We start from the raw sequence: 112,016 nt of genomic DNA, 5'->3' as shown, positions 1-112,016 counted from the left end.
TCGGGCATGGTTCGGCTCGAAGTCAAATGGTTCAACCGCATCCGCGGCTTCGGTTTCCTCTCCGCCGGCGAGGGCACGCCCGACGTTTTCGTGCATATGGAAACCCTGCGCCGCTTCGGCATCACCGAATTGCGGCCGGGCCAATATGTGCTGGTGCGCTACGGCAATGGCCCCAAGGGCCTTATGGTCGCCGAAATCCGGCCCGATGGTTGGGGCGACGCACCGTCCTCCCACTAGGAATTCACCCATGATGCTGTTTGCCCAAGGCTTTGCCCCGGTGCTGCGCCGCACCGCGGCCGTAGCAGCGATCGCCATGGTCGCGCTGCCGCTGGCGGCCTGCAGCGACGAGGGCAGGCTGGTGCTGCACTCATCCACTGGCGACTACAGCTTCAATGTCGAAGTGGTCGATACGCCCGAGAGCCGCGCGCAGGGACTGATGTATCGCACCGAGCTGGCCGAAGATGCCGGCATGCTGTTCGACTTCAAGGAAGAGCGCCCGGTATCCTTCTGGATGCGCAACACCTTCATCCCGCTCGACATGATCTTCGTGGATGCCGCCGGTGTGGTCAAAACCATCCACGTCAATGCCGTCCCGCATGACGTGACCGGCATTCCCTCGGAAGTGCCGGTACAATTCGTGCTGGAAATCCCCGGCGGCCGCTCGGTCGAAATCGGGCTGAAGCCCGGCGATACGATGGAACACGAGCGCGTCGGCGCGCCGGTCGACTGATCCTACAGCCGGTGAATGACCATGCAGTCGATCACCGCCCATAGATGCAGGCTGGCCCCGGCCACCACGAAGACATGCCAGAGAGCGTTCTGGAATTTGAGCCTCTCCCACAGGTGGAACACGATCCCCAGGGAATAGGTGATCCCGCCGGCCAGCAGCAGCCACATCGTGGTCGCCGGGAGCGTCTGCCCCAGCGACTGGAACACGAATATGCCGCTCCAGCCTATGGCCAGGTAGAGTACGATGGCCAGTCGCCCGAAGCGTTCCGGCACGATCAGCTTCAGCGCCACCCCGATCAGCGACGCGCCCCAGACGAAGGTGGTCATCAGGACGCCGGTCGTGGTGCCGCCGATCACCGCGAGGAAGGGCGTGTAGGAACCGGCGATGAAGAGGAATATGGCCGCCTGGTCGAAACGGGCCAGCAGTTTCTTGATGGGCGAAACCGGCCAGAGATTATAGGCCAGCGACACACCGAGCACCGCTACAAGCGAGCCGACATAAACCACCAGCGCGGGCGCGGCCTCGGGCGCGGTTTCCAGGATCGCGAAGGCCAGCAGGATCGATCCGGCCGCTATGGCGACGATGAGACCCAGCACATGGACGACGCCGTCCACCACCAGTTCGGCAAGCGTGAAGGGCCGCTGTTCACGGCTCCACCACGAATATTTTGCCACTGGTTTCTGCACGGCTCGCGTCCTCCTTGCCCTGAACCTGACGCAGGGAAGTGACCAGATTATTGCAGCAACAGGACCATCGTGCGGCATCGTAAAGCCCGGCTCAACGCATCTGGTGAATAACCCCTTGTCCGGCAAGGCCTGTGCTTGACGCGTAACGCGACCGTTACTACTGCATCGGTGAAACGCTACGGAACACCCATGCCGCCTCTCGCAATTCTTGTCGCCCTGGCCGACCCAACCCGCTGCCGCATCATCGAAATCCTGCATGGGGGCGCCCAGCCGGTGCATATGCTCGCCGGCCATTTCGATATCAGCCGCCCGGCCATTTCACGCCACCTGCGCGTGCTCCGCCAGGCCAGGCTGATCAGCGAGAAAAAAGTCGGCCGGGAAAACCGCTACGCGCTTCATGCCAATCGCCTGCAAACGGTGCAGGATTGGCTGGCCGGGTTGGCGCCGGCATCAAAGCCCGCGCCCGAGCCGAAGGTGGTTGCCAGGCCGAAACCGGCCAGGAAGGCAAAGCCTGCGGTCGCCGTCGCTTCGGCTCCCATTCCCCCGCAGCCGCCCGCGCGCACCGCGCCAAAACCGGCCCCGGTCAGCGCCGTCTCACAGATGGGTTTCGATTTCTAGCCTAGTCCCGGTATTCCACGCCCAGTTCCCGCAGCGCCCGCCACGCCACACGGCAGGTCTGCGGCCGATGCCCCGGCGCATGCAGCAGGATGACGTCCGGAATACCGGCAACCTTGGCCACTTCCAGCTTGGCACCGGTATCCGAGACGTTACGGATGATGCAGGGCAGGGTGGTTTTCCCGAATGTGATGCGGGCTTCGATATAGGTGTTCCGCCGCGGGGCAATCCTGCGCTCAAGCAGCAGGGCCGATGGGCTGGAGGGGGATTTGGACAAGTCGCGCATATGGCCAACTACCGAAGCCGCACTTGCCGAAAGCTTAAGTCCCTGCGGTCACCGAGCGATGCCGTTACCCGACCCTCTATCCGTCCGATGCATTTTTAACGACCGGTTGTCATCGATGCGTAGCGTTATTGAAGCTGGATTGCGCAAATAATAGGCTACCTGCATTTTCGTGCCTTCAATTTAGGCGTTGCTTCTGTTGTTGGTTGCCCGGTTCGATCGGAAGCATTTCAAAAATACATTTTAATCAGAGGCTTAATCGGCAAAAGGAGGCTGGCACAGCCTTTGCACTATCTCCGACGGTGCAACCAAATATCTGTCGGAGGTAAACATGACAGTAGGAAACCGCATGATTGCGGGACTGGGGCTGGGCGTGGCTATGACTATGGGCGCAATTGCCGTTCCGGCAGTCGCCCAGGACGAGACTATCAAGGTCGGCGTCCTCCATTCGCTGTCGGGCACGATGGCCATCTCCGAAACCACGCTCAAGGACACGATGCTGTTCCTGATCGACGAGCAGAACAAGAAGGGCGGCCTCCTGGGCAAGCAACTCGAAGCCGTCGTGGTCGATCCCGCCTCCGACTGGCCGCTGTTCGCCGAAAAGGCTCGCGAGCTGATCGAAGTCAACGGCGTCGCCGCCGTGTTCGGCTGCTGGACCTCGTCCTCGCGCAAGTCGGTCCTGCCGGTCTTCGAGGAGCTGAACTCAATCCTCTTTTACCCCGTGCAATACGAGGGCGAGGAGAGCCAGCGCAACGTGTTCTACACCGGCGCCGCCCCCAACCAGCAGGCCATTCCGGCCGTCGACTACCTGATGGAAAACGAAGGCGTCGAGCGCTGGGTTCTCGCCGGCACCGACTATGTCTATCCGCAGACCACCAACAAGATTCTTGAGCAATACCTCCTCGACCATGGTGTGGCCGCCGAAGACATCATGATCAACTACACGCCCTTCGGTCATTCCGACTGGCAGACCATCGTTTCCGACATCAAGACCTTCGGTTCGACCGGCAAGAAGACCGCCGTGGTCTCGACCATCAATGGCGACGCCAACGTGCCGTTCTACAAGGAACTCGCCAACCAGGGCGTGATGGCCGAGGATATCCCGGTCGTGGCCTTCTCGGTCGGCGAAGAAGAACTCGCCGGCTTCGATACCACGCCGCTGGTGGGGCACCTGGCCGCCTGGAATTACTTCCAGTCCGTCGACACCCCGGAAAACGAGGCCTTCATCTCCGCCTGGCAGACCTTCATGGGCAACCCGGACAAGGTGACCAATGATCCGATGGAAGCCACCGTCATCGGCTTCAACCTGTGGGTCCAGGCCGTTGAAAAGGCCGGCACCACCGATACCGACGCCGTGCTCGATGCCATCATCGGCCTCGAGACCCCGAACCTGACCGGCGGCATCGCCAAGATGCTCCCCAACCACCACCTGACCAAGCCGGTGCTGATCGGCGAAATCCAGGCCGATGGCCAGTTCGAAGTCGTGTCGGAATCCGAACTCGTCCCCGGCGACGCCTGGTCCGACTTCCTGCCCGAATCCAAGATGATCGAAGCCGATTGGACGGCCCCGATCTCCTGCGGCAACTACAACACCGAAACCAAGACCTGCGGCGGCTCCGAGGTCGCGGCGGTTCAGTAACACCGGCGAGGGCGGCCTTCGCCGCCCTCATCACCGAGGTCTCCTAACCCACGATGTCATTCCGGTTAAGGCCGGGATCCATCCCGAGATCTCAAGATGGATCCCGGAACAGCTCCGGGATGACACCGAGCTTATGACTGGGGCCGGCATGACAATTCTCAAACACCTCATCGGCGCGATGCTGCTTTTAAGCGCATTGCTGACCGCCATCCCCGCCCACGCCCAATTCGCCGATGCCGACCTCACCACGCTCGTCGATGCCCTGGCCCCCGGCAGTTTCAAGGACCGGGAGACCGCCATCGGCAATCTCGTCGCGTCAGGCGATCCGCGCGCCGTCCCCGTGCTCGAAACCCTGCTCGAGGGCGAACTCTATTTCGACGAAACTGGTGGCAAGGTGGTCTTCACGTCGGCGTCTGGCGGCAAGGGCGCCATTTCCGATCCCGTCACCGGCGCCGACCTGTCCGACCTCACCGAAGCCGACCTGGAAAAGGTCAAGGTCAACAACAGCCTGCGCCGCGTGCTCCGCACCGCCATCGGCCAGATGACCCTGCTGAGCGAAGACGCCCGCGTGCGCCTCTCGGCCGCCCAGTCCGTGCTGCGCGACGCCGATCCGGCCCAGCTCGAACTGCTGGACAGCGCCATATCAGCCGAAACCGACGTCCGGATTAAGCGGGTCATGGAACAGGCTCGCGCCGTCATTATGCTCAAATCGCCCGAGGCCTCGGTGGAGGACAAGACCGCCGCCGTGCCGGTAGTCCTGGCCATCGGCGGCCGCGATGCCCTCAACACGCTCACTACCGCTCTCGCCAGCGCCCCCGACGAGATCAGGCCGACCATCGAGTCTGCCATCGACGGCCTCGCCCGCGACCGCGCCGCCTGGGACGTGGCGCAGAATGTCTGGTTCGGCGTCTCGCTCGGCTCGGTCCTGCTGCTCGCCGCCATCGGTCTGGCCATCACCTTCGGCGTCATGGGCGTCATCAACATGGCCCATGGCGAAATGGTCATGCTGGGCGCCTACACCACTTTCGTCGTGCAGGAAATCATCCGGCAGAATGCGCCGGGCCTGTTCGACTGGTCCCTTGCCATCGCTTTGCCTGCGGCTTTCCTCTTCACCGGCCTTGTCGGCGTTGCCATCGAGCGCGGCATCATCCGCTTCCTCTATGGCCGGCCGCTGGAAACCCTGCTCGCCACCTGGGGCCTGTCGCTGATCATCCAGCAGGCGGTGCAGCGCATCTTCACCGCCAATATCCGCGAAGTGGGCAATCCGAGTTGGATGTCGGGCTCGTTCGAGCTGGGCGGCCTCGCCATCACCTGGAACCGCTTCTACATCGTCATCTTCGCGCTGCTGGTCTTCGTGGCCCTGCTGCTGGTGCTCAAATACACCGCCATCGGCCTGCATATGCGGGCCGTCACGCAAAACCGCCGCATGGCCTCATCAATGGGCATCCGCACGCCGCTGGTCGATGCCATGACCTTCGGCCTCGGCTCGGGCATTGCCGGCCTGGCCGGCGTGGCCCTGAGCCAGATCGGCAATGTCTCGCCGAACCTGGGCCAGGGCTACATCATCGACAGCTTCATGGTCGTGGTCTTCGGCGGCGTCGGCAATCTCTGGGGCACCCTGGTCGGCGCCCTGACCCTGGGCATCGCCAACAAGTTCATCGAGCCCTATGCCGGCGCCGTGCTGGGCAAGATCATCATTCTCGTCCTCATCATCCTCTTCATTCAGCGCCGTCCCCGCGGCCTCTTCGCGCTCAAGGGAAGGTCGATCGAAGCATGATTACGCAGGCTCTCTTCCGCGCCCTCGACAAAAAGGCCATCTGGCTCGTCGCCATCCTGCTGCTCGTCGCCGTGGCCGTGCCGGCCTCCAACCTGTTGCTGCCCGTCGACAGCCCGTTCCGCCTGCCCAACTATGCCGTGCCCCTTTTCGGCAAATACCTCACCTTCGCCATGCTCGCTTTGGCGCTCGACCTGGTCTGGGGCTATTGCGGCATTCTCTCGCTCGGCCACGGCGCCTTCTTCGCCATCGGCGGCTATGCCATGGGCATGTATCTCATGCGCCAGATCGGCACGCGCGGCGTCTATGCCAATCCGATCCTGCCCGATTTCATGGTGTTCCTGAACTGGAAGGAACTGCCCTGGTACTGGTATGGCATGGACAATTTCTGGTTCGCCATGCTGATGGTCGTGGTCGTGCCGGGCCTGCTGGCCTTTATCTTCGGCTTCCTCGCCTTCCGCAGTCGCGTCACCGGCGTCTATCTTTCCATCATCACCCAGGCCATGACCTATGCCCTGCTGCTGGCCTTCTTCCGCAACGACATGGGCTTCGGCGGCAATAACGGCCTGACCGACTTCAAGGATATTCTCGGCCAGTCGATTTCCGCCCCGAGCACCCGCGCGGCTCTCTTCGCCGCCTCAGCTATCGCCCTTGCGCTCGCCGTCCTCGCCTGTTCTGCCATCGTCAATTCCAAGCTCGGCAAGGTCATGGTCGCCGTCCGCGACGCCGAAAGCCGCACCCGCTTCCTCGGCTACCGCGTCGAATATGTGAAGCTCTTCGCCTTCGTCGTCTCGGCCATCATCGCCGGCATTGCCGGGGCGCTCTACGTGCCGCAAGTCGGCATCATCAACCCCAGTGAATTTGAGCCCGCCAATTCCATCGAAGTGGTGATCTGGACGGCCGTCGGCGGTCGCGGCACCATTATCGGGCCGATCATCGGCGGCGTGCTGGTCAATGTGGGAAAATCCTACTTCACCGGCGCCTTCCCCGAATACTGGCTCTTCGCGCTGGGCGCCCTGTTCGTCGTCACCACGCTCTTCCTGCCCAAGGGCATTGTCGGCCTCATCGGCCAATATCGCGCTGCCACCACCAAGCGCGAACAGCACGATCGCGATGCGCCCACGCCGATGCAGGTGGAAGCCGGCGCCGATCCCCAACCCAAGCCGGCGGAGTAAGCCATGTCCGAAGCCCGCGAAAAGCTCGGCACCATGCTCTATCTCGACGGCGTCTCGGTCGCCTTCGACGGGTTCAAGGCCATCAACAACCTCTCGATCATCGTCCACCCCGCCGAAATGCTGGCCATTATCGGCCCCAATGGCGCCGGCAAGACGACGATGATGGACATCATCACCGGCAAGACCCGCCCCGACGATGGCCAGGTCCTGTTCGACGGCCGCACCGACCTCACCAAATTGGACGAAGCCGCCATCGCCAATCTGGGCATCGGCCGCAAGTTCCAGAAACCCACCGTGTTCGAAAGCCACACGGTCTGGGACAATATCGAAATGGCATTGAAGAAGCCGCGCGGCATCTTCGCGACCCTGTTCTACACCGCCGACGACGAGGACATCGCCCGCATCACCGAAATCCTCGAAACCGTACGCCTGCTCGCCCGCAAGGACGACTATGCCGCCAATCTCAGCCACGGCCAGAAACAGTGGCTCGAAATCGGCATGCTGCTGGCGCAGGACCCCAAGCTGCTGCTGGTCGATGAACCCGTCGCCGGCATGACCGACGCCGAAACCGTGGAAACCGCCAAACTGCTCAAGGACATTGCCAAAACCCGCTCGGTGGTGGTCGTCGAGCACGACATGAGCTTTGTGCGCGAACTCGGCTCCCGTGTCACCTGCCTCGCCGAGGGCGCGGTGCTGGCGGAAGGCAGCCTCGACCAGGTCAGCGCCAATCCCGTCGTGATCGAAAGGTATCTCGGACGATGAGCACCGCCCTCACCATCAACGCCATCGACCTGCATTACGGCGCCGCCCAGGCCCTGAAATCGGTCTCGATCACCTGCCAGCCCGGCCGCATCACCGCCGTGCTCGGCCGCAACGGCGTCGGAAAATCCTCGACCCTGCGCGCCATCACCGGCATCAACAATATCACCGCCGGCGACATCACCTTCGGCGATCAAGTCCTGCGTAAGGCCCCGCCCTACAAGCGCGCCCGCATGGGCATCGGCTACGTGCCGCAGGGCCGGGAAATCTTCCCCCTGCTGACGGTCAGGGAAAACCTCGAAACCGGCTATGCCGGCCTGCCGCGCGCCGACCGAAACATCCCCGCTTACATCTTCGAGCTCTTCCCCGTGCTGAAATCCATGCTGGGCCGGCGCGGTGGCGACCTCTCGGGTGGCCAGCAGCAGCAATTGGCCATCGGCCGTGCGCTGGTTACCCGACCTAGGGTGCTGGTGCTCGATGAACCCACCGAGGGCATCCAGCCATCCATCATCAAGGATATCGGCCGCGCGCTGCAATTCCTGCGCGACGAGAAGGGCATGACCATCCTGCTGGTCGAGCAATTTCTGGACTTCTGCCGGGAAATCGCTGACGATATCTATGTGATGGATCGTGGCGAAATCCAGCATGCCGGTGTCGCCAGCGATCTCGACCGACCCGACGTTCGCCGCCACCTGATGGTATGATGTGAACAACGCCCTCGCTTTTGCCGCCCCTCCCGTCATGCAGCGTGCGCGCGGCGCGGGCCGCATCGCGACCAAGCTGCGCGACGGCGTCAGTGTCATCGATACGCTCTATCAGGATGGCTGCGCCAAGATCCGCCTGCCCAACACACACGGCAACGCGCTTGAAGCCGTGCTTATCAACACCGCCGGGGGCCTGACGGGCGGCGACCACCTGCAATGGGAGGCCAGGGCCGCGTCCGGAGGCACCATGGTGCTGACTACCCAGGCCTGCGAGCGAATTTATCGCTCCACCGGCGCGGTGGCGAAAATCGAAACCCGCCTCGAAGTCGGTGCGAACGGGCATCTGGATTGGCTGCCACAGGAAACCATCCTCTTCGCCGCCAGCCAGCTCGACCGCAGCATCGAAATCGATCTGGCGCCAGGAGCCAGCCTGACGGCCGTGGAGGCCGTGCTGCTGGGGCGCGATGCCATGGGAGAAATGGCCACCGACGCCTATCTGCGCGACAACTGGCGTATCCGTCGGGATGGGCGGCTGATCCACGCCGAAGCGACCCTGCTCGATGGCGAGGGAAACGAGCGCGACGCCATATCATTGCTGGACGGCGCGCGCGCCTTCGCCACCATTGTCCATATTGGCCCGCTGGCCGCCTCTCTGCTCGACAAGGTGCGCGCCTTGATGCCTGCGGATGGGCATATCGCCGCCAGCGCCATGGGCGAACGCCTGGTGGTGCGCGCTATGGCAGGCTCGGGGCTCGTCCTGCGCCGCATGATCGTTCCCGTTCTCGCCGAACTCACCGGGGCAGGCCGCCTGCCACGCCTCTGGCATCTCTGAATCAGGAAAACCGCATGAACCTGACGCCGCGCGAAAAAGACAAACTGCTGATCTCTATGGCCGCCATCGTGGCGCGCCGGCGGCTCGAGCGCGGGGTCAAGCTCAATCATCCCGAGGCCATCGCGCTGATCACCGATTTCGTGGTGGAAGGCGCGCGCGACGGCCGGCCAGTGGCCGAGCTGATGGAGGCGGGCGCCCATGTCATCACCCGCGATCAGGTCATGGAGGGGATCGCCGAAATGATCACCGATATCCAGGTCGAAGCCACCTTTCCTGACGGCACCAAGCTGGTGACCGTGCATCAGCCTATCAGGTGACCCCATGATACCCGGCGAAATCATCACCCGGCCAGGCGACATCGAACTCAATGCGGGCGCCGCGCAGATCACCATCGAAGTCGCCAATACCGGCGACCGCCCGATCCAGGTGGGCTCGCACTATCATTTCTACGAAACCAATGCGGGGCTGCGCTTCGACCGTGAAGCCGCGCGCGGCATGCGGCTGGATATTCCGGCCGGCACCGCCATCCGCTTCGAGCCAGGACAGAGCCGCGAGGTCCGGCTGGTGCCGCTGGGCGGGTCGCGGATCGTCTACGGTTTCCACCAGAAGATCATGGGCGCGCTTTAGCCGCTGCCACACCAGACGGAGCCTGTCATGCCTGCCCGCCTTTCCCGCGCTACCTATGCCGACATGTATGGCCCGACCACCGGCGACCTTGTGCGGCTGGCTGATACGGACCTGTTCATCGAGGTGGAGAAGGATTTCACCACCTATGGCGAGGAGGTGAAATTCGGCGGCGGCAAGGTAATTCGCGACGGCATGGGGCAGTCGCAGCAGACGCGGGCGGAGGGGGCGGTGGATACCGTCATCACCAATGCGCTGATCGTCGATCACAGCGGCATCTACAAGGCCGATATCGGCCTCAAGGACGACCGCATCCACGCTATCGGCAAGGCCGGCAACCCAGATACCCAACCAGGTGTCACTATTGTCATCGGCCCTTCGACCGAAATCATCGCCGGCGAAGGCCGCATCCTCACCGCCGGCGCGATGGACGCCCATATCCATTTCATCTGCCCCCAGCAGATCGAGGAAGCGCTGATGAGCGGCGTCACCACCATGCTGGGCGGCGGCACCGGGCCTGCCCACGGCACACTGGCCACCACCTGCACCGGCGCCTGGCATATTCAGCGCATGATCGAGAGTTTCGACGCCTTCCCGATGAATCTGGCGCTGGCCGGCAAGGGCAATGCCTCACTTCCCGCTCCCTTGGAAGAAATGATCCTGGCCGGCGCCTCCTGCCTCAAGCTGCACGAAGACTGGGGCACTACGCCTGCAGCAATCGACAATTGCCTGTCAGTGGCCGATGCCTATGACGTGCAGGTGATGATCCACACCGATACGCTCAACGAGAGCGGGTTCGTCGAAGACACCATTGCCGCCTTCAAGGGCCGTACCATCCATGCCTTCCACACCGAGGGGGCAGGGGGCGGCCACGCGCCCGATATCCTGCGCGTCGCCGGGCTGCCCAATGTCATCCCGTCCTCCACCAATCCGACGCGGCCCTATACGGTCAATACCATCGCCGAACATCTCGATATGCTGATGGTGTGCCACCACCTGTCCCCGTCCATTCCCGAGGACGTTGCCTTTGCCGAAAGCCGTATCCGCAAGGAAACCATCGCTGCCGAGGATATCCTGCACGACATGGGCGCGCTCTCGATCATCTCATCGGACAGCCAGGCCATGGGCCGGGTCGGCGAGGTGCTGATCCGCACCTGGCAAACCGCCGACAAGATGAAAAAGCAGCGCGGGCGCCTCGCCACCGAAACCGGTGACAACGACAATGCCAGGGTGAAGCGCTACATCGCCAAATACACCATCAACCCGGCTATCGCCCATGGCATGAGCGCCCATATCGGCTCGGTGGAAGTCGGCAAGCGTGCCGACCTAGTGCTGTGGAGCCCCGCCTTTTTCGGTGTGAAGCCCGAAATGGTGTTGCTGGGCGGCTCCATCGCCGCGGCCCCGATGGGGGATCCCAATGCCTCGATCCCCACGCCCCAGCCCATGCACTACCGGCCGATGTTTGCGGCTTTCGGCAAGCTGCGCACCAATTCCTCGGTGACCTTCATTTCGCAGGCTGCTCATGAGGATGGACTGCGCAACCGGCTCGGCGTCGACAAGCAATTGGTGCCGGTCACCAATACGCGCGGCGGCATCGGCAAGGCCGCGATGATCCATAACTCCGCCACGCCGGAGATCAAGGTCGACCCGGAAACCTATGAGGTCCATGCCGATGGCGAATTGCTGACCTGCGAACCCGCGACGGTCCTGCCGATGGCGCAGCGCTATTTCCTGTTCTAGCCCATTGGAGAACGACAAGCTCGTGCTGCGCGCCATCTCTCATCTGCCCGCCGGCCATGGCCAGGGCCCTGCCTTCGACAGTGTCGTGTTGGACCATGAGCAGCGCCGGTTGCGCCGCAAGCTGCTGACCACTCTCGGCGGCGGCGAGGTCATGGTGGACTTTCCCAGACCGTCACCCTCGACCATCTCGGCGCGCTGCAGCTTGATGACGGGCGGCTGGTGGACGTCATTGCCGCGCCCGAACTGCTTTACGAGGTGCGCGGCCGCGACACCGCCCATCTGGTGCGCCTCGCCTGGCATATCGGCAATCGCCATACCTCGGCACAGCTCGAAGCCGGGCGCCTGCTGATCAAGCGCGATCACGTGCTTCGCACCATGCTCGAAGGTCTGGGAGCGCAGGTATCGGAAGTGCGCGAACCCTTCTATGCCGAGCATGGCGCCTATCACAGCCACGCCGAACCCGGACATGCCCTGCTGGCGCGATGAACCACGATCTGCAAAAGCTGCTGACCTGGCTGTCCCCCGCCTTTCCGGTGGGTGCTTTCGCCTGGTCGGCCGGACTGGAAACGGCGATCGTTTCGGGTGCCGTGCAGGATCGAGCCAGTGCGCAGGGCTGGATCGCGGGCAATCTTGCCCATGGCGGCATCCGCACCGACGCCATCCTGCTGGCCCACGCCCATCGTGCGGCCGGCGATGCCCACGCCCTGCGCGATCTTGCCGATCTTTGCCTGGCCCTCACGCCGGCGCGGGAGCGGCATGACGAAACGCTTGGCATGGGGGAAGCCTTCGTCGCCGCGGCGCACGCCTGGCCATCAGCGGCCTATGATGCGCTGCCCCGACCCTGTCCCTATTCGATCGCCATAGGCGCCATTGCTGCCAGCCATAACATTGCGCTGGATGCCGTGCTGACAGCGTTCCTGACTGCGGTAGTGCAGGGGCAGGTGTCGGTGGCGGTGCGACTGGTACCGATCGGTCAAAGCGATGGCCTTGCCATCGTGGCGGCGCTGGAACAGGCTGTCTCTGTCGCCGCCATGCAGTGCCAGAGCCTGGCCTTGGACGCCATCGGCGCCGTGGCCTACGCTACCGATATTGCGCAGATGGCGCATGAAACGCTGCCGACCCGGATTTTCCGGTCATGAGCGAATATTCCACCTTGAGGTTGTCATGAAATCACCCAATGGCCCCCTGCGCATCGGCATTGGCGGTCCCGTCGGCTCGGGCAAGACCACTTTGTGCGAGATGCTGCTCAAGGCCATGCGCGAGCGCTATTCCATGGCCGTGGTCACCAACGACATCTACACCAAGGAAGACGCGCTCATCCTGGCGCGGGCGCAGGCGATTTCCGAGGATCGCATCGTCGGCGTCGAAACCGGCGGTTGCCCCCACACCGCCATCCGGGAGGATGCCTCGCTGAACCTGGCGGCCATCGCCGAACTCAACCGCAGTTTTCCCGATCTCGACATTATCCTGATCGAAAGCGGCGGCGACAATCTGGCTGCCACTTTCTCGCCCGACCTGGCGGATTTGACGATCTACGTCATCTCGGTGGCCCAGGGCGAAAAAATTCCGCGCAAAGGCGGCCCGGCCATAGCCCGCTCCGACCTGCTGGTGATCACCCATACCGACATGGCCCCCTATGTCGGGGCTAGTCTCGAGGTGATGGAGAGTGACACGCAGGCGATCCGCGAAGGCCGGCCCTATGTGTTCACTGATCTGCTGCGGCGCGAAAGTCTTGAGCAGATCATCGCCTTTATCGAACGGGCGGGCGGATTGAACTGATCCGCGCTCACAGCACGCCGGTGAGGATGCCCACCCCGGCCACGGCCGCCATTCCGCCGGCAGCGCGCGACATCATGGCGCCATAGCGCTTGCTTGCCACGCCCAAGCCATAGCCGAGCCCGATCCCGGCGCCGTGCAGCAGCGCGGTGGCGAGCACGAATCCACCGCCATATGTCAGGCCATCGGCAACAGCAGGCATTTCAGCGCCGTGGGCGTAACCGTGAAAGACCGCGAACAGTCCAACAAGCCCCATCGCTGCAGCAACTGGTGCCTTGATACCGAGCGCCGCAACCGCGCCCAGAACGATGACCGAGAGCGCGATTCCCAGTTCGGCAAACGGGACCGCGACGCCGGCCACACCCAGCCCGCCGCCCAACGCCATCACCGTGATAAACGTTGCCGGCACCAGCCACAGCGCGCGGCCGCCAAGCTGAAAAGCCAGCAATCCGACCATCACCATGGCCAGGACATGATCCGGCCCCGACCAGGGATGGGCAAAGCCGTAGGCGAATCCCCCACTGGTAACGTCGGTATGGGCAAAGGCAGCACTCGGCATCGCGGCCACGGCCAGGACGACTGCAGCGAATTTCATAAACTTGGCCATGCTCACATCCTTCATGCAGGCGACATGACACCGGTCCATGAGCGTCATATGCCCTGCATTTTTGCCTTACAGGGGAGCAGTTTGTCAAATTGCTGAAAAAGTCACCAGCCGCTGGAAAGGTGGCGATCCCGGGAGGACTCGAACCTCCGACCAACAGCTTAGAAGGCTGCTGCTCTATCCAGCTGAGCTACGGGACCAGCGCAGGCCCCATTTAGCGCATTTTGACGCAAAGGGAACGCCCTTCTGCGCCGCTATTGCACAGCCAGCGCTGATGGCCCTGCTTCCGAAGTGGCTGGGGCAGGGGGCCGGGCAGTGGTGCCGCGCACGATCATTTCCGAACTCAGCACCATATGCATCGGCATCCGGTCGCGCCGCCCGCCCTCGATCAGGTCGATCAGCGCCCCGGCCGCAATCCGCCCGAGTGCCGCGCGCGGCTGCCGCATGGTGGTCAGCGGCGGCCAGACATGCGCCGCCAGTTCCAGGTCGTCGAATCCCACCACCGAAACATCGCCGGGGCAATCGAGGCCACGCTGGCGCAGCCCGGAAATAAAGCCGACGGCGCTTTCGTCATTGGCGGCAAAAATAGCCGTGGGGCGGTCGCGAAGGCACATGAAATGCGCCGCCGCTACTTGGCCCGCCTCCATCGCGAAGCCACCCTGCAGCAGCCATTCCGGCCGTATCTCGAGGCCTGCCACCTGCATCGCCCTGGCGTAGCCCCGCTGGCGCTCGCCGGTCAGCACATTGCCGCGCGGCCCCAGCACATGGCCGATTCGCCGGTGCCCGAGCGCGATCAGGTGCCGCGTCGCCTGCTCGGCCGCATAGCTGTTGTCGGTCTTGACCGTGTGGAACGGCGCATTGGGAATTTCCTCGCAGGCCACGATCAGCGGCACCGGCATGGGGTCGCCGGTCAGCATCATCAACTGTTCGAGGTCCACCGATCCGTCGAACAGCAGCAATCCATCCACTCGGTTGGACATGAAATAGTCGCGCATCCGCAGGCCCGAACTATTGCCCGGAAAACGGTTTGCCACCAGCACGCCATAGCCGCGGCATGCCGCCTCGCGTTCCACCGCGTCGAGGATCACCGAGAAGAATGGATTGCCGATATCGGGCAGCGCCACGAGGATGGTTCGGGCCGTTCGCTGGCGCAGTGAGCGGGCCGACTGGTTGGGTGTGTAGCCGGTGACGCGCACCGCCTCGGAAATACGCGCGCGGGTCTGCTCGCTCACCCTTTCAGGGCTTGAAAGGGCGCGGCTGACGGTAGCTGTAGACACTTCAGCAAAACGCGCAACATCTTGAATTGTCGGCGTTTTCTTCACCAGAGTCATGCTCGCCAGCGCCCCCTCTCACTGCCGCTGACCCAAACGGTCTAAATCGATCTTGACAGGTGCGCAAGGCGTGTACGAAACTAATGCAATCGATTGCAGAGGTTTCGGGAGCCGAACGATGCAATCGATTACACGCCGCCAGCTCGGGATGCTTCGCAAGAAGGCAACCTTGCGGCTGGCAGCTTCGCGGGAGCGCTTCGCTCCAAGTGATCGTTGGGAGGACATTCTATGAAGAAGTTTGCAGTGGTTGCCGCTATGGCGACCGCTTTGCTCGGGTCGACCGCCGTCATGGCCGCTGACCTCGAAGTAACGCACTGGTGGACCTCGGCTGGTGAAGCTGCCGCCGTGGCCGAATTCGCCCGCGTGTTCGAAGAAGAAACCGGCAACCACTGGGTGGATAGCGCCCTGGCCGGTTCGGGCACCGGTGCCAACCCCGTCATCATCAGCCGCATCATCGGCGGTGACCCGATGGGCGCCACCCAGATGAATACCGGCCGTGACGCCGAGGAACTCATCCAGGCCGGCCTCATGCGCGACCTGACCGACGTCGTTGCCGACATGAACATCGACGAATTCTACGTCGATGAGTCCCTGCTCGAGCCTTGCCGCTACGAGGGTGGCCTCTATTGCCTGCCGGTCAACATCCACTCGTGGGACTGGCTGTGGCTCTCCACCAAGGCCTATGAGACCATCGGCCAGCCCGTTCCGAAGGACTGGAACGAATATGTTGCCTCCTGGCCCGCTCTGGAAGAAGCCGGCATCCTGCCGTTCGGTCTCGCGACCGGCTGGCCGTTCTCGGGCATTCCGGGTGTGCTGATGGCCGGTCTCGGCGGTTCGGACCTCGTGCTCGCCATCAACCGCGACAAGGATGCCGAAGCCGTTCGTGGCCCGGAATTCCGCAAGGTTGCCGAAGCTCTGGATCATCTGCGTAGCGTTCTCTCGCCCGACATGATGGTTCCGGCCTTCGCTGACGTTGGCAACCAGCTGCTGGAAGGCACTGCTGCCGGCAACATCCACGGCGACTGGCTGCAGGGCGACCTGCAGGTTGCAGGCGGTGTCCCCGGCGAAAACTACGAATGTCTCCCGGCTCTCGGTCTTGGCGATCAGTTGAGCGGTGGCGGTGACCTCGTTCTACTTCCCGGTTCTGCCCGAAGGCACCGATCCGGCTGTGATCGAAGCGCAGACCCAGTTGGCTCGCCTGCTGATCTCGCCGGAAGCCCAGCTCGCCTTCAACCTGAAGAAGGGCTCGATGCCGATCCGTACCGACATCGATCTGAGCGGTGCCAATGCCTGCATGACCAAGGCGCTCACCTTCCTCGACAAGGGCCTGCTGCCCTCGGGTGACTTCTCGCTCTCCAGTGACACCCAGCAGCAGCTGACGGACCTCAACACCGAGTTCCTGGATGACGACAGCATCACCGTCGATGACTATATCGAACGCTATGCCTCGATCATCGAACAGGCGGACTGATCGTCCGACTGCTCGGGTGAGACTGCGGTCTCATCGTTGAAAAGCGGTGGTCGGCCTTGATCGACAAGGTCGACCACTTTCTTATGGAGAGATTGATGGCGGATACAGCCGTTTATAAGGAGGAGGGCGCCGGCATAGCCGGTCAGCGTGGCTTCCTTCGGAAGACCTTCCTTCACAACATGCCCGCCAAGATCGCGGCCCTGCCGATGGTCGCCACCGTACTGGTCGTCTTCGTCGGCTGTACCCTTTGGACCGTCTATTACTCATTCACCAATTCCAGGCTCCTGCCGACCGGCAAGTTTGTGGGCTTCGAGCAGTATGAACGGCTCTTCGCCACCTCGCGCTGGAACATTTCGGTCACCAACCTGATCAGCTACGGCGCCATGTCGCTGGTGCTGACACTGACGCTCGGCTTCCTGCTTGCCGTGCTGATGGATCAGAAGATCCGCTTCGAAAGCGCCTTCCGCACCATCATGCTCTATCCCTTCGCCCTCAGCTTCATCGTGACGGGCCTGGTCTGGCAGTGGATCATGAATCCCACGCTCGGCCTGCAGGGCACCTTCCGCAATCTGGGCTGGACCGGCTTCACCTTCGACTGGATCGCCAATCCGCGCATGGTGCTCTTCGCGCTGCTGATCGCCGGCCTCTGGCAGGGCGTCGGTTTCTGCATGGTGCTCATGCTCGCCGGTCTGCGCGGCGTCGATGACGAAATCTGGAAGGCCGCCCGTATCGACGGCATTCCCACCTGGCGCACCTATGTCTCCATCGTCCTGCCCATGATGCGCGGCGTGCTGGTGACGGCCGTGGTGCTGATCGGCTCCGGCATTGTCCGCCTCTACGACCTCGTGGTGGCGCTGACCAATGGGGGGCCCGGCATCTCCTCGGAAGTGCCGGCCAAATACGTCTACAACTACATGTTCTCGGGCGGGAATATCGGCCAGGGTCTGGCCGCTGCGACCATGATGCTGCTGACCGTTATCATCATCATGGTTCCCTGGGCCTATCTCGAATTTGGCGGAAAGGGACGTCGCTCATGAGCCAGACCGCAATCATGGCCGGCGCTGCGCCGGAAACCGGTACCGGCACTGCCGTCGAGCCGCGCGGGCCCCGGCCCAAGCCGTTCTTCACGCCGCGCAAGATCATCATCTATTCGGTGCTGATACTGTTCTCCTTCTACTTCCTCTTCCCGCTCTATGTGATGATCGCGACATCGTTCAAGACGATGCCCGAAATCCGCTTCGGCAACATCTTCGCGCTGCCCCAGCAGATCAATTTCGATGCCTGGGTCCGCGCCTGGACCAGCGTCTGCACGGGCTTGACCTGCGAGGGACTGTCCCCGGGCTTCTGGAACTCGGTGAAGATCACCATTCCGAGCACCATCGTGTCGATCTTCATCGCGGCGGTGAACGGCTATGCCCTGGTGAACTGGCGTTTCAAGGGCTCCGAAATCTTCTTCGCCATCCTCATCTTCGGCTCGTTCATCCCCTATCAGGTGTTCCTCTATCCGCTGGTGATGATCACCCGTGAACTGCGCATCTTCGGCACGCTGCAGGCCGTCATTCTCGTGCATACCATTTTCGGCATGCCGATCCTGACGCTGCTGTTCCGCAACTACTTCGCGTCACTGCCGCAGGAGCTGTTCAAGGCCGCCCGCGTCGACGGGGCCGGGTTCTGGCGTATCTTCTTCGAGATCATGCTGCCCATGTCGCTGCCGATCTTCGTGGTGGCGCTGATCCTGCAGGTCACCGGCATCTGGAACGACTTCCTGTTCGGCGTGGTCTTTGCGGGCACGCAGAACTATCCGATGACCGTCCAGCTCAACAATATCGTCAATTCGGCCCAGGGGTCGCCGGAATATAACGTCAACATGGCTGCGACCGTGCTGACGGGCCTGGTACCTCTGATCATCTACTTTGTGTCCGGCAAGCTGTTCGTTCGCGGCGTCGCCGCCGGCGCCGTGAAGGGATAAGTCAATGCAACACAGCGTTTCCATCCGCGATCTGTCGCTCAACTTCGGTAGCGTGAAGGTGCTCGAGACCCTCAATCTCGACATCGAGCAGGGGGAGTTCATCGTCCTGCTCGGGCCTTCGGGCTGCGGCAAGTCCACCCTGCTCAACTGCATTGCCGGCCTGCTCGACGTCTCCGCAGGCCAGATCTTCATCGGTGGCAAGAATGTCACCTGGATGGAGCCCAAGGACCGCGGCATCGGCATGGTGTTCCAGTCCTATGCGCTCTATCCGCAGATGACGGTCGAGCGGAACCTCAGCTTCGGCCTGCGCGTGTCGGGCATGAAGAAGGACGAGATCGAGCGTCGCGTCGCCCGCGCCGCCGAAATCCTCCAGATCGAGCCCTTGCTCGGCCGCAAGCCCGCCAACCTGTCCGGCGGCCAGCGCCAGCGCGTGGCCATCGGCCGTGCCCTGGTGCGCGATGTGGACGTGTTCCTGTTCGACGAGCCTTTGTCCAACCTCGATGCCAAGCTCCGCTCGGACCTGCGCGTCGAGATCAAGCGCCTGCACCAGCGGCTCAAGAACACCATGATCTACGTGACCCACGACCAGATCGAGGCTTTGACCCTGGCCGATCGCATCGCCATCATGAAGAATGGCGTGATCCAGCAGCTCGCCGATCCGCACACCATCTACAACAAGCCGGTCAATCTCTACGTCGCCGGCTTCATCGGCTCCCCCTCGATGAACTTCATCGAAGGCACGCTGGATGGTTCTTCCTTCACCGCCGAGGACGGCACCGTCATTCCGGTCGCCACCTATGACTTTGCCGACAAGGCCAAGGCCACCGGCAAGGCCGTGCTCGGCGTTCGCCCCGAGCATATCCTGCTCGGCGATGATGCGGCCAAGATGCCCTATTCGTTGGAGGTCGAGATCGAGATTGTCGAACCCATGGGTTCGGACACCCTGGCCTGGACCACCATTGCGGGGCGTCCCGTGACGTTCCGCGCGGCCAGCGATGTCCATCTCGAAGCGGGCCAGAAGCTGGTCGTCGGCTTCGATCCGGCCCGCGGCTCGTTCTTCAGCTCCGAGACCACCAACCGCCTCTGACACCATCCCGCGGCGGCGCCTTCGGGCGCCCCGCTCCTGTCCTCCCGCCGCTATCCGGCCAAATGTTACTTTTGCGGTGATTGGCCTGTCCGGCAGGCGCGACAGCATCCCTGAACAGCATTACCCCTGCATCGCCAAAAGCGATGCCATGGCTCCATTCCAACGATACAAGAGGCCACGATGACCGAATTGTCATTCCAGCTCTACAGCGCCCGCAATGTCCCTTCGCTCGAGGACTTCCTCGTCAAGCTGGGCAAGCTGGGCTACACGCAGACCGAAGGCTTTGGCGGGCTTTATGCCGATGCCGCCGGCCTCGCCGCCAATCTCAAGAAGAACGGCCTCTCCATGCCGACCGGCCATTTCGGCCCGGCGCAGGTCGCCGATGTCTCGACCACGCTCAAGACCGCCGAAACGCTTGGCATCAAGAAGATCATCGTCCCCCATATCGGCCCCGAGGGTCGCAGCGAAGATGAGTCCAAATGGCTCGAACTGGCCGAGACGCTGGCCAAGGCTGGCGAGACCTATGCCAGGGAAGGCTACGGCTTCGGCTGGCACAACCATGATTTCGAATTCGTGCCGACCACTTCGGGCCGCACACCGATGGAAATCATCCTCGAAACCGCGCCGGATATCGAATGGGAATGCGACGTGGCCTGGGTCGTGCGCGGCAAGGCCGACCCGATCGCCTGGTTCGACCGCTATGGCAACCGCATCACCGCCGTCCACGTCAAGGACATCGCCCCATCGGGCCAGAACCTCGATGAAGACGGCTGGGCCGATGTCGGCCATGGCGTGCTCGATTGGGACAACCTGATCGGCAAGGTCACCAGCAAGACCAAGGCGCAATATTTCGTCGCCGAGCATGACAAGCCCTCCGATGCCGAGCGTTTCGCAACGCGCTCCATCGCAACCGCCAGCAAGTGGAAGTAATCCAGATGGCCAAGACTTTTGGCGTCGGCATCATGGGTGCCGGCAATATCTCCAGCGCCTATCTGCGCCTCGCGCCCCTGTTCAAGGGGCTCGAAGTACGTGCCGTCGCCGACATCCTCCCCGCCGCCGCCCAGAAGCGCGCCGAGGAATTCGGCGTGGCGGCACAGACGCCCGACGAGCTGCTCAAGAACAGCGAAATCGACGTCATCGTGAACCTCACCATTCCCTCGACCCACTATGCGGTGTCGATGGATATCGTCTCGGCCGGCAAGCATGCCTATTCCGAGAAGCCCTTCGTGCTGAGCCTCGAAGAGGGCATGGCGTTGAAAAAGGCCGCCGATGATCGTGGCCTCAAGGTCGGCTCTGCCCCCGATACCTTCCTCGGCGGTGCCCACCAGCAGGCCCGCGACATCATCGACAGCGGCAAGCTCGGCAAGATCATGAGCGGCACGACCCATGTCATGAGCCGTGGCATGGAACACTGGCATCCCAATCCGGACTTCTTCTTCCAGCCCGGCGCCGGCCCGATCCTCGATCTCGGTCCTTACTATGTCACCGACCTGATCCACCTGCTCGGCCCGGTCAAGCGCCTCTCGGCCTTTACCAACATGGCCCGATCAGAGCGCGAAGTGACCGCCGAAGGCCCCTACAAGGGCACCTTCGTCAAGGTCGGCACGCCCACCACGATCCACGGCGTGCTCGAATTCGTCTCCGGCGCCATCATCACCATGGGCGCAAGCTGGGACGTGGCGGCGCATGGTCACCACAATATCGAGCTCTACGGCACCGATGGCTCGATCTTCGTGCCCGATCCGAACTTCTTCGGCGGCGATCTGGTCACCGCGGATATTTCCGGCACCCGCACCAAGGTCACCCCCTGGGATCACCCCTTCGGCAAGGCCAATCAGGACCTCGACAAGGAGCATCCGCGTGCCAATTACCGCACGGCGGGCCTGGCCGACATGATCGCCTCGATCGACGGTGGCTATAATGCCCGCTGCGGCCTCGATGTAGCGCTGCATGCGGTGGACGTGATGACCAGCCTGCTCAAGGCCGGCGAAAGCGGCCAGGTGCTGACCCTGTCTACCACCTGCGACCGCCCCAAGGCACTCACCCCCGCAGAGGCCCAGGCCCTGCTGAAGTAGTGAGGTGCGTACCTCATTGACAGGCATCACCTGCCGGTCAACATTGTCAACTAACGAGCCAGACAGGCGGCGGGCACCCGCCGCCTGTTTGCATGAACGGCAAAAGACCAGGGCGCGAAGCGCTCGAAACGAGGAGAAACGATATGCGCACCATCAAGGGGCCAGCTATTTTTCTGGCGCAGTTCGCGGGGGATGCGGCGCCGTTCAATTCCTTCGACGCCATTTGCGGCTGGGCCGCCAATTACGGCTACAAGGGCGTGCAGATTCCGACCTGGGCCGACAGCCTGATCGATATCGAGAAGGCCGCGACATCAAAGACCTATGCCGATGAGCTCAAGGGCACCGCAGCCAAACATGGTCTGGAAATCACCGAGCTGGCCAGCCACATCATCGGCCAACTGGTCGCCGTGCACCCGGTCTATGACACCCTGTCGGACGGCTTTGCCATTCCGGCGGTGCATGGCAATCCCAAGGCGCGGCAGGAATGGGCCGTGCAGCATCTCAAGCTGTGTGCTGCCGCTTCAAAAAACCTCGGCCTCAAGGCGCATGCAACCTTCTCGGGCGCGCTTGCCTGGCCCTTCCTTTATCCCTTCCCGCAGCGCCCCGCAGGCCTGGTCGAAGAAGCCTTCGACGAACTGGCCCGCCGCTGGACGCCGATCCTCGACATCTTCGACGAAAACGGCATCGACCTCTGCTACGAGATTCATCCGGGCGAGGACCTGCATGACGGCATCACCTACGAGATGTTCCTCGAGCGGGTGAACAACCATCCGCGCGCCAACCTGCTCTACGATCCCAGCCACTTCGTGCTGCAGCAGCTCGATTACCTCGACTATATCGACATCTATCACGAGCGGATCAGGATGTTCCACGTCAAGGACGCCGAGTTCAACCCGACCGGCCGCCAGGGCGTCTATTCGGGCTATCAGAGCTGGATCAACCGGGCAGGGCGCTTCCGCTCGCTCGGCGACGGTCAGGTCGATTTCGCCTCCATCTTCTCCAAGATGGCGCAATACGATTTCGAAGGCTGGGCCGTGCTCGAATGGGAATGCGCCATCAAGCATCCCGAGGACGGTGCCCGCGAAGGTGCCGAATTTATCAGCAACCACATCATCCGCGTTACCGAAAAGGCTTTCGACGATTTCGCGGCGTCGGGCACCGATCTGGCGGCCAACCGCAGGATTCTGGGGCTTTCGTAACCCACCCCCGCCCCTCGTCCTTCGACAGGCTCAGGATGAGGGCCACTCGAACTTTCAGTAGACCTCATGGTGAGCCTGTCGAACCACGAGGTCGTGGCACCATCCAGCCAGAGGCTGGAATATTGAGGAGGCATCAATGGCTGAAAACGGCGCAAAGCGCATTCGCCTGGGCATGGTCGGCGGTGGCACGGGAGCTTTTATCGGCTATGTTCACCGCGTGGCGTCCCGTATCGATGGCGACTACGAACTGGTGGCCGGCGCCCTGTCGTCGCGCCCCGATGTGGCAAAGGAATCCGGCCGCAATATCGGCCTGGCCGAAGACCGCATCTACACCTCGTATGAAGAGATGGCCCGGGCCGAAGCCGCTCGTCCGGACGGCATCGAGGCTGTCTCCATCGTTACGCCCAATCACATGCATTACGGCCCGGCCAAGGCCTTCCTCGAAGCCGGCATTCATGTCATCTGCGACAAGCCGGTTACCTCGACGCTCGAAGATGCCCGCAAGCTGGCCGAGATCAAGCCGAAGAACGGCGCCAAATTCCTGCTGACCCACAATTACACCGGCTATCCCCTGATCCGGCAGGCCCGCGAACTCGTCGCCTCCGGTGCACTCGGCAAGATCTGCGTCATCCAGGCCGAATACCCGCAGGATTGGCTCACCGAAGCTACCGGTGACGACAACAAGCAGGCCTCCTGGCGCACTGATCCGGCCCGCTCCGGCGCCGGCGGCGCCATCGGCGATATCGGCACCCACGCTTATAACCTCGCCCGCTTCGTAACCGGCCTTAAGACCGATTCTGTTTCGGCCGATCTCACCAGCTTCGTGCCGGGCCGCCAGCTCGACGATAACGTTCACATCCTGCTGCGTTTCGAAGGCGGCGCCAGAGGCATGCTCTGGGCCAGCCAGGTCGCCGTCGGCAACGAAAACGGCCTCCAGCTCCGCGTCTATGGCGACAAGGGGGGCCTGGAATGGCGCCAGGATAATCCCAACTACATGTGGTTCACCGAATTCGGCAAACCCAGGCAGTTGCTGACTCGCGGCGGCGCTATTTCCGGCAATGCCGCCTCGACCATGAATGTCCGCATTCCCTCCGGCCACCCCGAAGGGTATCTGGAAGCCTTCGCCACGCTCTACAGCCAGTTCGCCGCCATCATCCGCGGCGATGGGGCCGCCTATGAGGGTCTGCTGCCCACCCTGGCCGACGGCGTCGAAGGCATGCAATTCATCGTGGCCTCGGTGCAGTCGAGCCAGAACGACGGCAAGTGGACCAAGCTCAGCGATGTCTGAGGGGGCAATATAGTGCCACCACCACTGCGCGAATTCCTCCCCCTGTCAGGGGGAGGCTAGGTGGGGGTATCCCCTTCAAGCAACCTACTGAATCCGCTCGACCGCGTATCCAGCCTGCTCCAGCAGTTCGAGCACGTTGTTTTCCCCGATCAGATGGGCTGCGCCCACCACGATCAGGTTCTCGCTATTGTCAGCCAGCATGGTTTCGATCGGCGCGATCCAGTTGCGGTTGCGCGCATAGAGCAGCCGTTCCAGGAAGCCTGCCTCATAGCCGCCCATTCCGGTGATGAACACATCGCTCAACTGGTCCGGCGTGCCGTTCATCCAGCTTCGCAGCATCTTGTCCATCACCTTGGGCAGCGTATCGAGTTGGTCCAGCGTTGCCACCAGCATGGCGACCTGTTCCTCGTCCGATGCGCCCGCCAGCACTTCGAGTTGCTCGCTGCCCGTTTCGAGGAAGCCGAGCCGCTCCTCCGGCAGGTCAGGCAGCAGCAGCAGTTCCACGCCCTCCGCGGCAAAACCCTTGCCGGCCATGGCCTGTACCGTGATCGTGTTGGCCGCCAGCCACGGCTTCATCGCCTGCACCATGCCCATTGGCATGTCGATATCGGCCGCCTTCGCGCGCAATTGCGTCTCGATCGTTTCGCCCAGCACGTCGGTCAGCAATGTGCCGTCGGTATAGATGCCACGCAGATAGGCCTCGGCACCCACCTGCGCTGCCGCTGCCGGGCGGATATCGGTCTCGAACACGATCTTCTCGGCATCGGCCAGAATGGTGTCGAACAGTTCCGTCCGCCACGCCGTCCCTTCAGGCAACACATGGAACGAGCCGAACAACCAGATCGCGCTGTCAGCGTCGCGAACTTCCCACATGGCCGGCTGGGCCTGTGCAGGCAAAGCAAGGCCGAGCGCGGCAAGGGCAGGGAGCAGGCAACGGGCCGATAGCTTCATGGACAATTCCCTCAATGTGGCCTGCCCAAGATAGGGTGTATGGCGCCAAAGGCTAGAGCCAGGCCGCCACACTCCCCCACACCAGAGTCAGTCCGGACACCAGGAGCAGCAGCAGAATCAGGCGCCGGAATGTCTGCATCGCCAGCCGCCGGAACACCAATACGCCCAGCACCGCCGGAATCGCCAGGGCCGGCGCGATCCAGGCGAACATCACCAGCGCCTCGCCCGTGATGCCGCCTGACAGCGTATAGGCACTGAGCGTGATGATATGCATGGCGATGTTGAAAGCTTGCAGCACGCCCCGCTGGGTTTCCTTGTCCCAGCCCCGCAATGTGGTCCAAAGCGCCGGCACCGGCCCCGAGATTCCCGCCAGTCCACCCAGCACGCCGCCGGCGAGCCCGGCTGTGCCATCGGCAATCCGCCCGCCATGCCTCCAGGCATAATCTGGCGGCAGCAGCAGCATGATCGGGCAATAAAGCAGCAGGAACACGCCCAGCGCGAATTTGAACAGCGTGGGATCGACCCATTGCAGCAGCATCACGCCGAACGGGACGCCGATCAGGCCGCCGATGACCAGTGGCAGCAGGCGCCTGATATCAAATCCACGCCACACCCAGGGCAGGGCCGCCAATTGGCCGATGAGCGAGCCAAAAACCGCCATCGGGGCCGCTAGTTGCGGATCGACGGCCCAGGCCCAGATCGACAGGGCCACCAGCGAAAAGGCAAAGCCGGACACGCCTTGCGCAAACCCCGCTGCGACGGCTCCAATCAGCACGATCAACAGGACGGTATCCATGCAATCTCCGAAAAACAAAAGCGCCACAATCACTTGTGGCGCGTTGCGTCATTCCTGTTGCAGGAAACCTAATGCGTCCAGGGTGTCTTGCGGTCCGCGCGGAAATTGTCGGGGTAGCTCTGGCGCTTGGGCGTGGCGTCATGCGCCGGCTGCACCGAATAGGCGATGCCGCTCTTCTGCGCATAGGCCTCCGCCTCTTCCTGCGTTTCGAAGCTGAGGCGCACCTGCTGGCGGGTATCGCCCGAACTCGTATAGCCCATCAGCGGATCGATTTCGCGCGGGCTCGCCGGTTCATAAACCAGAACCCACTGCCTGGATTTCCCTTTCCCCGACTGCATGGCGTTGGGGGCCGGGCGGTAGATACGGGCGATCATGCATGGTCCTCAATACGATGCAGGTGCGATGGTCGGAGTACAAAGATTCGAACTTTGGACCCCCGGTTCCCAAAACCGGTGCTCTACCAGGCTGAGCTACACTCCGAGATCGCCCATTCCGTTACCGTGTTCGGTTCCAAAGGGCAAGCTGCCGATGCGGCCCTTCGCACTATTGACGGGCAGGGGGCATCGCCCGCAAAAACACCGGCATGATCGATCTCACCAAGCCTTGGCCATTGGGCCTCGATAGTCGCCGCTGGCCCTGGTTCTGCCTGGGCGTCGTGCTCGGCATTGCCGTGCTGTCGCAGATCGATGTCTGGGCCTCGCGCGGCGCCATCGGCTGGCCCGAGCAGTGGCGTGCCCCGTTTTTCTTCATCACCGATTATGGCCTGTCGGACTGGGTGCTCATTCCATCGCTGGCAGTCTTCATCCTCGCATTGCCCGCCGCGCTGCTGCTCAGGCACCTGGCACGCCTCGTGGCGATCGAGATCACGCTGCTGTCCGGCTTCATCTTCCTCGGCGTCGGCGCGCCGGGCCTCATCGCCAATCTGCTCAAGCGCCTGATCGGCCGTAGTCGCCCCAGCGAATTCGAGATTTCCGGCGCCTTCTCGTTCCAGAATCTCTTCAACGACTGGCAGTTCCAGAGTTTTCCCTCCGGCCATACCACCACGGCCATCGCTCTGGCTTTCACCATCGGCTTTCTCTGGCCGCGGCTGTTTCCGCTGTTCTTCGTCATCGGCGCCGTGGTTGGCGTTTCGCGCGTGCCCGTGGGCATGCACTATCCCACCGACGTTTTCGGCGGGCTCATCGTCGGCATGCTCGGCGCCTACCTGGTGCGCAATGTCTTTGCCCGCCGCGGCTGGCTGTTCATCATGCGCCCCGACGGTCGTATCGCCCGTCGGCCGTTCGTCGCCATCAGGCGCGCCGTTCAGCGCGCCTTTGCATAGCGGTCGATCGCGGCCTTGAGGTCTGCCTTCAGGTCCTCGACGCCTTCCAGCCCGACATGCAGGCGGAACAGGTTCCCTTCCGCTGTCCATGGCTTGGCCGTACGATTCTTGCCCAGCTTTACCGGCGTGCACAGGCTTTCATAGCCGCCCCACGAATAGCCCATCGTGAACAATTCCAGCCCATCCACGAACGCCGCCACCGACGCGCGCGGGGCAGGTGCCAGCAACACGCTGAACAGGCTCCCCGAACCGGTAAAGTCCCGCTGCCACAGCGCATGATCCGGATGGCTCGGCAGCGCCGGGTGCAACACCTGCACCACCTCGTCCTGCCCCTCCAGCCAGCCGGCAATGTCCAGTGCTCGCTCCTGATGCTCCTTCATGCGAATGGCCAGCGTCCGCAGGCCCCGCGCGCACGAGGAAGGCATCGTCCCCAGAGGTGAAGAAGCCAAGATGCGCGCGCGTCCGCTCCACCTCGGCCCAGGCTTCCTCGGTGGTGGAGATCGTGCCCGCGAAGGCATCGGAATGGCCGACGAACATCTTGGTGCCCGCATGCACGACAAGATCGGCGCCCAGCGCCAGCGGCTGGTGATAGAGCGGGCTCGCCCAACTGTTGTCGACGATGAGTCGGGCGCCCCCGCCATGCGCGGCCTCGGCCAGTGCCGGAATGTCCTGCACTTCGAAAGTCAGCGAACCCGGGCTTTCGGCCAGAACGGCACGCGTATTGGGCTGCATCATATCCGCCAGACCTGCGCCGATGCGCGGATCGTAATAGCGGGTCGTCACCCCCATCCGCGCCAGGAATCCGTCGCTGAACACCCGGCCTGGCTCATAGGCGCTGTCGGTGACCAGGATGTCGTCACCGGCCTTGACGCAGCTCAGTAGCGCAATGGTGATCGCAGCCAGTCCCGAGGGCACCAGCCTTGTGCGATACGCCCCCTCCAGTTCGGTGACGATAGCCTCGACACCTTCCGTCGTAGGGTTGCCCGCCCTGCCATAGAGATAGCGCTGCTGCTGCGCCTCGATATCGCCAAGCGTTTTGAACAGCACGGTCGAGCCCCGATAGACCGGGGTATTGACGAAGCCGAACTGCTCGTCGGGTTCCCGGCCGCCATGGGTCAGCACTGTTTCGATGGATTGCCCGGAAGTACTGCCGTTTTTCTTGTGGTTCATACAAAGACTCAGTGCTTAAATTCAGGTCATTCTGCCATACATGGCTAATTAAGTGACAGGTTTGCTGTCCCAAGCGGCCATGAGCCCTTGACGCAACGGTCAATAGACGCTTGCATGCTTAACAGCATCACAACCGCCATTCAAAGGCGGCGGTGCCACCGGGGACGCTGGCGCAAGCCTGATGAGCTCCGGATGCAGGGTCAGGAAACAAAAAGGCAATACAATGCAAAAAACGCTCGCAACGATCGCTCTCGCGGCCTCTCTTGGCCTCGTAGCGACGACGGCACAGGCGGCCATTCTCGATGACGTGAAGGCCAAGGGCTATCTTCAATGCGGTGTGACGGGCGGCGTCGCCGGCTTCTCCGCGCCGGATTCGAACAACGTCTGGACCGGGCTTGAAGTCGACTTCTGCCGGGCCATGGCTGCCGCCATCTTCAACGATGCCGATGCCGTCCGCTACACTTCGCTGACCAGCCAGGAACGCTTCACCGCGCTGTCTGCTGGCGAAGTCGACGTGCTGTCGCGCACCACCACCTGGACGATGAGCCGCGACACCCAGCTCGGCATCAGCTTCGTCGGCACCATGTACTATGACGGCCAGGGCTTCATGGTTCGCAAGGCCGATGGCATCGAATCCGCTCTCGACCTCAGCGGCGCCGCCATCTGCATCGAATCGGGTACCACCACCGAGCTGAACGCGGCCGACTACTTCGCCGCCAACAGCATGGAATTCAACACCGTGGTCTTCGTCGACCAGGACGAAGTGGTGAAGGCCTATGAAGACGGCCGCTGCGACGTGTACACCACGGACTCCTCGGCCCTGGCTGCCGAGCGTTCCAAGTTCGCCAACCCGGCCGACCACATCATCCTGCCGGAAATCATCTCCAAGGAGCCTCTCGGCCCCGTGGTCCGCGCCGGTGACACCACCTGGTTCAACATTGCCCGCTGGACCTACTTTGCCCTGCTCGAAGCCGAGGAACTCGGCGTTTCGTCGGCCAATGTCGATGAGATGCTCGGTTCGGACAACCCGGCCGTCAAGCGCCTGCTCGGCGTTGAAGGTGACTTCGGCACCCCGCTCGGCCTCACCAAGGACTGGGCCTACCAGATCGTCAAGCTGGTCGGTAACTACGCCGAGTCCTTCGAGCGCAACGTTGGTCCCTCCACCCCGATTGGGCTGGAGCGCGGTCTGAACGCGCTGTGGAAAGATGGTGGCATCCAGTACGCCGCGCCGATCCGCTAAACTGAACAAGCCCGGCGCTCCCTTGTGGGGCGCCGGATGCTTTTGTTCCGTCGTCCGCCCCCTCGGGGTGGCGCGTGGAACGGCCGTCATGGCCTGGGGACACCTATCACATGACCACACTTGATACGGGGCCCGCTGCGGCCCCCAGGGTTTCGTTTTTCAACGATCCGGTAATCCGCGGCATCATCTACCAGGTCGTCGTGGCCGGCCTGCTGATTGCCTTCATTGCCTGGATCGTCGGCAACACTGCCGCGAACCTTGCCGCGCAGAACAAGACGACCGGCTTCGATTTCCTCTGGAAGACCGCTGGTTTCGACATCAGCTTCTCCCTGCTGCCCTGGTCGCGCGCCTCCTTTTACTGGGAAGCCTTCCTGGTCGGCATCACCAATACCCTGCTGGTTGCCTTCATCGGTATCGTTCTGGCCACCATGCTGGGCTTCACCATCGGCATTGCGCGCCTCTCCAGCAATTTCATCGTGTCGCGCCTGGCCACGGTCTATATCGAGACCATCCGCAACATCCCGCTGCTGCTGCAACTATTCTTCTGGTACTTCGCCGTGCTCAAGGCGATGCCGGCCGTACGCGAGTCGCTGGCTCTGCCCTTCGATATCTTCATCAATCAGCGCGGCCTGATGCTGCCACGGCCCACGCCGGACCAGGAGTTCACCTGGGTCATGGTCACTTTCGGCCTTGCCGTCATCGTGGCGATCGCGCTGAGCGTCTGGGCGCTGCGCACCCGCACGCTGACGGGGCGTTACCCGCGCCAGATCGTTCTGGCCGGCAAGGCTGCCGATGCCTGCATCACCTTTCTGATTGCCTTCGTTGCCCTGCTGGTCCTGCTCGCGGTGATCTTCCCGATCTCCAATGCACCCATGCTGGCGGCGATCCTTGCCGTCGTGATCGCGGCATTGTCGGTCACGCGCTTCGCGGCGCTGGCGCGGGGCGTGCTGAGCTTCGTCATTGCCTTCCTGATCCTCGATACCGCGATCGGCGGCATGTTCTCGTCGCTTCCCGGCTTCGTTACCACCGCCGTGAGCGCGGCCGTCGCCCTGGTCATTGCCCGCGTGGTCTATTCCGGCGCGCTGGAACGCCCGCCCAGCGAGGCGCGCTTTCCGCTGGCGCTCATGGCGCTGATCGTGATTGGCGTACCGGCCCTCGTCTATTGGCTGACCGACGCGACGCTGGCCTTTGAAGTCCCCGTTCTGGAGCGCTTCAATTTCCGTGGCGGCCTGCAATTACCGCCTGAATTCGTCGCGCTCGCCTTCGGCCTCACGGTCTATACGGCATCGTTCATTGCCGAAACGGTGCGCGCGGGCATCCAGGCCGTCAACAAGGGGCAGACAGAGGCGGCCCAATCGCTCGGCCTCAAGGAAGGCGATCGGCTGCGGCTGGTCATCGTGCCCCAGGCCATGCGCGTCATCGTGCCACCGCTGACGAGCCAATATCTCAACCTCACGAAGAACTCTTCGCTTGGCGCGGCCATCGGCTATCCCGAACTGGTCAACGTCTTCGCGGGGACGGCCCTGAACCAGACCGGCCGCGCCATCGAATGTATCGCGCTGACGATGCTGGTCTATCTCATCTTCTCTCTTCTGACCTCGGTGATCATGAACTGGTACAATGCCCGCGTCAGTCTGGTGGAAAGGTAGGAGCCCGCCATGACCGATATCGGATTCGTTCGTGCAGACATGGTTGACGCCCGGCCCGCGCCGCACCGCACCAGCGGTGCGGTGGCCTGGGCGCAGAAGAACCTGTTCGCCACTCCGCTGGATGGCGTGCTCACGGTGCTGGGCGCCATCTTCCTGCTTTGGATCATCCCGCCGATCTACAATTTCTTCATCGGCCATGCCGTCGGTCCCGCCGGGACCGTCGAGGAATGCCGCATGGAGAATGCGGGAGCCTGCTGGGCCTATATCCACAGCGAGATGGAATTCTTCATCTACGGCTTCTACGACATCCCCGAACAGTGGCGTCCCAACATTGTCTTCGCTCTCGGGGCGGCGCTGCTTATCCCGCTGCTGATGCCCAAGGTGCCGTTCAAGCGCACCAATGCGGTGCTGTTCCTGTTCGTCTACCCCATCGTCAGCTACTATCTGCTGGCCGGCGGCGTCTTCGGCCTCAAGCCGATGCCGACCGAAAAGTGGGGCGGCCTGCTGGTCACCCTGATCATTTCGGTGGTCGGCATCACCTTGTCCTTCCCTATCGGCATCATCCTGGCGCTGGGGCGGCAGTCCAAGATGCCTGTGATCAAGACGCTGTGCATCGGCTTCATCGAACTGGTTCGCGCCGTACCGCTTATCAGCGTCCTGTTCATGGCGTCGATCATGCTGCCGCTGTTCATGCCCCAGGGCATGACCATCGACAAATTGCTGCGCGCTCTGGTGGGTGTCACGCTCTTCACCTCTGCCTATATGGCCGAAGTGGTGCGTGGGGGTCTCCAGGCCATCCCGCGCGGGCAATATGAAGCGGGTGCATCGCTCGGTCTCAGCTACTGGCAGCGGATGTATTTCATCATCCTGCCCCAGGCTCTCAAGCATGTGATCCCGGGCATCGTGAACAGCTTCATCGCGCTCTTCAAGGATACGTCGCTTGTCTACATCGTGGGCATGAAAGACCTGCTCGAAGCGGTGAAGACCAAGAACGATACCGCGCTCGAATGGCAGTCCGCCAATACGGCCACCACCGGCTACCTGTTTGCCGCCATGGTGTTCTGGGTCTTCTGCTTCGGCATGTCGCGCTACTCCATCTATATGGAGCGCCGTCTCAATACTGGCTACAAGAGGTAGTTCAATGTCTCAGGTTTCCGAAACTACCGTGGATCGCCCGGTCGATACGTCCCACATGCAGGTCTCCTCGACCAATGTGGCCATCGAGGTCATCGGCATGCACAAATGGTATTCCGACTTCCATGTGCTGCGCGACATCAACCTCAAGGTGATGGAAGGCGAGCGCATCGTCATTGCCGGCCCCTCGGGCTCCGGCAAGTCGACGCTCATCCGCTGCATCAACCGGTTGGAGGAGCATCAGGAAGGTCAGATCATCGTCAACGGGACGGAACTGACGGCCGACCTCAAGCGCATCGACGAGGTGCGCCGCGAAGTGGGCATGGTGTTCCAGCACTTCAACCTGTTCCCCCATCTGACCATCCTGCAGAACCTTACCCTGGCCCCCATCTGGGTGCGCGGCATTCCCAAGGCCGAGGCCGAGGAGACGGCGATGCACTATCTCGAGCGGGTCAAGATTCCCGAACAGGCCCTGAAGTTTCCGGGCCAGCTTTCGGGCGGCCAGCAGCAGCGCGTCGCCATCGCCCGCTCGCTCTGCATGCAGCCGCGCATCATGCTGTTCGACGAGCCGACCTCCGCCCTCGACCCCGAAATGGTCAAGGAAGTGCTCGAAGTGATGATCTCGCTGGCCGAAGACGGCATGACCATGATCTGCGTGACCCACGAAATGGGCTTTGCCCGTCAGGTGGCCAATCGCGTCATCTTCATGGATCAGGGCCAGATCATCGAGCAGAACGAGCCCGAGGCCTTCTTCTCGAACCCGCAGCACGAGCGCACCAAGCTCTTCCTCAGCCAGATTCTGCACTGAGGCGCGATCCCGGATTGCCCTTGCATTAATGCACAGGGCAATCCGTCCTCCGGCTTGACCATGTGCCCCCGCCTGCCAATATGTTGGTGCAAGGCAAGGGAAGCCGCCGGTTTGACCAGATTTTTCAAGCGATTGCTGTCTTTGGCGGCGGGCTTTGCCTGCCTGCTGATGCTCGCCGTCGCTCCGGCCAGTGCGCAAACCCTGGATATGGTGCGTGAGCGCGGCTTTCTCATCTGCGCCGCCACCAATGCGCTGCCCGGCTTCGCACAGCAGGACTCCCAGGGTCGCTGGTCAGGCTTTGACGTCGATCTCTGCCGCGGCATTGCCGCCGCCATCTTCGGCGATCCGGAGAAGATCGAGTTCCGCGCCCTGCGCGGCGAAACCCGCTTCGCGTCGCTCCAGACCGGCATGGTGGACGTGCTGACCCGCAATGGCCCCTGGACCGAGCGCCGCGACACGCTTTATGGCGCCGCCTATGTCGGTACCGCCTTCTTCGATGGCCAGGCTTTCCTCGTGCCGCAATCGCTCGGCGCCGTTTCGGCTTTCGAGCTCGACGATGTCAGTGTCTGCGTCATCGATGGCGGCGAGGAACTGGAGCGTATCCAGGAATTCTTCTTCGCCAACCAGGCCAGCTATACCGAAGTGCCCTACGAGGATGTCTCCGATCTGGCTGTCGCTTACCAGGCCGGCCTCTGCCAGGCGGTGTCGGCCTCCGGCCGCCAGCTTCAGGCCATCCGCCGCGCGCTGCCCGATCCCTCCGCCCATCGCATCCTGCCCGAGCGCATCTCCAAGGAACTGCTCGGCCCGGTGGTCCGCGAGGGCGATCCGCAATGGTTTAACATCGTCCGCTGGACGCTGTTCACCCTGATCAATGCCGAAGAAGTCGGTATCACCCAGGCCAATGTGGATTCCCTGCTCGCCGCCCGCACCCCCGCCGTGCGCCGCATCCTCGGCGTCGAGGGCGATTTCGGCACTCCGCTGGGCCTGGCCCCGTCCTTCATGGCCAATGTGCTGCGCGCCGTCGGCAATTACGGCGAGATGTATGACCGGCATTTCGGCCCGCAAACCGGCGCGGCTCTGCTGCGTGGCCAGAATGCCCTCTGGACCAATGGCGGCCAGCTCTACGCCCCGCCGGTGCGGTAGCGGATTCTATTCAGCGAAAACTACGCTCACGCGCCGGTTCTGCTTGCCCTTTTTCTCGATCTTGCCCAGCGCCAGCCGCCCGATCTCGCTGGTATTGCGCACATGCGTCCCGCCGCAGGGCTGCAGGTCCACATCGCCGATGCGGATCAGCCGCACGCGCCCCTGGCCCATGGGCGGCTTGACGTTCATCGTCTTGATCAGGTCCGGATTGGCGGTCATTTCGGCATCGGTAATCCATTCCTGCGTCACCGCATGATTGCCCGCCACCAGTTCGTTGAGCGCCGCCTCCAGCGCCGGCAGGTCCTCGGGCACTTCAGGCATGTCGAAATCGAGCCGCCCCTTGTCCTCGCCCACCGAGCCACCGGTCACAGCAAACGGAAACACCACCGACAGCAGATGCAGCGCCGTATGCATCCGCATCAGCCGATAGCGCCGCGCCCAGTCGATCCCTGCGGTCACGGCCTCACCGACTTCAACCGTGCCTTGTCCCTCCGCCGGCACATGCGCGATCCGCGTCTTGTCGCCGTCTGGATGCAGCGCCATCGCAATCACGATCACCGATCCATCAGCCCGCGTGATCGTCCCGCTGTCTCCCGGCTGCCCGCCGGAAGCGGCATAGAACACCGTCCGATCGAGCACGATCCCGCCATCCCCGGTCACCTCGATCACCGTTGCCGGGGTCGATTGCAGGTAGCTGTCGTCGCGAAACAGGAAATCGGTCATGGCGAAAAAACTCAGAGCAGGGGAGAGAGCAGGCGGGCGGCCTGGGTCAGGAAGCGCATGGTCAGCGGACGGCCCTTGACCTCTTCCAGTCCGACCTGCCGGCAGAGCTTGAAGTCCTCCAGCAGCATGGCCTCGACATTGTCGATGGTCTGCTGGTCGGCAAACCACAAGGTGATCTCGAAATTGATGGCAAAGGAGCGGTTGTCGAAATTGACGCTGCCGATGGAGGCGATCTGGTCGTCCATAAGCACCACCTTCTGGTGCAGGAACCCATCCTGATAGCGATAGATGGATACGCCATGCTCAATCATCGCATCGGCATGGGCAATGCTGGCCAGCCAGACCAGCTTGTGGTCCGGCTCGTTGGGCAGCATTACCCGCACATCCACGCCCCGCAGCTTGGCGGCATAAAGCGCCGTGCGGATATCGGTATCGGGCACGAAATACGGGCTGACAATCCATACTCGCTCTCGCGCCCGCCCGATAAGGTCGGTAAAGGCGATGGCGCATTCTTCCAGCTTGTCGGCCGGCCCGCTTCCCATCACCAGCACGGATTGATCTCCGGGCGTCTCTACCGTCTCGGGCGGCGTCGCCGGCAACACTTCGCCGGTCGCCCATTCCCAGTCCTCGCGGAACAGCAGCGCACAGCCCAGAGCCGCCGGCCCCGAAACCCGCACATGCGTATCGCGCCAACGCCCGAAACGCAGATCTTCGCCGAGATATTCCACGCCCACATTATGCCCGCCCACCCAGGCATGCTCGCCATCCACCACCACGATCTTGCGGTGGTTGCGATAGTTGATCCGGGTCGGCCCATAGAAGCGCAGGAATTTGTGCCGCTGGTTGAAACCGGCCACCTTGATCCCCGCCTTGCGCAATTCGGCCCGGTAGCGCTTGGGCATGCCGGTGCTGCCGATATCGTCATAGAGCAGATAGACCTTCACCCCGGCATTGGCCCGCTCGATCAGCCGCTCCGCCAGTTCCTGGCCCAGCGCATCGTCCCGCACGATGTAGAACTGCACCAGCAGGTAATCCCTGGCCTTCTCGATGCCCGCAAAGATCGAGTCGAACGTCGCCCGCCCATCGACCAGCAATTCCACGTCATTGCCGTTGAGAAACGGCACTTCCGACACCTTTACCTGCACCGGCCATTTATGGCTGGTTTCCCGGTCGATCAACGCCAGGTCCTTGGCACGCAACGGTCGCGCCGCACGGCCATTGCGAATGCGGTCGGTGGCATAATCGTCAAACGCCTTCCAGCCGAACAGCAGATAGAGAAAGACCGTGGGCAGCGGCAGCAGCGCCAGCGCCAGGATCCAGGCAATGGATCCCTGCGACGTCCGCGAATTCATGATCTCGCGCACCGCGCAGATAAAGGCCAGCACATAGACAGCGGCCATGATCGCGGCCACGACATGAAACTCTGCCAGAAGCGTAGCCAGAAAATACTCGATACCGATCAAAGCATCCGCCCCAGAGTTGAGAGCGTCACTCTATCAGCCTGTCCCGATTGAACAATGCCGGCGATTGATCTCAACCACCCACTACGCGTCACCCTCGGGCTTGACCCGAGGGCACTGCACTTGATGAGCGATCCGCAAGTATAGAGCCCTCGGGTCAGGCCCGAGGGTGACGATCGTGCCTGTGAGCGCTCAAGCCTGCTACTCCGCCTCGATCACGCTGGAAATGTCGATCGGCGTCCGCCCTTCGAGCCAGCTCGGCACCGGCAGGCCCTTGCCATGCAGGAATTCCGGATTGAAGATCTTGCTGGCATAGCGGTTGCCATAGTCGCACAGCACGGTGACGATGGTCTTGCCCGGCCCGAGGTCCCGCGCCATGCGCACCGCGCCGGCTATGTTGATCGCGCTCGATCCGCCCAGGCACAGGCCTTCATGCTCGAGCAGGTCGAAAATGTAGGGCAGGGCCTCGGCATCGGAAATCTGGTAGGGGTTGTCGATGGTCAGCCCCTCCAGGTTTGCCGTGATGCGACCCTGGCCGATGCCCTCGGTGATCGAATTGCCCGAGGATTTCAGCTCCCCATTGGCGTAGAAATTGTAGAGCGCCGCGCCCTCCGGGTCGGCCAGCCCGATCTTCACATCCGAGCTGCGCGCCCGCAGCGCTTCGGCCACGCCGGCCAGTGTGCCGCCCGAGCCCACCGCGCAGATGAAGCCATCGATACGGCCGCCGGTCTGCTGCCAGATTTCGGGGCCTGTCGTCTCCACATGCGCCCGCCTGTTGGCGACATTGTCGAACTGGTTGGCCCAGATGGCGCCGCCGGGCAGCTCCCTGTTGAGCTTCTCGGCCAGCCGGCCGGAAATCTTGATGTAGTTGTTGGGGTTCTTGTAGGGCTTGGCGGGAACCTCGATCAGCTCGGCGCCATAGAGGCGCAGCGCGTCCTTCTTTTCCTGGCTCTGCGTTTCAGGGATCACGATCACCGATTTGAAGCCCAACGAATTGGCCACCAGCGTCAGCCCGATGCCGGTATTGCCCGCCGTGCCCTCGACAATGGTGCCGCCCGGCTTCAGCGCGCCCGATTGCACCGCATCGTGGATGATGAACAGGGCGGCCCGATCCTTCACCGACTGGCCCGGATTGAGGAACTCGGCCTTGCCCCAGATTTCGCAGCCGGTGAGTTCGGACACCCGGTTGAGGCGGATCAGCGGCGTGTTACCGATGGCGGAAATCAGGTCTAGGTGCTTGGACATGGATCAATCTGGCAGGTCGATGAAACACTTATGCTAGGTGTCCGCCCGTTCCCCGGCAAGCCTTAACCGCCTATGCCGGCAAGGCTTTCCGCCGCGCCGCTACGCCACGCAATGCCCGTGCGCCAAAGCCCAGCCGGCGCAATTTCATTCCGCCGTATGCAGTGGCCCTCATGGTGAGCCTGTCGAACTACCCTCATCCTGAGCCTGTCGAAGGAGGGCGTGGCATGCTATTCCATCACTTCGGCCAGGTGCTCCAGCGCCGCGCTCCACGCTTCCATGGAAAAGATGCGTGACTCCGGATCAGCATGGGCCAGCCCGCGTTCGGTGAGCGTCACCCGCGTCTGCTCTTCGCCAATGGCCTGGAAGGCGATTTCGAGCACGAAGATCAGCTCTTCGGCGTCATCGCCTTCGCCATCCCTGTGAACCCAGCTCATCACCAGCTTTTCGTTTTCCACGAATTGCAGGATTTCCCCGCTGACCACGTGGTCTTCCGGGTCCTCGTCGTCGCCGAAGGTGGTGAACTTGTAGTCTCCGCCCTCGAAGGCATCGAGTTCGGCCTCGTCGGCCTGCCACTGTTCGATCAGCGCCGGATCGGTCCAGGCGGCGAATACGTCATCGATATGGGCATCGATGGTCCGCGTCAGAGTGATCTGGCTTTCGCCATCCGTTTCCATGCCGTTGCTCATGCTGTCGCCTCTTTCCCAAGCAGTTCCGCGTGTCGTGGCAGGAAGATGGTGAGGAAGCCCAGGAAGGGCAAGAAGGCGCAGAGCCCGAACACCGCCACGATGCCGATCTGGTCGGCCAGCGCCCCCAGCACGGCCGCGCCGATGGCGCCGATGCCGAAGGCGAAGCCGAACACGAACCCGGCCACCATGCCGACCTTGCCCGGCACCAGTTCCTGCGCATAGACCACGATAGCCGAAAAGGCCGATGACAGGATCAGCCCCACCGCGATGCTCAGCGCCGCTGTGCCCCATAGATTGGCATAGGGAATGAGCAGGGCGAAGGGCAGGGCGCCCACAATCGAGCCCCAGATCACCGCCAGACGCCCGAAGCGATCTCCGATCGGCCCGCCGAAAAACGTGCCCACCGCAATGGCGCCGAGGAACAGGAACAGGAAGAACTGGGCGTCCTGCACCGGCAGGCCGAACTTCTCGATCAGGTAGAAGGTGTAATAGCTCTTGAACGTCTCGATATAGACATACTTGCTCAGCAGCAGCGCACCGATGACGGAAAAGGCGACGATCAGCCGGTTGCGGCTGATGGCAGGCTTGAGCGGCGCGACCGCCGGCCGGCTGGCCGCCATTCGCTGATGGGCCGCATACCAGCGCCCCACATAGGTCAGCACCATGATGCCCAGCACGGCAGCCAGCCCGAACCAGATCGTGCTCATCTGCCCCAGCGGCAGCACGATAAGCGCGGCGGCCAGCGGCCCTATGGCCGTGCCGGCGTTGCCGCCGACCTGGAAGGCCGATTGGGCAAGGCCCAGCCGTCCGCCCGACGCCAGCCGCGCCACGCGCGAGGCTTCCGGGTGGAACAGCGCCGAGCCGATACCCAGTACGACCGCGGCCACCAGCAGCAGCAGGAAGCTGTTGGCCGTCGCCAGCAGCAATACGCCCGCGGCCACGATCGTCAGCGAGACTGCCAGGATGTAGGGCTTGGGCCGCACGTCGCCATAGAGTCCCATCAGCGGTTGCAGCACGCAGGCGGTAATCTGCTGGGCCAGCGTCAACAGGCCGATCTGGAAATAGTCGAGATCGTAATTGGCCTTGAGCACCGGATAGAGCGCCGGCAGCAGAAACTGGATCAGGTCATTGATAAGGTGCGCCGCACTGACCGCCAGAATGATGTTGAGCGATGTCTGCTGCACCGGCGGTGCAGTCTTGGCCGAAACGGCGTCCATGGGAGAGAAGTCCAAATGCCTAGAATATGTGCAGGCACCCGTACCCCGACCCCGCCGTGCTGGCAATGGTCCTCGCCCATGCAACGACAATCGCGCGCCCGCGTTTTGTCGCACGGGAGGATATTATGAGCACCGATCATTTTGTCGTCTCGCAGCGGGACAGCGCCTGGCAGTTCAGCTTCAAGGGGGATGTCACCGCGCCCTTCACCAGCCGGAGCGCCGCCATCGAGGCGGCCATCGCCGCGGCCGGCAAGGTCGAGGGCGCCGAAGTCGCCGTGGTGTTGCGTGATGGCGATCGGCGCAGCGAAACCATCTGGCGCAGCAATCAGACGGACCTCACCGAAAGCGAGGCCGAACAACTGGCAGCCGATATCGAGCGCGACAGCGACGCCTGACGGCCGGGATCATTGGGTTTTGGGGGAAATGGCTCCGCGAGCTGGACTCGAACCAGCGACCATTCGATTAACAGTCGAACGCTCTACCAACTGAGCTATCGCGGAACATCGATGCCTCCGTGCCGGAAGCGAGGTCCATGTAACGAACTTGTTTTGCTTTGCCAAGCCCTTTCGCCCAGATGTGCAAAAGTCGGTTGCGCTGGGCTATTCGTGTCGCCCCAGCATCAGCAGATCCGCCAGCATATTCACATTGAGAAATGGGTTGGCTGCTGCTCGCCCGGACCAGTCCACCCGCCGCGCGCCTAGGCGCGCCTGCAATCCCTTGAGACTCCCCGGCGCCGTACCCGCCGTGATCTGCCCCGGCAGGTTGGCCAGCGCCTCGATCCGCCATATCGCATTGGGCGGATAAAAATCCGCGCCCCAGCCGGCAAACGCCGCCGAGGCATCGCCCAGCGCGTCGAGCATCACGACCCCGAAATTATCAGGCAGGAAAGGCGTATCCACCGCGGCGGACACCAGCAGCCCCTCACCGATTCCCCGTTCCTGCAAAGCCGCCACCGCTGCCGCCAGCCCCGCCAGCGGCCCGCCCACCGGCGCCGGAAGGTCCGTTACCGCCGCCGCGCCATCCCGCCTGCCGCGCCCGTCATCATCCGGCCCAACAGCAATCATCAGCGGCGGCGCCACCGGCCCCAACGCCGCGGCCACGCGGTCCACCAGCCGCCTGCCGCCGATCCGCAAATCCGCCTTGCGCACCCCGCCCAGCCGCTCGCCTCTGCCGCCCGCGATGATCACGCCATGCAGCAAGCTCAATCGCCCATCGTCTCCGGTTCGGGCCTGATGCCGAAGCGCAGCAACAGCATCATGCCGATTCCCGCCACCAGCCCCCAGAATGGCGCGCCGACTCCGATAATGGTGATTCCCGACGCCGTGGTGATGAAAGTCAGTGCCGCCGGCAGCCGCGTCTCTTCTCTCACCAATGCACCCGATAGCGCCGCCGTCAGGCTCGACAGCAGCGCCAGCCCGGCCACGGCCTGGATCAGCAGCGGCGGCGAAGCCGCGATAAAGGCCGCGGCCAGGCTCGCCGCCGGTGCCAGCAGCAGATAGACCACGCCTGCCGAAACCGGCGCCGGCCAGCGCCTGGCCTTTTCGGGATGCGCCTCCGGCCCGGCGCAGATCGCGGCAGTGATCGCCGCCAGGTTGCTGCTATGCCCGCCGAAAAACGCCGTCACCGCGCTGGCCAGCCCCGTCATGACAAACAGCGGCGCCGGCTTGAGCGAATAGCCATTGGCCTGCATCACCGCCAGTCCTGGCAGGTTCTGCGACGCCATGGTGACGATATAGAGCGGCAGCCCGATCCGCACGATGGCGTCTAGCGTGAAGACAGGCATGACCGGCACCAGGCTCGGCCAACTACCATCCAGCGCCCCCGCCGGCAGGTTTGTCGTCATCGCCAGCACGATCCCCGTCACCACCACGGCAATCGGCACCGCATAGCGTTTGGCGAAACGCAGTCCAATGACCCAGGCCAGCACGATCGGCAGTGCCAGACCGGGCATTTCGGCCACCGCCGTGATCGGCGCCAGGCACAGCGTGAACAGCATGCCCGCCAGCATGCCATTGGCCAGTGGCGCCGGAATGGCCGCGATCACCCGCGCCAGCGGCTTGATCAGTCCGGTCAACACGATCAGCGCCGCCGCCACGAGGAACGCCCCCGCCACTGCCGGAAATCCGCCCACCGGCTCGCCCACGGTCAGGATGAAGGCCACGCCCGGCGTCGACCAGGCAAAACTGACAGGCAGCTTCACCCGCGCGCTGACCACGATATTGAGAATGCCGATGGCGATGCACACGCTCATCAGGCCGGAGCCCGCCTGCTGCGGCGAGGCGCCGGTCGCGGTCAGCGCCGCCAGCACCAGCGTGAACGTGCTGGCATAGCCCACAATGGCGGCCAATGCCCCGGCCATGACCGGTTGCAGATATTCGCGCCGGCTGAGGCCGGCTATCGTCTCTTGGCTCACGCTTTGCCCCTGTTCAGTGCGTCAGCAACCTATGCAAGCCGGCCGGTTCGGTGAAGCGCAAACGGCATTTTTCACGCCGATTGTGCGCCCGTGAGAAAATAACTCTTTGGCAACCCGATGCCTTGCATAAGAAAGGGCGCTGGACTAGAACCCCGCGCCAGAGGCCACGTGGCGGAGTGGTTACGCAGCGGATTGCAAATCCGCGTACTCCGGTTCAATTCCGGACGTGGCCTCCAGTGATTTCAATAACAGAGTCAGATAGTTACAACCGGGCAGGGCGCCCGGCTTCAGCGCGTCACATGCTGCCAATTAATTTGCGCATCCAACACTGGTGCAACAAAGCGCCTCCATACTGCCATGGCCCCCCTCGCTGGCGCGACGGCGGCCAGACAGTTGGAGGAAGAATTGCCGTCAAAAATATCTGTTCGTTACCCGCTATGGGCCATTGTCGGCCTGGTCTTTGCCCTGATTGCCGGCGCGTCGATCAGCACGCCCGCCCTGGCCCAGAGCGCCGCAAGCAACCAAAAGGCCGCTGTGCAGGCCCAACAGGCGCTCGAGCAAGCTGGGACTGCATCGACACAAGCTGGGACTGCATCGACACTCGCGGGTGACCTCTTGCAACAACAGCTCGCCGCCCCGCAGCAGGCTGCCAGCTTCGTGGTAGAGGCTGGCCCCATCTGGTCGACCAACGACGCCAACAGGATTTGCCCCGCACTCTGCACGGGCAAGGGCGGCAGTTTCTCCACCTCGTGGTGGACGACCGTTCCCGGCAAGATGTCCGTCTGCCAGTGCAAGTCCAATTGAGCTGCTGACTACCGGCCGGAGCGTACTACCGCGCCCCGGTCGATCCCCGCGCCGTCGGCACGCATACCCGCCATGCACCGCCATTTTGCCGCAAGCTGCTCTCGGCCCTTGCCATGCTCCGCCCCCGACTATATTCACGTCCGGCATATGGTTTGAGCCGGGCAGGGCTGTCTTCATGGTCGATTTCGAGCGCGCGCGGGCGCAAATGGTGGAAAACCAGTTGCGCAGCGGCGGTGTCACCAATGCGCCGATTCTGGCGCAGATGCGCGCTATCCCGCGCGAGAATTTCGTCGCCGCCATCAGGCGTGACCTGGCCTATATAGACGACGTCCAGTGGTTCGGCGGCAAGGCGTCCGGTCGCTTTATGGCCGCGCCGGTCACGCTTGGCAAGCTGCTCAGGATCGCCGAAATCACCCCCACCGATAGCGTTCTCGATATCGGCGCCGCCACCGGCTATTCCACCGCCGTCATTGCCGGCCTCGCGGCCTCGGTCACCGGTCTCGAGTCCGATGCCGAACTGGCCACGACCGCAGCCGCCAATCTGGCGGCGCTCGGCCTCACCAATGCCAGCGTCGTCGCCGGTGATATCGAGCGCCTCGGCAAGGCCCGCTTCGATGTCATCATCGTGCAAGGTGCGCTTGATAGCGTGCCAGAAGCATTCACCGCGGCGCTGGCCGATGGCGGGCGTCTCGTCGCACTTATCCGCGTCGGGGCCGTTTCGGTGGCCCATGTCTTCGTCAAGTCGGGCCGGCAGGTCACGGCGCGAACTGAGTTCAACGCCGTCCTGCCACCGCTCTTTGCGCCGCAGCGTGATGAGGAATTCATATTTTGATGTGGTATTATACGTCTGTGTTGCCTCAGGGGCACGACGCGGATTATTCGCACATTAATGTTTCGTAGGGATTGTCGCGGCCGGTTGTCTACCCCATGTGCCGCGCATAGAGTTCCGGGGTTTTTGGAGGCGGGCAATGGGTTTTCGCGTTAAATTGGTCGCAAGTGCGTTGGCCTTGGCTCTGGCTGCCGTTTCGGTGGGCGGGGCACAGGCACAATCGATCAGCCAGGCGCTGACCATTGCTTACGACCATGCCCCCGATCTGCAGGCGGCTTTGCTCAGTGCCAAGTCCGCGGCGGAAAACGTCGCTCTGGCCCAGTCGGGCAAGCGCCCCACGCTCGGCGCATCCCTGGGTGGCAATTATGATTGGTCCGTTGCGGGCGGCTCGTTTTCCGACAGCCATACGCTGACCGCGGGCATTTCGTATAACCAGACCATCTTCGACAATTACAAGACCGACGCCGAGATCGAGGCAGCCCGTGCCGGCGCCGAAGCGGCCGAATACCAGATCCGCAATACCGAGCAGAATGTGCTGCTCGCCGTGGTCCAGGCCTACATGTCCGTGCTGAGCGATCGCCAGTTGGTCGCTCTCCGGCAGGAAAATATCAACTTCTTCCAGGCCCAGTTGCAGTCGGCGCGTGACCGGCTCGATGTGGGCGAGGGCACCCGCATCGACGTCGCCCAGGCCGAGGCTCGCCTGGCGCAGGGCGATGCCACCTATCGCGCCGCGCTCAGCAGCCTTGAAATCAGCCAGGCCACCTTTCAGCGTTATGTCGGCGCTGCCCCGCAAAACCTTGATGCTTCGCATAATTACGGCCGGCTGATCCCCTCGACGCTCCAGGCCGCTCTCTCCCAGGCCGAATCCAGCCATCCGGCAATCCTGATGTCCAAGGCAGCCATTCGCGCCGCCCAGGCCGGCACCGATTCCGCGCAGGCCGCCTTCGGTCCTTCCGCCAGTGTCAGCGGTTCCGTCGGCACGGCCTATAACAGCATCAGCGGCGCTCAGGGCATCAGCGGCAAGCTGGGCTTCACCGTCACCATCCCGCTCTATGCCGGCGGTGCCATCGGCGCCAGCGTGCGCAAGGCCAATATCGAGCAGATCAAGTCCGAGGTCGACGCCATGTCGTCCTATGACCAGATTCGCGAGGCGGTCATTTCCGCCTGGGCCGGCATCCAGAGCGCCGATGCCCAGATTTCCGCCGCCAACGCCGCCGTCGCCGCGGGCCGTACCGTGCTCGATGGCGTCATTCAGGAACGCGATCTGGGCACGCGCACCACGCTCGACGTGCTCAACGCTCAGGCCGAGCTGACCACGGCGCGTGAGACGCAGATCAACGCATCGACCAACAAGGTCATCGCCACCTTCTCGCTGCTGTCGGCCATGGGCCACCTCACCGCGACCGATCTCGGGCTGGCTGTAGAGGTCAAGTCCGCCGTGCGCTACAACCAGGTCGTCGAGGACGTCTGGCAGGAATTGCGCACAGTCGCCGAGTAATCGGCCGCTGCTCCGGGCGCCTTTTCAGCAAACTGCACGCACTGCCTTCGCCGTTCCGCAAGGTCTGGCGCTCTAGGTTTCACTATCGATCTGTGGTGGTCGGGTCATGCCCGGCCACAACTTTTAGTGGAAGACCGGTTTGAGCGTGCTGTGGCGATTCCTAATTGTGGCCACTGGGGCTAAGGTGTTGTTGACGAATCAGGTTGGCGGCACCGGCGGATGCTGCAGGTCGGTTCGGGCGCACGAGTAAGAGGCACTGATGAACAAGCCGGCACCCAAAGAACCCTCTATGGATGAAATCCTGTCGTCCATTCGGCAGATCATCGCCGACGACGACGCTGCCGGAGTGCCACGCCGTCCGACAATTCAGGCTGCGCCGCCGCCCATGCAGGCCACGCCGGCCCGTCCCATGGCCGATTCGCTCGATCGTGATCTCAGCGACATGCTTGACGATATCGAGCCGCTCGCGCTTTCGCCCAACCAGATCGTCGACAAGGGTGACGACGAGGATGAAGCCGGTGGCTTCAGCTTCGATTCCATCCTGGCCGACACTGCAGCCGATGAAGCCTCTGCCGCTTCCGCGCCGCAACTGGTCGATCCCGACGATATCACCTTCGCGCCGCCCGAAGCTGTCGAGGATGAAGAGGAAGAGCTTCCAGCCTTCGATCCGCCGCCCATGGCCGCCGCCCAGCCGGCGCCACAGCCCAGCATTGCGCAGGCTGCACCGTTGCCCGATCCCACGCTGTCCAGCGACATGGCCGATCAACTGCTCGAGCCGGCCACGCAGGCCGCGGTCCGCAGTTCCATCACCAAGCTCAATGGCCTGGGCCTCGGCAATGCCGGCGCCACCATCGAGTCCCTGATGCGCGACATGCTCCGCCCCATGCTCAAGGAATGGCTGGACGAAAATCTGCCGTCCGTCGTCGAGCGCATGGTTGAACGCGAAATCACCCGCATCTCGCGCGGGGAATAAGCCTAGATCGCCGGAATTGGGGGCGGCTTGATGGTCTGCAGGACCTGGAGCCGCCTTTCCATTTCCAGCCTTTGCTGGTTCGCTTCCAGCGCCCGCAGCTTCATCTCCAGCGTCTTTCGCTCGGCATCAGTAGCTGCTTCCCGTTGCAGGCAGCCGATGCGGTCCTGATTGTTCCGGATCGCCTCGGCGCTATCGGCAGGCACGAGGGCAGGGCAGGCGCCCAGCACCGGCGTCGCCACCAGAATGGTCACCATTGCGGCCAACATCATCGCCTTCATCGCTGCCTCCATGTTAAAGCTGTTCAAACGAAACGCGCGCCGCGCCGGCTGGCTCCCTGTTGACCCCGCATCGCGCATTTGCTTGAAGTCTGCCAACCTTTCTGTTCGGCCCGCCACGGTCATCCTGGCGGGTCGCTGCTGTTGCGAGTGATCAATGCTTGAAAAGTCCTATGAGCCATCAGCCGTCGAGACGCGCGTCTATGCCGATTGGCTCGAGGCCAACGCCTTTGCCGCCGGGGCAGGGGCTGCGCCCGGCGCCGAGACCTTCACCATCGTCATTCCGCCGCCCAATGTCACCGGCTCGCTCCATATCGGCCACGCGCTGAACAATACGATCCAGGATATCCTGATCCGTTTCAACCGCATGCTGAAAAAGGACGTTCTCTGGCAGCCCGGCACCGACCATGCCGGCATCGCCACCCAGATGATCGTCGAGCGCCAGTTGATGGAGCGCCAGCAGCCCGGTCGCCGCGAAATGGGCCGCGAAAAGTTCGTCGAGCGTGTCTGGGAATGGAAGGCCGAAAGCGGCGGCACCATCATGAACCAGCTCAAGCGCCTCGGCGCTTCGGCCGATTTCTCCCGCGAACGCTTCACCATGGGTGAAAACGGCGTCGCCGACGACCAGATGGTCCGCGCCGTCACCAAGGTCTTCGTCGAGTTGCACCAGCGCGGCCTGATCTATCGCGCCAAGCGCCTGGTCAACTGGCATCCCGGCCTCGAAACCGCCATTTCCGATCTCGAAGTCGAGAATATCGAGATCAAGGGCCATATGTGGCACCTGCGCTATCCCCTGGCCGATGGCGTCACCTACCAGTTCCCGCTGAAGGACGAAGAGGGCAACGTCACGGGCCACGAAACCCGCGACTACATCATCGTCGCCACCACCCGCCCCGAAACCATGCTGGGCGACACCGGTATTGCCGTTCACCCGGACGATGAACGCTATGCCCCGCTGGTCGGCAAGTTCGTTGAGCTGCCCCTGGTCGGCCGCCGCATCCCCATCGTCGCCGACGAATACGCCGATCCGACCCTCGGCACCGGCGCGGTCAAGATCACCCCGGCCCACGATTTCAACGACTTCGAAGTCGGCACCCGCAACGATCTCGACCAGATCAACGTCTTCACCACTGGCGGCGCCATCATCTCGGCCGACTTCATACCGCAAGCCTATCGCGGCATGGATCGTTTCGCCGCCCGCAAGGCCATCGTCGCCGACCTGACTGCCCTTGCGGAGGAAAATCCCACCCGCGGCCTCGATCACATCGAGGACAAGAAGATCATGGTCCCGCATGACGAGAAGTCCAAGCTCGTCGTCATCGAGCCCTTCCTCACCGATCAATGGTGGGTCAAGGCCGACGTGCTGGCCCAACCGGCCATGGCTGCCGTCCGCGAAGGCCGCACCAAATTCGTGCCGGAGCAGTATCAGAACACCTATTTCGCCTGGCTGGAAAACATCAAGCCGTGGTGCATTTCCCGCCAGCTCTGGTGGGGCCACCAGATTCCGGCCTGGTACGGCCCGGACAATCACGCCTTCGTCGCCTATAGCGAGGCCGAGGCGCAGAAGCTCGCCGACGCGCATTACATGAAGCCGACCCAGCTCACCCGCGACCCCGACGTGCTGGACACCTGGTTCTCCTCCGCCCTCTGGCCCTTCTCCACCCTGGGCTGGCCGGACGATACCGCCGAGCTGCGCCGCTACTACCCGACCGACGTTCTCGTGACCGGCTTCGACATCATTTTCTTCTGGGTTGCCAGGATGATGATGATGGGTCTTGAATTCCTGGATGAAGAGCCGTTCCACACGGTCTACATGCATGCTCTGGTCCGCGACGAGAAGGGCCAGAAGATGAGCAAGACCAAGGGCAATGTCATCGACCCACTGCAGCTCATCGACCAATACGGCGCCGATGCCACCCGCTTCACGCTCGCCGCCATGGCCGCGCAGGGCCGCGACCTCAAGCTCTCGATCCAGCGCGTGGAAGGCTATCGCAACTTCGTCACCAAGATCTGGAACGCCGCCCGCTTCCTCGAAATGAACGAGTGCCGCCGCGTCGAGGGCTACGACCCCAAAGCCAACAAACTCCCGCTCAACCGTTGGATCGTCGGCGCCACGGCGCGCGGCGCCGCCGCCGTCACCCAGGGCATTCTCGACTACAAGTTCAACGAAGCCGCCAATGCCGCCTACGATTTCGTCTGGGGCACCTTCTGCGACTGGTATGTCGAATTCGCCAAGCCAGTGCTGCTGGGCGAGGACGAAGCCGCCAAGGCCGAAACCCGCGCCACCGCGGCCTGGGCGCTCGACCAGATCCTGGCCATCCTCCACCCCTTCATGCCCTTCGTCACCGAAGAGCTCTGGGCCGAAACCGGCAAGTTCGGCGCCCCGCGCGCCTCCATGCTGATCCTCTCGGAATGGCCCGACCTCGCCGGCCTCGAAGACCCCGCCGCCGATGCCGATCTCAACTGGCTCATCGACGTCATCACCAATGTTCGCTCGGTCCGCTCGGAGATGAACGTCCCCGCCGGCGCCAGGCTGCAGATGGTCGTGGTCGGGGCAGGGGAGGAAACCCTGCGTCGCCTCGTCGCCGGCACCTCCCTGATCACGCGCCTCGCCCGCCTTGAGGAAATCTCGCCGCAGACCGAAGTTCCCGGCGAATCCGCCCAGTTCGTCGTTGGCGAGGCCACCTTCGCCCTGCCGCTGGCCGGCGTCATCGACATATCGGCCGAAAAGGTCCGTCTCGAAAAGGAAGTCGCCAAGCTCGATGGCGAGGTGGTTCAGATCGACAAGAAGCTCGGCAACGAACAATTTGTCGCCAAGGCCCCCGAAGAGGTCATCGAGGAACAAAAGGCCCGTCGTGAGGCGGCTGTGGAGCGGCGGCATCACATCATCGAAGCGCTCAAGCGCCTGAGTTGACCCCCTCCAATTGCCACCGGCCCCACCCTCCCCCTTGAGGGAGGGGAAGCGAGATAGGACTTAGCGTCAGCTAAGTCCGTTGAATCGAGCAGGGTGGGGGTATGTCTCCGTAAACTCGGTGCGTGTGACACCCCCACCCTTGATCCCTCCCCACAAGGGGAGGGAGACGACTGCGAGTTCAGCGTCTCAAATCCTCCCCTGCACCCGATGCAACCCGGCATAGACCCCATCCGCCGCCATCAGCTCATCATGCGTACCTTGCTCCCCGATCCCATCCGGCGTCAGTACCAGGATGCGATCCGCATGGCGCACCGTCGACAGCCGATGCGCAATGACCAGCGTCGTCCGTCCCGCGGCCAGGCTTAGCAGCGCTTGCTGCACCGCCCGCTCGCTCTCATTGTCCAGCGCGCTGGTCGCCTCGTCGAAGATCAGAACCGCCGGGTTCTTGAGAAACGCCCTCGCAATGGTCAGGCGCTGCTTCTGCCCGCCCGATAGTTTCACGCCCCGCTGCCCGATATTGGAGTCATACCCCTCCGGCAGCCCGAGGATGAAGTCATGCGCATTGGCCGCCTTGGCCGCCGCGACCAGTTCCTCGTCGCTGGCCTCCGGCCGCCCATAGCGCAGATTCTCTGCCACCGTGCCGCTGAACAGATACACGTCCTGCTGCACCACGCCCACGCTGCGCCGCAGCGAGGCCAGCGTCACGTCACGCACATCCTTGCCGTCGATGGTGATGGCCCCGCCGCTGACATCGTAGAAGCGCGGGATCAGCGCACAAAGCGTGCTCTTGCCCACGCCCGAAGACCCCACCAGCGCCACGAATTCGCCCGGCGCGATATCGAGCGATAACCCGCTGAAGACAGGCGCGCCGCCATCGCCATAGCCGAAATCCACGTCGCGAAAGCGGATCGCCCCGCGGACCGGGCCGATATCCACCGCTTGGGGTGCGTCGGCAATATCGGGCTCTTCCTCCAGCAGTTCCATGGCGCGCACGAAGCCGGTCGCGCCCTCCTGCCAGAGGCGGATGAAGTTATCCAGCCGCCGCACCGGATCGACCAACACGCCCACGCAGAGCAGGAAGGTTAGCATTTCCGCCACCGTCAGCTCGGCGTGGAGGATGCGGATGGCCCCACCCACGATCACCATGATGGTGACGAGTTGCGCAAAGCCGTCCATGCCGACCCACAGCAAGGCTTCGCTGCGATAGCCGTCCTTGCGGCTTTGCAGGAAATGCTGGTTCTCCACCTCGAACCGCTCCAGCTCCATCGCCTCATTGGCGAAGGATTGGACCACGCGGACCCCGCCCAGCGCATCCTCCACTCGCTCGTTGACGGCGGCGATACGCTCCTTGCTGGTCTTGAGCGCCACATTCATCCGCCGGTTGAAATGCCGCGCATAGAGCACCGCCGGCGGCACCAGCAGTGCAATCAGCCCGGCCAGCACCGGATCGATGACCGTGAGTACCGCCATCGCCCCACCGAATTTCAGCAGGCTGATGGCAAGATCCTCCGGCCCATGGTGGAACAGTTCGCCCAGCCACAACGAGTCGTTGCTGATGCGGCTCATCAATTGGCCGACGCGCTGCCGGTCGTAAAAGCCGAACGAGAGCTTCTGACAGTGCTCGAACAGCTCCCGGCGCACATCGGCCTCGATCCGCGCGCCCATCGCATGGCCCTGATAGTCCACGAAATAAGTTGCCAGCGACTGCACGAGGAACACGGCGAGCATCACGCCACCCATGCCCAGAATTTGCACGAGCGCATTGTCGGCCTCTGCCAGTTCCGGCAGGCGCGTGGTGATGTAGCTGGCGCAGAGCGGCAGGGCGATCGCGCTGGCCGCGACGAGTGCGGCACAGGCCAGGTCGGCCAGCAGGAGTGGCACATAGGGCCGATAATAGCCCAGGAATTTGCGCGCACGCACCATCGTCCGGCCGGAAGGGCCGTCCCGGCGGCTGGTCAGTCTGGCGAGAAGTTTGAGAAGAAAATGGCTACGGCTGGCGTCTTGGCGCTGCTCCTGCCACGAATTTTGGGAATGCATGAGTGATCATGTCCTGTTGAAGTTTGTCTCCTTTCGCGTTGAACAGGGTTTTCATCGATGCGCTCCTTGGGTTCGCGGATCGGGGGAGTATGGCCATCGGCTCGCCGCCCGCAACCTCTCGCGGTTCGAATGGCCGCGCCGGGACGGACTCTGTGACGATTCCGCAACATCGCGTGTGAATCGATTTCACCATTCCTTGCGGCAACGATTTGGCGATATTTGTCGCCACAATCTCATCCTAAACGAGACGGCATAGGCATCTGGGGGCGGATGGCCTGCAAGCATCGGGCAAGGCCCGTGCTTGCGCGTTTTTTCTCCCCATTGCCGAATCCGGCGGTGAAGCTCCTTGGGCGTCGCCATCTCGGCGGCAAACGACGCTGTGCCCGCATCATACCTCCCGATCGCCATGCGGTCGGCTGAATGCGGTCACAAACGGAGTTTACCGAAATCTTAATGTCCGGAGCGCTGCCCTCAGGCAGCCGCACCGGGGCAGGGCCGGATGTCCGGTTTGGCAACAAGGTTCGCCCGCTTTGCGGGCCAGAAGGAGCAAGATGCGGACTGTTAGGGATCATTCCCTGATTTCCGTTGCAACGGCAGCGATCCTCGCCTTCTCGACGGCGATGGCGCCTGCTTACGCCCAGACGGCGGCCGATGCGGCGCTGAACATGGCCAACATGCTCGATGGGGCAGGTGGCGGTGTGTCCGGCGACGATCTGCTTGCTGCCCTTGAAGATGCCGCCAGCGCCGGCCAGCCCATGGCCATGTGGCAACTCGGCACCATGTATGAAAACGGCGAAGGCGTGGACAAGGACCCGGTGAAGGCCTTCGGCTATTTCGCCCAGATCGCCAATCAGCACGCCGATGCCTCTCCCAGGGGCGTCGAGGCCGATATCGTCGCCCAGTCCTTCGTCAAGGTTGGTGATTATTACAAGGACGGCCTGCCCGACGCCGGCATCCCCGCCGATGCCGAGCGTTCCCATGCCCTGCTGCTGCATGCCGCCACCTATTTCGGCGATGCTGATGCGCAATACCGCGTCGGCCTGCTTTATACGCAGGAAAACGAAATGGGCATCAACCCGCTGCAAAGCGCCCGCTGGTTCTCGCTGGCCGCCCGCAAGGGCCATTGCCCGGCCCAGGCGCAACTCGGCAACATGATCTTTAATGGCGTCGAAGGCATCGAAGCCCAGCCGGTCGAAGGCCTGATGTGGCTCGCCATCGCCCACCAACGCTGCGCCGGCACCGGCGACGCCGCCTGGATCGACGAACTCCTCAACCGCGCGCTCTCCGCCGCCACCCCCGACCAGAGCACCGAAGCCTTTGCCTTGGCCGAAAGCATCGCTCCGCAATTTGCTGGCTTCTGAGCGTTCCGAAGGACAAATCGCTCCAGTGGAGCGATTTGAGCGAAGAAGGCCACGAGACCTATGGTCGAGTGGCGGGCGGGAGAATTCCCCATGCACTACACGTCACCCTCGGGCTTGACCCGAGGGCTCTACACTTGCTGAACCTTGCTAAGTGAAGTGTCCTCGGGTCAAGCCCGAGGATGACGATCTGTTAGAAATAGGCCGGTCGGCTCAACACCCCCACCCTCATTTCCTCCCCACAAGGGGGAGGGAAGCCTGGTCGGCAGTTGCGGAAGCATCGAGCGAAACTCGGAATGTAGTCATGCGCCTCCCTCCCCCTTGTGGGGAGGGAATGAGAGTGGGGTAAGCCACACGCACCAGACTGGCGATGGGTAATCGCGACAGCGCACTCGATACCCCTAAAACCTAAACTCCCCCTCTACCGGCACATGATCGCTCGGCTTGTCCCAGCCGCGCACATCCTTGTGCACGGTGACCCCCTCCAGCCGATCCGCCGCCTGTGGCGACAGCAGCAGGTGGTCGATGCGGATGCCGGCATTGCGCCGCCATGCCCCTGCCTGAAAATCCCAGAACGTATAGGACGGCTCCGACGTCGTTGCCCGCAGGGCATCGGTCAGTCCCAGATTGAGCAGCGCGCGCCAGCGCTCCTGGCTTTCCGGCCGGTACAGCGCGTCGCCCCACCAGGCCTCCGGATCATGCGCATCGATCGGCCCCGGGATGATGTTGAAGTCGCCCAGCAGCACGAAGGGCTCCTCCAGCGCGAGCCGACCTTCCACATAGGCCTCCAGCCGTCGCATCCAGGCCAGCTTGTAGGGGAATTTCTCGCTGTCGACCGGATTGCCATTGGGCAGGTAGATGCCGCACACCCTGATGGCACCCGTCTCGACCGAGAACACACCCTCGATCAGCCGTGCCTGCTCGTCGCTGTCATCGCCAGGCAGCCCGCGCGATACCTCGTCGAACGGCAGCAGCGACAGGATGGCCACGCCATTCCAGCTTTTCTGCCCATGCGTCTCGATATTGTAGCCCAGCGCCTCAATCTCGAGCCGTGGAAACCCCTCGTCGACCGTCTTGATTTCCTGCAGCACGACGATGTCGGGCTTTTCCTCGGCCAGCCACTTCAGCAGCGCTTCGATCCGGGCTTTGATGCCGGCAATGTTCCAGGTGGCAATACGCATGGCGAGTCTCCGTTGGCGCCAAGCTAACTGCGGGCCGGGGAGGGGGCAACCGGCTAGGCTGCGTAAACTGCCCTCAGGATATCGTCGCGGAACGGCCCGTTGCAGCCCTCGAAGGTGGTATTGGTGCAGACCACGATGGTGATCCGGTTGACCGGATCGACCACCCAGTTGTGCCCCCAGGCTCCGCCCCAGTCCACCGTACCAACAGGGCAGGGATTGTTCGCCGCCATCGGGTCCTGCAACACGGCGCCGATGAAGCTGAAACGCTTGCCGGCATCATTCTCGCGCCGGGGTAAATCACCGATCTGGTTGGCCAGCGCCATGGCCACGGTTTCCGGCGCCAGCAGCCCCGGCCGTCCGTTATAGACTTCCAGCATCTTCATGACGTCGTCGGCCGTTCCCGCCATGCCTGCCCCGCCATTCTGCGGCGCGGCCGGATTGAATATGCGGCCCGGCGAAAATGTCGTGCTGCCATATTGGTCGCCCAGCACATGCGGATCGCCCATGCGCACCGGTGGCGCGCCATCGCCATAGGGCACCGCCAGCCGCGCCGGATCGGTGACATAGAAATGCGCGTCGGTCATATCAAGCGGCCCGGTCACATGCCGCCCCAACGCATCCTCGACATTGGAGCCGTTGATCGCCGCAAGCACCCCGCCCAGCACATCGATGCTGGTGCCATAATCCCAGCCGCTCCCCGGCGCGAAGGCCAGCGGCACTCTGGCAATGTTCTGCAGCGTCTCGGTCAGCGAATTGACCCGCCCCGAAAGCCCGCCGCTGGCATTGTCAGGCACATTTGCATAGGCCAGGCCCGATGTATGGCTCAGCAAATGCCGGATACGGATATCGGCCGCGCTGCCATCCGGATTGTCAGGCGTGAACCACGGCAGATACCGCGTCACCTTGTCATTGAGCCCGATCAGCCCCAGGTCCACCAGCCGCAATACGGCCGTTGCGACGATCGGCTTGGTCACCGAGGCCAGCCGGAAGATCGCCTCGCGCCGCATCGGCACATCGGCCTCACGATCGGCCAGGCCGGCAGCGCGGGCATAAATCTCCTGGCCATCCCTGTTGATCAGGATGACGCAGCCGACAATGCGTTGCACCAGCGCGGCATTTATCGCCGCGTCCACGCGCTCGATCAGGCTCATGCGTCCCTCCCTCTTTGGGCGAGACGCTATGGGGTGATGGTCAGGATTTCAATGCTTTAGACGGCAAAGCTCGTGCCGCAACCGCAGGAGGCCACTGCATTGGGATTCTTGATCTGGAAGCTCTGCCCGATCAGGTCGTCGACAAAGTCGATCTCCGCCCCGCCCATGAATTCGAGACTCATCGAATCGATCAGCACCACCGCATCGCCCTTGCTCAGAACGATGTCGTCGCTGGCCGGCTTTTCCTGTACGAGATTGTATTCATACTGGAATCCCGAGCACCCGCCGCCCGCCACCGAAATGCGCAGCACCGTCCCTTCCGGTTCTTTCGAGAGAATCCGCGACACCCGCTTGGCAGCGCGATCGGTCAGCACGACGTCGGGAGAGGCAAGGGCGGTAGCAGTCATGATAGGTCCACGCCGTAATGTCATAACGGTAGGGCTAAAATAGTAACTCTTGCCGGAAATGAAAAGGGCCAAAACAATGGGCACCCATCACCGATGAGCGATACCGCCCCCTACGCATCCAAGCCCGAACATTCCCTCGGGCGCCTCCACGGCACCGGACCCAGCCCCACGCGCTCCGAATTCCAGCGCGACCGCGACCGCATTATCCATTCCACCGCCTTCCGCCGCCTGCAGCAGAAGACCCAGGTGTTCCTGCAATATGGCGGCCATTTCCGCAATCGGCTGACCCACACGCTCGAAGTCAGCCAGATGGCCCGCTCCATGGCCCGCGCCCTGCGGCTCGATGAAGACCTGGCCGAAGCCGTCGCCCTCAGCCACGATCTCGGCCATACCCCCTTCGGCCATGCCGGCGAACGCGCCCTCCACGCCGCCATGGCCCCCTATGGCGGCTTCGACCACAATATCCAGGCCATGCGCGTCGTGACCCGCCTCGAAAACCGCTATGCCGAGCATGACGGTCTCAACCTCACCTGGGAAACCCTCGAAGGCATCCTCAAGCACAATGGCCCCCTGACCAATGCCGATGGTAGCCCCCACGGCAAATATGCCCAGGAAGGCCTCCCCGCCGGCCTCGACGATATCCCCGCCGTGGCCGACCTGCGCCTCTCCAGCTTCGCCTCGCTCGAAGCCCAGACCGCCGCCATTGCCGACGACATCGCTTACAACGCCCATGACATAGACGACGCCCTCCGCGCCGGCCTCATCACCTTGGCCGATCTCGCGGACGTGCCGCTCGCCGGCCCCATCGTCCGCGAAGTCCTCGCCCGCTATCCCGACATCGCCCCCAAGCGCCAGGCTCACGAAGTCCAGCGGCGCCTCATCACCCGCGCCATCGAGGATGTCATCGCCACCTCAGCGGCCAATATCGCCGCGTCAGGCGTCACCTCCGCCGAGGATGTCCGCAATGCCGGTCGCACCCTCGTCACCTTCTCGCCATCTGCCGCCGAAGCCGAACGCGGCCTCAAGAACTTCCTCTTCGAACGCGTCTATCGCCACGAAACCGTCATGGGCCCGGTCCGCCAGAGCGAAACCGTCGTCACCGACCTCTTCGCTCGTTACATGGCAACCCGCGATCTCCCCGGCCGCTGGGGCGGCGCCGCCGCATCGGCGCCCGACGACAGCCATCTCGCCCGCATCGTGGCCGATTTCATCGCCGGCATGACTGATCCCTATGCCCTGGATGAATACCAGCGCTTGTTTGACGCTCGCCCGGATTTCCGTTAACCCCGGCGCACTTTACCATCCGGGTTCATCATGGACGTTTTCGCTCTCTTTTCCGCACGCATCGGCAATGCCATGCAGGTTCTCTTCCCCCAGGCCGGGGCGGACCTGTTGGCCCGTATCGTGGTGGAACCGCCGCGCGATCCCGCCCATGGCGACCTCTCGACCAATGCCGCCATGATCGTGGCCAAGCCCCTCGGCATGAATCCGCGCGACGTCGCCAATGCCCTGGTCGAACACTTCAAGCACGACACCGACGTCACCGCCGTCGAGGTCGCCGGTCCCGGCTTCATCAATTTCCGCCTGGCCACGCCGATCTGGCACCAGGTCCTGCGCTCCATCGCCGAGCAGGGCGCCGATTATGGCCGCTCGACCCTGGGCGGCGGGGAAGCGGTCAATATCGAATATGTCTCGGCCAATCCCACTGGTCCCATGCATGTCGGCCACACCCGCGGCGCCGTCTTCGGCGACACTCTGGCCTCGCTCATGGCCTATTCCGGCTATGAGGTAACGCGCGAATATTACATTAACGACGCCGGCAGCCAGATCGACACCCTCGCCAATTCGACCTTGTTGCGCTACCGCGAGGCTCTGGGCGAGAGCATCGAGATTCCCCGGCTTCTATCCCGGCGATTATCTCATCCCCGTCGGCCAGGCTCTCAAGGCCGAATTCGGCGACAGCCTCCTCGGCAAGCCCGAAGCCGAAGTCATCCCGCTGGTCAAGGAACGGGTCCTGGCCGCCATGCTGGAGCTGATCAAGGCCGATCTCGCCAAGCTCGGCATCCATCACGACGTGTTCTTCTCCGAGCGCACACTGCATGGGGCAGGGGGCGATATCGAGCTCACCCTGGCCTGGCTGCGGTCCGAGGGCATGATCTACGAGGGCCGGCTCGAGCCCCCCAAGGGCAAGACCCCCGACGAATGGGAAGACCGCGAACAGACCCTGTTCCGCGCCACCGACTATGGTGACGATGTCGATCGTCCCCTGATCAAGTCGGATGGCTCTTATACCTATTTCGCCGCCGACATCGCCTATCACCGCAACAAGTTCCTGCGCGGCTTCAAGCACATGATCAACGTGCTGGGCGCCGACCATTCCGGCTACGTCAAACGCCTGCAGGCGGCCACCAAGGCCGTCTCGCTCAATGCCGCCGATATGGATGTGCGCATCTGCCAGCTCGTCCGCCTGCTCAAGAATGGCGAGCCGTTCAAGATGTCCAAGCGCTCCGGCGATCTGGTCACCCTGGCCGATGTGGTCGAGGAAGTCGGCGCCGACGCCACCCGCTTCATGCTCATGTATCGTCGCAACGACGCGGCCATGGATTTTGACTTCGCCTTGGTCAAGGAGCAGACCAAGGACAATCCGGTCTTCTACGTGCAATATGCCCATGCCCGGACATACTCGATCTTCAAGACTGCCGCACGCGACCTGCCGGCCCTCGATTTCTCGCCCGCCGCTTTGGCTGTCGCCGAGATCGAGCGCATCGAAACGCCCGCCGAGCTTGATCTTGTTCGGGTGCTGGCCGCCTGGCCGCGCACCGTCACCGCGGCTGCCGTGGCGCACGAACCGCACCGCATCGCCTTCTATGCCCACGAACTCGCCGCGGCCTTCCATGCCTTCTGGGGTAAGGGTAAGGACGATCCTGGTTTACGATTTGTTAACGAAGACGACCCAAAGCTCACTCTGGCCCGACTCGCGCTGGTCGACGCCGTGCGTCAGGTTATCGTCAACGCACTAGCAATTCTGGGCGTTTCCGTTCCCGAAGAGCTTTCATAATTCGGGCGCATTACTATGATGACTCGCGGTATGATGCCCTTGTTGGGGCAGCGCCGTAGTAGTCGTAATCGAGAGGGCGCTGGTTGATGTCAGCGAAACCGCAGCCAATGGCCGGACAATCTGACGCCGCAGACGATCTGATTGCCGAGCTTGCCAAGCTCATGGCGCAGGATGCCAAGGGCGATCGTCCGGCGGAAGCGGCCGCTCCAGCCTTCTCTGTGCGTATTCCGGGTGGCGACGCTACCCCGGCGACGACGCCTGCGCCCACGCCCCGTTTCGATTTTGACCGCACCACCGCTCTGGCCGCCGAGCAGTCCGCCCCTTCGGCGCCTGCCGAGCCGGCGGCCGATCCCGCGCCCGAAGAAACGCCCGAGCCGTTTCGCTTCGATTTCGGCCTAGACAGCCCCAAGGCGGCCGTAGCCGACGCGCCCGCGGAACCCGCGGCAGAACCGCCGGCGCCCGCCGATCACGACAGCATTGCCGATCTGATCGCGGCCGAACTGTCCAGCGCCCCCGAGCCCACCCCGGAACCTGCGCCTCAGCCCGTCGCCGCGCCGCCGGTTTCGCGCGCCACGCCGCTGCCGGCTTCCGGCGCTGCCAGTTCTGTAGACAAGCCGGCCGGCCCGAGTCTCGATACATTCAATCTGCGTCCCGCTGCGCGCCCCGAGCAGGACCGTTTCAAGATTCCGCCGGTCTTCGGCCTCAGCTCCCGGCCGGCACCGTCCGAACCCGCCGTCAGCCCGGTTGAGCCCGCTCCCGAGGCGCCGCCCCCGGTCGAGCCCTTTGCCGGCCTGCGCCAGCCCGCGCCGTCCGTCGCGGTCAATCCTGGCCCCGCGCCCGAGGATGATGGTCTGGGCCGCGATCCCATCGACGAAATAGAACACCTCATCGGCCGCGCCATGCGCGTCGAATTCGACAAGCCTGCCGAGCCCGCTGCCGAAGATCGGCCCGTGGCCAGCCCGGCTTTGCACAATCTGGCAGCCGTGACGGTGCCGGTTGCCGCTGCCACCGCCCAGCCCGCCGCTGCGCCGCGGACGCTGTCCGGCGCCGACGAAGCCATTCTTGCCGCTGCCGAGGCCACCGGCGCCCAGATCGGCTGGGTCGAGGCCCCCGAGGTCGACGAAGCTGAAACCGTCGCGCCCGCAGCGCGCCCGCGCCGTGCGCGCAACTTTGCCATCAGCCGTTCGCTTGCCGGTCCGCTGGTTGCCGTGGCGCTGCTTCTGGCCGCCGGCTTCGGCCTTTATTGGGTACTGGGCCTGGGCGGCGATTCCGGCCCGGCGCCGCTGCTCACCGCCGATACCAGCCCGGTCAAGGAAACGCCGGCCGTTCCGACCGATGCCGCCGCCCCGCCGCAATCGGTCGTCTTCAACGAGATCAATGGCGTCGTTCCCGGCGCCGAAGAACAACTGGTGTCGCGCGATCAGGCCGACGTCAACGAGGTCACCCAGGTTCCGCCTGTCGCCGATGTGAGTGAGGAGGGACTTGCCAACCGCAAGGTGCGCACGGTCACCGTACGTCCCGATGGCACGATTGTCAGCGGCGACGAAAGCGTTGCCGGCAGCACCATCCTGCCGGTGGACCGCCCCAATGTGCCGGAAGTACCGGGTGCCGAAACCGCCAGCCCCGAACTGCTGGCCAGTGCCGATCCCGAGCCCGTTACGCCGGCTGCGACCCCGGCGGCCGAACCCGAAGTCACGGTCACGCCTGTCCAGCCGGGCTCCATGGTCCCCGCCATTGATGCCGCGGGCAATCCGCTGGCCGGCAAGACCGCCCCGGTGCCCATGCTGCGCCCGGCCGGCCTCGTGCAGGCCACCGAGCCCATGGTTACGGCGGCTGCGCCGGCCAACGCCGTCAATGCGGTTGTCGCCCCGGCAGGTGGTGGCAACCTGCTGCCGCCGCCGCCGGCCAATTCCGCCTTCGGCACGACGCCTGCGGCCACCCAGCCGGTCGCGGCGACCCAGCAGCCGGCAGCCCAGCAGCCGGCCGCCGCCGCCAGCATCCCTGGTGCCATGGAAGTCGATGCTCTGCCCAATTCCGCGCCGGCCTATGCCCAGCTTGCTTCGCTCCGCAGCGAAGAGGAGGCCCGCCAGGCCGCACAGAACCTCGTCACCCGGTTCGGCCCGCTCTTTGGCGGCGCGAATATGGAAGTCCAGCGCGTCGATCTTGGCGCCCGCGGCATTTACTACCGCGTCCGCGTTCCGGCCGCTTCGACCTCCGCTGCCGCCAATATCTGCACCAATGTTGTCGCCGCCGGCGGCGATTGCGTCGCGATGTGACCTGCTGGTCCGAGCGACCGGTGTAACATCGTCTTCAATGCTTGACGCCTGCGGAACCAGTGGCCAAGGATGGCCCAGGACTCCTGCAGCGCGGCACTGAATTTATGACGACTGCCCAGACCGACTGGTTTGATACGGCTGCCCAACCGGCGCCCGAAGACGTGATGTATGTCGATGTCGGCGGCTATGAGGGCCCCCTCGATCTGCTGCTCGATCTCGCCCGCCGCCAGAAGGTCGATCTCGCCGCCATTTCCGTGCTGGCTTTGGCCGAGCAATACCTCGCCTTCATCGAAACCGTTCGCGAGAAGCGCATCGAGGTTGCCGCCGACTATCTCGTCATGGCCGCCTGGCTCGCCTATCTCAAGAGCCGGCTCATGGTGCCGCAGGCGCCTTCCGACGACGAGCCGTCAGGCGAGATGCTGGCCGCCATGCTGCAATTCCGCCTCAAGCGCCTCGAAGCCATGCGTGCCGCCGCCAGCCAGTTGATGAACCGCCCGCGCCTCGGCTTCCAGGTCTATGCCCGCGGCATGCCCGAGCCCGTCGAGATCAAGCGCACCTCCCTCTGGGAAGCCAGCCTTTACGATCTGCTCAAGGCCTATGCCGGCCAGCGCGAGCGCGGCATCACCACCGACTATTCGCCCATCCAGCGCACCGTCTGGTCGCTGCAGGAGGCGCGAGATATCCTCCAGCGCCTGATCGGTGATAGTTTCGAATGGGTGTCGATGGATTCCTACCTGGCCGATTACCTCGCCACCCCGGCCGAGCGCGCCACCATCCGGGCATCGAGCTTCGCCTCGAGCCTCGAACTGGTCCGCCTGGGCCAGATCGACCTCCGCCAGACCGAGACTTTCGGCCCGCTCTTCATGCGCCGCCGCAAGGCAGACCGGCCGTGAGCGAGCTTTCCGACGACGATCGCAGCGAAGTCCTGGAGCGCAACCTGCGTGTGCTCGAGGCTCTCCTTTTCGCGTCAAGTGAGCCCCTCGATGCTAACAGTCTGCTAACGTATTTGGGGGAAGGCGCTAACATTGGTGAACTGCTGCTGACACTGCAATCCCGCTATGCCACCCGCGGGGTAAACCTGGTCCAGCGCGCCGACAAATGGGCCTTCCGCACCGCCGAAGACCTCGGTTTCCTGCTGCGCCGCGACGAACAGGAAAACCGGCCGCTCTCCCGCGCCGCCCTCGAAACCCTCTCCATCATCGCCTACCACCAGCCCGCCACCCGCGCCGAGATCGAAGAGGTCCGCGGCGTCGCCACCGGCAAGGGCACGCTCGACCTGCTGATGGAGGCCGGCTGGATTCGCATGCGCGGCCGCCGCCGCACCCCCGGCCGCCCCGTAACCTACGGAACGACCGACGCTTTTCTCGATCACTTCGGCCTGGAAAGCCTCAGCGATCTGCCCGGCCTCGATGAGCTCAAAGGCTCCGGCCTCCTCTCCAGCCGCCTGCCACCCAACCTGCAGATCCCGCTTCCCTTCGATGGCGCCGCCCTGCGCGATGACGAAGACCCACTCGATCCGGACGATACAGGCAGCGACGAGGAGGAACAGGAGTGATGGCCGAAAAATCCAGCACTGACTGGGGTTTGCGCGGTACGACCGGCGTCAGCTTCGCCGCCACGCTCGAATTCGACGCCGTCGAGGTTCAACTCGGGGGTAGGGTGGTGCTCGACCGCTTCAGCCTCACCCTCAAGCCAGGCGAGATCGTCTGCCTGCTCGGCGAATCCGGTTCTGGCAAATCGACCGCCCTGCGCGTCGCCGCTGGTATCCAGCCCATCCACGCCGGCGCGCTGCGCATCAACGACGAGATCGCCTCCGCCCCCGGCCTGACCGTCCCGCCGGATCGGCGCGGAATTGGCCTGATGTTTCAGGACTTTGCGCTCTTTCCGCATCTGACCGTCCTGCAGAACGTGCTCTTCGGCCTGCGCAAGCTCGGGCGCACCGCCGCGCTCGCCCAGGCCCGCGCCGCCCTGCGTCGCGTCGGGCTCGCCGACCGCGAGGCGGACTTTCCGCACAGGCTGTCAGGCGGCCAGCAACAGCGCCTGGCGCTGGCTCGCAGCGTTGCCCCACGCCCCGGCGTCCTGCTGCTCGACGAACCCTTTTCCAGCCTCGACGCCCGCCTGCGCGAAACTGTGCGCGAGGAAACCCTGGCCGTTTTGCGCGAGACCCATGTCACCAGCCTCATCGTCACCCATGACCCCGAGGAAGCCATGGTGCTGGGCGATCGCGTGGCTTTGCTGCGCCACGGACGCATCGCCCAGATCGGCTCGGCCGCAGAGATTTACCGCCACCCCATAGACCTGGACGCCGCCCGCTTCTTCTCGCCGCTGAGCGAGATCGACAGCCGGGTCGCCCAGGGCCACGTCACGACGCCACTTGGCTCGGTTGCTACGCCGGAACTGGCCGAGGGCACCAGCGTAACGGTCGCCATTCGCCCGGCAGGCGGCGCTGCCATGGCGGCCAGCGGCCCCGGCACGCCGGGCCGCATCGTCGGCAAGCGCGACGCCATCGGCATCGACATCTGCGAGGTCATGGTCGATGGGCTCGACGCCCCGCTCGGCCTGCGCCAGCCGTCCGATGCGGCAATGAAAGTGGGACAAGATGTCTTCGTCACGCTGAACCCGGAACACGTTCTTGTGTTTGCGCGCGATTGAACCTATTTCTGACCTATCTTTCGCGTGTAACGCGTTCTGAAATTTAGGGAGACCAAAATGCACGCGCCAGGAATTTGGGGCATTCTCGTTGTTGCCGTCGTCGTGATCCTGCTGTTCGGTCGCGGCAAGATTTCCGGTATGATGGGCGAAGTCGCCTCGGGCATCAAAGCCTTCCAGAAGGGCATGAAGGACGACGACAAGCCGGTGGAACGCGTCACCACCACGGCCGACGCGCCGGTTGCCGAGCCCGAGAAGAAGGACGTCTAGAGCGTCGGGCTGAAAAGTGGCCTCCGGTTTTCAGTCAAATCCGACGTGACTTTGACATGACGTCCTGACGTCGCCGGCCGCGCCGCTGCTTTAAAGGAATAGGACATGCTCGGCTTGGGCTGGACAGAGATGCTGGTGATCGGCGTCGTCGCGCTGATCGTCATCGGGCCGAAAGACCTGCCTGTGGTGATGAACCGCATCGGTAAGATTGCCGGCCAGATCAGGCGCATGGGCAACGAGTTCCAGCGCGAGATCAACAAGACGACCGGTCTCGATGAAGTGCGCAACCTGCGCAATTCGATCACGGCGCCCCTCAAGAAAACCAGCGACGAAATCCGCAAGGAATTCAACGCCATGACTCCAACTGGCCCCAAGCCGAGCGGAGCCATCAAGCCGGCCGACCCCAAGGCCGAAAGCGTCGTGGACGAGATCAAGGCCGCCGCCGGCCTGACGCCGCCCAAGACGGCCGACCAGGTCGCAGCCGAGGCCGGCTTCAGGCCTGCCCGTCCAGCCCCGGTTGCGTCGAAAGCGACCGCGTCCGCGAAGAAGCCCGTCGCAAAAAAGGCCCCTGTAAAGGCCAAGGCTGCACCGACCCGCCCCGTCGTCACCACCGACCTGGCCCCATTGGATGCTCCGGCTCCGGCCAGGAAACAGGTCGCGAAAAAGCCTGCCGCGGCGAAGAAACCAGCGGCGAAACCCGCTGCCCGCAAGCCGGCGAAACCTGTCGAGACGGCACCTGTCGCTACCAAGCCTGCACCCAGGAAGCGCGCTGCCAAGCCCAAGCCTGCTGCAGCCGAAACCGCCAAGGCCGGGGACGCATAAACCATGGCCGACACCAAGCAGATCGAAGACAAGACCAAGGAACCCGAGGACGAGCTCGCCGGCAGCGAAGCGCCGCTGCTCGAGCATCTGGTCGAGTTGCGCAAGCGGCTGATCTACTCGGCGATCACCATTGTCGTGCTGATGGCCTTCTGCTTCATCTTCGCCAGCACCATCTATGACTGGCTGCTGATCCCCTACAAAAGGGCGGTTCCCGGCGCGAACCTGATTTTCACCGCGCCGCAGGAGCTGTTCTTCACCTATCTGAACGTGGCCCTGTTCGGCGCCATTTTCTTGGGCTTCCCCATCATCGCCAGCCAGATCTACATGTTCGTGGCGCCGGGCCTCTACAAGCATGAACGCAAGGCGTTCCTGCCCTATCTCGTAGCGACGCCAATCTTCTTCATCGCCGGGGCGGCGCTTGTCTACTTCATCGTGCTACCCATGGCGCTGCACTTCTTCGCCGGCATGCAGACCGTCGATATCCAGATGCTGACCAGCGTCAGCGAGTACCTGGGACTGGCCATGCTGCTGATCCTGGCCTTCGGCGTCTGCTTCCAGCTTCCGGTCATCCTGACGCTGCTGGCGCAGATCGATCTTGTGCATGTCGATGTGCTGAAAAAGGGCCGCCGCTACGCTATCGTCGGCATCCTGATCTTCGCCGCCTTCATCACGCCGCCTGATCCGATCTCCCAGATCGGCCTTGCCTTGCCCATGTACGCGCTCTACGAACTCTCGATCATTTCCGTTCGGATGATCGAAAAGCGCCGTGCCGCGGCCCTGGCTGCGCAGGAAGCGGAACTTTCCGGTTCATCATCCGACTGACTTTCAGTAGACCTCATGGTTTGAGCTTGTCGAACCACGAGGTCGTGCCACAGTGGCACGCCTCGGGGTGAGGCTGCTGGGGTACCGTTCTCAATCAACCAGAGGCGGGCAGCGACCCGTAGCAACCGATGTTCGATATCAAGTGGATCAGAGCCAACGCCGAAGCCTTCGACGCCGCCGTTTCGCGGCGCAAGGGCATTTCCGTGCGCGCCTCCGATCTGCTCGCCATCGATGACAAGCGCCGGGACATCATCGTCCGCCTGAACGAGGCGCAGGAAAAGCGCAACGCTTTGTCCAAGCAGATCGGCCAGGCCAAGGCGCAGAAGGATGAAGCCAGGGCGCAGGAACTGATGGCTGAGGTCGCCGGCCTCAAGGAATTCATCCCGCAGGGCGAAGCCGACGAGCGCGCCGTCGAACTCGAATTGCGCAATGCCCTCTCGGTCATCCCCAACCTCGTCTTCGATGACGTGCCCGACGGCACGGACGAAACCGGCAATGTCGAATATTTCGGCCGCAACGGCTCGCCCGAAACTGCCGCCAAGGTCCGCGCGCCTAAGCCGGTTCTCAGCTTCGCACCCAAGGAGCATTACGAGATCGGCGAGGCCATGGGCCAGATGGATTTCGAAACGGCCGCGAAGCTCTCGGGTAGCCGCTTCGTCGTACTGAAAGGGCAGGTGGCCCGCCTCGAACGCGCCATCGGCCAGTTCATGCTCGACCTTCACACGACTGAGCATGGCTATACCGAAGTCCAGCCCCCGCTGCTGGTGCGCGACGAGGCCTTGTTCGGTACCAACCAGTTGCCGAAGTTCGAGGAAGACCTGTTTTTCACCCCGCATGGCGAAAGCCGGTTGGCGCTGATCCCCACCGCCGAAGTGCCGCTGACCAATTTCGTCCGCGAATCCATCGTGGCCGAGGAAGAGTTGCCGCTGCGTCTCACGGCCCTGACTCCCTGTTTCCGCTCCGAAGCCGGTTCGGCTGGCCGGGACACGCGCGGCATGTTGCGCCAGCACCAGTTCAACAAGGTGGAGATGGTGTCGATCACCACGCCTGAAACCTCTGTTGACGAGCATGAGCGCATGCTGGCCTGCGCCGAGACGGTGCTGCAACGGCTGGGCCTGCACTATCGCGTCATGAATCTCTGCACCGGCGATATCGGCTTCGGCGCCAAGAAGACCTATGACCTCGAAGTCTGGCTGCCCGGGCAGGACACCTATCGCGAAATCTCCTCGGTCTCGGTCTGCGGCGATTTCCAGGCCCGCCGCATGGATGCGCGCTATCGTCCTGCCGGCGAGAAGCAGGCGCCGCGCTTCGTCCATACGCTCAACGGCTCCGGCACGGCCGTCGGCCGCTGCCTGATCGCCGTAATGGAAAACTACCAGCAGGAAGACGGCTCGGTCGCCATCCCAAAAGCGCTCCAGCCCTATATGGGCGGCATCAAAGCTATCGGCGGTCGTAGATGAGTCTGCGTTTTCTCATCACCAATGATGACGGCATCGATGCCCCCGGCATCGCCATCATGGCCGACATCGCCCATGCGCTGAGTGATGACGTCTGGATCGTGGCGCCCGATGGCAATCAGTCGGGGGCCGGGCATCGCTTCACGCTCGGCCGTGAACTGCATTTCGAGCGGCATGGCGAGCGTAGCTTTGCCGTGGTCGGCGGTTCGCCCGCCGACTGCGTCGTTGCCGGCATGACGCATCTGCTGGGCGATCGCCCGGCCGATGTGGTGCTGTCCGGCGTCAATGCCGGGCAGAATCTGGGCGACATCATCAACTGCTCGGGCACGGCGGCCGGTGCACGGGAAGGGGCACTGCAAGGCGCCATCGGCATCGCCATGAGCCAGGGCATCAATTACGAGCATGGCCGTGAGGTGGACTGGTCCAACGCCATCCGCCATGGCCAGGCTGTCGCCCGCGGCATCATCGCGGCCGCCCAGGGCCGGGACCACTATTACAACGTCAACTTCCCGTTCTGCCCGCCCGACACCACCAAGGGCATAGCCGTGGTGCCGCACCAGCGCTTCTCGCGCTCGCCCTTCCGCTATTATCCCAGTGATAATGACGGCAAATTCTTCGTGGCCATCCCCGAAACGCCGATGCCGCTGGATCGCACGGCCGACTTCGAAATCCTGCGCCAGGACGGCTATGTGACGGTGACGCCGATGCTGCTGCAGCAGACCGATACGACCCTGGTCGAACGCCTGCGGGGCACGCTGTCGCTGTAGCCGCATCGGGGCCGGCCCTTAACCTTACCCAATCCAGAATCCCGCCATGACGATTTCGCTCAAATCGCATCGGCCTTAAACTCGTCTTTACCTTACCGGCCTAGTCTCAAACTCGTGTTGAGTACCTGCGTACGAGTAAGCTGATGAGTATCCGCGTATCCCGTCGGGCGCCCAAAGGTGCCGTTGCAATGGTCGGCCTTATGGTTGCCGCCGTTGCGCTGTCCGGGTGTTCCAGTCTCGGTAGCCGCACGTTTGGCGATCCGACGACGACCGGCTCCTTGCCGCAGAACGCTCCTGCCACAAGTTACAGCCAGCCCATGCCGTCCAGTCTGGGGTCTTCCCCGGTCATGGTGGCCGAAAACCGTTTCCTGCCGCCCGCCAATGTCGGTGGTGGCTGGAATGCCCCAACGAGTGCTGGCGTGCAGCCGGCCTGGAACCAGCCGGTTGCGGGCTATACGCAGCCGACCACAACTGCCGGCGCTCTGCCATCCGTCCAGTCCCAAGACCTTCCTGTACTGAGTAACTCGTCTTCTCAGGGATCCGCTATGCAACCACAGTCCGCCTTCGCCTCGACCGCGCCGATGCCGTCCCCCGCCGTTCTCGGCACCTTGCCGACCAACAGCTCCGTGCCATCGCTCGCCGCGACCACGCCTGCACCGTCACAGCCGGGCGCCACAGGCACCTTCACCCACACCATTGCCAGCGGCGAGTCGCTTTATACGATCGCCCGCCGCTACGAGGTGACGACACAGGCCATCGTCCAGGCCAACAATCTGTCGTCGCCCGACAAGATTGTTGTCGGCCAGAAGGTGATCATCCCCGGCCGCGCCGACCTGCTTGCAACCAAGGCGCCGACCACCCAGGTGGCCAGCACCACGCCGATGGCTACGCCTGCCCCGGCGCAGCAGACCCTCCCGCAGGCCGCTCCCAATGCCCTCCAGGCAGCGACCACGCCGGCCGCAACGCCTACGCTGCCGCAGCAGCAGGCTGCGCCGGCTGCCCAGCCGACCCAGGTTGCCAATGTTCCGGCGGCCGAGCCGGCAATGTCGGGTAGCGACAAGTTCCGCTGGCCGGCCAGCGGCCGCGTTCTGGTCGATTTCGCCTCGTCCAAGGGCACCGGCATCAATATCGAGGTGCCGGAAGGCTCTGCCGTCAAGGCTGCCGAAAATGGCACGGTGATCTATGTCGGTTCCGGCGTCGAAGGCTACGGCAACCTCGTCCTGATCCGCCACCCCAATGGCTACGTCTCGGCCTATGCCCACCTGCAGTCGATGAGTGTCGCCAAGGGCGCTACCGTCGGTCGCGGCGACACGATCGGCGCCGCCGGCATGACCGGCTCGGTGACCAAGCCGCAGCTGCATTTCGAACTGCGCAAGGGCGCCACCCCGGTCGATCCGGTGCCGCTGCTGGCGAGCTGATCAAGCTGAAAATAAACGAAGGCCCCCGCGAAAGCGGGGGTTTTCGTTTATAGCGCTAGATCGCCTTGCCCAATTCGCCTGCCAGTGTCCGCACCAGTTGGATAGCCACGCGGCCCGACCGGGCACCACGAGTGGCCGACCATTCGATGGCGCGGGCGCGCAGCGTTTCGTCGTCGATATCCAGCCCGTAATGGTCGGCATAAGCGCGGACCATGGTGAGGAATGTGGGCTGGTCGCAATTGTGAAAGCCCAGCCACAGCCCGAACCGATCGGACAGCGACACTTTTTCCTCCACTGCCTCACCCGGATTGATCGCCGTCGAGCGTTCATTCTCGATCATGTCGCGCGGCATCAGGTGGCGGCGATTGGAGGTGGCGTAGAACAGCACGTTTTCCGGCCGCCCCTCCAGCCCGCCATCGAGGATGGTCTTGAGCGACTTGTAGCTGGTCTCGCCACTATCGAAGCTGAGATCGTCGCAGAAGACCGCGAAGCGCGCCGCCTCTCCAGCAATGCGGCGCATCAGGGCAGGGAGCGTCTCCAAATCCTCGCGCGCAATCTCGATCAGCACCAGCCGTTCGAAGCCCTCTTCAGCGCGCCTCTGGTTGATGTCGCCGTGGATGGCCTTGACCAGCGAAGACTTGCCCATGCCCCTCGCACCCCAGAGCAGCGCATTGTTGGCGCCATGGCCGCGGGCGAATTGTTCGGTATTGCGCAGCAGGATATCCTGCACGGAGTCGATGCCCTTGAGCATGGCCAGGGGCACCCGACTGACCCTGGGCACGGCCATCAACACTCCGGCATCGCCATCCCAATGATAAGCGTCCGCATCGCCCAGCGCCGGTTGCCCTTCATTGCGACCGGGCGCTAAGGCATTGAGAGAGCGAGCGATTTCACTCAGTGAAGCGGCGATTTCGGCCAGGTATTCCTTGCTGTTCAAGACGGGTATTCCTCATGGTCGGCGCGGCAAATTGCGGCCCCCGGAATGGCTTTGCAATCGCCCGGGTGCAAATGTATAGTCCGCGCGATTTTGACCGGGGCGCAAGTGCAACAAGCCCCAAATGCGTCCAGCAGCGTCGTAACGTTGATGCGGGTCTCTGGCGCTGCCCCTCCACAAGCCAAAAAGAAAAGATAGGAGCCTCGCCTTATGTTTGTAACGCCCGCTTATGCTCAGGCAGCCGGTGCCGCCCCCGGTGGTGGTATCAACGACATCCTCATCCAGTTGATGCCGATCCTGCTGCTGGTGGTGATCTTCTGGTTCCTGATCTTCCGCCCGCAGCAGAAGCGCCTCAAGGCCCAGCAGGCCATGCTGTCGTCCATCAAGCGCGGCGATACCGTTGTGAGCACCGGCGGCATCATTGGCAAGGTTACCAAGGCCGTTGACGGCGAAGACCTCGAGATCGAGATTGCCACCGGCGTCAAGGTGAAGCTGGTGCGTTCCATGGTTGCCGATGTTCGCTCCAAGGGCGAGCCGGTCAACGACAACAAGCCTGCCTGAGGGTAGCGCCCCCCGACTACCGCCGGCGCCCAAGGGCGCCGGTTTTTCCTTTCAGGACGTCCTTTCATGCAGTTTTCGCCTGTTCGTACCGCCATCATCGCCATTGTTTCCCTGCTGGGTATTCTGTTCGCAGTCCCCAGCTTCCTGCCGCAGGATGTGCGCGACGCGTGGCCGGGCTTCCTGCCCAGCCAGACGGTGGTTCTGGGTCTCGATCTGCAGGGTGGCTCGCATCTGCTTCTGCAGGTCAATGAGGACGGCATCGTCGCCGAGCGCCTGCAATCGCTGCGCCGCGACGTCCGCAATACGCTGGCCAACGACAATGGCATCGGCAACCTGATCACCACCGATGAGGCCAGCAGGACCCTGGCGGTCGAACTGACCGATCCGGCGCAGAAGGAAACCGCCCGCACCGCCATCGCCGCCCTGCAGAACACGATCAGCAATTCGCTGATTTCGGTGGGCGGGGTGAATGAACTGGCCTTTGGCGAAACGCCCGATGGCAAGCTGACCGTGACCCTGACCGAAGAAGGCGTCGGCGAGCGCATGTCGGCCCTGGTGGCGCAGTCCATCGAAGTTATCCGCAAGCGCGTCGACGAACTCGGCACCACGGAGCCGTCGATCCAGCGCCAGGGCACCAATCGCGTGCTGGTGCAGGTGCCCGGTTTCGGTGACAGCCAGCGCCTCAAGGACATCATTTCGCGCACGGCGCGCCTGACCTTCCATATGGTCTATCCGGGCATGACCGCCGCCCAGGCCGAAGCTCAGGGCCTGCCTGCCGGCACCATGATCCTGCCCAGCCAGGACGGCACGGACGAGCTGCTCTATGAAGACGTCGCGCTCGGCGGTGAATCGCTGGTCGATGCCCAGCCCAGCTACGATCCGCAGCGCAATATTCCGGTGGTCAGCTTCAAGTTCGACACCCGCGGCGCCATCACCTTCGGCCAGATTACCGGCGCCAATGTCGGCAAGCGTTTCGCCATCGTGCTCGACAATACGGTGATCACCGCACCGGTCATCCAGCAGCCGATTACCGGCGGCTCGGGCCAGATCAGCGGCAGCTTCACCACGGCGACGGCCAATGACCTGGCCGTGCTGCTGCGCGCCGGCGCCTTGCCGGCCTCGCTCGATGTGGTCGAGGAGCGCACGGTGGATGCCAGCCTGGGCGCCGACTCCATCCAGCACGGCCTGACGGCCGGCGTGGTCGCCAGCGTCCTGGTGGTCGCGTTCATGGTCATTGCCTATGGCCTGTGGGGCGTATTCGCCAATGTCTCGCTGATCCTCAACATCGTGCTGATCTTCGGTGCGCTCTCCATGCTGGGGGCCACGCTGACGCTGCCCGGCATTGCTGGTATCGTGCTGACCATCGGCATGGCCGTGGACGCCAACGTGCTGATCTACGAGCGCATGCGCGAAGAACAGCGGTCGGGCAAGTCACCGATCCAGTCCATCCAGGCCGGTTTCGAACGGGCCTGGGGCACCATCGTCGACTCGCACCTGACCCAGCTCATCGCCGCCATCGTGCTTTATTTCCTGGGCTCCGGCCCGGTGCAGGGATTTGCCGTGACCTTGGGCCTGGGCATCCTGACCTCGCTCTTTACCTCCTATACGGTCACCTCGTACCAGGTGCATGCCTGGTATCGCGCGGCCCGCCCGAAAGTGCTGAAAATTCAGCACTTCCGCTTTATTCCCGACGGGACCAAAATCCCGTTCATGAAGATTTCGCGCTACGTGATCGCCTTCTCCATCGTCGCCAGCGTGCTCTCCATCGGGTCGGCCTATTTCAAGGGCTTCAACCTGGGCATCGACTTTGTCGGCGGCACCGCCATCGTCATCCAGCATGACGGCGGTCCAGCCGATGTGGGCCAGGTGCGCGAACTGCTCGACGGGCTCGAACTGGGCGAAGTGCAGGTGCAGGGCTTCGGCACACCGGAGGACGTGCTGGTGCGCGTGCAGGCGCAGGAGGGCGGGCAGGATGCCGACCAGGTCGCGGTTGCCAAAGTGCGCGACGCTCTGGCGACCGAAAATTACACTGTCCGAAGCACCGAGGCTGTGAGCGGAACCGTTTCGAGCGAACTGGCCTGGAAAGGCACGATCGCGGTCGTCGTGGCGCTGTTTGCCATTCTCATCTACATCTGGTTCCGCTTCGAGTGGCAATTCGCCATGGCCGCGATCACCACCACGACGCATGATATCATCATGACGATCGGGCTGTTCTCCATAACAGGGCTGGAATTCAACCTGACGTCTATTGCGGCCGTCCTGACGCTCGTGGGCCTTTCCCTCAATGAAACGGTGATCATTTCCGACCGCGTGCGTGAAAACCTGCGCAAACATCGCAAGATGCCCTTGCCCGAACTGATCGACCTGTCGATCAACCAGACCATCGTCCGCACGTCGCTGACGCAGTTCACCCTGTTCCTGGCGCTGATCCCGCTGGTGCTGTTCGGCGGCGAAGTTATCCGTAGCTTCACCATTGCCATGACCTTCGGCTGCCTGGTCGGCATGTATTCGTCGATCATCGTCAACGGCCCCATCCTCATCAATTTCGGCCTCAAGTCGAAAACCGAAGAGGACAAGCCGGTGGCCAAGGCCGCTGACGGGGCTTCCGTCTAGAGGCGGAGGCTGGTTTGACCGACACGCCGCATTATCCGGGGCAGGTTGGCATCGATGCCTATGGCAATGGGGGCTTCCGCTTTGCGGGCATCTCCCATCGCGGCTCACTGCTCTGCTTGCCCACTGGCATGTTCGCCTGGAATGTCGCCGCTGTGGGTGAGATCACGGCGGAAACCCTCGCGTCGGTCTTCGCCGTGGCCGACGATATCGATGTGTTGCTAATCGGAGTCGGTCCGGACATTGCCGCCATTCCGCGCGAATTGCGCGAGGCCTTGCGCGAGCGCCGGGTGATCGTCGAGGCCGTGAATACCGGCAGCGCCATCCGTACCTATAATGTGCTGCTGGCCGAGGAACGCGCCGTGGCGGCAGCCCTGATCGCCGTCGACAAGGTGCGCTGATGGCCGAGGCCAGCTTTGCTCATGCCGCCGAGGCCCTGCGCCAGAATGACCGGGACCGGTATCTCTCGACCCTGGTCCTCTCAGGCGCCCACCGCGATGCGGTGACCGCGCTCTATGCCTTCAATGCCGATGTCGCCTCGATCCGCGACCGCGTGTCCGATCCGGCACCGGGCGAAATCCGGCTGCAGTGGTGGAGCGATGCGCTGGAGGGCGAGGAGCATGGCGCGGTGCGGCAAAACCCCGTGGCCGATGCGCTGCTCGACACCATTGGTCGCTACTTCATTCCGGCAGGCACGCTGCTACGGCTGATCGGTGCCCGGCGCTTCGATCTCTACGACGACCCGATGCCCGACCTTGAAACCTTTGAGGGTTATGCCGGCGAGACGGTGTCGACGCTCTACCAGCTTGCCGCGATGATCCTCAACGAGGGCGAGACCATCGAGACGGGCGACGCTGCCGGCCATCTGGGCGTGGCCCATGCCATGATCGGCCATATCAGGGCCTTCGGGCATGTTTCGGCGCAGGGCCGCATCATGCTGCCCTGGTCGATCTTCGCGGCCAATGGCGTGCGGGAAGGCGAGATTTTCTCGGGCACCGAGAGCGAAGGCTTGTCCGAAGCGCTCGGCCAGATTGGCGAACTGGCCGCAGAGCATCTGGGGAAGGCCGAGGCGGCGATTGCGGCCCTGCCGGGCCGCCTCAAGCCGGCCTTTGCCAGCATTGCGGTGCTCAAGGCGCAGCTTGGGTTGCTGGCGCGGAAACCGGGCCTTTTCGTGCCGGCTCCGGATGAGCCGGACTGGCGCAAGATTATGCGCCTGGCCTGGTGGAGCTGGCGGAACCGGTAGTGGCACGCCCTCGTGGTTCGAGGGTCGCTGCGCTCCCGCCTCACCATGAGGGCTACTGGAACACCAGGCTAGAAGTAGCCCTCATGGTGAGGTGCGCTTCTTCAGCGCCTCGAACCACGAGGGCGTGGCTACAGCCGGTCCTTGCCCAAAGCTACGAACTCGCCGTGGAACTGGACAGCCTTCTGGCCCTGGTAGTCCAGTGCCGCCTGCAATGCGATGCGGGCGCGGCCCTTGCGGGTCAGCATGCGCAGGAAGGTGTCCCAATTCGCCGCCGACTCGAATGTCGCTGTGGCGGTGAAGTCGCCGGCAATGGGGGCCAGATAGTCCATTGTGCTGCGCTGGATGACGACGCGGCTCGGCAGGCCAGCGGCCACGAGGCGCAGATGCAGCAGGGACCAGGCGGCGAGGGTGGCGATCGAGGCGGCGCTGCCGCCGAACACCGTGTCGCGGTGATTGATATTGGGCGCGAGCGGCGCACTAAGCGTAACCTGCTGATCGGCAATCGAAATCACCCGCACGGCCATGGCCCGCGACAGCGGAATATGGTCGTGCAGGTAGGTTTCGAACTCGGCTTCGGTCATGCCCAGGCTTTCAGGTCCTCCAGTGCGCGGGAGGTGATCGCCCGGCGCTTGGCGATGGTCTTGTCATTGCCGCGCCAGCGGGGGCGCCTTCGGGCCTGGTGACGGTGACTTCCGGGAAGAGACCGAAATTGACATTCATCGGCTGGAAGCTGCGGGCGCCGCTATAGCTTTCGGACTCGATGTGGCCGCCGGTAATATGGTCAACCAATGCCCCGAGCGCCGTGGTTCTGGGGGGCGTGGCCATAGTCTCGCCGCGGGCCTCGGCGGCAGCGAGGCGGCCGGTGATGAGGCCGACGGCGGCGCTTTCCACATAGCCCTCGACGCCGGTCACCTGGCCGGCAAAGCGGATGCGCGGATCATTTATCAGTTTAAGATCGGCTCGCAACACTTTGGGGGAATTGATGAAAGTGTTACGATGCAAGCCGCCAAGCCGAGCGAATTGCGCCTCTTCCAACCCCGGAATCATGCGGAAGATTTCGGCCTGGATGCCGTAGCGCATCTTGGTCTGGAAGCCGACCATGTTCCACAGCGTGCCCAGCGCATTGTCCTGCCGGAGCTGGACGATGGCATAGGGTTTGACGGTGGGGTTGCGCGGATTGGTGAGGCCGACGGGCTTCATCGGTCCGTGGCGCAGGGTTTCGACGCCGCGCTCGGCCATGACCTCGATGGGCAGGCAGCCATCGAAATAGGGGACCTTTTCCCAATCCTTGAATTCATGCAGGGGCGCGGTCTTCAGCGCTTCGACAAAGGCCATGTACTGGTCCTTGTCCATGGGGCAGTTGAGATAGTCCGCACCCGTGCCGCCGGGACCGGCCTTGTCGTAGCGCGACTGGGCCCAGACAATGTCCATATTGATGCTGTCTTTGTGGACGATGGGCGCAATGGCATCGAAAAAGGCCAGCGCATCCTCGCCCGTCGTCGCCAGGATCGCCTCGGCAAGGGCGGGGGAGGTCAGCGGGCCGCTGGCAATGATGACATTACGCCAGTCTGCCGGCGGCCAGCCCGCGATTTCCTCGCGGATCACCGTGATATTGGAGTGATTGTGGATGGCGCGCGTGACTTCGGCGGAAAAGCCGTGCCGATCCACCGCCAGCGCGCCGCCCGCCGGCAGTTTGTGCAGGTCGGCCGCGCGCATGATCAGCGAATTGCAGCGGCGCATTTCCTCATGCAGCAGGCCGACGGCATTCTGCTCGTGGTCGTCGGAGCGGAAACTGTTGGAGCAGACCAGCTCGGCAAAGCTGTCGGTGCTGTGCGCGTCGGTCTCTTTGACGCCGCGCATTTCGTGGACGATCACCGTGGCGCCCGCCTCGGCAGCCTGCCATGCGGCCTCGGAGCCGGCGAGACCGCCGCCAATGATGTGAATAAGTTCTGATGTAGACATGGCGGGCAGATAGCAAGCGCGGCTCGGGGGCGCAACCGGCACTTGTGGTTGCCAGCACGCAGATTAGCATGCGCCGCGAAACGGGAGGATAACTTTGAGTCCAAATCTGACGCTGTGGGGGCGCGCCAACTCTGCCAATGTGCAGAAAACGCTGTGGGCGCTCGAGGAACTGGGCCTGCCCTATACGCACAAACTGGTCGGCGGATCGCATGGCGGGCTGGATGAGCCGGCCTATCGCGCGATGAACCCCAACGGGCTGGTGCCGACCCTGCAGGATAGGGAACTCACGGTGTGGGAGAGCCACGCCACCCTGCGCTATCTGGCTGCAACCTATGGCGAAAACACGCTCTGGCCGGTCGACCCGCGCGAGCGCGCTTTGGTGGATCAATGGACCGACTGGACCGCGACCACCTTCCAGCCGGGCTGGATTGCCGTGTTCTGGCTGCTGGTACGGACGCCACCGGAACAGCGCGACGACAAGGCCATTGCGGCGGCGCTGGCCAAGACGATTGCAGCCCTGCGCATTCTCGATGCGAATCTGGCCGAACGGGATTACCTGGCCGGGGATAGTTTGAGCTATGCCGATATCGCGGCCGGCGTGGCGCTCTACCGTTGGTTCACCATGCAGATCGATCGCCCGGCCATGCCTGGCGTCGAGAACTGGTATCGGCGGTTGCAGGAGCGACCAGCTTTTCGCAAGGCCGTCATGGTCAGTTATGACGAGCTGATTGCCAGACTAGCCTTTTGATCCAAAAAGCAAAACAGCCGCATCTCAGGGAGAGGCGGCTGTTCGATTTGCGCAGGCTGAAAGTTCAGTTGAGCAAATATTAGAGGGCGCTGGCATGATCGCGGGCGATGCGATTGATATCGGTGCGCGAAATGCCCAGATCGTTGAGCTGACGATTGTCGAGAGCGGCGAGCTCACGAACGGTCTGCTGATAAGCGGCCCACTTCTTGAAAGTCTTGCGAATGTCCATTGGAAGTCTCCTTTCGTTTACGAGGCAATATCTAGGGCAGTGCCTGCCAAATGAGCAGTGGGAGATTGGTCAAATGGGTCATGCGTCTAGCGCAGGGCTTTAACCAAAGTCGTTCGTGCGGAGTTAATGCGTCGGGCAAAGTCATGGCCGCCCTGTGGTGGAGAGGCGGCCATGCGGCAGGTTTTGCGGACGGAAACGGCTCAGCGGTCGAACAGGCCGCGTGTCATCTTGGAGAAGTCGGGGCCGGAAAGTCCCAGCAGATCGGCATCACGCGTCGAGGGAACGTCCATTTCCCGCAACGTCTGCTTGATGTCGATCAGGCGCTTCAGGCGCCAGACGGCACGCACAAACATCGGCGTATTCCCTTCAGGTCAGAGTGCTGACACCTGCAAGATGGGATGATTTGCGCGTCAGCACCATGGCGCGAACGTCAAGCGCTTCATGCGCGAGGTGCATGGCGGTTTTTGTCATTTTGTCACATGGGGCGCGGTAACCCGCATTCACCCACCGCCCGCTAATGCTAACGGACTGTTAGCATCGACGGAGCGGAGGCGTGAATCGGGATGGACTATTCGGCGGCCCGTGTCGCGAAATGCGGGCGCCTGGCCATGACTTCCTTGAGGAACTGGCCAGTATAGGAGCGGGCATTGGCGGCAACGTCTTCCGGCGTACCCACCGCGACGATCTCGCCGCCGCCATCGCCGCCCTCGGGACCGAGGTCGATGACCCAGTCGGCAGTCTTGATGACTTCGAGATTGTGCTCGATGACGATGACCGTATTGCCGCCCTCTACCAGCTCATGCAGCACGTCGAGCAGCTTGGCCACGTCGTGGAAATGCAGGCCCGTGGTCGGCTCGTCCAGCATGTAGAGCGTGCGGCCGGTGGCGCGCTTGGAGAGCTCCTTGGAGAGCTTGACGCGCTGCGCCTCGCCACCCGACAGGGTGTTAGCCGGTTGTCCCACTTTCACGTAGCCCAGACCCACCCGCTGCAGGGTGGCGAACTTGTCGCGGATGACAGGCACGGCGGAGAAGAAATCCACGCCCTCGTCGATGGTCATGTCGAGCACGTCGGAGATGGACTTGCCCTTGAACTGCACTTCCAGCGTCTCTCTGTTATAGCGCTTGCCCTTGCAGACGTCGCAGGTGACATAGACGTCGGGCAGGAAATGCATCTCGATCTTGAGCACGCCATCGCCCTCGCATTTCTCGCAGCGGCCGCCCTTGACGTTGAAGCTGAAGCGGCCCGGCCCGTAACCGCGGGCTTTCGCTTCCGGCAGGCCGGCGAACCATTCGCGCAGGGGCGTGAAGGCGCCGGTATAGGTAGCCGGGTTGGAGCGCGGCGTGCGGCCGATGGGCGACTGGTCGATATCGATGACCTTGTCGAGGAATTCGAGGCCGGTGAGCGACTCATGGGGGGCAGGGACCACGCGAGCGCCGTTCAGGCGCCGGGCGATGGCCTGGTACATGGTGTCGATCATCAGTGTCGACTTGCCTCCGCCGGAAACGCCAGTAATGGCGACGAAGAGGCCGAGCGGCACATCGACCGAGACATTCTTGAGATTGTTGCCGGTGGCGCCCTTCACCGAGAGCACCTTGCCCTTCTTGCCCTCGCGGCGTTCGACCGGCATGGCAATGCCCATGCGGCCGGAGAGATATTTACCGGTCAGGGAGTCCGGGTGGTTGAGAATGTCCTGCGGGGTGCCTTCGGCGACGATATGGCCGCCATGCACGCCGGCGCCGGGGCCGATATCGACCACATAGTCGGCTGTCATGATGGCGTCTTCGTCATGCTCGACGACGATCACCGTGTTGCCGATGTCGCGCAGGCGCTGCAGGGTTTCGAGCAGGCGGGCATTGTCGCGCTGATGCAGGCCAATGGAGGGCTCGTCCAGCACATAGAGCACGCCGGTCAGCCCCGAGCCGATCTGGCTGGCCAGCCGGATGCGCTGGCTCTCGCCACCCGACAGGGTGCCGGAATTGCGCGCCATGGTGAGATAGTCGAGGCCGACATCGATGAGGAAGTTCAGCCGCTCGCGGATTTCCTTGAGGATGCGCTCGCCGATGAGCTTCTGGTTGGGCGTGAACTTTTCCGGCAGCGCCTCGAACCATTCGGCGGCCACGCGAATGGACTTCTCGGTGACCTGGCCGACATGCAGGCCATCGATCTTGACCGCGAGGGATTCCGGCTTGAGGCGATAGCCGCCACAGGCCACGCAGGGCTTGGCCGACATGTATTTTTCGATCTCTTCGCGCATGCCGGCGCTTTCGGTTTCCTTGTAGCGGCGCTCAAGGTTGCCGATGACGCCCTCGAAGACCTTTGTAGTCTTGTACTGGCGCAGGCCATCGTCATAGACGAAGTCGATCTTGGTCTTGTCGGTGCCGTAGAGTACGGCATGCTGTACTTCGAACGGCAGCTCGTTCCAGGCCGTGCCGGTCGAAGCGCCGTAATGCTTCACCACGGCCTGCAGGGTCTGCTGGTAATAGGGTGCCGAGGTCTTGGACCAGGGCAGGATGGCGCCGTCGCGCAGCGACAGGGTGGCATCCGGCACGATCTGATCGGGATCGATCTTCTGCTCGGTGCCCAGGCCATCGCAGACCGGGCAGGCGCCGAACGGGTTGTTGAAGGAGAACAGGCGCGGCTCGATTTCGGCAATGGTGAAGCCGGAAACCGGGCAGGCGAACTTTTCCGAGAAGGTGACCTGGCGCGGGGTGCCATCCTCGTTCTTCTCGTCGGCCAGTTCGACCAGGGCGATGCCATCGGCCAGCTTCAGCGCGGTCTCGAAACTCTCGGCCAGGCGCCCGGCAATGTCGGGGCCGACCACGACGCGGTCCACCACCACCTCGATGTCGTGCTTGAACTTCTTGTCGAGGGCGGGAGCATCCTCGATCTCGTGATACTCGCCGTCGATCTTGACGCGCTGGAAACCCTTGCGCATCAGGTCGGCCAGTTCCTTCTTGTATTCGCCCTTGCGGCCGCGGGCGATCGGCGCCAGCAGGTAGAGGCGGGTGCCCTCGGGCATTTCCAGCACCTTGTCGACCATCTGGCTGACCGTCTGGCTTTCGATGGGTAGGCCGGTGGCGGGCGAATAGGGCACACCGACGCGCGCATAGAGCAGGCGCAGGTAATCGTAGATCTCGGTGACGGTGCCGACCGTGGAGCGCGGGTTACGCGACGTCGTCTTCTGCTCGATGGAGATGGCGGGGCTGAGGCCCTCGATATGCTCCACATCGGGCTTCTGCATCATTTCGAGGAACTGGCGGGCATAGGCCGACAGGCTTTCGACATAGCGGCGCTGGCCTTCGGCATAGATGGTGTCGAAAGCGAGCGAGGATTTGCCCGAGCCGGAAAGGCCGGTCATGACGATGAGGCTGTCGCGCGGGAGCCGGAGGTCGATACCCTTGAGATTGTGCTCGCGGGCGCCGCGCACGATGATCTCACGGTTCTGGCTGGGCTTTGGCGTCATCATTTCAGTCCATGGCTCTCTGCGCGCAAGGGCGGCGCGGCGGCAAAATCGATATCGGGCTTCGGTTCAGGGGAGCCATTCAGATAGGCTCGGTTGGTCCCTCTCGCAAGCGGTCTCGGCGCATGGCCGCCCCTCGGTCCGCTCACCTTAGCGTGTCCCCGATCGCTTGCCAAAGCGTCCTTCGTCGCCTGGAACATAAGCGGAACAATAGGGATTCGGTCAAGGGCCGACATGCTGGGTCAATCCGTGCCAGGCTGTAAACAAGGCCGCCGCGACGAATAACGCGCCGGCGCCGCGACCGATCCAGATGGTGACGTCAGGGTGGCCGACCAGCGCATCGCGCCCGCGGCCGGCGGCCAGCGCCAGCCCGCCATAGATGAGGAATTGCATGGCGACCGTCATCAACCCCATGACCAGAGCCTGCGACCAGATCGGCCCATATTCGGGCCGCATGAATTGCGGGAACACGGCGAGGACGAAGAGATAGGCTTTGGGATTGAGCAGGCAGGTGACGAGACCCTGGCGGAAGGCGACCCAGTCGGACCGCGTCGTGGCGCGGCCGATGCTGTCCACGGTGATGGTGCTGCGCAGCAAAGTATAGCCGATCCAGCCCATATAGGGCGCGCCGACCAGGATCATCACCTGGAAGAGCATGGTGGGCAACTGGGTCAGGACGCCGACGGCCAGCGCGCCGAACATCGTATGGACCGCACCGCCCAGCATGATGCCGCCAACGGCGCTGAACCCGGCGCGGCGGCCGCGCGTCAGCGCATTGGCGAGGACGAAGAACATGTCCATGCCCGGCACAACGATGATGCCGAACAGCAGGATGAGGTAGAGCCAGAGCGCCTGCGCGTAGTCCATGACGGGTTTCCATGTGTGCGACTGGCTTTGGGGCAGGGCTGCTGACAGGGAGTGTCAGGAGAAGGGGAAGGATCTGTTCAACCTGGACCGCGGGCTCGTGGGGATTAATCGGAGCATTACCAGTCTCCGCATGCTATCGTCACTATCTGGCCGCAATCCTGCGGCCTTTCCCGATACAGATCGGACTCTCATGCAAATTCCTGAATGGACGAAACCCGCGCTTTACGGCGCGGCGACCGGCGCTGTCGCCCTTGCCATCATCGGCTTTACCTGGGGTGGCTGGGTGACCGGCGGCAGTGCCCAGGATCTGGCGTCCAAGCGCTCTGCGATCGACCTGGCGGCCGCCTTGACGCCCTATTGCGTGGAGCGGTCGCGGACCGATGCCAACTCCGTCGCGGTGCTGGCGGAATTCACCTCCGCCTCGGCCTATTCGCGACGCGGGATCATCGAAAAATCCGGCTGGGCGACACCGCTGGGTGCCGAGGCGCCGAACAAGGACCTCGCGCAGGCCTGCGCATTGGCACTCACGCCGGCCTGATACGGGTAGAGCAGGCCGTGGGGGCGCCGGCAAACGGCATTCCCACGGCTTGACTCCGTCGCCAAATAGAACATAACATGAACATATGGCGGTGTGACCGGCAGCGTCTTATATGTTCAAAACATCGGTTCTGGCGCGCGCAGCAACCGCGGAAGCGCTAGAACCGTTGCAGCAAGACCGATGAACGGCCCGCGCCTGGGCGGGCAGGGCTTGCGCAGGGTAAGTAAGCGTCCCGCGACCACGCAGACCGGGACTGAATCGAAAAGGAATTTTGCCATGGCAGGCAGCGTGAACAAGGTCATCCTGGTCGGCAATCTCGGGGCCGATCCCGAGGTGCGCAATCTCCCCAGCGGTGGCAAGGTGGTCAATCTCAGCGTCGCCACCTCCGAGAACTGGAAAGACAAGAATACCGGCGAGCGCCGCGAAAAGACCGAGTGGCACCGTGTGGTGATCTTCTCGGAAGGGCTGGCGCGCGTAGCCGAGAGCTATTTGCGCAAGGGCAGCAAGGTCTATCTCGAAGGCCAGTTGCAGACCCGCAAGTGGCAGGACCAGTCCGGCGCCGACAAGTATTCCACCGAAGTGGTGCTGCAGGGCTTCAACTCGAACCTGACGCTGCTCGATGGTCGCGGCGACGGCGACAGTGCCGGCGGCGGCTATGGCGGTGGCGACACCGGCTTCCGCGGCGTGCGCGACAACAACAATGGCGGCGGTGGCGGCCAGCGCCCCCGCGCCAATGCCCCGGCCTTCGAGCCTGGCGGCATGGACGACGACATTCCGTTCTGAGGAGACGGCCTCTCCCTTCTGGGAAGGGGGCGGGGGTGCTGGTGCCCGAATATCGGGGCTCTCATACCCCCACCCTCACTCCCTCCCCACAAGGGGGAGGGAAGCTCGCTCCGTGACAGCGGGAACATTGAGATTAGGTCCTTGAGGGTCGATCTGGCGCCTCCCTCCCCCTTGTGGGGAGGGAATGAGGGGGTATCCCACGCACCGGACTCGGGGGGCAGCCCGATGCCCCTCAGGCCGCGAAGATGCGGCTGGTGTCGCGGCCGGCGGCTTTGGCGGCGTAGAGGGCGGTGTCGGCCTGGCGGAACAGGTCTTCGGCACTGATGCCGCTGCGATAATGGGCCACGCCCACCGAGGCGCCGAGCCGGAGCGTCTGGCCCAGCCTCGTGACGGGGCGGCGCATGGCTTCGACGATATTGCCGGCCAGGATTTTCGCATCGCCCGGCGTCATGTCGGCATTGAGCAGCACGGCGAATTCGTCGCCGCCGATACGCGCCACGAGATCCGCGCCGCTGCAGCTTTCCAGCAGGCGGGCGGCGGCCTCCTTGAGGCATTCATCGCCAACGGCATGGCCATAGGTGTCATTGACCTGCTTGAAGCCGTCGAGATCGATCAGCAGCATTGTGCCGATGCGCTTGCGGCCCTCGTCCAGCGCGACAAGGCGTGCCTGGAACAGGCCGCGATTGGCTAGGCCCGTCATCACGTCGAATTCGGCAAGGTAGCGGGTCCGGTCGGCCAGCAGCTTTTCCTCGGTAATGTCCTGCTTCATGCCGAAAATGCGGTGGGCGACGCCGTCGCGGCTTTCCACCGCCCCGGTCAGTCGCATCCAGCGACGCTTGCCCCTGGTGGTGATGATTTCGCAATCGAGCGAGAAATCCGAACAGGTGGCGATGGCCTGGGCGCGGGCGGCTTCCATTTCCCGCCGCGAGGTTTCGCTATAGAGCGCCAGGGTGGTCTCGCGGGTGATGGGCGTGTCTCGCGGAACTTCGAACAGGTCGTAGACGCCATTGGTCCAGCTCAGGCTGTTATCGGCGAGATTGCACTGCCAGACGCCGATCCGGGCCGTGGCCGAAGCACGGTCGAACAGGCTCCGCCGCTGTTCCTCGAGCGCGTCGTAATCGGCAATGGTCCGCGCCTGGGCCGCGATCTGGCGGCGCTGCTGCGCAATCACGGCCCGGGCGAGCACCTCGCCGGCCAGTGCGGCGATATTGGAAGCCATGCCGGGGCTGCGTGGGCGGGGATCGAACAGGCTCAGCAGGTGCGCGGATTGGCTGGTTTCGCCCGGCAGCACGATGCCGGCATAGAAGGCAGGCGACGCGATGACCAGCGGCTGACCGGCGGCACGGGCGCGGGCTTCGAGTGCTGGCAGGTCGGCATCGGCAGGACCGATAGCGGCGGTGACTTCAGCCCCGTCATCCGTCAGCAGGCTCAGCCGTGCGCCGGCAATGCCGAGCAGGGCGCAGAGACGCTGCAGGCGTGCGCCGATGGGATCGCCCGGCAGCATGTCGGCGGAAGTCGGGGTGTCGGCACTGGTCACGGCAAGGCTGCGCAATTGGGCGCTCCGGAATAATGCCGGAACCCTAGCGCCAAGCTGGTTAAGACTTCTTCAGCCGCAAGGGCTTGTGATTGAAAACAAATTGGCGGTCGCCGGGCCGCTTACCGCGAGAAGGGCACCTCGGCGCGCAGGCTGTCGCCGCTTTCGACATAGACCACTTCGAACACCACATTGATGGCGTCGCCATTGAGGCTGATCTGGGCGGAAATGTTGAGATCCTTGCCCTCTTCATCCTTGTCGCGCTCGCGCAGGTTGAAGACCAGCCCGCCGCCGCGCTTCTGGCCCACGGCGATGCCGGTAAAGGTGGCATTGGAGCTCATGGCGGCCTCGAAACGCCGGCTGGCCTCGACATAGGCCATGGTGCCGGCCACCGAGAGCTGCGTACCGGCCAGGGTGCAGCGGCCGTTGTAATTGACCTTCTGCTGATTGCCCTGGGTCAGCGACATGCGGCAGACCACGGTCTCGGTATTGGCGCCGATCAGCACGCCGCGCCCGCGCCATTCCCCGATATAGGACTGCAGCAGCGCCACGTCGGCCGGGGCGGCGAGAACAGGGGCGGCGCCGGATACGGCCAGCAGGCCTGCCAGCGCGGCGGCGCGCCACAGGGATGCGAAAAAGGTCATTTGCACTAAGCCTCCAGTGAAATCATGCCTTCGGCAGATTTTGAAACCATGCCCCCCGGCAGATTTCATCCCCCAATCGATACCAAGTCCCTGCGCGCCGCAAACCCCTGATTCGGGGCCATGGCAGAATCAGCCGAACCATGTAAACGGGCGCCGCTGCGCCCCGCAAGCGCCGCTCGCTATACCGTGTGCGGCTGCCCGCCCTCGGTGCCGCCATCGCCGGTCGCGGTGTCCCCGGTCGGATCGTCGGGGGTCGCGTCATGGTCGACGGTGCGCACCCTGATCTTGCCCAGCGGCTGGAAGAACTTGCCACCCGCCGCCAGCAGGGCCGGCAGGATGAACAGATCGCCGATGACCGCGAAGGCCAGGGTGGAGACGAAGAGCGTGCCGAACAGGGCCACCTGCGGCAATTCGGAGAAGGTGACGATCACCACGCCCGAACACAGGATGATGGTGGTGGCGACAATGGCTCCGCCAATGCGGTCCAGCGTATGCTTGACCGCCTCCAGATGCGGCCGCTTTTCCTCGCGGCGCGAATGGAGATAGTGCGACAGGAAATGCACCGTGTCGTCCACCGCGATGCCGAAGGCGATGGTAAGGGCGATGACCGTGGTCAGTTGCAGTCCCTGGCCGCTGAGATAGAGCCAGGCAATGGTGCCCAGCACGGGGAAGAGGTTGGGGATGGCCGAGGCCAGAGCGACCCGGAAGGATTGGAAGGCGAAGCCGATCAAAGCGATATTGACCAGCACCGACCCCGTGAGGTCGAGCTGCAGCCCGGTGACGATCTGGTCGGTGGCATAGGTGGTGAGAATGCGGAAGCCGCCGATTTCGGCGCCGTCTATGCCGGCCGCCCGCATTTCGGCGGTGACATTCTCGACCAGCAGCTTGAGGTCTTCGGAGTCGATAATGGTCGGCATGAAGCCGGTGACCAGCGCCTGGCTGCCGTCATCGGTCACGAAGCGCTTGCGCATGAAGGGGCCGACGGCGTCGAACACCTCTTCGCGGGTAAAGCCGCTATCGGTGTAATTGGTCAGCGCCGCGGCGGAGATGACCTTGTTCTGCCCGAGATGGCTTTCCAGGATTTCGTGGACCTTGCGGATCGTCTCGAAATCGCGCGGCGTGACATTGGGGTCGTTGTCCTGCAGGGGCACGCGGATATAGAGCGGCGCCACGCCACCCACGCCATCGTCGATCTCCTCGGCCGCGGTCAACGCCGTCGAGTCCTTGGCCACGAAATCCTCGAAGGAGAAATGCGGCTTGATCAGCACATAGGGGATGAACAGCACCAGCGTGACGACGATGGCCAGGATCGACAGCAGGCGCCCGAAGCGGCTGGCGATGAACCAGGCGAGGGGCAGGGGCGCGGTCAATACGAGGCTGGAGCGTTTGGGGGCCTTGAAGCCGAGCCGCACCGCGGCCTTCAGCATCAGCGGCAGGAAGGTCATGAGGCAGACGAACAGCAGGAACGTGCCGATGGCGCCGGCAATGGAGAATTCCCTGATACCCTGGCCCGGGGTGAACCAGAGCGAGGCGAAGCTGACCAGAGTGGTCAGCATGGTCAGGCCCGCGGCGGGACCGACCAGTTTGACCGTGGCATCCACCGCCTTGTTGGGCTCCATGCCGTCGCGCCAATAGGCCAGCCAGTTGAAGATGAAGAACATCGACTCCGCGAAGCTGATCACCAGCACCAAAGTCGTCACGATGATGGTGAGGAACGAGAAGGAGCCGAAGAAGAGAAGGATAATGCCCATCGACCACATCACCGCCAGGAACGGCGTGGCCGCGACCAATAGCGCGCCGGGCAGCGAGCGCAGGGCCAGCAGGGCGATGATGGCGCCGAGCCCGAACCCCCAGACGGTGAACTTGACCTGGTCGTCCACGGCGGCATTGAGCATTTCCGAGGTCCAGATCGGCGGGCCGGTCAGCTCGATGGAAATATTCTCGTCCTGATAGAAGGCGATCGTGTCGCGCAAGGAGGCGATCATCCGCTTGGTGCCGTCGCCCTTGGTCATTTCCTGGTTGGGGAACATGATGAGCACCACGCCGCTCAGATCCGGCGTGATGAGGTTGCGCATCATCGGATCATTCTGCTGCAGGTCGCTGAGGGCGATGGCCACTTCGCCGAAATCGTCCATGCCCTCGGGCACGGCCGGCACCGAGCCGCCCCGCCCATCGGGCTTGCGCAAAGTGAAGGGCGACATGGTGCCCACGGCGAATTCGTTGAGCTCGAGATCGAAGGCCAGCTCGCGCACGCGCTCCAGCGTTTCGGGTTCGGTCATCCGTGGGGACGAGACCAGCACATAGATGTCGTTCTCGAACGTGCCGAAGGTTTCCGAGAGCTGGGCATAGGCATCGTAATGCTCGCCGGAATGGGCATAGACGCGCAGCAGGTCGCCATCGACATTGGCGCGCGGAATCTGCGTGAAACAGAGGATGGAAAAGGCCAGCACGGCCAGCGCCACGGCGCGCGGATACCGCAAGGTGGTGAGGCCAATATATTCGAGGCCGAAACCGATGGATCGATCATAGGCGAAAAGCGCCCAGAGACGGCTGAAGAACGAACCAACTGACACGGCGACCCCGACTCCGCGAATGCAGCGACAAATTGGCGCAATTTCTATGGGTTTGTCACCATGGCGTCCAGCAATGGCAGGTGTTCGAGGTGGATTGTTGCAAGAATGCCGGGCCTAGCGAGCCGGTGGGAGGCGTGTCCAACCACCGGGTCATTCCCCCGCAGGCGGGAATCCACTCTCTGAATAATCAGACAAGAATGGATTCCCGCCTGCGCGGGAATGACGCCGTGGACGTGTGGACCTGGGCGGCGTTACTGCGCCAAGGCCGCCTTGTTCGCTTCAAGAAAGTCCGCCAGCGCCTGCGGTTTGCGACCGGAATAGCGTTCGACCACGTCTGACGTGATGGCGTGGTAGCCGGCGGCGGCATCAAGATCGAAGGCGACGAGGAGGGCGGCGTAGAAGCCGGGCAGGCCGGCAGCTTCGAGGCCTGCCTGCAGCTGCTCGGCGCTGAGGCCGATGCGGGTGACGGGCTTGCCGGTCAGCCTAGTATAGAGCGCGGCGACTTCGGCCTGGGTGACCGGGGCGGGGCCGGTGACATCGACAATGTCCTTGCCACTGGCAGAGAGCAGGGCGCCGGCGGCGGTGCGGGCGGTGTCGGCGCGGGTGACATAGTTGCGGCCGGCGCCATCGGTGGCGTCGAACAGCTGGCCGGAGGCCAGTGCCGATGCCGCGCCGACAATGGTCATGTCGGCATAGATGTGATTGCGCAGCAGGGTGAAATCGAGGCCGGAGGCGGCAATGGCCTGCTCGGTCCAGTAATGGTCGGCAATGCCGCCGGCATCGGCATTGGGCCGGGCATGGGGCGCGGACGTATAGGCGAGATAGGTGACTCCGGCCGCCTTGGCCGCGGCAACCGCCGCGGTCTGCTGTTCGCGGCGGTTGGACGCGACGGTGCTGATGATGAGGGCGCGATCCACCCCGGCAAAGCCGGTGGCAAGCGAAGCGGCATCGTCGAAATCGAGACGGCGGACCTCGACGCCATCAGCCGCGAAGTCGGCGAGCTGGGCCGGGTCGCGCGTGCCGGCGACCACTTTTGTCGCGCCGCGCGCCAGCAATTCGGCCACGGCCAGCCGGCCGAACTGGCCGGCCGCGCCGGTCACCAGCAGCGTCTTGTCCTTGAACTGCGTCATCTCATATCTCCTGATTGCCCCGCTTGCGGCACATGCCGGCGGAGAGTAAGTCTCGAAAGGAGAGTGCTATCTAGTCTGCGCGGGCCGCTGCTGAAAGGAGGCACTTTTGCCGCATAACGTTACCTGGAGGTGCCCCCATGCTCAGCGCGCTGGAAGAAGCCGGTCTCTACATTGCCAAATGGGCCGAACAGAATAGCGGCGGATCGCTGATGGATTGCCCGGTGCGTGGCGTGCTGGACCGGATCAGCGACAAATGGAGCATGCTGCTGGTCATGACGCTGGCCGACGGCCCGCGACGCTTCAACCAGATCCGGCGCGAAGTGCCCGACATTTCCCAGAAGATGCTGACCCAGACGCTGCGCGATTTGCAGCGCGACGGGCTGGTGGCGCGGCGCGTCTATGACACCAAACCACCCTCGGTGGAATACCGGCTGACGCCGATGGGCGAGTCGATCATCGTGCCGTTCGGACACCTGATCGAATGGGCCAGCGAGAACCACAAGCGGATCAGCGCGGCGCGGGTGGAATTCGACGCCGCCTGATGCGTCAGGGATAGGTTACGGAAACCGGCGGAAAGCGCAGGGAATCGGCGGCGCAGGCATGCCATTCCATTTCGGCATTGGCCTCGGTTTCGCGCCCATAGCACCAGTCCTGCGCATTGAGCGCGACGCCGTAGATCGAGCGGGACACACAGGCGACCTGGATTTCCACATCGTCGCTGGTGGAGAGGCGGCATTGCCCATCGGCCGCATCGTAGAGCGCGATCAGCTCCTCCGGCGTCTCGGTGGCGCCGGAGAAATCCAGCGGGCTTTGGGCCGATGCCGTGCCGCAAGCGGCCAGCAGGACGGCGATGGAGAGCAGATGGCGACCGGGGCTAGGCATTTCGATTCCCTTGGCGACTGGCCAGCCTCGACCAGATGATGAGGCTGGCGAAATACAGCAGGATGCCGCCGATTGGCATGACATAGACGGCAGCAACCAGTTCACAGGTGCCGTCCTGGCAGGTGCCCAGATAGCCCAGGCGGGCCAGGAGCAATCCGGCGGCCAGCGCGAGGCCACAACTGGCGACGAGGATCACGGCGAGGATCAGTACGCGCAATCCGGCGCCCAACGCGACGGATGGTCCGGCCATGTCATTTCCTCTCCCCTTGGCGACTCGGGCGAGGGTCGGCGGCAAAGGTGACGAGAATTTGATCCGCGCCGGACGGCTAGAGGTTGAGATTGGGCAGCACGAGCTGTTCCCAGAGGCGCTGCGGGCCTTCTTCGGCGCCTGGCGTGTCGTATAGGCCGGCGAGGACAACGCAGGCGAGGCCCGCTTCGGGCAGCACGAACAGGCGCTGGCCGCCATTGCCGAAGCCGGCAATGCCAGGCGTGCCGTCGGGAAAAGCGGGTGGGGCAGGGGTATCGAGATACCAGAGATAGCCATAGGCCTGGCCCCAACTGGTCGTGGCGCGGGGCGTCCAGCTTTGCGCGAGCCAGGCTGATGGCACTACGGCGCGGCCGTCATAGCGACCGCCATCGGCGAGCATGGCGCCGATGCGCAGCAGGTCGAGCGCGCCGAGCCGCAGACCGGCGGCGGCCGAGTAGTTGCCATCCATGCCGGCGAACCATTCGAAACTGGTGATGCCCAGCGGGGCGAACAGGTTTTCCTTTGCGAAGGCGGTGAGGCGCTGGCCCGAGCCACGCTCGATCAGCGCCCCGAGCAATGCCACTGCGCCGCCGGAATAGATCCAGCGCTCGCCGGGCGCGGCGACGATCGGCCGATCGAGGGTGAAGCGATATCGATCCGGCGCGAATTCCATGGCGATCTCGGAATTGCGCGGATCGGTATAGGGCAGGCTCTCATCCCATTCGAGGCCGAGCGTCATGTCGAGGGCATGGGCGACGGTGAGGCGCCGCCGGGCCGGATCGGCAACGAGGTCGGGATATTCGGGGAAGCTGTCGATGATGGGCGCATCGAGGCCGGGCACCAGGCCGCGGTCGAGCGCAATGCCATAGAGCAGGCCGACAGTGCTCTTGGTGACGGAACGCAGGTCATGCAGGCGCTCGCCGGTGAAGGTGATGGGGCCAAGGTCGCCCACGGCGATCTGCTGGTCATTGCCAGTGAAGTAGCGCTCCAGCACCAGCCGGCCATGGCGGCAGACGGCTATGGCATGGATGGCACCCAGCGTGCCGCCAGACACCATGGCATCCAGCTTTTCCGCGATATCGGGCGAAAATCCCTGCGAAGCCGGCTCGCTCCTCATCCAATCCATGCGCGTCCCTCCCGTGCGGAGGCAAGTTGACAAGGATTTGGCAAAATGGGGAAGCGATATGTGCCCGCGCTGCGGATTTCGCTACTATGGCCGGGCCGGCGATGCAGCCTGTGAGATTGAGCCATGACCGATCATGCGACGCCCAACCTGCCATCCCGCGACTTCGATGCGACCGCACGATTCTACGCTGCACTCGGCTTCGTCGAGCGCTGGCGCGATCCAGACTGGATGATCCTGCGGCGGGGCGGGCTGCAACTCGAATTCTTCCCGATGGCCGAGCTCGACCCGGCGGCCAGTTCGTTCGGCTGCTGCCTGCGGCTGGACGACCTCGATGGCTTCTACGCTGCCTGCAAGGCGGCCGGCATTCCCGAGGCCAGTACGGGATGGCCGCGCCTGCATCCGCCACGCCTCGAAGACTGGGGTGGACGAGTGGGCTATCTGGTCGATCCCGACTGCACATTGCTGCGGCTGGTGCAGAACGCCTAATTGCAAAGAAAATTTTGCAAAGATTTATTTGCGGTGATATGAGGGGACCAATGTGCGAGGTCCTGTCATGTCCGAAAAACCGTTGCGCGATGTCAGCAGTGTCGTTCCCGATGCCACGGCGCTCAAGGCGCTGACCCATCCCCTGCGACTGCGCATGCTGGGGCTGCTGCGCATCGAGGGGCCGGCCACGGCATCGGGACTGGCGGCGCGGCTGGGACTGAATTCCGGGGCGACGAGCTACCACCTGCGGCAGTTGGCGCAGCATGGCTTCATCGAGGAGGATGCGGGGCGGGGCAGCCAGCGCGACCGCTGGTGGCGGGCGCGGCATGAATCCACCAATGTCATGCCCGCGACAGCGGAAGGCGAAGAGCTGGAACTGGGGCTGGCTTTCGAGCAGGCGGCCCTGCATGGACAGATGCAGCAGATGCAGCGCGCCCATGCCGCCTATCCCGCCCTGTCGCAGGAGTGGCGGCAGGCTTCCACGGTCAGCGATTATACGATCCCCTTGAATGCCGCGGCGGCCAAGGCGCTGGTGGAAAGGCTGCAATCCTTGCTGTGGGAGGCCATGGCGGCGGCCCCGGCGCTGGGCACTGACCTGCCCGAGGATATGCGGCCGGTCACCTTTGTCCTGCATGCGGCGCCCCATGTGGGGGAGCCGGAGGCGGGAGAGGCGGAATGAGCATCCAGCGCGCCTTCGTTGCCCTGGCCGGCGCCACGGTGCTGTCCACCTCGGGCACGCGGCTTTCCGCCATCGCTATTCCGTGGCTGGTGCTGACTACGACGGGCAGCCCGGTGCTGACGGGGCTGGCCGGTTTCGCCGAAATGGCACCCTATGTAGTGGCCAAGGCGCTGGGCGGTCCGTTGATCGACCGCATTGGCGCAAGGCGTATCGCGGTCTGGTGCGATAGCCTGTCGATGATCGCGGTGGCGCTGGTGCCGCTGCTCTATTGGGCAGGCCTGCTCTCCATCTGGGTGCTGCTGCCAGCAGTGGCGCTGATCGGCGTCTTGCGGGCGCCGTCCGATGCGGCCAAGCAGGCGCTGGTGCCCACGGTCGCGGCCCTGGGCAAATTGCCGCTGGAACGGGTGACCGGCGTCATGGGCGCCAGCGACCGGCTGGCGGGAACGCTGGGCGCGGCGGCGGCAGGCGGGCTGATCGCACTGCTCGGGCCGGCGCCGGCTCTGCTGGCCAATGCGATGGCGTTCCTGCTGTCGGCGCTGGTGGTGGGGATCGGCATTCCGGCGCGGCAGGCGCCGGCGCAGATGCGCGATCTTTCCACCACCTATCGAACCGAGCTGGCGGAGGGTTGGAGCGTGCTGCGCCGTGACCCGGTGCTGCGGGCGCTCGTCGTCATGATCGCCATCACCAATCTGTTCGACCAGGCGTATGCCACGGTGCTGCTGCCGGTCTGGGTGCGGACATCAGGACTCGACGTCACCTGGGTCGGCATTTTCCTCGCGGCCTTTTCCGGGGCGTCGATTATCGGGGCCGGTATCGCCGCGGTCCTTGGCGAACGCATGCCGCGGCTGGCCGTCTATACGATCGGCTTCCTGTTCGCCGGGCCGATGCCCATGGCCATTTTCGCCATGGATGCCGCGGTGCCGGTCCTTGTCGCCGTGCTGATGGTGAGCGGCTTTGCCGCCGGTTTCCTCAACCCCATCCTCGGGGCCATCCTGTTCGAGCGCATTCCGGCCGCCATGGTGGGCCGGGTGATCGCATTGTTCGGCGCGCTGGCCTGGGCGCTGATGCCGTTTGGCGGGCTCTATGCGGGGCTGCTGGTCGATAATTTCGGCATCGCCATCGCGCTGGGCACGACGGGATTGCTCTACCTTTTTGCCACGCTGGCGCCCGTGGCCGTACCCAGCTTCCGCCAGATGCGGCGCAAACCTCTGGTCGCGGCCTGATCTCCACAGTTTCGGCCCGGCAAAGTTCGCAATTTTGTACGAAATCGCCTATCTAGAGGACAGCATAACCAACGTAGAATCACCCCAGTGACCGATACGCCTCAAGACGGAACCGGCGCCCCGCCGCCATCCGATATTTCGATCATCGCCATTACCGACGAGATGCGGAAATCGTATCTCGATTACGCGATGAGCGTCATCGTCAGCCGTGCGCTGCCAGACGTGCGCGATGGCCTCAAGCCGGTGCATCGGCGCATCCTGTTCTCGATGAGCGAGAACGGCTACGAATACAACAAGCCCTATCGCAAATCGGCCCGCGTGGTCGGCGACGTGATCGGTAAATACCACCCCCACGGCGACAGCGCGGTCTATATGGCCCTGGTGCGCATGGCGCAGGATTTCTCCATGGGGGAAATGCTGGTGGAAGGGCAGGGAAATTTCGGCTCGGTCGACGGCGATATGCCGGCTGCCATGCGCTATACCGAAGTGCGCATGCAGAAGATCACCAATTCCCTGCTCGATGACCTCGACAAGGACACGGTGGATTTCCGCGACAACTATGACGGCTCCGAAAGGGAGCCGACCGTGTTGCCGGCGCGCTTCCCCAACATGCTGGTCAATGGCGGCAGCGGCATTGCCGTGGGCATGGCGACCAATGTGCCGACGCACAATCTGGGCGAGACGGTCGACGCGGCCTTGCTGCTGCTCGACAATCCCAATGCGCTCACCGAAGAGCTGATGGAAGTGCTGCCCGGGCCGGATTTCCCGACGGGCGGCATCATCCTGGGTCGCGCGGGCATCCGCTCGGCCTATGAGACCGGCCGCGGCTCCGTGCTGGTGCGCGGGCGGGTGGCGGTGGAGGAAATCCGCAAGGAGCGCGAGGCGCTCATCATCACCGAATTGCCCTATCAGGTGAACAAGGCGACCATGGTCGAAAAGATCGCCGAACTGGTGCGCGAGAAGCGCATCGAGGGCATTGCCGACATGCGCGACGAGAGCTCGCGCGAGGGCATGCGCGTAGTCATCGAGATCAAGCGCGATGCGCTGGCCGACGTGGTGCTGAACCAGCTCTATCGCTTCACCGCGCTGCAAAGTTCGTTCGGCTGCAATTTCGTGGCGCTCAATGGCGGCAAGCCGCAATTGATGAACCTGCGCGAAATCCTCTCGGCCTTCATCGACTTCCGTCACGAAGTGGTTACGCGTCGTGCCCGCTTCCTGCTGAACAAGGCCCGCGACCGCGCTCATATCCTGGTCGGCCTGGCCGTGGCCGTGGCCAATATAGACGAAGTCATCGCGCTGATCCGCACTGCGCCCGATCCGGCGACGGCGCGCGAGCAGTTGATGACCCGTCGCTGGCCGGCAGCCGATGTTGCGCCGCTGATCGCGCTGATCGACGATCCGCGCCACCGCATCAATGAGGACGGCACGTTCAATCTCAGCGAGGAACAAGCTCGCGCCATCCTCGAACTGCGCCTGGCGCGCCTGACGGCGCTGGGTCGGGATGAAATCGGCGATGAGCTCAACGGGCTGGGCACCGAGATCGAGGATTATCTAGATATCCTGCGCAGCCGCGAGCGGGTGGTCGATATCATCCGGCAGGAACTGACCGAGATCAAGGAACAGTTCGCTACGCCCCGCCGCACGGAAATCTCCGACGTGGTCGGCGATTTCGACGACGAGGACCTGATCGCCCGCGAGGACATGGTGGTGACCGTGTCGCACGAGGGCTACATCAAGCGCGTGCCGCTCTCGACCTATCGGGCGCAGAATCGTGGCGGCAAGGGCCGTTCGGGCATGGCAACGCGCGACGAGGATTTCGTGTCGCGCCTGTTCGTGGCCAATACGCATACGCCGGTGCTGTTCTTCACCGACCGCGGCATCGCCTACAAGCTCAAGGTGTGGCGCCTGCCGCTGGCTCAGGCCAATGCGCGGGGCAAGGCCCTGATCAACATCCTGCCGCTGGAGCAGGGCGAGCGGCTGACCACAATCATGCCGCTGCCCGAGGACGAGACGAGCTGGGCCAATCTCGACATCATGTTCGCGACGACCCGCGGCACGGTGCGCCGCAACTCGCTGGCCGACTTCGTGGAAGTGCGCCAGAACGGCAAGATCGCCATGAAGCTGGACGAGGGCGACCAGATCGTCGGCGTCGAGACGGCCACGGCCAATGACGACGTGCTGCTGACCACGGCGCTCGGCCAGGCCATCCGCTTCCGTACCGATGACGTGCGCCTGTTCAAGGGGCGCGACTCCATGGGCGTGCGCGGCATCCTGCTGGCCAAGGACGACGTGGTTATCTCCATGGCGGTCATCAACCACTCCGACGCCACGGCCGAGGAACGCGCCGCCTATCTCAAGATGAGCCGTGCCGTCCGCGGCGAAGGCGCCGAGGAAGAAACCAACTCGGACGAGGGCGATGTCGTGGCCGGCGACCTGCCGCAGGAGCGCTATGCCCAGATGAGCGCCATCGAGCAGTTCATCCTGACCATTTCGGAAAATGGCTATGGCAAGCGCACCTCGAGCCACGAATACCGGATCACCGGGCGTGGCGGCAAAGGCATCGTCGCCATGGCGGTCAACAAGCGCAACGGCAACCTGGTGGCCAGCTTCCCGGTGGAAGACAGCGACCAGATCATGCTGATCAGCGACGGCGGCCAGACCATTCGCCTGCCTGTCGGCGGCGACAAGCCGATCCGCATCGTCAGCCGCGGCAGCCAGGGCGTCATCGTGTTCGATACGGCCGAGGGCGAGAAGGTGATGTCGGTGGAGCATATCAGCGAGCCTGAAGGCGACGATGATGTGCCCGAAGCACCGGACGCGCCGCCGGAAACGCCGGCAGAGGAATAGAAAAAGGGGCGCTTCGGCGCCCCTTGGTTTTTATGGGATCACGGTCGCATGGCGGCTGCCTTGGGTGGGCCTCTAAGAATGCCGCCATTCAACTGGTCGGCCGGAAGCGCCGCCAGAGCATCACGCCAAGCGCCACGATCACCCATCCAAGACCGATGCCAACCAGGTCGGGAGCAAGATCGGCGAGCCGTGGATTGTTGCCAATGGTGGGCATCTGCACCAGTTCCCATCCGATCGCTACCACGAATGCCAACAGCGCTGCCAACCAGAGCCGGCCGACTCCAACCGCTAGCGCACCGAGCAAGAAGATCAGGAACATCGAGCCGATATGCGGCATTTTGGTCAGCGCATTGGCGATAGCAGGCCAACTGATGTCCCAGTCGAAAATCGGGTCGCGATAACCCTCTGTGGTGCGCGCCGACGCCCACAAGCTCGCGATGCTGATGACGACCAAGGGCACCCAGCGTGCCGTGGCCACGATTTTTCGCATATGTGTGCTCCAATTTGTCGTGTCGCCAGTTCAGTGCGGCATCGTGAAAATTGACGAGCCCTTCGCATACTCGCCCGAACTTTCGATGCGCTGCTTGCGACTTATGCCAGCTTCTCTACCTTGTCGACGCGATCTCGCATCCCGGGATCACCGTCACGTCATGCGGGCTCGGCAAAGGATCCGGTTCGCAGCGCTCCAACGTAGCGATACGTATTGATGAGCACGCCCGAGGACGCGGCCCTGGTGCTGGCAAGCGAAAGTTCGCGGGGGGCGACGTCGTCCGACAGGAAGCGCTTTCCCTTGCCCAGCAGGACCGGAAAGACCAGCAGCAGAACGTCGTCGATCAGCCCCGCCTGGAGCAGCACCGGTGTAAGCGTCGAGCTTCCCCAGACGACCAGGTCTGGACCTTCGCTCGCCTTGAGGCTGCGAATGCCTTTGGCGATGTCCGTGCCAAGACCTTCCACCGGCCCCCATTCAAGGCTGTCCGGCCGGTGGGTCGCGACAAATTTCCTGGCGGCATTCAGCTTGTCCGCCATCGGATCTTTCAGCTTCGGCCAATAGCGGGTGAAGATATCGTAGGTGTGCCGGCCGAGCAGCAAGTCAAAACGTTCGCCTTGCGCCGCCTCTATGGCTTCGCCAATGGCAGGATCGGAAAGCGGCACGGCCCACCCGCCATGTGCGTAGTCGCCGTCCCTGTCTTCTTCTGGTCCGCCAAACCCCTGGATCACGCCATCCAGCGAGATATGTTCGATAATCCTGATCTTTCTCATAGGCCTTCCTCCAATTTTCTTTGGTTCGTGTTCGAGGGCGACCGACACGGCGCCCCGCCGCTATTCGGCTCCACCGTCCAGCATGTGATCCGCGACGCTGTAGCTGTGGCTCGCCTGGTAGGCGTTCCGGCCCCGGTTCATGTGGGTCAGATTGAATCTTCGAATGGCGCGTAGCGAGCGGGGGATGCGAGGAATTTGTGGATCGAGGCGGAGCCGCGGACATTGATGCCGAAAATGTCTTCGCCGCGCGGGACGAAATAACTGACATCTTCCGGCGTCGTGACGCAGTGCTCGAGCAGGGCTTCATCCAACTGGCCCTGCGCGGTCGAGTGGTCCTTGGTGAAATCCGAAAGGTGAACAATGAACCTTGCGCGGATGCCGTCCCCATCCGCATAGATGGTGAAAAGCTCCATCCAGCTCGCGTTGACCCGTATGAGCGGCTTGTCGGAGGTCGACGGCAGACAAGACACCGACCAGTACTGCCGTTCGGTTTTGCGGGGTATCGGGATGCAGTTTTGGCCGTAGACTCCCAGAATCTTCAGAACTGTTTGTGCCTGTGGGCGAGCAAGCAACTTCTGGAATCGCGGCACATACTTGAACCGCAGTTCCATGGACTCCGAGCGTTCTTCGGCGTCGGACAGGTTCGTCTTGCCTTCCATCCAATTGCGCTGCTGCTCCATATCCAGAAATTGGCGCAGGCCAGTGGTGCTTTTGCGAGGAGTCTTGCTCATGTCAGGTGCTCCTGGAGGATGATCGGAACCTGCGACCTGCCGGAGGACGCACTGCGTCACCGGATGTCCGGCCGCAGGTGAGGGCTCTACCCACGCTGAGGCGGGCTGTCCGTTGAGCGAGTCGCAGATGTCGGTGGGCTCAAAGCCTACGTCCCTCAACTGGCGCTCGCTCAGCCGCGACAGCTTAGCTAGCGCCTGTCGTCGGTCGTGCCAGTGTTTCACCGACCCGAATATTCGAAGGAGATTGCCACGGAAGCCGTTGGTCGCGGGGCTTTCGCCTGAAAATTCCTCAAAAGTTGCCATTTTGGATCTCCCAACTGGCCCGGCCGATGCCTGATCGGCCGCCAACTATCAACGCCGCTTGCCTAGCCGTACCGCATCAGCATCTAATACATACAGATCGGTCTGTCTGTTGAACTATACAGACCTGTCTGTTAGAGTCAAGCGACGTAAATGAGAGGCGCTCAAACGATGAATATGAGGACTTCCGATAGCCCGCCCCAGGTCAGTCCCGCCCGGCAGCGCCTGCTCGACACTGCGACCCGGCTGTTTTACGCCGAGGGCATCCATGCGGTCGGCATCGACCGCATCATCGCGGAGGCAGGCGTGGCCAAGGCGACGTTCTACAACCACTTTCCGTCCAAGGACGACCTCGTCCTGGCCTATATCCAGGATCAGGATCGGATTGGGCGCGAAGCAGTGGCCGCGCTGCCAAAGCAAGCGCCGCGCGACATGATCGCCGCCGTATTGGGACGGATCAGCGAGGCTGTGGTCGTGGGGGATTGGCGAGGATGTCCGTTCCTCAACGCCGCGGCCGAGTACCCAGACCCGGATAGCAAGGTGCGGCGGGCCATCGATGCGAGGCGTTCCTGGTATCTCGGCGTCCTGCGCGAACTGCTGGCGGCTGACGGAGATCCCGCTCCGGACGTCACGGCCTCGCTGCTCGTCGCAGTGTCTGACGGCCTGTTGGAAAGCGCCTACCTCGATGATCCCAATCAGATTGCTGCCCTGATGCGGGAAGCGCAGACGAGAATTCTGGTTCAGCGTTAGTCTGTGACCGCAAGGCTGACTGGCAGTTCACCGCAGCAAATAGCCTCAAGCGGATGTGAGGTAATCGGAATGCTTGCCTCAGGAGTTACCCGCGTCGTCGATGTTCTCTCCTTCCCAATAGCCGAGCGGTGTCAGCTTGCCGCCTTCTTTGAAGGTGCCGTCATAGCGATGAAACCCCGAGAGACCGACATCCACGCGGACGCGGCCGCTGTCTGGATATTCGATCACTTCGGCATTGGTATTGTTTGACAGCGCCAGATAGCGCAGGGGCTCGCTGCCGGTATTGATGAGCTGATGGGCCGCACCGGCCGCCGGAGCACCGAGGCAATCGCCTTCGCGCACGGGAATTCGTTCATCGCCGAAGCGGTATTCACCCTTCCCCGAAAGAATGAAGAACATCTCGTCGGAGGTGTGGTGGCGATGGAAAGGCATGGACGTCTTGCCGGGCGGAACGACAAGATAATTGGCGCCCAGGGCCTTGAGGCCGAGAGCCGTACCAATCTCGGCGTACTGATTGGCGAAGCGGGTGCCAACGATGTCCGGTTTGAGTGGCAGCTTATCAAGGTTGACAACGGCGTCAGTCATTTGCGCGACTCCTTTCAATCGACCATGGCAGCTTTGGAGGAGCATCGGCCAACTGCCGGGCGTCCGCAATGGGTCGAAAGCCGGCTGGCCGCTGGCGCAGCACGGTGTGGATGCGTCTCAGATAAACCGGTCCGGCGCGGCCAGGCCGTCATAGCCGATTGAGGGTGGCCTTGCGGCGTTGCTGCCCATGCGGACCGTACGCGGAATGGTGGAATAGCGCGGCATTGCCGCCTGGCGTCCGCGCGGTTCGTACCTGCTGGGCTCCGGATCGTCATAGGCATTGTGGCCCGGTTCGGACGGGCAGCAGGCCCAATAGAGCAGGACGAGCCCGGCGAACGGTACGAAATAGAGCAGGTACCAGAAACCCGAGCGGCCGATATCATGCAGGCGCCGGACGCCGACGGTGATGCCGGGAATGAAATGCACGATGCTCATGAACATCGTGGCCGTCGGTTGCGGATTTTTCAGATCCCTGAAGCCGCCCAACTGGTAGTCGATGAGCACCGCCATGACGGTCAGCACGAACTGGATCGTGAAGAACATCCAGTACTGCATGCGGGTGCTGCGTCCGGACATCTCGAAGTAGCGCAGCATGCCGTCAAAGTAGGAGCGCATCCATGTCCCCGGCCGCGGATGTGTCGATATTGCCTTGGTAGCGGGCAGGCGTCACTTTTCGATGCGGCAAGTCGATAGAGTTTTATCGAGTTGGGGCCGCACGCGAAGCCTCTTGCCAAGACGCGGCGCCGGTGGCTTGCTCCTTGGCTCAAGGAGTTTCGCCATGATCGATCCCGTCATCATCCTGCCCTATATGCTCGCCTGCCTGCTCTTCGCCGTCATTCCGGGGCCGTCGGTCTCGGTGGTCATCGCCAATTCGCTGGCGGGCGGCACGCGGGCTGGGCTCTTCACCATCCTGGGCACGGCGCTGAGCATGGTCAGCATGGTCTTCATCGTGGCCGTGGGGCTGGAGGCCGTCATGTCGCTGGTGGCCGGGGCTTTCGAGATCATCAAGCTGGCCGGCGCGGCCTACCTTATCTGGATCGGCTGGAAAATGTTCCGCTCCAGCGGGCACCTGGCGTTCAAGGGCGACCGGCTGCCGGTGGGGCGCTATATCTGGCAGGGCGCGCTGACCAACTGGTCCAACCCCAAGACCCTGCTGTTCCTCAGCGCCTTCCTGCCGCAATTCATCGACCTGAGCCGGCCGGCCTTCGGCCAGATCATGACGCTGGGCCTGATCTGTCTGGCCGTGGCGGCGATGAGCGACAGCGTCTATGCGCTGGCGGCCGGCCAGGCGCGCCACCTGCTGACCGCCGCCCGCGTCCGCATGGTCAATCGGGTCTCGGGCGTCATCCTGATGGCCGGTGGTGTCTGGCTGGCGCTGCAGAAGCGGGCGTGACGGGAGGGTTCAACGCCCGGTCGAGGCCGCCATTCTGGGCCGTTTTCACAAATTCCAATGCCGATTTCGGACGATGGGCCTGTCGCCCCTTGCCGAGGTGTTTTTCGCTGTAGAGGCGCTGGTCGGCGAGGGCGAAGAGATCGGCACCTTCCGAGGCAGCCGATACACCAAGGCTGGCCGAGAGCGTCACTGTGTCATCTGACAATTTCAGCGGCGAGGCCGCCAATGTCTTGCGGATCGTGGCGGCAAGATGCTCGGCCTGCGACAGGCCGGCTTCCGGCAGGAGCACGGCAAACTCGTCGCCACCGAGGCGAGCCACAAGATTGCTGCCCCCGATCCCGGTCAGCAGGCGGGCAAGGTGGCGGAGCGCTTCATCGCCGGCGGTGTGGCCGTGGCGATCATTGAGCGGTTTGAAATCGTTCAGATCGATGAGGATCAGGCTGTGCTCGCGACCGTCCGGCGCAGCCTGCAGAGCGTCCATGCGCTGCTGAAAGGCGCGGCGGTTGGCCAGTCCGGTCAATTCATCGGTTTCGGAAAGGCGCCGCAAGGTCAACTGCAGGCGGTCTACGGACATCAGGGCAAAGCCGAGATTCCAGACAGTGGCGCTGAAGACCGTGCAGAGAAGCGCATAGGATGCCAGAGAATAGTAAAGCGAGTAGTCGAGCAAGTTGGCCAGCAGAGCCCAGTTTGATCCGATGACAAGCCATTGGCCTGCCATGGCCACGGCAAACGCGGAGACGGCAATGATGGCGCCGATACCGGGCAGCCGATTGCGCACCAGGTGGATCAGGCAGAGCAGCATGACGCTCGATTGGCCAGCCGCGTAGACGATGGCCCGGCCCCGGGCACTGTCATGCATCGCAATCATGGCGGCCGCGGCAATGAGCGTGACAGCCACTGCCAAAGCCTGGCCGCCTGATTGATGCCGGAAGCGGCGCAGGCCGACCCAGAACTGGGTAAAGCCAAAAATGATGATGGTATTGCCGACGACGGCGGGCACCAACGCGCCCTCATTGCCCTGAATGGCCAGGACGATGCCCCCGAGGAGCGTCAACAGCGTGGCTCCCAGCCAGTGCAGCGCGGCCCGATGGGGACGATAGGAATAGGCAAACCCCGCCCAGACCGCGGCGACGGCGAGGGAATTGAGGAATATCAAGATATAGAGCGTCAGAAAGTCCAGATTTGGCATGAGCATCCCGTTCTGACCCCGGACATAGCAGAGCGGGAGTGAGGTCGGGTTAAGCTGCAAGACTAAAGTTTTATCGATCCCCTGCGATGTCGAGGCGGGGGCGTGCGGCACGCTTGCCTCCATGCCGCGCACATGACAAAACCCATGCAACAACAATGGGGAGGCCGCCATGAGCAGGCTGGTTGGGTTCTATCCCGGCTCGTTCGATCCACTGACCAACGGGCATCTCGACGTCATCGAGCGGGCCTGCAAGCTGGTCGATACGCTGGTGGTCGCCGTGGGCATCAGCGCTACCAAGAAGAATCCGCTCTTTGCCCATGAGGATCGCATCGCCATTCTCGACCAGGTGCTGGGGCCGGTGGGCAAGCGCACCGATACCGAATTCCGCATCGTCGATTTCTCCGGGCTGATGGTCAATGCGGCGCGCGAGCATGGCGCCAAGCTGATCATTCGCGGGCTGCGCGACACCACCGACTACAATTACGAAATGCAGATGGTGGGCATGAACGCGCAGATGGCGCCGGACCTGCAGACCGTATTCCTGCCCTCGAGCCCGCCGGTCCGGCATATCTCGGCCACATTGGTGCGCCAGATCGCTGAAATGGGCGGCGATATTTCCGCCTTCGTCCCGCAAATTGTTCTCAAGGCCCTGAAAAGCAAATGATCGCCCTTTCCCGTCGCCTGTTCGGCGCCCTCGTCATCGGCGCCGTGGCGCTCTCCGCCGCACCCGCTTTCGCCCAGACCGGCACGCCGCATCTGATCCTCACCATCAAGGGCGGCGACGTCGATATCGAATTGCTGCCGGCCATCGCCCCCAAGCATGTCGAGCGCGTCATCGCGCTGACCGAGCAGGGCGCCTATGACGGCGTGGTGTTCCACCGTGTCATCGACGGCTTCATGGCCCAGACCGGCGACGTGCAGTTCGGCAAGTCCGGCTCGGAAGGCTACGACCTCGCCCGCGCCGGCATGGGCGGTTCGGACCTGCCCAATGTCGAAGCCGAGTTCAATTCGGAGAGCTTTGGGCGCGGCGTGCTCGGCGCGGCCCGCTCGCAGGACCCCGATTCGTTCAACTCGCAATTCTTCATCACCACCGCCGATGCCAGTTTCCTCGACGGGCAGTACACGGTGTTCGGCAAGGTGGTGAGCGGGATGGAACTGGTCGACGGGTTGGAAAAAGGCCCGGCCGAACAGAATGGCGCTGTGGCCAATCCTGACCAGATCATCAAGGCAGTGATCGAATACAAGTAACCTGCCACGCCCTCGTGGTTCGAGGCGCTGAAGAAGCGCACCTCACCATGAGGGCTACTCTTGGCGCAATGCATAAGTAGCCCTCATGGTGAGGTGGGAGCGTAGCGACCCTCGAACCACGAGGGCGTGCCCCGCCTTGCACCGACAGCCCAATGGCCTTACATGCGGGCCACAAATTCCAACTGAAAGTTGCAAAAATGGCCGAATACGCCGATCCGGAAAACACCCTCGTCATCGAAACCACCAAGGGCAATGTCGTCATCGAGATGCGCCCCGACCTGGCGCCGAACCATGTCGCCCATATCAAGAAGCTGGCCCGCGAAGGCTTCTATGACGGCATCGTGTTCCACCGTGTGATCGACGGCTTCATGGCCCAGACCGGCTGCCCGCAGGGCCGTGGCACCGGCGGGTCGAAGTATCCGGATCTCAAGCAGGAATTCAACGCCGAGCCCCATGTTCGCGGTACCGCCTCGATGGCGCGCGCGCAGAACCCGGATTCGGCCAATTCGCAGTTCTTTATCTGCTTCGACGATGCGCCCTTCCTCAACAAGCAGTATACTGTGTGGGGCAAGGTCATCGAGGGCATGGACAATGTCGACCAGATCAAGCGCGGCGAGCCGGTCATCAACCCGGACAAGATGCTTTCGGTTAAGGTTGCGGCCGATATCGCTGCCTAAAGCAGGCTGGCTGGCCCTGGTGGCGAGCCTCGCCCTGGCTGCCCCCGCGGTGGCCAGCGGCGGCATTCAATGCGAGGGCGGGGACGGTGTCTCCGCCTATCTCGCCACCGGCCATTTGCCGGTGCTGCAGGTGATCGGCGCCCATGTCGAAGCCGGTGGCGCGGCCTGGTCCACCGGGTCCGAGCGCGGCGAAGGCACGCCCTTCGTGGTCGGCCAGGCTTTCGCCGACAATCAGCAGGTGCTGGTGGATTTCACCGATCCCAATATCGAAGCGATCCTGGTCGGGCTGCGGCTGCGCTTCGACGGCAGCGAGGATTTGCCGCTGACCGGCGTGCTGACGGTTGGCGGCAACAGCTTCCCGGTGCAATGCGGCGAAGGCTGAGGCCGGGTTGCGGATAGGCGTTTTCGCCGGCCGCCCGTCGTGCTAACCAGCCGGCCATGCGTGTTTCCGATTTCGACTTCGACCTGCCCGAAAAGCTCATTGCCCTCCATCCGGCCGAGCCGCGCGACTCTGCGCGGCTGCTGCTGGTCGACCCCGAAGTGGGCCTGTCGGACCGGCATGTGCCTGATTTGCTGTGGCTGCTGAAGCCGGGCGACGTTTTGGTGGTCAATGACACGCGGGTGCTGCCGGCCGAATTGCGCGGTACGCGGGTGCGCGGGGAAAACCGCGCCAATGTGTCGTTCAACCTGCACAAGCGCGTCGATGCCCATACCTGGCGCGCCTTCGCCCGACCAGCCAAGAAGCTGGCTTTGCTCGACCGGCTGGAACTGGGCAATGGCCAGGCCGATGCGCTGGTGGCGCAGGTTGCCGGCAAGGGCGATACCGGCGAGGTGACGCTGGAATTCGACCTCGGCGGGGCCGAACTCGATGAGGCGATCAAGTCGCATGGCGCCATGCCGCTGCCGCCCTATATCGGCGCCAAGCGCGACGTGGAAGAGCGGGACCTGGTGGATTACCAGACGGTCTATGCGGCCGAGGATGGCGCCGTGGCCGCACCCACGGCCGGGCTGCATTTCACCGAAAGCCTGCTGCAGCAACTGACCGACAAGGGCGTGACCATCGAGCGGGTGACGCTGCATGTGGGGGCAGGGACCTTCCTGCCGATGAAGGTGGACGACACCGACGACCATGTGATGCATGCCGAATGGGGCGAGATCGACCAGGCTACGGTGGAGCGTATCCATGCCAAGCAGGCCTTGGGCGGGCGGGTGATTGCCGTGGGCACCACCAGCCTGCGCCTGCTGGAAACGGCGTCGCGGGCAACAGGGACGCTGCAGCCCTTCGTGGGTGACACCGATATCTTCATCACGCCGGGTTTCCGCTTCCATACGGTCGACGCGCTGATGACCAATTTCCACCTGCCCAAGTCGACCCTGTTCATGCTGGTCAGCGCCTTTGCCGGCATGGCGGTGATGAAAGAGGCCTATGCCCACGCGATACGCGAGGGTTACCGGTTCTATTCTTACGGGGATTCCTCCCTGCTGCTGCGGGCAGCGCAGGATGAGCCGGAGGATGAAGGGTTTTATTAGCGTCGAGCCCTCGGAACAGGTCCGAGGGCTCTGTCCGGCCGTTAAATCCCTGCTGTCTCGTGGCTCAGCGTGCCGGTGAAGCCGCAGGCGGCGCCGTGATAGCTGATGCAGCCGCCACGCTCCTCGATCTTCAACTCGCCCTGTCCGTCGAAGCTCAGGCCGATTTCGCAATAGCGAGCCTGCGAGATCGGGCTATCGTCCTCGGGATCATAGAATTCGTTTTCGGCGAAGAAATTGCCGCCCCTGTCCTCCAGCAGCACTTCGCCATCGATGCCGCCGCCGCAGCCGGGAATGTCGTTTTCCATCGGCACGGTCGTGCTGATGGAAATGGCATAGCGATCATTCTCGATATGGGTGATTTCGGCGGTGAGCTCGCCCTCGCCATGGCCCATGTAATAGCCCTCGACCCCGATGGAGTCCTGCGCAAGAACGGGGCCCGAAAGCAGAGCCAGGGTAGCGGCGAGAAGGGCGGTGCGACGCATGCAAATACCTCGGAATCATCAAAAAACAGCGATACGCCGATAGCCCCTGCAAAGCATGGCAAAAATCGGACGGACCCGCGCCGAATGCACCGCATTGTCCGCTTGGGAACAACAGGCTAGAACCCGCCGCATGAACGCTCCGACCAAACAAGTCACCTTCACCCTTTCGGCCACCGACGGCATGGCGCGGCGGGGTCGCATCGATACGCCGCGCGGCGATATCCAGACCCCGGCCTTCATGCCGGTGGGCACGGCCGGCACTGTCAAAGCGATGTATCCAGAACAGGTGCGCGAGACCGGCGCCGATATCCTGCTCGGTAACACCTATCACCTGATGCTGCGGCCGGGCGCCGAGCGCGTGGCCAGCCAGGGCGGGCTGCATGATTTCATGGATTGGCAGCGGCCGATCCTGACCGACAGCGGGGGCTTCCAGGTCATGTCACTGGCGCAGTTGCGCAAGCTGACCGAAAAGGGCGTGACCTTCCGGTCGCATATCGACGGATCGAGCCATGAGCTGACACCGGAGCGCTCCATCGAAATCCAGACCCTGCTGGACAGCGACATCATCATGCAGCTCGACGAATGTCTGAAGCTGCCGGCCGAGCGCAAGGAGATGGAGCGCGCCATGGAGCTGTCGCTCCGTTGGGCTGACCGCTCCAAGACCGCGTTCAACAACCAGCTCAACCGGGCGCTGTTCGGCATCGTGCAGGGCGGCGATGATACTGAATTGCGGGCCAAATCGGCCGCCGGGCTGCGCTCCATCGGCTTCGACGGCTATGCGGTGGGCGGGCTGGCGGTGGGCGAGCCGCAGGAGGTGATGTTCCGGGTGATCGAGGAGATCACGCCCGAGCTACCGGAGGACCGGCCGCGCTATCTGATGGGCGTGGGCAAGCCCGACGACATCCTGGGCGCCATCGGCCGCGGCATCGACATGTTCGATTGCGTGCATCCGACGCGGGCCGGCCGGCATGGCCATGTCTATACGCGCTTCGGCGTCATCAACCTGAAGAATGCCCGGCATAGGGATGACCACAGGCCGATCGACGAGGCCTCGCCCAACCCCAATTGCCGGCGCTGGAGCCGGGCCTATCTGCACCATCTCGTTAAGACAGAAGAGATTTTGGGCGCAATGATCCTTTCGCAGATCAACCTGGCCTATTATCAAGAGCTGGTGCAGGGCTGCCGGGGCGCAATCGAGGGCGGCCGGTTCAACGAATTTGCGGCAGAGACGCGCGCGGCCTGGGCCGCCGGCGACCTGCCGGTCATCTGATGGAAGGTTCCGACATGGCAAAGGCTGGACGCAAGGCGAGTTTTGCTAGCCTCGACAAGCACAGGAAGCGCCTCGAAGAGCAGCCGATGCGCGTGCAGTTCGCCGTCGATCCGAACCGCTTCAAGCGTTATTCGGCTGATGGCGCCGGTGTGCTGCTCGACTATTCGAAGAACCGCATCGACGAAGCTGTGATGGCTGCCCTGTTCGACCTGGCGCGCGCTGCCGGGGTCGAGGAGCGCCGCGACCAGATGTGCGAGGGCGAGCATATCAACAGCACCGAAGACCGCGCCGTGATGCACATGGCGCTGCGCTACCAGGGCGACAAGCCGGTGCCGGTCGATGGCAAGGATGTGATGCCTGACGTGCGCGGCGTGTTGGCCGCCATCGAGACCTACACAAATGCGGTTCGAACAGGCGAAATCCGCAGCCATGGCGGCGAGCAATTCACCGACGTGGTCAATATCGGCATTGGCGGCTCGGACCTCGGGCCGGCCATGGTGACGCTGGCGCTGGCGCCCTATACGCGGCCCGACCTGCGCGCGCATTACGTCTCGAACGTCGATGGCGCCCATATCCACGATACGCTGAAAGGCCTCGATCCGAAAAAGACGCTGTTCATCGTCGCCTCGAAGACCTTCACCACCGACGAGACCATGACCAATGCGGGCTCGGCACGGAAGTGGATTGCGGAGGCTTTGGGCGAGGAGGCTGTGCCGAACCACTTCGTGGCCGTTTCCACCAACATCCCAGCCTGCGCCGCATTCGGCATTCGCGAAGACCGCATTTTCGGCTTCTGGGACTGGGTCGGCGGGCGCTATTCGGTGTGGTCGGCCATCGGCCTGCCCATTGCGCTGGCCGTGGGCTACGACAATTTCGCCAAATTCCTCGCCGGTGCCGACGCCATGGACCGGCATTTCCTCTCGGCGCCGCTGGAGGATAACCTGCCCGTCATCATGGGCCTGCTCGGCGTATGGTATCGCAATGTCTGGGGTTTTTCGACCCATGCGGTGATCCCCTATGACCAGCGGCTGGGCCGGTTCCCGGCCTATCTGCAGCAGCAGGACATGGAATCGAACGGCAAATCGGTGACGCTGTCAGGCAAGCCGGTTGGCTGGTCGACCGGCCCCATTGTCTGGGGCGAGCCGGGCACCAATGGCCAGCATGCCTTCTTCCAGCTCATCCACCAGGGCACCGACGTCATCCCGGTCGATTTCCTGATTGCCGCCAAGCCGCATGAAAGCCTGCCGCCACATCACGACAAGCTGGTGGCCAATGCGCTGGCTCAGTCCGAAGCGCTGATGCTCGGCAAGAGCGAGGCCGAAGTGGTGGCCGAGCTCAAGGCGCAGGGCCTCGACAAGGCGGCCATCAAGGAACTGACCCCGCACAAGCTGTTCCCCGGCAACCGCCCGTCCAACACGCTGTTCTATGAGCAACTGACCCCCGAGACCCTGGGATCGCTGGTGGCGCTCTACGAGCACAAGGTGTTCACCCAGGGCGTGATCTGGAACGTCAATTCCTACGACCAATGGGGCGTGGAACTGGGCAAGCAGCTCGCCAAGGCGCTGCTGCCCAAGGTTGAAGGCAAAGAGAGCGGGGAGGGGCATGACAGCTCCACCCAGGGCCTGCTGGCATATTATCTGGAACACAAGTGACTATCACAACCGAAGAACAGCTCGAGAAGCTCAAGGCCATCGGCCGCATCTGCGCCATTACCCGCGACGCCATGGCTTCGGCCATGCGGGTGGGCATGACCACGGGTGAACTCGACGAGATCGGGGCGAAACTGCTGGCCGAACATGGCGCGCGGTCGGCGCCCGTCGTGACCTATGACTTTCCGGGTGCCACCTGCATTTCGGTGAACGAGGAAATCGCCCACGGCATTCCCGGCGAACGGGTGCTGCGCGAAGGCGACCTGGTCAATATCGACGTCTCGGCGGAAAAGGACGGCGTCTTTGCCGATTGCGGCGCCTCCTTCGTGCTGGGCGAGGGCGACAAGCGGCTCGATGCTTTGTGCCGCGACGGCAAGAAGGCGATGTGGGCCGGTATCCGCGTGGTCAAGGCCGGCGCGCCCCTTGCCGATATCGGCGAGGCTATCGGCAAATTCGCCAAGAAGGGCGGCTATACGCTGATCCGCAACCTGGCCAGCCACGGCGTGGGTGACAGCCTGCATGACGAGCCGGGCGAAATCGCCACCTGGCCGGACAAGTCCGATCGTCGCCGCATGACCAATGGCCTGGTTTTCACCATCGAGCCGTTTTTGTCGCTGGGCGGCAAGATGGCTGACCAGAAGTCGGATGACGACGAATGGACGCTGGTGGCACGGCCGAGCGCCCCCTGCGTGCAGTATGAGCATACGGTCGTGGCGACGCCGCGCGGGGCGGTTGTGGTGACGCTGGCAGCGTGAGATTTCACCTCTGACGGCGGCACGCCCTCGTGGTTCGAGGCGCTGAAGAAGCGCACCTCACCATGAGGGCTACTTTGAGCTCAGCACTTCCGGTAGTCCTCATGGTGAGGTGCGAGCCCTTGCGAGCCTCGAACCACGAGGGCGTGGCACTGCGCTGGAACCTACAACCACACCAGCAGCAGCGGCCCGATCACCACCATGCCCACGGCCACAACGAAGCGCAGGTTGCCGAGCCGGCGCAGGTTCTGCACGCTGAGCAAGCTGGACAGCACGAGGAACACCGCCAGCGCGACGAAGACCGGGGTCAGCGGTGTCAGCGAGAAGGCAGTGCCTTCCGTCAGTTGCAGATAGACCATATGCCCGCCGACAAAGCCCAGCAGGGCGGTAATGACAACGGCCACCGCCTTGGACGTGATCAGCAGCGCCAGGTCGATCGTGTTGCTGGCGATGAGCAAGGCCAGGCCGGCCGCCGTGACATGGGCCGCCGCCAGTGTCGTGAACAGACGGTTATCGGCCAAAAGCGGCACCATTTCCGGCGGCGCATTGAGCGGCAGGGCTCCCACCATGGGCAGGTTGGCGCCATATTGGGCCAGCAGCAGGATCACATAGAGCATGACCAGCGTGCCGACCGCGAAAGTCAGCGCGGTAGCCACCAGCACCTTGAGCAGATCAGTAAAATCCTGGGACAAAGCGGCAGCCGATCAGAAGTTGGGAATGGTATGCCGGGAGGGGGTCGAACCCTCGACCATTCGATTAAAAGTCGAATGCTCTACCACTGAGCTACCGGCACGCACCACGTCTGACGCTGCTGGCGTCGCGGCGGAACATAGCGGCGCATCTTCGACTGTCAACCGGAAACGCAGCATGGCTAATAGGCCAGGGGCGTTCCGGTGAACGGCATGGGCAGGCACGATACCGAGAGGCGCTCGAGCCGGGCACATAGCGCGGTCGCCTCCGAAAGCTGGGTTATGGGGCCGACCACGATCCGCTGGTGGTTGCTGCCGGCCTCGTCGACCAGGAGCGGCGCCAGCCCAAACAGCAGTGGACCGAGTTTCATGGAAAGGTCGCGCCAGGCGTCCGGCGCCGCCTCGAAGGCAATGGCCGGGCCGAGGGCGATGCCGAATTGCCGCTCATTGGGCATGGGAATGGCCGCGACCTGTTCGACCGGCGCGGGCAGGGGCTGTTCGCCGGCAACGACGGGCCTGGCCTCGGCCATGGGTTGCTGGCGCACCACCACCGAGCCGCCCTCGGCCTGATAGACCAGAGCCGGATCCTGGCCGATTGCGGCGGTGAGATTGTTGCGGTCGATATTGCCGCCACCGGGCAGGGTTTCGAGCAGGCGCGGCAGGCTGACCTCGAGCGCACCGACGCGCCGCGTGATGTCATTGCCCTGTTGTTCTTCGAGCGCGAAGCGGGCGGTCAGCATGCCGGTCTCGCGCTTGAGGCGGAGCTGCTCCTCACGCAATTCGGCAAACTGGAGCCGCAACTGATCGACCGAAGCGCCCTCTATGCGGGTCTTGTGCAGCCCTGCCAGCACATCGTGTGGCATGAGCGCGGAGACATTGGACCCCATGACGGCAATGCCGGACAGCACCAGCGCAACGATGC

Annotated in this window: 109 protein-coding genes, 5 tRNA genes and 7 pseudogenes (2 of these 121 cut by a window edge); 72 read left to right on the top strand and 49 right to left on the bottom strand. The window is 63.5% G+C overall.

Annotated elements, in window-relative coordinates:
- Together NVV79_RS16525 and NVV79_RS16520 are read left to right on the top strand one after the other, a co-directional pair.
- Positions 1–237, top strand: partial view of a cold-shock protein gene (locus tag NVV79_RS16525; protein ID WP_303992731.1) — the final stretch only. Its footprint begins 306 nt before the window's first position; 237 of the gene's 543 nt are visible here — the last part of the coding sequence; the start codon falls outside the window, past its left edge; the stop codon is at positions 235–237.
- A 10-nt stretch (positions 238–247) separates the two neighbouring features.
- Complete coding sequence (locus tag NVV79_RS16520; RefSeq protein WP_303991467.1) at positions 248–730, top strand: DUF192 domain-containing protein; 483 nt, start codon at positions 248–250, stop codon at positions 728–730.
- Between the two features lie 2 nt (positions 731–732).
- On the opposite strand, the gene NVV79_RS16515 is transcribed toward NVV79_RS16520, so the two are convergent.
- Entirely contained in the window at positions 733–1,416 is a 684-nt protein-coding gene (locus tag NVV79_RS16515; protein WP_303991466.1) for a hemolysin III family protein, read from the bottom strand.
- 189 nt (positions 1,417–1,605) lie between these two features.
- Here NVV79_RS16515 and NVV79_RS16510 point away from each other — a divergent pair, with 189 nt between their 5' ends.
- Positions 1,606–2,034, top strand: a complete 429-nt coding sequence (locus tag NVV79_RS16510; RefSeq protein ID WP_303991465.1) for a metalloregulator ArsR/SmtB family transcription factor — start codon at positions 1,606–1,608, stop codon at positions 2,032–2,034.
- A gap of 1 nt (position 2,035) precedes the next feature.
- On the opposite strand, the gene NVV79_RS16505 is transcribed toward NVV79_RS16510, so the two are convergent.
- Positions 2,036–2,317, bottom strand: coding sequence for a PilZ domain-containing protein (locus NVV79_RS16505; protein ID WP_303991464.1), 282 nt, complete (start codon positions 2,315–2,317; stop codon positions 2,036–2,038).
- A gap of 376 nt (positions 2,318–2,693) precedes the next feature.
- On the opposite strand from NVV79_RS16505, the gene urtA reads away from it, so the two are divergent.
- From urtA to ureG, 13 genes and pseudogenes are all read left to right on the top strand, one after another.
- Positions 2,694–3,953 (top strand): urea ABC transporter substrate-binding protein, encoded by a 1,260-nt coding sequence (gene urtA / locus NVV79_RS16500; protein WP_303992728.1) that lies wholly within the window; start codon positions 2,694–2,696, stop codon positions 3,951–3,953.
- 178 nt (positions 3,954–4,131) lie between these two features.
- Complete coding sequence (gene urtB, locus NVV79_RS16495; protein ID WP_303992724.1) at positions 4,132–5,730, top strand: urea ABC transporter permease subunit UrtB; 1,599 nt, start codon at positions 4,132–4,134, stop codon at positions 5,728–5,730.
- Complete coding sequence (gene urtC, locus NVV79_RS16490) at positions 5,727–6,902, top strand: urea ABC transporter permease subunit UrtC (protein WP_303991463.1); 1,176 nt, start codon at positions 5,727–5,729, stop codon at positions 6,900–6,902. The genes urtB and urtC overlap by 4 nt, the downstream gene beginning before the upstream one ends.
- A gap of 3 nt (positions 6,903–6,905) precedes the next feature.
- Entirely contained in the window at positions 6,906–7,664 is a 759-nt protein-coding gene (gene urtD / locus NVV79_RS16485) for an urea ABC transporter ATP-binding protein UrtD (protein WP_303991462.1), read from the top strand.
- Positions 7,661–8,365, top strand: coding sequence for an urea ABC transporter ATP-binding subunit UrtE (urtE, locus tag NVV79_RS16480; RefSeq protein ID WP_303991461.1), 705 nt, complete (start codon positions 7,661–7,663; stop codon positions 8,363–8,365). The genes urtD and urtE overlap by 4 nt, the downstream gene beginning before the upstream one ends.
- 1 nt (position 8,366) lies before the next feature.
- Positions 8,367–9,197 (top strand): urease accessory protein UreD, encoded by an 831-nt coding sequence (locus NVV79_RS16475; protein WP_303991460.1) that lies wholly within the window; start codon positions 8,367–8,369, stop codon positions 9,195–9,197.
- Positions 9,198–9,211: 14 nt separating this feature from the next.
- The gene (locus NVV79_RS16470) at positions 9,212–9,514 is read left to right on the top strand and encodes an urease subunit gamma (RefSeq protein ID WP_303991459.1); all 303 of its coding nucleotides are present in this window, start codon (positions 9,212–9,214) and stop codon (positions 9,512–9,514) included.
- A gap of 4 nt (positions 9,515–9,518) precedes the next feature.
- Positions 9,519–9,824 carry an urease subunit beta gene (locus NVV79_RS16465; protein WP_303991458.1) on the top strand — a complete coding sequence of 102 codons (306 nt, stop codon included), beginning with the start codon at positions 9,519–9,521 and terminating at the stop codon, positions 9,822–9,824.
- Positions 9,825–9,851: 27 nt separating this feature from the next.
- The gene (gene ureC, locus NVV79_RS16460; RefSeq protein ID WP_303991457.1) at positions 9,852–11,561 is read left to right on the top strand and encodes an urease subunit alpha; all 1,710 of its coding nucleotides are present in this window, start codon (positions 9,852–9,854) and stop codon (positions 11,559–11,561) included.
- A gap of 22 nt (positions 11,562–11,583) precedes the next feature.
- Positions 11,584–11,676: pseudogene (locus NVV79_RS22690) on the top strand (urease accessory protein UreE); the annotation flags it as partial.
- Between the two features lie 104 nt (positions 11,677–11,780).
- On the top strand, positions 11,781–12,047 hold the full coding sequence (locus NVV79_RS22685; protein WP_369684740.1) for a hypothetical protein: 267 nt from the start codon (positions 11,781–11,783) through the stop codon (positions 12,045–12,047).
- On the top strand, positions 12,044–12,700 hold the full coding sequence (locus NVV79_RS16450) for an urease accessory protein UreF (protein WP_303991456.1): 657 nt from the start codon (positions 12,044–12,046) through the stop codon (positions 12,698–12,700). The genes NVV79_RS22685 and NVV79_RS16450 overlap by 4 nt, the downstream gene beginning before the upstream one ends.
- Before the next feature lie 25 nt (positions 12,701–12,725).
- Complete coding sequence (gene ureG, locus NVV79_RS16445; protein ID WP_303991455.1) at positions 12,726–13,340, top strand: urease accessory protein UreG; 615 nt, start codon at positions 12,726–12,728, stop codon at positions 13,338–13,340.
- A gap of 7 nt (positions 13,341–13,347) precedes the next feature.
- Here the strand turns inward: ureG and NVV79_RS16440 are convergent, their stop codons facing one another.
- The 3 genes from NVV79_RS16440 to NVV79_RS16430 all read right to left on the bottom strand — a co-directional run bounded on the left by NVV79_RS16440 (position 13,348) and on the right by NVV79_RS16430 (position 15,272).
- On the bottom strand, positions 13,348–13,944 hold the full coding sequence (locus NVV79_RS16440; RefSeq protein WP_303991454.1) for a HupE/UreJ family protein: 597 nt from the start codon (positions 13,942–13,944) through the stop codon (positions 13,348–13,350).
- Between the two features lie 120 nt (positions 13,945–14,064).
- Positions 14,065–14,141 (bottom strand) — tRNA-Arg (locus tag NVV79_RS16435).
- 54 nt (positions 14,142–14,195) lie between these two features.
- Entirely contained in the window at positions 14,196–15,272 is a 1,077-nt protein-coding gene (locus NVV79_RS16430) for a LacI family DNA-binding transcriptional regulator (protein WP_303991453.1), read from the bottom strand.
- Between the two features lie 228 nt (positions 15,273–15,500).
- On the opposite strand from NVV79_RS16430, the pseudogene NVV79_RS16425 reads away from it, so the two are divergent.
- The 8 genes and pseudogenes from NVV79_RS16425 (at position 15,501) to NVV79_RS16390 (ending at position 24,361) form a co-directional block, all read left to right on the top strand.
- Positions 15,501–16,743 (top strand): annotated as a pseudogene (locus tag NVV79_RS16425) (ABC transporter substrate-binding protein).
- A gap of 179 nt (positions 16,744–16,922) precedes the next feature.
- A complete protein-coding gene (locus NVV79_RS16420; RefSeq protein WP_303992722.1) occupies positions 16,923–17,780 on the top strand; it encodes a carbohydrate ABC transporter permease in 858 nt (285 codons plus the stop codon).
- Positions 17,781–17,794: 14 nt separating this feature from the next.
- On the top strand, positions 17,795–18,712 hold the full coding sequence (locus NVV79_RS16415; RefSeq protein ID WP_303992720.1) for a carbohydrate ABC transporter permease: 918 nt from the start codon (positions 17,795–17,797) through the stop codon (positions 18,710–18,712).
- A gap of 4 nt (positions 18,713–18,716) precedes the next feature.
- Positions 18,717–19,799, top strand: coding sequence for an ABC transporter ATP-binding protein (locus NVV79_RS16410; protein WP_303991452.1), 1,083 nt, complete (start codon positions 18,717–18,719; stop codon positions 19,797–19,799).
- A gap of 180 nt (positions 19,800–19,979) precedes the next feature.
- The gene (locus NVV79_RS16405) at positions 19,980–20,729 is read left to right on the top strand and encodes a sugar phosphate isomerase/epimerase (RefSeq protein WP_303991451.1); all 750 of its coding nucleotides are present in this window, start codon (positions 19,980–19,982) and stop codon (positions 20,727–20,729) included.
- 5 nt (positions 20,730–20,734) lie between these two features.
- The gene (locus NVV79_RS16400; protein ID WP_303991450.1) at positions 20,735–21,874 is read left to right on the top strand and encodes a Gfo/Idh/MocA family protein; all 1,140 of its coding nucleotides are present in this window, start codon (positions 20,735–20,737) and stop codon (positions 21,872–21,874) included.
- Between the two features lie 143 nt (positions 21,875–22,017).
- Entirely contained in the window at positions 22,018–23,073 is a 1,056-nt protein-coding gene (locus tag NVV79_RS16395) for a sugar phosphate isomerase/epimerase (RefSeq protein ID WP_303991449.1), read from the top strand.
- A gap of 136 nt (positions 23,074–23,209) precedes the next feature.
- Positions 23,210–24,361 (top strand): Gfo/Idh/MocA family protein, encoded by a 1,152-nt coding sequence (locus NVV79_RS16390; RefSeq protein ID WP_303991448.1) that lies wholly within the window; start codon positions 23,210–23,212, stop codon positions 24,359–24,361.
- Between the two features lie 84 nt (positions 24,362–24,445).
- Here the strand turns inward: NVV79_RS16390 and NVV79_RS16385 are convergent, their stop codons facing one another.
- From NVV79_RS16385 to NVV79_RS16370, 4 genes are all read right to left on the bottom strand, one after another.
- The gene (locus NVV79_RS16385) at positions 24,446–25,312 is read right to left on the bottom strand and encodes a TraB/GumN family protein (RefSeq protein ID WP_303991447.1); all 867 of its coding nucleotides are present in this window, start codon (positions 25,310–25,312) and stop codon (positions 24,446–24,448) included.
- Between the two features lie 52 nt (positions 25,313–25,364).
- Positions 25,365–26,108: a sulfite exporter TauE/SafE family protein gene (locus NVV79_RS16380; protein WP_303991446.1), complete on the bottom strand. Its 744-nt coding sequence runs from the start codon at positions 26,106–26,108 to the stop codon at positions 25,365–25,367.
- A gap of 68 nt (positions 26,109–26,176) precedes the next feature.
- Positions 26,177–26,482: an ETC complex I subunit gene (locus NVV79_RS16375; RefSeq protein ID WP_303991443.1), complete on the bottom strand. Its 306-nt coding sequence runs from the start codon at positions 26,480–26,482 to the stop codon at positions 26,177–26,179.
- A 29-nt stretch (positions 26,483–26,511) separates the two neighbouring features.
- Positions 26,512–26,588: transfer RNA gene (locus NVV79_RS16370), tRNA-Pro, on the bottom strand.
- 103 nt (positions 26,589–26,691) lie between these two features.
- Here NVV79_RS16370 and NVV79_RS16365 point away from each other — a divergent pair.
- On the top strand, positions 26,692–27,429 hold the full coding sequence (locus tag NVV79_RS16365) for a phosphatase PAP2 family protein (protein ID WP_303991442.1): 738 nt from the start codon (positions 26,692–26,694) through the stop codon (positions 27,427–27,429).
- Here NVV79_RS16365 and NVV79_RS22680 read toward each other — a convergent pair.
- A complete protein-coding gene (locus NVV79_RS22680) occupies positions 27,411–27,809 on the bottom strand; it encodes a PLP-dependent transferase (RefSeq protein ID WP_369684739.1) in 399 nt (132 codons plus the stop codon). The genes NVV79_RS16365 and NVV79_RS22680 overlap by 19 nt on opposite strands.
- Before the next feature lie 94 nt (positions 27,810–27,903).
- Positions 27,904–28,599 (bottom strand): annotated as a pseudogene (locus tag NVV79_RS22675) (PLP-dependent aspartate aminotransferase family protein); the annotation flags it as partial.
- Positions 28,600–28,822: 223 nt separating this feature from the next.
- On the opposite strand from NVV79_RS22675, the gene NVV79_RS16355 reads away from it, so the two are divergent.
- The 5 genes from NVV79_RS16355 to NVV79_RS16335 all read left to right on the top strand — a co-directional run bounded on the left by NVV79_RS16355 (position 28,823) and on the right by NVV79_RS16335 (position 34,573).
- The gene (locus NVV79_RS16355; RefSeq protein ID WP_303991441.1) at positions 28,823–29,839 is read left to right on the top strand and encodes an amino acid ABC transporter substrate-binding protein; all 1,017 of its coding nucleotides are present in this window, start codon (positions 28,823–28,825) and stop codon (positions 29,837–29,839) included.
- A 110-nt stretch (positions 29,840–29,949) separates the two neighbouring features.
- Positions 29,950–31,488 carry an amino acid ABC transporter permease gene (locus tag NVV79_RS16350; RefSeq protein ID WP_303991439.1) on the top strand — a complete coding sequence of 513 codons (1,539 nt, stop codon included), beginning with the start codon at positions 29,950–29,952 and terminating at the stop codon, positions 31,486–31,488.
- A gap of 9 nt (positions 31,489–31,497) precedes the next feature.
- A complete protein-coding gene (locus NVV79_RS16345; protein ID WP_303991437.1) occupies positions 31,498–32,625 on the top strand; it encodes an amino acid ABC transporter permease in 1,128 nt (375 codons plus the stop codon).
- A gap of 4 nt (positions 32,626–32,629) precedes the next feature.
- Entirely contained in the window at positions 32,630–33,430 is an 801-nt protein-coding gene (locus tag NVV79_RS16340) for an amino acid ABC transporter ATP-binding protein (RefSeq protein ID WP_303991435.1), read from the top strand.
- Positions 33,431–33,541: 111 nt separating this feature from the next.
- Positions 33,542–34,573 (top strand): amino acid ABC transporter substrate-binding protein, encoded by a 1,032-nt coding sequence (locus NVV79_RS16335; protein WP_303991433.1) that lies wholly within the window; start codon positions 33,542–33,544, stop codon positions 34,571–34,573.
- Between the two features lie 6 nt (positions 34,574–34,579).
- Here NVV79_RS16335 and NVV79_RS16330 read toward each other — a convergent pair whose 3' ends face one another.
- The 5 genes from NVV79_RS16330 to NVV79_RS16310 form a co-directional block, all read right to left on the bottom strand.
- On the bottom strand, positions 34,580–35,296 hold the full coding sequence (locus NVV79_RS16330; RefSeq protein WP_303991431.1) for an alanyl-tRNA editing protein: 717 nt from the start codon (positions 35,294–35,296) through the stop codon (positions 34,580–34,582).
- An 11-nt stretch (positions 35,297–35,307) separates the two neighbouring features.
- Positions 35,308–36,759 carry a cardiolipin synthase gene (gene cls, locus NVV79_RS16325; RefSeq protein WP_303991429.1) on the bottom strand — a complete coding sequence of 484 codons (1,452 nt, stop codon included), beginning with the start codon at positions 36,757–36,759 and terminating at the stop codon, positions 35,308–35,310.
- Positions 36,760–36,957: 198 nt separating this feature from the next.
- Complete coding sequence (locus NVV79_RS16320) at positions 36,958–38,001, bottom strand: cysteine synthase A (RefSeq protein WP_303991428.1); 1,044 nt, start codon at positions 37,999–38,001, stop codon at positions 36,958–36,960.
- Positions 38,002–38,228: 227 nt separating this feature from the next.
- Positions 38,229–38,687, bottom strand: a complete 459-nt coding sequence (locus NVV79_RS16315) for an SRPBCC domain-containing protein (RefSeq protein ID WP_303991426.1) — start codon at positions 38,685–38,687, stop codon at positions 38,229–38,231.
- Positions 38,684–39,904 carry an MFS transporter gene (locus NVV79_RS16310; RefSeq protein ID WP_303991424.1) on the bottom strand — a complete coding sequence of 407 codons (1,221 nt, stop codon included), beginning with the start codon at positions 39,902–39,904 and terminating at the stop codon, positions 38,684–38,686. The genes NVV79_RS16315 and NVV79_RS16310 overlap by 4 nt, the downstream gene beginning before the upstream one ends.
- A 125-nt stretch (positions 39,905–40,029) precedes the next feature.
- Here NVV79_RS16310 and NVV79_RS16305 point away from each other — a divergent pair, with 125 nt between their 5' ends.
- Positions 40,030–40,299, top strand: a complete 270-nt coding sequence (locus tag NVV79_RS16305; RefSeq protein ID WP_303991422.1) for a DUF2188 domain-containing protein — start codon at positions 40,030–40,032, stop codon at positions 40,297–40,299.
- A 29-nt stretch (positions 40,300–40,328) separates the two neighbouring features.
- Here NVV79_RS16305 and NVV79_RS16300 read toward each other — a convergent pair.
- The 3 genes from NVV79_RS16300 to NVV79_RS16290 form a co-directional block, all read right to left on the bottom strand.
- Positions 40,329–40,404 (bottom strand) — tRNA-Asn (locus tag NVV79_RS16300).
- Between the two features lie 99 nt (positions 40,405–40,503).
- A complete protein-coding gene (locus NVV79_RS16295) occupies positions 40,504–41,109 on the bottom strand; it encodes a molybdenum cofactor guanylyltransferase (protein WP_303991421.1) in 606 nt (201 codons plus the stop codon).
- Entirely contained in the window at positions 41,106–42,317 is a 1,212-nt protein-coding gene (locus NVV79_RS16290) for a benzoate/H(+) symporter BenE family transporter (RefSeq protein ID WP_303991419.1), read from the bottom strand. Before NVV79_RS16290 ends, NVV79_RS16295 begins: the two co-directional genes overlap by 4 nt.
- Positions 42,318–42,479: 162 nt before the next feature.
- Between NVV79_RS16290 and NVV79_RS16285 the strand changes: the two genes are divergently transcribed.
- The 5 genes from NVV79_RS16285 to NVV79_RS16265 all read left to right on the top strand — a co-directional run bounded on the left by NVV79_RS16285 (position 42,480) and on the right by NVV79_RS16265 (position 46,421).
- A tRNA-Cys gene (locus tag NVV79_RS16285) sits at positions 42,480–42,553 on the top strand.
- A 121-nt stretch (positions 42,554–42,674) separates the two neighbouring features.
- Positions 42,675–43,121 (top strand): mannan-binding lectin, encoded by a 447-nt coding sequence (locus NVV79_RS16280; protein WP_303991417.1) that lies wholly within the window; start codon positions 42,675–42,677, stop codon positions 43,119–43,121.
- A 175-nt stretch (positions 43,122–43,296) separates the two neighbouring features.
- Positions 43,297–43,953 (top strand): protein-L-isoaspartate O-methyltransferase, encoded by a 657-nt coding sequence (locus tag NVV79_RS16275; RefSeq protein WP_303991416.1) that lies wholly within the window; start codon positions 43,297–43,299, stop codon positions 43,951–43,953.
- 136 nt (positions 43,954–44,089) lie between these two features.
- A complete protein-coding gene (locus tag NVV79_RS16270; RefSeq protein WP_303991415.1) occupies positions 44,090–45,448 on the top strand; it encodes a TolC family outer membrane protein in 1,359 nt (452 codons plus the stop codon).
- A 259-nt stretch (positions 45,449–45,707) separates the two neighbouring features.
- Positions 45,708–46,421, top strand: a complete 714-nt coding sequence (locus NVV79_RS16265) for a PopZ family protein (protein WP_303991414.1) — start codon at positions 45,708–45,710, stop codon at positions 46,419–46,421.
- 2 nt (positions 46,422–46,423) lie between these two features.
- Here NVV79_RS16265 and NVV79_RS16260 read toward each other — a convergent pair whose 3' ends face one another.
- Positions 46,424–46,795, bottom strand: coding sequence for a hypothetical protein (locus NVV79_RS16260; protein ID WP_303991413.1), 372 nt, complete (start codon positions 46,793–46,795; stop codon positions 46,424–46,426).
- A gap of 58 nt (positions 46,796–46,853) precedes the next feature.
- Here NVV79_RS16260 and NVV79_RS16255 point away from each other — a divergent pair, with 58 nt between their 5' ends.
- Complete coding sequence (locus NVV79_RS16255) at positions 46,854–49,610, top strand: valine--tRNA ligase (RefSeq protein ID WP_303991412.1); 2,757 nt, start codon at positions 46,854–46,856, stop codon at positions 49,608–49,610.
- A 186-nt stretch (positions 49,611–49,796) separates the two neighbouring features.
- Here NVV79_RS16255 and NVV79_RS16250 read toward each other — a convergent pair whose 3' ends face one another.
- On the bottom strand, positions 49,797–51,533 hold the full coding sequence (locus NVV79_RS16250) for an ABC transporter ATP-binding protein (protein ID WP_303991411.1): 1,737 nt from the start codon (positions 51,531–51,533) through the stop codon (positions 49,797–49,799).
- Positions 51,534–52,198: 665 nt separating this feature from the next.
- Here NVV79_RS16250 and NVV79_RS16245 point away from each other — a divergent pair.
- Entirely contained in the window at positions 52,199–53,008 is an 810-nt protein-coding gene (locus NVV79_RS16245) for a tetratricopeptide repeat protein (RefSeq protein WP_303991410.1), read from the top strand.
- Positions 53,009–53,406: 398 nt separating this feature from the next.
- Here NVV79_RS16245 and xth read toward each other — a convergent pair whose 3' ends face one another.
- The 3 genes from xth to NVV79_RS16230 are packed head-to-tail and all read right to left on the bottom strand — an operon-like array spanning position 53,407 to position 55,744.
- Complete coding sequence (xth, locus tag NVV79_RS16240; protein ID WP_303991409.1) at positions 53,407–54,186, bottom strand: exodeoxyribonuclease III; 780 nt, start codon at positions 54,184–54,186, stop codon at positions 53,407–53,409.
- A 53-nt stretch (positions 54,187–54,239) separates the two neighbouring features.
- Complete coding sequence (locus NVV79_RS16235) at positions 54,240–55,337, bottom strand: serine hydrolase (protein ID WP_303991408.1); 1,098 nt, start codon at positions 55,335–55,337, stop codon at positions 54,240–54,242.
- A gap of 56 nt (positions 55,338–55,393) precedes the next feature.
- A complete protein-coding gene (locus NVV79_RS16230; RefSeq protein ID WP_303991407.1) occupies positions 55,394–55,744 on the bottom strand; it encodes an iron-sulfur cluster assembly accessory protein in 351 nt (116 codons plus the stop codon).
- Between the two features lie 93 nt (positions 55,745–55,837).
- Here NVV79_RS16230 and NVV79_RS16225 point away from each other — a divergent pair, with 93 nt between their 5' ends.
- The 12 genes and pseudogenes from NVV79_RS16225 (at position 55,838) to NVV79_RS16170 (ending at position 69,283) form a co-directional block, all read left to right on the top strand.
- Positions 55,838–57,028: a deoxyguanosinetriphosphate triphosphohydrolase gene (locus NVV79_RS16225; RefSeq protein WP_303991406.1), complete on the top strand. Its 1,191-nt coding sequence runs from the start codon at positions 55,838–55,840 to the stop codon at positions 57,026–57,028.
- A gap of 30 nt (positions 57,029–57,058) precedes the next feature.
- Positions 57,059–58,802 (top strand): annotated as a pseudogene (argS, locus tag NVV79_RS16220) (arginine--tRNA ligase).
- 107 nt (positions 58,803–58,909) lie between these two features.
- On the top strand, positions 58,910–61,078 hold the full coding sequence (locus NVV79_RS16215) for an SPOR domain-containing protein (RefSeq protein WP_303991405.1): 2,169 nt from the start codon (positions 58,910–58,912) through the stop codon (positions 61,076–61,078).
- Positions 61,079–61,182: 104 nt separating this feature from the next.
- Positions 61,183–61,971, top strand: coding sequence for a ScpA family protein (locus tag NVV79_RS16210; protein ID WP_303991404.1), 789 nt, complete (start codon positions 61,183–61,185; stop codon positions 61,969–61,971).
- Positions 61,968–62,633 carry an SMC-Scp complex subunit ScpB gene (gene scpB, locus NVV79_RS16205; RefSeq protein WP_303991403.1) on the top strand — a complete coding sequence of 222 codons (666 nt, stop codon included), beginning with the start codon at positions 61,968–61,970 and terminating at the stop codon, positions 62,631–62,633. Before NVV79_RS16210 ends, scpB begins: the two co-directional genes overlap by 4 nt.
- A complete protein-coding gene (locus tag NVV79_RS16200; RefSeq protein WP_303991402.1) occupies positions 62,633–63,730 on the top strand; it encodes an ABC transporter ATP-binding protein in 1,098 nt (365 codons plus the stop codon). Before scpB ends, NVV79_RS16200 begins: the two co-directional genes overlap by 1 nt.
- A 57-nt stretch (positions 63,731–63,787) precedes the next feature.
- Positions 63,788–63,997 (top strand): twin-arginine translocase TatA/TatE family subunit, encoded by a 210-nt coding sequence (gene tatA / locus NVV79_RS16195; RefSeq protein ID WP_146288871.1) that lies wholly within the window; start codon positions 63,788–63,790, stop codon positions 63,995–63,997.
- Positions 63,998–64,102: 105 nt separating this feature from the next.
- Complete coding sequence (gene tatB / locus NVV79_RS16190) at positions 64,103–64,819, top strand: Sec-independent protein translocase protein TatB (RefSeq protein WP_303991401.1); 717 nt, start codon at positions 64,103–64,105, stop codon at positions 64,817–64,819.
- Between the two features lie 3 nt (positions 64,820–64,822).
- Positions 64,823–65,641, top strand: a complete 819-nt coding sequence (gene tatC / locus NVV79_RS16185; protein WP_303991400.1) for a twin-arginine translocase subunit TatC — start codon at positions 64,823–64,825, stop codon at positions 65,639–65,641.
- 128 nt (positions 65,642–65,769) lie between these two features.
- The gene (serS, locus tag NVV79_RS16180) at positions 65,770–67,101 is read left to right on the top strand and encodes a serine--tRNA ligase (RefSeq protein WP_303991399.1); all 1,332 of its coding nucleotides are present in this window, start codon (positions 65,770–65,772) and stop codon (positions 67,099–67,101) included.
- The gene (gene surE, locus NVV79_RS16175; protein ID WP_303991398.1) at positions 67,098–67,865 is read left to right on the top strand and encodes a 5'/3'-nucleotidase SurE; all 768 of its coding nucleotides are present in this window, start codon (positions 67,098–67,100) and stop codon (positions 67,863–67,865) included. The genes serS and surE overlap by 4 nt, the downstream gene beginning before the upstream one ends.
- 545 nt (positions 67,866–68,410) lie before the next feature.
- A complete protein-coding gene (locus NVV79_RS16170; RefSeq protein WP_303991397.1) occupies positions 68,411–69,283 on the top strand; it encodes a M23 family metallopeptidase in 873 nt (290 codons plus the stop codon).
- Between the two features lie 55 nt (positions 69,284–69,338).
- On the opposite strand, the gene NVV79_RS16165 is transcribed toward NVV79_RS16170, so the two are convergent.
- Positions 69,339–70,220, bottom strand: coding sequence for an ATP-binding protein (locus tag NVV79_RS16165; RefSeq protein ID WP_303991396.1), 882 nt, complete (start codon positions 70,218–70,220; stop codon positions 69,339–69,341).
- A gap of 207 nt (positions 70,221–70,427) precedes the next feature.
- Here NVV79_RS16165 and yajC point away from each other — a divergent pair, with 207 nt between their 5' ends.
- The 4 genes from yajC (at position 70,428) to NVV79_RS16145 (ending at position 74,631) form a co-directional block, all read left to right on the top strand.
- Positions 70,428–70,778: a preprotein translocase subunit YajC gene (yajC, locus tag NVV79_RS16160; RefSeq protein WP_303991395.1), complete on the top strand. Its 351-nt coding sequence runs from the start codon at positions 70,428–70,430 to the stop codon at positions 70,776–70,778.
- A gap of 66 nt (positions 70,779–70,844) precedes the next feature.
- Positions 70,845–73,391 (top strand): protein translocase subunit SecD, encoded by a 2,547-nt coding sequence (gene secD / locus NVV79_RS16155; RefSeq protein WP_303991394.1) that lies wholly within the window; start codon positions 70,845–70,847, stop codon positions 73,389–73,391.
- Positions 73,392–73,405: 14 nt separating this feature from the next.
- Positions 73,406–73,789, top strand: coding sequence for an Mth938-like domain-containing protein (locus tag NVV79_RS16150; protein ID WP_303991393.1), 384 nt, complete (start codon positions 73,406–73,408; stop codon positions 73,787–73,789).
- Positions 73,789–74,631 carry a phytoene/squalene synthase family protein gene (locus NVV79_RS16145; protein WP_303991392.1) on the top strand — a complete coding sequence of 281 codons (843 nt, stop codon included), beginning with the start codon at positions 73,789–73,791 and terminating at the stop codon, positions 74,629–74,631. The genes NVV79_RS16150 and NVV79_RS16145 overlap by 1 nt, the downstream gene beginning before the upstream one ends.
- Positions 74,632–74,759: 128 nt before the next feature.
- Here NVV79_RS16145 and NVV79_RS16140 read toward each other — a convergent pair whose 3' ends face one another.
- Together NVV79_RS16140 and trmFO are read right to left on the bottom strand one after the other, a co-directional pair.
- Entirely contained in the window at positions 74,760–75,212 is a 453-nt protein-coding gene (locus tag NVV79_RS16140; RefSeq protein WP_303991391.1) for a thioesterase domain-containing protein, read from the bottom strand.
- Positions 75,209–76,593: pseudogene (trmFO, locus tag NVV79_RS16135) on the bottom strand (methylenetetrahydrofolate--tRNA-(uracil(54)-C(5))-methyltransferase (FADH(2)-oxidizing) TrmFO). The gene NVV79_RS16140 and the pseudogene trmFO overlap by 4 nt, the downstream one beginning before the upstream one ends.
- 94 nt (positions 76,594–76,687) lie before the next feature.
- Here trmFO and NVV79_RS16130 point away from each other — a divergent pair.
- Positions 76,688–77,341 carry a glutathione S-transferase family protein gene (locus NVV79_RS16130; protein WP_303991390.1) on the top strand — a complete coding sequence of 218 codons (654 nt, stop codon included), beginning with the start codon at positions 76,688–76,690 and terminating at the stop codon, positions 77,339–77,341.
- A 79-nt stretch (positions 77,342–77,420) separates the two neighbouring features.
- Here NVV79_RS16130 and NVV79_RS16125 read toward each other — a convergent pair whose 3' ends face one another.
- From NVV79_RS16125 to NVV79_RS16110, 4 genes are all read right to left on the bottom strand, one after another.
- A complete protein-coding gene (locus NVV79_RS16125; RefSeq protein WP_082530928.1) occupies positions 77,421–77,570 on the bottom strand; it encodes a DUF1127 domain-containing protein in 150 nt (49 codons plus the stop codon).
- 200 nt (positions 77,571–77,770) lie between these two features.
- Positions 77,771–77,923 (bottom strand): hypothetical protein, encoded by a 153-nt coding sequence (locus NVV79_RS16120; RefSeq protein ID WP_186767207.1) that lies wholly within the window; start codon positions 77,921–77,923, stop codon positions 77,771–77,773.
- Between the two features lie 215 nt (positions 77,924–78,138).
- A complete protein-coding gene (gene uvrA, locus NVV79_RS16115) occupies positions 78,139–81,036 on the bottom strand; it encodes an excinuclease ABC subunit UvrA (RefSeq protein WP_303991389.1) in 2,898 nt (965 codons plus the stop codon).
- A 216-nt stretch (positions 81,037–81,252) separates the two neighbouring features.
- On the bottom strand, positions 81,253–81,897 hold the full coding sequence (locus tag NVV79_RS16110) for a LysE family translocator (RefSeq protein ID WP_303991388.1): 645 nt from the start codon (positions 81,895–81,897) through the stop codon (positions 81,253–81,255).
- Between the two features lie 190 nt (positions 81,898–82,087).
- Here NVV79_RS16110 and NVV79_RS16105 point away from each other — a divergent pair, with 190 nt between their 5' ends.
- Positions 82,088–82,435 carry a hypothetical protein gene (locus NVV79_RS16105; RefSeq protein WP_303991387.1) on the top strand — a complete coding sequence of 116 codons (348 nt, stop codon included), beginning with the start codon at positions 82,088–82,090 and terminating at the stop codon, positions 82,433–82,435.
- Between the two features lie 276 nt (positions 82,436–82,711).
- Positions 82,712–83,218, top strand: a complete 507-nt coding sequence (gene ssb, locus NVV79_RS16100) for a single-stranded DNA-binding protein (protein WP_303991386.1) — start codon at positions 82,712–82,714, stop codon at positions 83,216–83,218.
- A gap of 232 nt (positions 83,219–83,450) precedes the next feature.
- Here ssb and NVV79_RS16095 read toward each other — a convergent pair whose 3' ends face one another.
- From NVV79_RS16095 to NVV79_RS16080, 4 genes are all read right to left on the bottom strand, one after another.
- Positions 83,451–84,770: a sensor domain-containing diguanylate cyclase gene (locus NVV79_RS16095; protein WP_303991385.1), complete on the bottom strand. Its 1,320-nt coding sequence runs from the start codon at positions 84,768–84,770 to the stop codon at positions 83,451–83,453.
- A 104-nt stretch (positions 84,771–84,874) separates the two neighbouring features.
- Positions 84,875–85,396 carry a hypothetical protein gene (locus tag NVV79_RS16090; protein WP_303991384.1) on the bottom strand — a complete coding sequence of 174 codons (522 nt, stop codon included), beginning with the start codon at positions 85,394–85,396 and terminating at the stop codon, positions 84,875–84,877.
- A 179-nt stretch (positions 85,397–85,575) separates the two neighbouring features.
- Positions 85,576–87,969, bottom strand: a complete 2,394-nt coding sequence (locus NVV79_RS16085; protein ID WP_303991383.1) for an RND family transporter — start codon at positions 87,967–87,969, stop codon at positions 85,576–85,578.
- Positions 87,970–88,220: 251 nt separating this feature from the next.
- The gene (locus tag NVV79_RS16080; RefSeq protein ID WP_303991382.1) at positions 88,221–89,099 is read right to left on the bottom strand and encodes an NAD(P)H-binding protein; all 879 of its coding nucleotides are present in this window, start codon (positions 89,097–89,099) and stop codon (positions 88,221–88,223) included.
- 209 nt (positions 89,100–89,308) lie between these two features.
- On the opposite strand from NVV79_RS16080, the gene NVV79_RS16075 reads away from it, so the two are divergent.
- Positions 89,309–89,641: a helix-turn-helix domain-containing protein gene (locus tag NVV79_RS16075; protein ID WP_303992717.1), complete on the top strand. Its 333-nt coding sequence runs from the start codon at positions 89,309–89,311 to the stop codon at positions 89,639–89,641.
- A 4-nt stretch (positions 89,642–89,645) separates the two neighbouring features.
- Here the strand turns inward: NVV79_RS16075 and NVV79_RS16070 are convergent, their stop codons facing one another.
- The 3 genes from NVV79_RS16070 to NVV79_RS16060 all read right to left on the bottom strand — a co-directional run bounded on the left by NVV79_RS16070 (position 89,646) and on the right by NVV79_RS16060 (position 91,354).
- Positions 89,646–89,981 (bottom strand): hypothetical protein, encoded by a 336-nt coding sequence (locus NVV79_RS16070; protein WP_303991381.1) that lies wholly within the window; start codon positions 89,979–89,981, stop codon positions 89,646–89,648.
- The gene (locus NVV79_RS16065) at positions 89,974–90,231 is read right to left on the bottom strand and encodes a hypothetical protein (protein WP_303991380.1); all 258 of its coding nucleotides are present in this window, start codon (positions 90,229–90,231) and stop codon (positions 89,974–89,976) included. Before NVV79_RS16065 ends, NVV79_RS16070 begins: the two co-directional genes overlap by 8 nt.
- Before the next feature lie 76 nt (positions 90,232–90,307).
- Positions 90,308–91,354 (bottom strand): serine hydrolase, encoded by a 1,047-nt coding sequence (locus NVV79_RS16060; RefSeq protein WP_303991379.1) that lies wholly within the window; start codon positions 91,352–91,354, stop codon positions 90,308–90,310.
- A gap of 123 nt (positions 91,355–91,477) precedes the next feature.
- On the opposite strand from NVV79_RS16060, the gene NVV79_RS16055 reads away from it, so the two are divergent.
- From NVV79_RS16055 to gyrA, 4 genes are all read left to right on the top strand, one after another.
- Positions 91,478–91,840 carry a bleomycin resistance protein gene (locus tag NVV79_RS16055; RefSeq protein WP_303991378.1) on the top strand — a complete coding sequence of 121 codons (363 nt, stop codon included), beginning with the start codon at positions 91,478–91,480 and terminating at the stop codon, positions 91,838–91,840.
- A gap of 67 nt (positions 91,841–91,907) precedes the next feature.
- On the top strand, positions 91,908–92,519 hold the full coding sequence (locus NVV79_RS16050) for a winged helix-turn-helix domain-containing protein (RefSeq protein ID WP_303991377.1): 612 nt from the start codon (positions 91,908–91,910) through the stop codon (positions 92,517–92,519).
- Positions 92,516–93,742, top strand: coding sequence for an MFS transporter (locus tag NVV79_RS16045; protein WP_303991376.1), 1,227 nt, complete (start codon positions 92,516–92,518; stop codon positions 93,740–93,742). Before NVV79_RS16050 ends, NVV79_RS16045 begins: the two co-directional genes overlap by 4 nt.
- Positions 93,743–93,904: 162 nt before the next feature.
- Positions 93,905–96,589 carry a DNA gyrase subunit A gene (gene gyrA / locus NVV79_RS16040; RefSeq protein WP_303992714.1) on the top strand — a complete coding sequence of 895 codons (2,685 nt, stop codon included), beginning with the start codon at positions 93,905–93,907 and terminating at the stop codon, positions 96,587–96,589.
- An 88-nt stretch (positions 96,590–96,677) separates the two neighbouring features.
- On the opposite strand, the gene NVV79_RS16035 is transcribed toward gyrA, so the two are convergent.
- From NVV79_RS16035 to NVV79_RS16020, 4 genes and pseudogenes are all read right to left on the bottom strand, one after another.
- On the bottom strand, positions 96,678–97,079 hold the full coding sequence (locus NVV79_RS16035) for a hypothetical protein (RefSeq protein WP_303991375.1): 402 nt from the start codon (positions 97,077–97,079) through the stop codon (positions 96,678–96,680).
- A gap of 158 nt (positions 97,080–97,237) precedes the next feature.
- Complete coding sequence (locus NVV79_RS16030; protein ID WP_303991374.1) at positions 97,238–97,849, bottom strand: dihydrofolate reductase family protein; 612 nt, start codon at positions 97,847–97,849, stop codon at positions 97,238–97,240.
- Positions 97,850–97,909: 60 nt separating this feature from the next.
- A pseudogene (locus NVV79_RS16025) lies at positions 97,910–98,580 on the bottom strand (hypothetical protein).
- Between the two features lie 138 nt (positions 98,581–98,718).
- A pseudogene (locus tag NVV79_RS16020) lies at positions 98,719–98,883 on the bottom strand (DUF1127 domain-containing protein); the annotation flags it as partial.
- Positions 98,884–99,051: 168 nt separating this feature from the next.
- Between NVV79_RS16020 and NVV79_RS16015 the strand changes: the two are divergent.
- The gene (locus NVV79_RS16015) at positions 99,052–99,630 is read left to right on the top strand and encodes a TetR/AcrR family transcriptional regulator (RefSeq protein ID WP_303991373.1); all 579 of its coding nucleotides are present in this window, start codon (positions 99,052–99,054) and stop codon (positions 99,628–99,630) included.
- 78 nt (positions 99,631–99,708) lie between these two features.
- Here the strand turns inward: NVV79_RS16015 and NVV79_RS16010 are convergent, their stop codons facing one another.
- Positions 99,709–100,215 (bottom strand): cupin domain-containing protein, encoded by a 507-nt coding sequence (locus tag NVV79_RS16010; protein ID WP_303991372.1) that lies wholly within the window; start codon positions 100,213–100,215, stop codon positions 99,709–99,711.
- A 117-nt stretch (positions 100,216–100,332) separates the two neighbouring features.
- Positions 100,333–100,830: a DUF805 domain-containing protein gene (locus NVV79_RS16005; protein ID WP_303991371.1), complete on the bottom strand. Its 498-nt coding sequence runs from the start codon at positions 100,828–100,830 to the stop codon at positions 100,333–100,335.
- A 163-nt stretch (positions 100,831–100,993) separates the two neighbouring features.
- Here NVV79_RS16005 and NVV79_RS16000 point away from each other — a divergent pair, with 163 nt between their 5' ends.
- On the top strand, positions 100,994–101,608 hold the full coding sequence (locus NVV79_RS16000; protein WP_303991370.1) for a LysE family translocator: 615 nt from the start codon (positions 100,994–100,996) through the stop codon (positions 101,606–101,608).
- On the opposite strand, the gene NVV79_RS15995 is transcribed toward NVV79_RS16000, so the two are convergent.
- Positions 101,559–102,908 carry a GGDEF domain-containing protein gene (locus NVV79_RS15995; protein WP_303991369.1) on the bottom strand — a complete coding sequence of 450 codons (1,350 nt, stop codon included), beginning with the start codon at positions 102,906–102,908 and terminating at the stop codon, positions 101,559–101,561. The two genes, NVV79_RS16000 and NVV79_RS15995, sit on opposite strands and share 50 nt — an antisense overlap.
- Positions 102,909–102,966: 58 nt before the next feature.
- On the opposite strand from NVV79_RS15995, the gene coaD reads away from it, so the two are divergent.
- From coaD to queA, 5 genes are all read left to right on the top strand, one after another.
- Positions 102,967–103,461 (top strand): pantetheine-phosphate adenylyltransferase, encoded by a 495-nt coding sequence (gene coaD, locus NVV79_RS15990; protein WP_303991368.1) that lies wholly within the window; start codon positions 102,967–102,969, stop codon positions 103,459–103,461.
- On the top strand, positions 103,458–104,045 hold the full coding sequence (locus NVV79_RS15985; RefSeq protein ID WP_303991367.1) for a peptidylprolyl isomerase: 588 nt from the start codon (positions 103,458–103,460) through the stop codon (positions 104,043–104,045). Before coaD ends, NVV79_RS15985 begins: the two co-directional genes overlap by 4 nt.
- A gap of 197 nt (positions 104,046–104,242) precedes the next feature.
- Positions 104,243–104,722: a peptidylprolyl isomerase gene (locus NVV79_RS15980; protein WP_303991366.1), complete on the top strand. Its 480-nt coding sequence runs from the start codon at positions 104,243–104,245 to the stop codon at positions 104,720–104,722.
- A gap of 19 nt (positions 104,723–104,741) precedes the next feature.
- A complete protein-coding gene (locus NVV79_RS15975) occupies positions 104,742–105,104 on the top strand; it encodes a hypothetical protein (RefSeq protein ID WP_303991365.1) in 363 nt (120 codons plus the stop codon).
- Between the two features lie 56 nt (positions 105,105–105,160).
- Entirely contained in the window at positions 105,161–106,252 is a 1,092-nt protein-coding gene (gene queA / locus NVV79_RS15970) for a tRNA preQ1(34) S-adenosylmethionine ribosyltransferase-isomerase QueA (RefSeq protein WP_303991364.1), read from the top strand.
- Positions 106,253–106,293: 41 nt separating this feature from the next.
- Here the strand turns inward: queA and NVV79_RS15965 are convergent, their stop codons facing one another.
- A complete protein-coding gene (locus NVV79_RS15965) occupies positions 106,294–106,734 on the bottom strand; it encodes a hypothetical protein (RefSeq protein ID WP_303991363.1) in 441 nt (146 codons plus the stop codon).
- A gap of 130 nt (positions 106,735–106,864) precedes the next feature.
- Here NVV79_RS15965 and tgt point away from each other — a divergent pair, with 130 nt between their 5' ends.
- From tgt to map, 3 genes are read left to right on the top strand one after another with little or no spacing between them, the layout of a single operon-like run.
- Positions 106,865–108,004, top strand: coding sequence for a tRNA guanosine(34) transglycosylase Tgt (gene tgt, locus NVV79_RS15960; RefSeq protein ID WP_303991362.1), 1,140 nt, complete (start codon positions 106,865–106,867; stop codon positions 108,002–108,004).
- 14 nt (positions 108,005–108,018) lie between these two features.
- Complete coding sequence (pgi, locus tag NVV79_RS15955) at positions 108,019–109,656, top strand: glucose-6-phosphate isomerase (protein ID WP_303991361.1); 1,638 nt, start codon at positions 108,019–108,021, stop codon at positions 109,654–109,656.
- Entirely contained in the window at positions 109,653–110,408 is a 756-nt protein-coding gene (gene map, locus NVV79_RS15950) for a type I methionyl aminopeptidase (RefSeq protein ID WP_303991360.1), read from the top strand. Before pgi ends, map begins: the two co-directional genes overlap by 4 nt.
- A gap of 161 nt (positions 110,409–110,569) precedes the next feature.
- Here the strand turns inward: map and NVV79_RS15945 are convergent, their stop codons facing one another.
- From NVV79_RS15945 to NVV79_RS15935, 3 genes are all read right to left on the bottom strand, one after another.
- Positions 110,570–111,097: a hypothetical protein gene (locus tag NVV79_RS15945; protein ID WP_303991359.1), complete on the bottom strand. Its 528-nt coding sequence runs from the start codon at positions 111,095–111,097 to the stop codon at positions 110,570–110,572.
- Positions 111,098–111,123: 26 nt separating this feature from the next.
- Positions 111,124–111,198 (bottom strand) — tRNA-Lys (locus tag NVV79_RS15940).
- A 78-nt stretch (positions 111,199–111,276) separates the two neighbouring features.
- Positions 111,277–112,016, bottom strand: partial view of a hypothetical protein gene (locus NVV79_RS15935; RefSeq protein ID WP_303991358.1) — the 3' portion only. It continues 49 nt past the right edge of the window; 740 of the gene's 789 nt are visible here — the last part of the coding sequence; its start codon lies off the right edge, out of view — the gene reads right to left on this strand; its stop codon occupies positions 111,277–111,279.

The sequence above is a fragment of the Devosia ginsengisoli genome, from assembly GCF_024707105.1.
Classification (GTDB): Bacteria; Pseudomonadota; Alphaproteobacteria; order Rhizobiales; family Devosiaceae; genus Devosia; species Devosia ginsengisoli_A.
The sequence above is the reverse complement of the archived record's forward strand: the minus strand, read 5'-3'. Positions and strand labels throughout refer to the sequence as shown.

Bases quoted from the DNA above. Each gene is read 5' to 3' on its own strand.
- NVV79_RS16345 (WP_303991437.1), top strand. From the start codon at position 31,498: ATGACCGATATCGGATTCGTTCGTGCAGACATGGTTGACGCCCGGCCC.
- NVV79_RS16090 (WP_303991384.1), bottom strand. From the start codon at position 85,396: ATGACCTTTTTCGCATCCCTGTGGCGCGCCGCCGCGCTGGCAGGCCTG.
- NVV79_RS16400 (WP_303991450.1), top strand. From the start codon at position 20,735: ATGGCCAAGACTTTTGGCGTCGGCATCATGGGTGCCGGCAATATCTCC.
- NVV79_RS15985 (WP_303991367.1), top strand. From the start codon at position 103,458: ATGATCGCCCTTTCCCGTCGCCTGTTCGGCGCCCTCGTCATCGGCGCC.
- NVV79_RS15980 (WP_303991366.1), top strand. From the start codon at position 104,243: ATGGCCGAATACGCCGATCCGGAAAACACCCTCGTCATCGAAACCACC.
- NVV79_RS16255 (WP_303991412.1), top strand. From the start codon at position 46,854: ATGCTTGAAAAGTCCTATGAGCCATCAGCCGTCGAGACGCGCGTCTAT.
- NVV79_RS16125 (WP_082530928.1), bottom strand. From the start codon at position 77,570: ATGGACATTCGCAAGACTTTCAAGAAGTGGGCCGCTTATCAGCAGACC.
- serS (WP_303991399.1), top strand. From the start codon at position 65,770: ATGTTCGATATCAAGTGGATCAGAGCCAACGCCGAAGCCTTCGACGCC.
- NVV79_RS16060 (WP_303991379.1), bottom strand. From the start codon at position 91,354: ATGGATTGGATGAGGAGCGAGCCGGCTTCGCAGGGATTTTCGCCCGAT.
- NVV79_RS15965 (WP_303991363.1), bottom strand. From the start codon at position 106,734: ATGCGTCGCACCGCCCTTCTCGCCGCTACCCTGGCTCTGCTTTCGGGC.
- NVV79_RS16275 (WP_303991416.1), top strand. From the start codon at position 43,297: ATGGTCGATTTCGAGCGCGCGCGGGCGCAAATGGTGGAAAACCAGTTG.
- NVV79_RS16035 (WP_303991375.1), bottom strand. From the start codon at position 97,079: ATGCGAAAAATCGTGGCCACGGCACGCTGGGTGCCCTTGGTCGTCATC.
- pgi (WP_303991361.1), top strand. From the start codon at position 108,019: ATGGCAAAGGCTGGACGCAAGGCGAGTTTTGCTAGCCTCGACAAGCAC.
- NVV79_RS16170 (WP_303991397.1), top strand. From the start codon at position 68,411: ATGCAACCACAGTCCGCCTTCGCCTCGACCGCGCCGATGCCGTCCCCC.
- NVV79_RS16310 (WP_303991424.1), bottom strand. From the start codon at position 39,904: ATGGACGCCGTTTCGGCCAAGACTGCACCGCCGGTGCAGCAGACATCG.
- yajC (WP_303991395.1), top strand. From the start codon at position 70,428: ATGTTTGTAACGCCCGCTTATGCTCAGGCAGCCGGTGCCGCCCCCGGT.
- NVV79_RS16350 (WP_303991439.1), top strand. From the start codon at position 29,950: ATGACCACACTTGATACGGGGCCCGCTGCGGCCCCCAGGGTTTCGTTT.
- NVV79_RS16145 (WP_303991392.1), top strand. From the start codon at position 73,789: ATGGCCGAGGCCAGCTTTGCTCATGCCGCCGAGGCCCTGCGCCAGAAT.
- NVV79_RS16390 (WP_303991448.1), top strand. From the start codon at position 23,210: ATGGCTGAAAACGGCGCAAAGCGCATTCGCCTGGGCATGGTCGGCGGT.
- NVV79_RS16340 (WP_303991435.1), top strand. From the start codon at position 32,630: ATGTCTCAGGTTTCCGAAACTACCGTGGATCGCCCGGTCGATACGTCC.
- NVV79_RS16410 (WP_303991452.1), top strand. From the start codon at position 18,717: ATGCAACACAGCGTTTCCATCCGCGATCTGTCGCTCAACTTCGGTAGC.
- NVV79_RS16320 (WP_303991428.1), bottom strand. From the start codon at position 38,001: ATGTCCAAGCACCTAGACCTGATTTCCGCCATCGGTAACACGCCGCTG.
- NVV79_RS16005 (WP_303991371.1), bottom strand. From the start codon at position 100,830: ATGCGCTCCTACTTTGACGGCATGCTGCGCTACTTCGAGATGTCCGGA.
- urtB (WP_303992724.1), top strand. From the start codon at position 4,132: ATGCTGCTTTTAAGCGCATTGCTGACCGCCATCCCCGCCCACGCCCAA.
- urtE (WP_303991461.1), top strand. From the start codon at position 7,661: ATGAGCACCGCCCTCACCATCAACGCCATCGACCTGCATTACGGCGCC.
- NVV79_RS16000 (WP_303991370.1), top strand. From the start codon at position 100,994: ATGATCGATCCCGTCATCATCCTGCCCTATATGCTCGCCTGCCTGCTC.
- NVV79_RS16520 (WP_303991467.1), top strand. From the start codon at position 248: ATGATGCTGTTTGCCCAAGGCTTTGCCCCGGTGCTGCGCCGCACCGCG.
- tatB (WP_303991401.1), top strand. From the start codon at position 64,103: ATGCTCGGCTTGGGCTGGACAGAGATGCTGGTGATCGGCGTCGTCGCG.
- NVV79_RS16385 (WP_303991447.1), bottom strand. From the start codon at position 25,312: ATGAAGCTATCGGCCCGTTGCCTGCTCCCTGCCCTTGCCGCGCTCGGC.
- ssb (WP_303991386.1), top strand. From the start codon at position 82,712: ATGGCAGGCAGCGTGAACAAGGTCATCCTGGTCGGCAATCTCGGGGCC.
- NVV79_RS16430 (WP_303991453.1), bottom strand. From the start codon at position 15,272: ATGACTCTGGTGAAGAAAACGCCGACAATTCAAGATGTTGCGCGTTTT.
- NVV79_RS16365 (WP_303991442.1), top strand. From the start codon at position 26,692: ATGATCGATCTCACCAAGCCTTGGCCATTGGGCCTCGATAGTCGCCGC.
- tatA (WP_146288871.1), top strand. From the start codon at position 63,788: ATGCACGCGCCAGGAATTTGGGGCATTCTCGTTGTTGCCGTCGTCGTG.
- xth (WP_303991409.1), bottom strand. From the start codon at position 54,186: ATGCGTATTGCCACCTGGAACATTGCCGGCATCAAAGCCCGGATCGAA.
- NVV79_RS16030 (WP_303991374.1), bottom strand. From the start codon at position 97,849: ATGAGAAAGATCAGGATTATCGAACATATCTCGCTGGATGGCGTGATC.
- uvrA (WP_303991389.1), bottom strand. From the start codon at position 81,036: ATGATGACGCCAAAGCCCAGCCAGAACCGTGAGATCATCGTGCGCGGC.
- NVV79_RS16105 (WP_303991387.1), top strand. From the start codon at position 82,088: ATGCAAATTCCTGAATGGACGAAACCCGCGCTTTACGGCGCGGCGACC.
- NVV79_RS16215 (WP_303991405.1), top strand. From the start codon at position 58,910: ATGGCCGGACAATCTGACGCCGCAGACGATCTGATTGCCGAGCTTGCC.
- NVV79_RS16265 (WP_303991414.1), top strand. From the start codon at position 45,708: ATGAACAAGCCGGCACCCAAAGAACCCTCTATGGATGAAATCCTGTCG.
- NVV79_RS16075 (WP_303992717.1), top strand. From the start codon at position 89,309: ATGGATTGCCCGGTGCGTGGCGTGCTGGACCGGATCAGCGACAAATGG.
- NVV79_RS16080 (WP_303991382.1), bottom strand. From the start codon at position 89,099: ATGACGCAGTTCAAGGACAAGACGCTGCTGGTGACCGGCGCGGCCGGC.
- NVV79_RS22680 (WP_369684739.1), bottom strand. From the start codon at position 27,809: ATGAAGGAGCATCAGGAGCGAGCACTGGACATTGCCGGCTGGCTGGAG.
- NVV79_RS16305 (WP_303991422.1), top strand. From the start codon at position 40,030: ATGAGCACCGATCATTTTGTCGTCTCGCAGCGGGACAGCGCCTGGCAG.
- surE (WP_303991398.1), top strand. From the start codon at position 67,098: ATGAGTCTGCGTTTTCTCATCACCAATGATGACGGCATCGATGCCCCC.
- urtA (WP_303992728.1), top strand. From the start codon at position 2,694: ATGACTATGGGCGCAATTGCCGTTCCGGCAGTCGCCCAGGACGAGACT.
- NVV79_RS16055 (WP_303991378.1), top strand. From the start codon at position 91,478: ATGACCGATCATGCGACGCCCAACCTGCCATCCCGCGACTTCGATGCG.
- urtD (WP_303991462.1), top strand. From the start codon at position 6,906: ATGTCCGAAGCCCGCGAAAAGCTCGGCACCATGCTCTATCTCGACGGC.
- NVV79_RS16120 (WP_186767207.1), bottom strand. From the start codon at position 77,923: ATGTTTGTGCGTGCCGTCTGGCGCCTGAAGCGCCTGATCGACATCAAG.
- NVV79_RS16065 (WP_303991380.1), bottom strand. From the start codon at position 90,231: ATGGCCGGACCATCCGTCGCGTTGGGCGCCGGATTGCGCGTACTGATC.
- NVV79_RS16235 (WP_303991408.1), bottom strand. From the start codon at position 55,337: ATGAGCCTGATCGAGCGCGTGGACGCGGCGATAAATGCCGCGCTGGTG.
- NVV79_RS16270 (WP_303991415.1), top strand. From the start codon at position 44,090: ATGGGTTTTCGCGTTAAATTGGTCGCAAGTGCGTTGGCCTTGGCTCTG.
- ureG (WP_303991455.1), top strand. From the start codon at position 12,726: ATGAAATCACCCAATGGCCCCCTGCGCATCGGCATTGGCGGTCCCGTC.
- NVV79_RS16415 (WP_303992720.1), top strand. From the start codon at position 17,795: ATGGCCGGCGCTGCGCCGGAAACCGGTACCGGCACTGCCGTCGAGCCG.
- NVV79_RS16140 (WP_303991391.1), bottom strand. From the start codon at position 75,212: ATGACCGAAGCCGAGTTCGAAACCTACCTGCACGACCATATTCCGCTG.
- NVV79_RS16225 (WP_303991406.1), top strand. From the start codon at position 55,838: ATGAGCGATACCGCCCCCTACGCATCCAAGCCCGAACATTCCCTCGGG.
- NVV79_RS16230 (WP_303991407.1), bottom strand. From the start codon at position 55,744: ATGACTGCTACCGCCCTTGCCTCTCCCGACGTCGTGCTGACCGATCGC.
- NVV79_RS16315 (WP_303991426.1), bottom strand. From the start codon at position 38,687: ATGAGCAACGGCATGGAAACGGATGGCGAAAGCCAGATCACTCTGACG.
- NVV79_RS16045 (WP_303991376.1), top strand. From the start codon at position 92,516: ATGAGCATCCAGCGCGCCTTCGTTGCCCTGGCCGGCGCCACGGTGCTG.
- NVV79_RS16510 (WP_303991465.1), top strand. From the start codon at position 1,606: ATGCCGCCTCTCGCAATTCTTGTCGCCCTGGCCGACCCAACCCGCTGC.
- gyrA (WP_303992714.1), top strand. From the start codon at position 93,905: ATGCGGAAATCGTATCTCGATTACGCGATGAGCGTCATCGTCAGCCGT.
- NVV79_RS16050 (WP_303991377.1), top strand. From the start codon at position 91,908: ATGTCCGAAAAACCGTTGCGCGATGTCAGCAGTGTCGTTCCCGATGCC.
- NVV79_RS16200 (WP_303991402.1), top strand. From the start codon at position 62,633: ATGGCCGAAAAATCCAGCACTGACTGGGGTTTGCGCGGTACGACCGGC.
- NVV79_RS16250 (WP_303991411.1), bottom strand. From the start codon at position 51,533: ATGGTGCGTGCGCGCAAATTCCTGGGCTATTATCGGCCCTATGTGCCA.
- secD (WP_303991394.1), top strand. From the start codon at position 70,845: ATGCAGTTTTCGCCTGTTCGTACCGCCATCATCGCCATTGTTTCCCTG.
- tatC (WP_303991400.1), top strand. From the start codon at position 64,823: ATGGCCGACACCAAGCAGATCGAAGACAAGACCAAGGAACCCGAGGAC.
- NVV79_RS16355 (WP_303991441.1), top strand. From the start codon at position 28,823: ATGCAAAAAACGCTCGCAACGATCGCTCTCGCGGCCTCTCTTGGCCTC.
- NVV79_RS16015 (WP_303991373.1), top strand. From the start codon at position 99,052: ATGAATATGAGGACTTCCGATAGCCCGCCCCAGGTCAGTCCCGCCCGG.
- NVV79_RS16210 (WP_303991404.1), top strand. From the start codon at position 61,183: ATGACGACTGCCCAGACCGACTGGTTTGATACGGCTGCCCAACCGGCG.
- NVV79_RS16440 (WP_303991454.1), bottom strand. From the start codon at position 13,944: ATGGCCAAGTTTATGAAATTCGCTGCAGTCGTCCTGGCCGTGGCCGCG.
- NVV79_RS16470 (WP_303991459.1), top strand. From the start codon at position 9,212: ATGAACCTGACGCCGCGCGAAAAAGACAAACTGCTGATCTCTATGGCC.
- ureC (WP_303991457.1), top strand. From the start codon at position 9,852: ATGCCTGCCCGCCTTTCCCGCGCTACCTATGCCGACATGTATGGCCCG.
- NVV79_RS16280 (WP_303991417.1), top strand. From the start codon at position 42,675: ATGGCCCCCCTCGCTGGCGCGACGGCGGCCAGACAGTTGGAGGAAGAA.
- NVV79_RS16405 (WP_303991451.1), top strand. From the start codon at position 19,980: ATGACCGAATTGTCATTCCAGCTCTACAGCGCCCGCAATGTCCCTTCG.
- NVV79_RS16110 (WP_303991388.1), bottom strand. From the start codon at position 81,897: ATGGACTACGCGCAGGCGCTCTGGCTCTACCTCATCCTGCTGTTCGGC.
- NVV79_RS16505 (WP_303991464.1), bottom strand. From the start codon at position 2,317: ATGCGCGACTTGTCCAAATCCCCCTCCAGCCCATCGGCCCTGCTGCTT.
- NVV79_RS16375 (WP_303991443.1), bottom strand. From the start codon at position 26,482: ATGATCGCCCGTATCTACCGCCCGGCCCCCAACGCCATGCAGTCGGGG.
- NVV79_RS16395 (WP_303991449.1), top strand. From the start codon at position 22,018: ATGCGCACCATCAAGGGGCCAGCTATTTTTCTGGCGCAGTTCGCGGGG.
- NVV79_RS16380 (WP_303991446.1), bottom strand. From the start codon at position 26,108: ATGGATACCGTCCTGTTGATCGTGCTGATTGGAGCCGTCGCAGCGGGG.
- NVV79_RS16245 (WP_303991410.1), top strand. From the start codon at position 52,199: ATGCGGACTGTTAGGGATCATTCCCTGATTTCCGTTGCAACGGCAGCG.
- NVV79_RS16010 (WP_303991372.1), bottom strand. From the start codon at position 100,215: ATGACTGACGCCGTTGTCAACCTTGATAAGCTGCCACTCAAACCGGAC.
- NVV79_RS16465 (WP_303991458.1), top strand. From the start codon at position 9,519: ATGATACCCGGCGAAATCATCACCCGGCCAGGCGACATCGAACTCAAT.
- NVV79_RS16330 (WP_303991431.1), bottom strand. From the start codon at position 35,296: ATGACCGATTTCCTGTTTCGCGACGACAGCTACCTGCAATCGACCCCG.
- coaD (WP_303991368.1), top strand. From the start codon at position 102,967: ATGAGCAGGCTGGTTGGGTTCTATCCCGGCTCGTTCGATCCACTGACC.
- urtC (WP_303991463.1), top strand. From the start codon at position 5,727: ATGATTACGCAGGCTCTCTTCCGCGCCCTCGACAAAAAGGCCATCTGG.
- tgt (WP_303991362.1), top strand. From the start codon at position 106,865: ATGAACGCTCCGACCAAACAAGTCACCTTCACCCTTTCGGCCACCGAC.
- NVV79_RS16070 (WP_303991381.1), bottom strand. From the start codon at position 89,981: ATGCCTAGCCCCGGTCGCCATCTGCTCTCCATCGCCGTCCTGCTGGCC.
- NVV79_RS16420 (WP_303992722.1), top strand. From the start codon at position 16,923: ATGCCCGCCAAGATCGCGGCCCTGCCGATGGTCGCCACCGTACTGGTC.
- queA (WP_303991364.1), top strand. From the start codon at position 105,161: ATGCGTGTTTCCGATTTCGACTTCGACCTGCCCGAAAAGCTCATTGCC.
- NVV79_RS16450 (WP_303991456.1), top strand. From the start codon at position 12,044: ATGAACCACGATCTGCAAAAGCTGCTGACCTGGCTGTCCCCCGCCTTT.